Raw genomic sequence first — 115343 nt, forward strand, 5'->3', positions numbered from 1 at the left:
AAACAGACCTAAGATGCAGCATGTGATTGTAACTGGCAGGGCATGTCATAGGGCGATTATCGAGTTGGCAGATACTGTGAGTGAAGTGCAGCCAATTAAGCATGCGTTTGATAGTGGGATAAAGGCCCAACCAGGCTTCGACTACTAAATTTCTGCCTGCTCAGAATGAGGGCGGTATTGTCATCGTGTTTCCAACCAATCACATATAAAGCATATGCTCATGCTATGGAAAAACTCGACGGCTTACCCCTCATCCAGATCAGTTTGAAATTATATTATTCCTGTTCGCTTCTGTGGAGGTATTGTCTGCAGAACCTAGAACCTAGAACCTAGAACCTAGAACCTAGAACCTAGAACCTAGAACCTAGAACCTAGAACCTAGAACCTAGAACCTAGAACCTAGAACCTAGAACCTAGAACCTGTATTTATAGGATTTAAATGAAACTTTTATCAAAAATATCTGTGTTGCTATTGGCTGTTTCTATCTGGCCAACGGCTTTTGCTGCCGATGACTCGGCCGCTTCGAATGGAGCGGGTTCTGAATCTGACGTAAAAGCGCCTGCTAAGCGTGTGATTGCCTTGTCGCCGCATTCGGTGGAGATGCTCTATGCCATCGGCGCGGGTGACACTATTTTAGCGACAACAGATCATGCTGATTATCCAGCTGCAGCGCTAGATATTCCGCGCATAGGTGGCTATCACGGTATTCAGATTGAACGTGTTATTGAGATTAACCCCGACCTTGTCGTGGTGTGGGGCAGTGGCAATAAAGCGGAGGACTTAGAGCGATTAAAAAGCTTAGGGTTTAATGTCTATAACAGCGACCCAAAAACCTTAGAGGCGGTTGCTACAACGCTTAAGGAGTTAGGTGAACTCACGGGGAATCAGCAACAGGCAAACAAGGTTGCCACTGAGTACCTTACAGAGCTTGCCCAATTACGTCGCAGTAACTTAGCGAAACCTGAAGTTAAAGTCTTCTATCAGCTTTGGTCGACTCCCTTGATGACTGTGGCAAAGAATAGTTGGATCCAGCAGATTATATCAGTCTGTCATGGCGACAATATCTACCTCAACGCAGCTAGCGATTATCCTCAGGTGAGTCTCGAAAGCGTGCTGTTGAAAATGCCGGAGGTGATATTGCAAAGCCAAGATAAAGGCAATATCTTAGGTGTCGACTGGAACCAGTGGCAAGAGATCCCAGCGGTAAGCAATGAGCACATCTATCAGCTTCAAGCTGATCTATTACACCGTGCAGCACCGCGTGCGCTTCTTGGCGTTGAAGCGCTTTGTGAAGCATTGGATAAAGCGAGATAGTTTAAGCTACAAGCTACAAGTTACGAGTTACGAGTTACGAGTTAAGAGCTACGAGTTATGAGCTACGAGTTATGAGTTTCGAGATATGAGCGCTCTTACTCGACACTTTTTTAGCTTTCCTTTAGCTCGAAGCTCTGTCTTGGGGCTTACAGCTTACAGCTTTCTTAGCTCTATCTTGAACTTAAAACTAAAACTAAAACAAAAAGGATTTACTGATTTATGACGACTTTACTCATCTGCTTGTTTATTGCCATGTTACTGCCTTACTTAACAAAAGGCCCTGTAGCTGTGGCGATGGCAAAGGCTGGTGGCTATGATAATGCTCACCCTAGAGCGCAGCAGGCACAGTTAACAGGCTTTGGAGCCCGTGCCGTCGCAGGGCATCAAAATGCTTTTGAATCACTGCTTATCTTTGGCTTGGCAGTGGTGACTGTCATTGCGACAGATAAGGTCAATGACACAGTGGTCACCTTAGCGGTTATTCATGTCATCGCCCGTATCGCTTATCAGCTGCTTTATCTTATCGATAAAGGTACATTGCGCTCCCTCTCTTGGTTCGTCGCTGTGTTCTGCTCATTTGGGATATTCTTTCAAGCATTTTAAACGTCTCTAACAGTATTAGTTGCTTGTCGGATAACAAGTTGCTGAAATATCTTTTTAGTTGGGTTCATTGGGGGGGGGAGTGCTTGATTAATTTGCTGAGTTCCAAAGCTTCATTGGTGTTTATTGCCTGCAGAATAAAGTTTACTTTGCCCCCACATTTCCACATTTCCACATTTCCACATTTCCACATTTCCACATTTCCACATTTCCACATTTCCACATTTCTAGCGGTGAAGATAAAAAGCGATCGGACTCGATCGCTTTTTTGCGTTAATGCTCAACTCAGCAGTTTAATGTGCTTCATCCCAAGCATCTGAAGAGTTGCTACCTACACCAGGCTCATATTGACTGGCACTCTCACTCCAGATGTTGCACCAACCGCTATATGGAAATGATTTACATTGGTATATCTGACCATTTTTAGGCTGTAATACCTTGGTTCCTTCCACATAAGAACCTAACCCCTCAGGGAAGCTATAGTCATACTCTCCTGAACTGGGTTCTTTGAACATCATATCGAAGTTTTCTCTCACGTAATCTCCGCCATTCTTCGGGCTACTGACAAGCTTAAGAATGTGGTGACCAGGGCTAACCTCGCTGACAGGCGTCAAAGCGAAACTGTGGCTAGAGTTGTCTTCGACAACGGCATGTTCAAAGGCCAGTGGTGCTCCGCCATGATCGTATAACGTCGCATTGACTGACATAGTATCGCCAGTGGCTTTAGCATCGAAGTTTATGGTGACTGAACCTTCAACTATCTCATAGTTCGCTTCAACTCCAGTGATTGTCACATCGTGCTCAGGTGGCAATTGATCTATTTGAACCTCGACACTGGTGATGTCACTGGATTGGCTAACAAAGATCTTATTGGTGCCGTAAACAGGAACAAACTCAGCTTGCGCGTTGACTTGCCCCGATTGGATCTCACTTTGCTCGGCATTGATCTTAGTCGCTAATGCGTGAGACCAGAGATCGGCAGAGGTATCTTGAGTGATTTCAAGACGTGTTGCTAAGCCTGAGACTTCACTACCATTGGCAAACACGCGAGTTCTCACAACATCGCCCGTTTTCAGGTCAGTTGATGGTGTAATAGTACCGCCGTGCTTCCAACCCGTTGGGGTTTCATCATCAAAAGTAAGATCGACGACATTGTAAAAGGCGTTTGCTGTATCACCTACATCCCAAACTGCTAGCATGATCTGGTAACCGCTGCGCTGCGGAATATTACAGACATGGGATAAGGTCATTGGCGGGATCTGGTTGTTATAGTCAACTTCACAAAAAGGGACGAGATCAAAGCTATCTCGGGTGAGCGGGGCGCTTGGATTCCAGTTTTGCTTAGTCATGTAGTAATGAAACTTAGCGGTTCTGTGGTTAGCCGTAAAAGTCCAATGGATATCCATTGGGCCAGACTCAATCTCTTTTTTTACCCAGCGTAAAGGCGACTGTTCATCGAGTACCCGATAAGGGGTGCCAGCGCTAGCAATTTGCGTGTCTGCAGGCCCTGAATCTGGGAAGCCTTTTAATGCTTCCAAGCTTTGAGAGTTACCTCTTAACTCGTTGCAATTGCTGTTTTCCGGCTGCTTATCACAAAGGTAGCCTCGCGCTTCAGCGCCAGGTGTTGTGATATAACCGTGGGCGATACTCGCTGTACTGGCAAGTAAGGTACTTGCAGTAAGGAGGCGAATGAGATTTTGATTTACTGTCATAAATACATCCATTTAAATGATAGATTTGAGGACAGTCAGATTGGCCTGAAGTGATGACTTCAGTGAGTTGCAACCCCGCTATCTTGGATATGACTCGAAAGATTCATACCTTTAGATCGGAAGCTTTGCGTCCTAGTCTTTCAACTAGTTTGCCAAGTGACTAATTTTTGCATTCTTTTATCGCAGGGCCTGAGTTTCTTTACCGTACGATTGAATGCAAGCAGAAAACTACAGTTTAAATTTAAATATTTAAAGCAATTTTTTTACTGTGGTTACAATATGTTTCACCTGAATAAAAACTCTAAATTAGGCTTAGTTAAATTAGTTGGTGAGCTTTGTTTTTTATTCGATTGAAAATGTTATCTAGCTTGAATAAATCAGGCGTAGTAAGCGGTTACATCAATCATGAGTGGTTTATTCCTATGGTTATCAGCCACTTTAGCGTTGATAATTTGTCATTCGCAATCTTTTTGACTGGCGATTAAAATACGTTCAAATTGTGCAACTATGCTCATTATTGTTTTTAAAGAAAGGGGATGTGAGGGGGAGTTAAGGGGAGTGCCAAACTGATTCTTGAACAAAAGTGTGCTTACTTGTCAGATAACAAGTTTCAAATATCTTTATTGGGTTCATTTGGCAGACTTGATATTTGGTTCGCTAACTGAACCATTTTACTTCAAATTTATCTATCACCTGCCGTGGGTGCTGTAAATGGATTTACGAATGTCACGTTCACAGGGATGTGAATGAGTGACCTTAAGTGCAAACACTTCTGCGACACGGCGTGAATATATCCCTATAGCCTCTACGACAGCATCCATGCTGTCGAAGGTCACTGCCGCGTTCACACCTGAGTATTCATCTCTTCGATTTAAGTGTTTTGACTTGTAGTTCATTTTTGGACAGAAATGTTTTAGCCCCGTCTTCTCAAGACGGGGCCGTGGATTAGGAAATGTATGATAATCATATAAAGTTTACTCTGACCCCACATCCCCTGTGCTGGCGGGCGATTTGCGCAGCAGATGGCATGACAGCCTTGGTGAGTCTGAATTTAGCAGTTTGTTAGCACTTTACTTGAACATCGTATTGAGCACCTTTATGAGTTCTCCCGGCTTTCTCATAACTTGTTTTTCGAGACCACTAACTTGTTCTTTTGTTGCAGAGGTCATTTCTCCCTTGTGGTAAATACGGAACTTCTCGGGGTGAATGACATCTTGTATATATTTAGGTGGAGCCCACGAATCTTCTTCATTTTTAAATGGGAGATTACCTGCTATAGGCCATTCTCCATTTACTATGCATGTATCAAATACGCCAGAATAGAAAATTATTGCCGTGTGTTCTAATACCTTAATCTCCACTTCGGAATCAGAGACTGTATTGAAAATTCGAATTGATGCATCGTTCAAGATCTGCCCATAAGTCAGCTTAGCCTTGCTTAGCCTTATTTTTACGATATCTCCTAGTTTATATTTCAGAGGCAATTTCTCAGTTCTCCATGGGCGCTAACGCCCAAATAACAGGCTAAGTAATGGTTGGCTAAAATTGTGTAGCGAAGCGAAACGTAGCCAACTGTTACGTGTCCTTGTTGATTTTTTTGTTATATTTTATTTAACAACAAACTCTGAAAATTGATCATGTTTAGACAAACTAGAATTATGGTAGTTTTTTAACCAAATAAATTTATCAATAACTTTTTCGAGTTTACTCAATTTTTCGGCACTTAAGCCTACTTTTCTTGCTTCTAATTCTGATAATTTATTCTCGATAGCTTTTGAGTGTTTATCAAAAAACATTTTTGTTTGTTCTAGAGCAAACAAATACTGAGATAAATTTCGTTGTGCTGACTCTGAGATCATTTTTATATTAAGGTCAACTTGAGAAAGGTTATATCCCAAGTAATCAAGATGGTGTACCCCATCACTATCCAGTTGAATAATATTGTTACCACCATACATAATGTCAGAAAGCTTCGTAATACTTTCCTTTAGTTGTTTATCTTCCAGAACTTCAGGACTAAATACAATGCGGGGATATATTGCCAAAGAACTTTCTGCTTTATATGCACTGATTAAACCCTCACCAACAGCAAAGTGATCCTTTATATAGCAATATTTAGTGGAAATACCACCTCGAAGAAATAATCCTTTTTGGGAGAAACAGTTAAATATAACAGCCTGTAATCTCATCAAAATAATGAATAGTGCATTAGCCGAATGCATGTACTTTAATTGATTATTTTTTAGTGAGTTTACCTCTTTAGGACTAAAAGTTAATATTAATGAGTCAGAAATAAATGCATGCTGAACGTCATAGTACATATAAAGATCAAAAGATTTATCTTTCTTATATTTTTCTTTTACTTCAGGTCGATTAGAAAAATCAAGACCACCTTTGTTATCCTCCATAAAGGTGATAAATTCTTTTGCTTTAGCTTCGGAATTAATGGCACCATTAATATCACGATAGCCTAACATATCAACGAAAAGCGTCCATTGTACTAATTTCACACCGAGCTCCATTTAAAATATAACGCCTCGTTAAGCGGATAAAAATGGTTGGTTAAAATCGCGCAGCGATAACCAACTGTTTTTATTCCGTTTAAACGACTTGTTATGTTTTAACTTACATTGGACTTTGAAATAATCTTGTCCGTATATCTTAACTTACCTTCATAAGAGTTTTGATTTAACCCCTCTTTAAGTAATTCAATATCATCTTTATCTAGGTCTTGGAGGAATAAATTAATCATTTTATATGCTCTCTCAACAGAGTCTTTATTGACCTCTTGCCCATGAACTAATTTGTTTCTTATGTGAACTATTTCATTAAGGTCATTACTAGAAAGTTTAGAGCGGTAATTTTTTTCAATTGTATCTATTAACTTTTTCTCTGCTTCCGTTTTGCTTTTTAGTTTTGTTGCACTCATATATAGTGCGATTATTGACGAAACAGCACCAAATATTGGTAATAACTGAATAATATCCATTACGCAAACTCCCAGAATGGCGTACGATCCACAACATGACGGTTATACCTTTCAAGCATGTGAATAACGAAAATCACGATTAAGCTGATGTACGCATAAAAATCTGCATCAGGAATCGCTTTACCGCCAGAAACCAACACACCATATGCTACGGAAAAGAATAAACTTATAATAATTGTAATTCCAAACAATAACTTACTGTATGACGACAAGCCTATCGACAAAGCATACATTGCAGAAAACAACATTAAAGAAGTATTAGCTACTGTACCAGCAAGAAGTTTCTCTAAAAATATAGGGAAGAAGGGAAACAGCATATGCAACAAAATACATAAAAAATAATCCTGCCAATGTTCTGGTACGCCAGAAATTCTACTACTCATTCATACTCCGATACTCCATTTAAAACATAACATTTATATATACGGCTTGCGCGTTTTGCCAAGCACTGTTGAGAAAGTGTGCACTCAAATTATTGTTAAAAGCCCATTAAAAACAGCTCAATAACTCAATACCAGTCAAATTGTATTCAATACACTCTTTGTGTAAACGCGCATGCACGCTTTGCTTGCCTGTTATCTCCTGAAAACCGAGCAAGCACACTTTTAGTTACTTGAATTTACTCTTCTTTTTATTTTCACTCAATAGTAAATCGCGAACTGATTACGCATAATTTGATGATTATCCGCACAAAGCCAATAAAACTGTATAAAAACACAAATACTGACCTTTCCGACTGATGAGAAAAATAGTGCAAAGCAGTTAGTGCTGCATTGGACTAATTGCTGACGTAAATACGTAATGGGGCATCAGTGAGTTACTGAATACTAGCCATAAGCCACAATCGAAGAGAAAAATCCCCCTGTGTAGGTGCGGCTGCGGACTTCGGCTTCATGGATGAAGCCGCAGAGCGTATAGGGATATATTCACAGCGTGCCGCAGAAGTAGCTGCATAAGAGCCCGCTGCAGGTGATAGGTAGCAATGAAGGTACGACCTTCAAACAAGTTACCCAGTACATAATCTGCCAGAAGCTAAAAAAATGTATTAAGCCTTCATTCGAAGGCGTTACCCCATTGTTGAACGGACTGCATCAATCTTACAACTGATGGCCCACACATTTTGATAGCCTAACCTAACGAGTTGCTCTGCGGCGAGGCAGGCGCGCACACCCGAAGCGCAATGAATGAAGATGGCTTGCTTCTCATCGGGATACAGGGCCAACATTTTCATCTCTAATACACCCCGTGGAATAGATACAGTGCCCTGAACGGGTTGCTCTGCACATTCGGCTGGTTCTCGCACATCAATGAGTACCCCCTGCAGCTCACGGCATTGAACCACTGCCTCTTCTGCTGTTATGCAATTGATCACTTGTTTTGTTTCAGCTGTTAGCTCGGCAATTGTCTTTAGCATATCTGTTCTTCCTCGCTTTTTAGGGGCTTGTCTATCAGGCTAACTTTATGAAGCAGGAGGCGTTTGAGTCAATGCCGATTGGGCTTCCGTTTTCATTCCAAGTCGCTTCATCAAGATAGCAACAGGGCAAAACCCAGTAAAGGCGCTCTGAAACAGGTTGGCACCAATAAAGGCTGTGAACCAGAAAAAGTGAGGGCTAATCCAAGTTGTTAGCGCGAGTGATATAAGTACCATCATGCCGGCAAAGGCCATAATTGAACGTTCAATTGTCATCATATCTCCTTGAGCAGAGCAGGGCTCTGCCACGTTTTTTAAAGGTGAAAGTTAGCTAAATCTATTTTTCATTACGGCGTAGTAGAGCACCGGAATGACCACAAGGGTGAGCAGGGTTGATATCAAGATGCCGAAGATTAAACTGATGGCTAAGCCATTAAAGATGGGGTCATCGATAATGAACAGTGCGCCAATCATGGCAGCGGCAGCGGTCAACATAATTGGTTTTGCTCGCACAGCTCCCGAGTGGATAACGGCTTGCTGGAAAGGCACTCCAGCAGAGACCTCTTTATTGATAAAGTCCACCAGTAAAATAGAGTTTCGCACTATGATCCCAGCCAGCGCTATCATGCCTATCATTGAGGGCGCGGTGAAGTTCGCCCCTAATAAAGCATGACCCGGCATAACCCCAATAATGGTTAATGGAATAGGCGCCATGATAATAAGTGGCACAGTGTAAGATCTAAATTGACCGACAACTAACAGGTAGATGGCTATCATGCCTACGGCGTAAGCTATGCCCATGTCTCGGAAGGTTTCATAAGTAATTTTCCACTCACCATCCCAAAGCACTGCGACTGAATCTAGCCCTGTTGGCTGCTTGATATAATGCTGATCGAATCCCAGCCCACCTTGCTTGTTAATCTGCGCGGCCATATCAAACATGCCATACAGGGGACTATCGATTTCGCCAGCCATATCGGCAACAACCATGATCATAGGGATCATATTTTTATGAATGATAGGGGCGTCAATAATGCCCTTGTTGATTGATACCAGCTCAGAGACAGGCACGCGGATACCATCATTGCCCGTGAGCTTTAGGTTGAGTACCTGATCGAGATCGAATTTAGCAGACTCTTTAAGTTGTAATCGGATAGGCACCGGTCTTTTCTGCTGTTTGTCATGTAGGTAGCTTAAATCTCTGCCGCCAACTGAGGTCGCAATAAGGTCGACAATATTTTGATAAGGTACGCCAAGCAGGCTAGCGCGACTTCTATCGATAATCACCTGCCATTTTTGTTGTGCTGCAGGGAGGTAAATATCGACATCAACCACGCCATCTGTTTGCTTAAAGAGTGCTTGTAGTTCATTAGCAGCTTGCTCTCGTATCGCTTCATTAGGGCCATAGACTTCAGCAACTATGGGGGACCAAACTGGTGGTCCTGGTGGCACCTCTACAATTTTAATATTGGCATTGTAACCTTTACCTATCTCCTGCAGTGGTGCGCGAACGGATTGCGCTATGGTGTGACTGTCACGCTTTCGCTCACTTTTATCTAAAAGATTAACCTGAATATCACCGAGCTCCTGACTCTCCCTGAGGAAGTAATGCCTGACTAACCCATTGAAGTTCATTGGGGCATTCGTGCCTGCATAGAGCTGGTAATTATCAACCTCATCGACTGTTGCCAGGTAACGGCCAAGGTCTTGGAGCACCCTTTGTGTCTGCTCTACCGGTGTTCCCTCTGGCATATCTACCATCACCTGAAACTCAGATTTATTATCCAGTGGCAGCATCTTGAGAATGACTAACTGGCCAATAGGCAGTGCTACTGCGATACCGATTAAAGTAAATATGCCTGCAGCGAGCCCAACCCTAGCTTTTCTTGCGCCCTTTCCCTGCACGAAGGGGCCGATGAGGCGAGTGAATAGCGTGAACATAAAGCCGCTATTGTCTGGCTCATGCAGCTTTTCATCTGAGGGCTTATGGTTATTCTTTAATAGCTTACGGCTTAGCCATGGCGTGATTGTAAAGGCGATAGCCAGTGAGATTAGCATGCCCATGCTGGCATTAATGGGAATGGGGGCCATGTATGGGCCCATTAATCCAGAGACAAATGCCATAGGTAGTAGGGCGGCAATAACGGTAAACGTCGCTAAGATGGTTGGGCTACCCACTTCATCGACCGCAGCAGGGATCAGCTCTGACAGACTCCTCTTGCCCATTGCCATATGTCGATGAATATTTTCAACGACTACGATGGCATCATCGACCAAAATACCGATAGAGAAGATGAGTGCAAAGAGTGAGATACGATTAAGGGTAAACCCCCAAGCCCATGAGGCAAACAGGGTGGCGGCCAAGGTGATAATAATGGCGACACCAACAACCACGGCCTCTCGCGCTCCCATGGTAAGGAGCACTAAGATGACCACAGCGGCAGTGGCGAATATCAATTTAAAGATTAGGGTATTGGCTTTATCGCCAGCCGTTTCACCATAGTTTCTTGATACAGTGACCTCAATATTGTCTGGAATAAGAATATTATCGACAGCATCAATTCGTTCAAGCACCTGAGCCGCGACCTCTACGGCATTTTCACCCGCTTGTTTGCCTATGGCGAGTGTGACAGCTGGGTACATTCCCTCTTTGTCACCATGCCAAGTACTCTTTGTGGGGATATCTGCCTTGAGTGATAACTCTGCAATATCGGCTAAGTAAACTGGTGCGCTGAGGCCATCACTGTCTTGATAGACGGTGACGACTAACTGTTTTACATCATCTAAGCTTTGTAAAAATTGCCCAGCTTGAACTTTTATCTCTTGATTACCTTGCACTAAAGATGCGGGCATAGAGATCTGGTTATTTGACGATAAACTCTGGCTAATCGCATCAAAACTCAGCCCATAATAGTTCATCTTAACGGGATCAATACGCACATTAAGTACCAGCTCATGGGCGCCTACCGTATAGATCTCACGTGTGCCGGGAATTCGTTTTATCTCTGTCTCTAAACCGTGGGCGACATGGGTCAACGCTTCTGCGCTGACATCAGTCTCTTTTGACCATAAGGTTAGGCTGACAATGGGGACATCATCTATGCCTCTAGGTTTAATGAGCGGCTCACCGACGCCAGCATGTGTCGGCAGTTTGTCCATATTGGAGTAGATCTGATTGTAGAGTTTTACTATCGCTTCACTGCGTGGGATCCCTACCTCAAAAATAGCGATAATTAATGCACCATCAGGCTGAGAGAAGGAGTAGAGAGTGTCTATGCCTTTGATCTCTGAAATTATCTGCTCTGCAGGAAAGGTGACTAGGCTTTCAACTTCTGCAGGTGTTGCCCCTGGAAAAGGGATAAATACATCAGCAAAGGTCACATCAATTTGGGGCTCCTCCTCTTTTGGCGTGACAAGCACTGCAAAGAGGCCAAGTAATAAACCAAGAATCGCCAATAGAGGTGTGATGGCGCTTAGCTGAAATGCCGCGGCTATCTTGCCTGATAGTCCCAGTGGCTTGTTTTCATCGCTCATGATTTTCCCCTACCTTAGGTCTTTGTTTAGCAGCAGCTGATAGGCATCGACCGCTATGGTGTCACCTGTATCTAAACCGGATAAGATCTCTACGCTGTCACTATCTTTCTTACCAATGCGCACTTGGTTTAATACAAACTGCCCATCAAGCTGGCGATAGACCGCATTTAATTCACCTCGTTTAATTAAGGCTGATTGAGGCAGCCGAATACTCTTGCTGGTACCGGCACTAAATTTCGCTTTCGCCCACATCCCCGGCATGAGGTTGGCTTCATTTTCAGGTAATAAGATCCGCACCTTATAGCTATGGCTCTGAGGGTCGGCAAAGGAGAAGATGGTTAACTGGTTAGAGCTGAAACTACGTCCATCGTTAAGCTGTACGTTAAACTCAGGTGCTTGTTTTAACGCATCGATGTAGCGTTGCGGAACTTGAGTCACAGCCCGCATTTGAGTTAATGAAAAGCCTGATAATAGCGGCTGACCTGGACTGACCGTCTCCCCTTGTTCAACATGACGTTGGGTAACTATGCCTGAAAATGGGGCTGCAACGCTGGTGTAGGTGAGTGACTCATTTGCACGGACAATATTGGCCTTAGCCGCAGACACTGCTTGCTCGGCAGACTTTGCTTGGGCTATGGCTTCATCCATATTTCCTTGAGAAATCGCGCCCTGTGGAAATAGCTCCTCATAGCGTTTTCTGGTGAGTTGTGCCTCAGTATTAAGGGCAATGCTTCTGGCAAGCTCAGCGTTGGCCGCTGCCAGCTCAGCACCCTGCTCCTTGCTGGTAATCTCTAATAGTGCCGCCCCCTGGGGCACGATATCGTTGACATCATAATGCAGTGATATTACCCGTCCTGAGGTCTGTGCCGATACCGTCGCGGCTTTTACTGCCTCAAGTTTTGCATCCAACTCAACCCATTGAACTTGCTCACTGAGAGAGATTTGCATTGTTTCTATTGGCGCCTTCTCAGCAAGTGCTGCGAAGCTGAGTTGAAAAAGGCCTAAGCCTGACGCTAATACAAAAAGATAACGGGATCGGTGAGATGAGATGGTCATGGCTAAGCTCGATAAATAAAGTTCATGAGAAAATTCTAATGTACTTTGTAGTGCCTTGTAAAGTGTTTATTAGAAAAACGCGATGGAGTTAGCAGTTAAGTTGATCGGACAGCGGACACTTTTACTACTCATATGAGCAAATATCGGACACTTTCTTACTCATATCGGCAGATGACCGGACACATTACTCATGTGTCCGCGGACACTTTTGTTGTCCGTGTCGTTAATGTTCCATGTAACATATTGATTAATAGGCTGTTAGTTATTTTGGCACACTCCTTGTATTAATAGGGATATATGAACAGGTTTTAAATTAGCTTTTACTTAGCGGACAGGGATAAGAAGATGATCAAGGATACAAGCGGACAGGACACAGTGGTACAGCCAAGCATGGGCAGAAAGCTAAAGTGGCCTGTAATGGCTGGCGCGGCTGTATTGCTTGTATCAGGTTTAGTTTGGTCAAGTGTCGGTGGTAGCCAAGTGAGTGACTCTATTAGTCGCAGTGAGTTGAGGTTTGCCACCTTAGAGAAGGGCACGCTAACACGTGATATTGCCACTACGGGTAAAATCGTTGCCGCGAATGCGCCGATTCTATACAGCACAGACCAAGGCACTGTGACACTACTGGCAAAGCCCGGTGATCGAGTCGAGCAAGGTGATGTCGTCGCTAGCATCGAAAGTCATAAGCTGACTAATAGCCTTAAGCAGCAAGAGGCGCTTCTCGAAGGGATGCAGAGCGCACTAGAAAGAGCGCGTCTCGATGCCCGCCGCGAACAGTTAAAAGCACAACAAACGTTAGATATGGCCAAGGTAGACCTTGAAGCTGCTGACAGAGAGAGTCGCCGTGGTGATGAGCTGATTGAAAATAAGTTGATATCCAAAATTGATTTTGAAAAGGGTAAAGATGACCTGCACAAGGCCAAGCTTTTATCTGCTCATGCAAAGCAGGAAGCTGACTTGATGCGAGATACTCAGACCTTCGAAATAAAGAACAAAGCTGCAGAAGTTAACCGCCAAAAGCTAGTGGTCAGCGAGCTTGAGCGTCAGGTTGCTGCACTCAATATCAAGGCGCCAGTAGGCGGCATCATAGGTAACTGGCTGACGGAGCAAAAAGCCCGCATCGGTCAGAGCCAACCCATCTTAACCGTTGTCGATCTGAGCGCCTTTGAGGCTGAGCTAGCAGTACCTGAGTCTTACGCAGATGAGTTAGGGCTAGGTATGGGCGTAGAGCTGAGCTTTGGCGACTTGACCTTAATCGGTGAGCTGTCTTCGATTTCACCTGAGGTGAGAAACCGTGAGGTCACTGCCCGCGTTAGATTTGAGCAAGATGAACGTCTGCATCTGCGCCAGAACCAGCGTCTATCGGCACGAGTATTACTAGAAAATAGACCTAACGTCTTGATGGTTAAACGTGGCGCCTTTGTCGCAACGGGTGGTGCTAATGAGGTGTACGCCATGAATGGTGACATTGCTGAGCAAACTGAGATTAAGCTAGGTGCCCGCAGTATGAGTCATATCGAAGTCCTGCAAGGTGGTAAAGCGGGTGATGTCTGGGTTATCTCGAGTGTGCAGCCATTTAAAAAAGCTGAACAAGTGTTAGTACGCTAAGGAGAGCAAGATGAATATCTCTAATCAAACAGACAATCAAAGACCTAAGCAATTTGACTTAATAAGCAGCCAACTGTTTAGCGCGCTGTCCACGCAAAAGGTGATTACTGCTGGCGCATTAGCGCTGCTGCTCATTGCGGTACAGGTTTGTACTCAGAGTGTCGGTGATTGGTTTCTATTTGGCTTGAATGTCCTTGAAGTGACTGCGCCTGTGCATATGGGAGTTAGCGAAATATCTAATGTCAGCACAGGTCTTAGCAATGAGGTCAGTGCAGGTTTGATAAGTGGCATAAATGATTTGGGTGAGATGATTTGGCAACTAGTGAAAGCACTCATTGAATGCCTATTTGGCTAAATATAAAAAATTAGTTTTGGCTAAATATAAAAAATTAGTAACGGACTAGGGGCTCGCGCCTAGTACCTAAAGCGAACAAACGATAAGAACAGGGAATATCAAAATGTTATCGATGAAAAGTATCAGTAAAGTATTTAAAACGGACTTAGTAGAAACCCATGCACTGCGTGATTTTAACCTTGAAGTGAATGAAGGAGAGTTTGTCGCGGTGACAGGCCCATCAGGCTCAGGCAAGACCACTTTTCTTAATATCGCAGGCTTGTTAGAAGGGGTGAGTGGCGGTGAATATATTCTCGATGGCGTCGATATTGCGAACTTAAGTGATAACAAGAGTGCTGCAATTCGCAATGAAAAAATTGGTTTTATCTTTCAGGGCTTCAATCTTATCCCAGATCTGAATTTGGCTGAAAATGTCGAGGTGCCGTTACGCTATCGTGGTTTCAGTGCCAAAGAACGTAAGCGTCGTGTACAGCATGCTCTTGAGCAGGTTGGCTTAGCCGCACGCATGAAGCACTTGCCGTCACAACTTTCTGGTGGTCAACAGCAACGTGTCGCCATAGCGCGCGCTTTAGCGGGAGAGCCAAGGTTTCTGCTTGCCGATGAGCCAACAGGTAACTTAGACAGCATGATGGCACGTCAGGTGATGGAGCTGCTTGAAGAGATTAACAAGGCGGGTACCACCATTATCATGGTGACTCACGATGCTGAGCTTGCGCGCCGAGCGCAACGCAATATTCAGATTGTTGATGGTCAGGTGTGTGATTTTACTATGTATCAGGGGGGAGCGAATGCTGATAAGCCGCATTTAGTCTCTGATGCTGACAAGAGTGATGAGTTGGCGCAGGCAACAGCCGAAAAAGTGGCAAGCTAAGGAGAGTGACTATGTTTTTCTATTATCTCGATCTCGCTTGGCGCAGCATTAAGAAAACGCCACTTCTGTCACTGCTAATGGTACTGGCTATCTCTATTGGTATTGGCATAACCATTACCACCTTGAACATCTATCAGATGGCTTCAATTAACCCTGCTGGTGAGCGTTCATCTAAGTTGTTTGAAGTTCGCCTATGGAGCCAAGGCGTAGACAGCTGGGATGAGCTTAATGAGCAGATCACCTATCAAGATGGTTTTAATCTGCGTAATAGTTCAGTGCCAGTGCGTCAATCTCCTATGTTCAGAACGGGTTTTGCGGTTCAGACAGACGATCCTGATTTTTCCCCAGTACTGGAAAGCGCACGGGTTACAGATTCTGACTTCTTTGGACTCTTCTCTGTGCCTTTTCTCTACGGTAATGCTTGGAGTAAGCAAGTTGATAAAGAAGCGGCTTACCAAGTGGTGATCAGTGAAGATCTGAATAATGAAGTTTTCAAAGGTGAAAATAGTGTCGGTAGAACCCTTTACTTCAACCAAAAGCCTTATCAGGTTGTTGGTGTAACCAAAACCTGGAGCCCTAGCCCTAAATATTATGATGTGAACAATGGGGCATTTAATGATGCAGAAAGAATATTTGTACCTTACTCACTTGCGCCAATTGAGGAGTATCAAAGCTGGGGTAATAACCAGAGCTGGAAGAATGAGTCACTCAATACGTATGCAGATCGCTTAGCGTCAGAAGCGCACTGGAACCAGTACTGGGTAGAGCTAGATAACCCAGAGCAGGTGCGTGAATATAAAGAGTGGCTTGCTAACTATATTGAGCAGCAAAAGTTGATAGGTCGCTTCGAGATGCCGAATGCGACAGGCGAACTGGCCGATGTTGAGCAGTGGTTGAAGATAAACAATGTGGTACCGGAAGATAACAAGATCTTAGTGGGGCTCAGTGCACTCTTTTTATTAGTTTGCTTGGTCAACATGTTAGGTCTGTTATTGGCTAAGTTTCTTAAACGCGCACCTGAAGTTGGTGTTCGCCGTGCCATAGGTGCAAGCCGCGCCCAGATTTTCTCACAGCATATGGTCGAAGTGGGTTTAATTGGCTTTTGTGGCGGCTTGTTAGGTTTATTGTGGGCATGGGGTTCACTGTCTCTGTTATCAGCAAGATTTAACCTTGAAGATGCACTGACACAGCTTGACCAAACCATGTGGGTACTCGCCCCAAGTATAGCGATTGTGGCGGCTTTGGTTGCCGGCGTATATCCAGCATGGCGCATCTGCTCAACGAACCCTAGCGTTCATCTTAAGAGCCAATAAGTAGAGTAAGAGAAAAGGAATTTATCATGTTACAGATTAAACCTATTATCAGCACGCTAATGCGCAATAAGAGCGGGCCTATTTTACTCTTAATTCAGATCATTCTATCGGTCGCAATCGTCGCGAATGCGAGTTTCATTATCAGCGAACGTCTGAATATGATGTCCCGTGACTCCGGTATCGCCGAAGCTGAAGTGTTTGATTTCAGAGTCTATAACTTCGATTCTAATGTTGATTTTAGCGCGCAAAACAGCCGCGATATGCAAACTATTCGTGACCTTCCAGGTGTGATAGCCGCAACCACAACTAGTATGACACCACTGAGCGGTGGTGGCTGGATGTCAGGCTTTACTGTGGGTGAAAGCGAAGAAACATCTAAAACCAGTCATGCTGCTATCTATTACGGTGACGAGCAGATGATAGACTCTTTAGGGGTTAAGCTTATCGCTGGAAGAAACTTCTATGAGGAGGAGATCCAGCAGGAGATCCCTAATAGAGCAAATCTTGGGATTGTCTCTCAGGCATTTGCTACAGAAACCTGGGGTGACGAGCCTGCGGTAGGCCAAATCATGTATGCGGCAGATTTTGGCGAAGAGCCTGTAGAAGTAGTCGGTGTTGTTGAAACCTTGCAAGGCGCATGGGTGAATAGCGACCAACTTGAAAATAGTGTCATTTTAAATGTTGAACTGGCTTACCCATTTACTAAGTTCTTAGTAAGGGCCGAAGAGGGGACGCTTCCACAGCTTAAAGAGGCCATTCCGGCGGCGTTACATAAAGATAATGTTAACCGCGTTATCAATAACTTTAGCTTGATCAGTGAGCATAGAAAAAGGGTATATCGTAACCACGAGTTGATGGCGACGGTTCTGTCTATGATGGTGGTGCTATTGTTGCTTATCACATCATTAGGCTTGGCTGGTATGGTGATGTTTAATATTGAACGTCGTACAAAGCAGATAGGCACACGCCGTGCTTTAGGCGCGAAGAAGCGTGATATCTTGAGCTTCTTCTTAGTCGAAAACTACATCATCTGTATTGTTGGTGGGGTGATTGGCGGTCTAGTGGCCATGCAGTTAGGTAAACAGTTAATGAGTATCTATAGCTTGCCTCAACTTGAGATAATCTATCCGCTATTGACCATTGCTGGCTTAGTCGTGCTAACGACGATCGCAGTCATTTTGCCAGCGAGAAAAGCGGCGAATATCTCTCCCGCGATTGCGACCAGAAGTGTATAGCTAAACCGTTTAAGCGGTGTTGCGAAAGAGGATTAGCCTTTAATTCTCTTTCGCTTTCAGTTAGTTTGAAAGCCAACGATCTTCCTTTCAACATAAAAAGAACGATATCAAGAAGTATGGATACAATTCTCATCGTCGATGACAACCAGGCTGTTTGTAATGCACTGTCGCTTATGCTTGAGCTACATGGGTTTAAAACACTGACTTGCCTCTCACCTGAAACGGCGCTGGAGCTGGTAAAGCTCCACGATATTGCCTTAGTGGTTCAGGATATGAACTTCACTCAGGACACCACATCGGGTGAAGAGGGTAAAGCCCTGTTTTATGAGTTTAGAGCACTGCAGCCTCAGCTCCCTATCGTGCTATTAACGGCTTGGACTCAACTTGAGATAGCTGTAGAGCTGGTCAAAGAGGGCGCTGCGGATTACATGGGCAAGCCTTGGGACGATGCCAAGTTAGTGACCAGTATTAATAATCTTATCTCACTGCATTCGTTGTCTAAAGCCAATACTCAACTGACCAGAGTTGAAAACGACCGTATGTCAGCGATTAAAGATGCTGACTTGTGCGGCATCGTTTTTGGCAGCGGCGCCATGCAGCGCAGTATCGATTTAGCGCTGCAAATTGCCCGCTCAGATGTTTCGGTATTGATCACAGGCCCTAATGGCGCAGGTAAAGATAAGCTGGCAGATATCATACATGCCAATTCAGCCCTGAAACGTAAGCCCTTTATTAAGGTCAATGTTGGCGCTTTACCTATGGACCTGCTTGAAGCTGAGCTGTTTGGGGCAGAGGCTGGGGCCTTTACCGGTGCCAATAAAACACGTATTGGACGATTTGAAGCGGCCGATGGTGGTACCTTGTTTTTGGATGAGATTGGTAACTTACCTTTATCTGGTCAGATTAAGCTATTACGGGTACTGCAAACGGGGGAGTTTGAACGTTTAGGCAGTCACCAGACTCGTAAGGTCAATGTGCGGGTACTCAGTGCCACGAACGCTGATCTTGCCGAGGATATTCGCGAGGGACGTTTCCGTGAAGATCTCTTCTATCGTCTTAATGTGATTGAGCTTGAGCTGGCGCCGCTTAATCTGCGCCAAGATGATATCTTACCTTTGACTAACCACTTTATCGGTAGTGAGTTCTCTCTTAATAAGCAGGCTCAACAGGCGTTAATTGCTCACCTTTGGCCTGGGAATGTTAGAGAGCTTGAAAATGCCTGTAAACGTGCGGTCATTCTGGCAAAAAATAAACAGCTCACCCCTGCAGATTTTGGTTTGGCGCTTCAGCCGGAGAGCCAAGCTGCTGACGTTATCGTTAAGCCTGATGTAGCGAGTGACGAGCCCGTTAATATCGAGCTTAGTCCCACGGGTATAGACAGCGAAGCTTTAAATAAGCTTGATGCAAATACCGCTGATGAAAACCGTGTGGCTTTAGCTCCCCTTGATACAGAAGTATCTGCAGAGCCAGTCATCGATGAGAAACAAGCGATAGAAACGGCATTAATCGAGCACGGCGGAGTGATCGCAAGAGTGGCGAAGTCGCTTGGGCTAAGTAGGCAAGCGCTGTATAGACGCATGGAAAAGTTTGGTATCGGCAAATGATCTGTTATCAATCATGCATTCTCACTCATAGTTAGTAAGGTTTTCCCTAATGGCACTATCTTCGTACTTTTCTTTGCAGCACCTCTCACTCAGAGTGAAGCTGATATTAGGGGCGGTTCTGGCTTCTCAAGTTGGCACGGGTTTATCGCTATTCTTACTTGATAAGCTGGTGCATCCACAAACCTTTGTTGGTACATCATCTTTTATTTTTGTGATTATATTTATGCTGGCAGGTATCACTGCTTGTAGCTTTTCTCTTTTAGCGACTAAGACCTTAGCCACGAGTCTTACCGCACTTGAAGTTGGCCTGCTCAACTTCAAGGATAATGACTTTAGCGTGACCATACCTGTTTGTGGTGATAGCCAGCTAAGAGCGCTCACCACGCTATTTAATGAGTCGGCTGAAACCTTAAGGAAAGAGCGCCAATATATCTATCAGCGTGAGTTGCTGCTCGATAAGGTGATCCAAAGTTCACCAAATGTGATGTTGTTGCTCGATGATGAGCAGCGAGTGATTTACGCCAATGATGCTGCTAGGCACATGTTTTACCAAGGTAACCGTATCGATGGTTTTTCGTTATCTGAGTTGCTTGTGAGTGTCAGTGATGAGCTTGCTTCTGCCCTGAAAAAGCCCAAAGGAGGCCTGTTTACTTTATCTGTCGAGGGGCAAGAGGAAGATGAAACCTGGCATCTTTCACGGGGGCAGTTTCTGTTAAATGGCCAGTACCACCACTTGGTCTTACTCAGACAGATGACCCATGAGCTGAATCGTCAAGAAGTGGCTGTGTGGAAAAAGGTTATTCGCATCATTAGTCATGAGCTCAATAATTCAGTTGCGCCAATTGCCTCTATGGTTAACTCAGGCCGGATCATCACTAAAGATCTTGAGGATAAAAAGCTTGAGATGATCTTCGATACCATAGAGGACAGAACCAGCCATTTGAGTCAGTTTATCTCAAATTATGCCCGCTTTGCTAAGTTGCCTCAGCCTAAAAAAGTCACCGTGGACTGGCATAAGTTGATTGAGCAGCTTGCTCAGCATTATCAGTTTGAACTTATAGGTACAGTACCTGATGAAGATGGCGAATTTGACCTGATCCAGATGGAGCAAGTGCTGTTAAATCTACTGAAAAATGCCCATGAGTCAGGTACAGTTCCCTCAGGTGTCTCTTTAACCATAGAGTCTCTAACTGTACTGAATGGTAAGGCGACCGAAAAGAACAGTGAAGGGAGAACCATAGAAGGTACTGTGATAGAGATCAGAGATGAAGGTGCAGGCATGCCACCAGAGGTGCTTAAGCAGGCATTGTTGCCCTTCTATTCGACCAAACAATCAGGCACTGGACTTGGCTTACCTCTGTGTCGGGAGATTATTGAAGCACATGAAGGGCGAATAAGCTTACACAACCGTGATGAGATAGGGCTTTGTGTGAGAGTCTTCTTACCTCATTAGTGTTGCCTCATTAATTGATATCTCATCTCCAGTGGCAGTCACTTTCACATGACGCTGGGGGCTACTCTTGTTTTAGCTTCTAGCCAAATTTTTGTTTAAAAAGGTCTTTCAATACTCGTACTTTCTTCGGGAGAAACATGGCTGAAGGGTAGAGCAAGGTCAGGTGTTGATCCGGATAATCTATATCCGATAAGACTTCAACGAGATCGCCACTTTCAATAAAAGGTTTCGAGTGTAGCTCTGGTATAAACGCAATCCCTTGACCATTTATTGCCATATAACGTAGTAAGTTAAGGTCATCAGATTGCATTGAAATATTGATGCCATAGTCCAATAAGTCAGCGTTATAGCGATTGGTTAACACTCGCTGATCTCCAAGGTTTTCTAAGGTGATAGGAGGATGAGAAGCTACATACTGCTTGGAGGCAACAAAGTGGCTGCTGTATGACAATAAGCTAAATTGAATGTAACTATCATCGGAAATATTCACAGCGCAGGGTAAAACTTGTAAATCGATCCCCTGTCTTTTCAGATCGACACTTTCCTGATGATTTTGTATTTCGATTTCAATGTTGGGAAAAGCTGAAGAGTATTCTGAAATAATGGAGGTAAATACCGTTGAGGATGTCAACGCCACCAAGCCTTATTAAGCAAGATGTTGGGGAGGCAGAATAATATTATGAAACATAAGATAATATAAATCAGTTGCCTGTATTAAACCTTGACTAGCTAGATGCTTACGGCTCAATGAGATTATTGTCAGTTTATTCCTTTAGTAGTGGGTATTAACAAGTTATTTTTATGGTTTTAAATGGCTCTGATTATTCTGTACTTATAAATTGATTAATTAACTGAATTAGTGCATTTTTTATATAGGCATATGGGTAGCATAGGACTGCTAATAATTTAGGAGAGGTAAATGGATTTTACGAAATGGTTGCGCTCAGAATTACCGCATTTAGAAAATGCATCTTCAGTTGTTACATTCAAGCTAATTCATGGTGCGAAGCGCGATACTCGTTTATTGCGTTTCTTATCGAGTGTCTTATTCTCTGTGGTGCTTATTTTTCTTGTGTTTTCTCTCAGTGATATGCTTTTACCACTTGATTCATTAAGTAATTACTGTGTTTTGGCTGTTATCGTTATTCTCTTAGTTCTTGGTCTCCGACGTATTGAAAACACTTTTGAGAAATGGCTTATCTGCAGAAAGATCAAGCAATTGGCAAAGCCATCCCTCAAATAAGCTCGAAGAGGTAAGCTGCTTAGAACTATTAAGGTGTAGATACGGCTGAGGGTATCGAAAACATGGATGTTTTCGTTAAGCGGCCATGGAAGGTTTTACAGCGTCCCGAAGGAGGAGCTGCACATTCGCCCACGGCAGGTGATAGATAGCTGCAAAGTTATAATTTCCAGTAAGCTAACTAAACTCCAAATTACCAACTCAAAAGAGACTTCAGCCACTTATTATTTGACAAGTTGGCTACATCACCATGGCATTCCAAAATAGCGAGAAGCTAGAATCACGATAGGTTTCATCTTGCCATTTATCTGGATTATCAAGAAAGTAGCGAGTGGCTGCTAGGTATTGGCCGTGGCAGTTGTCCTGCATTAGCTCTAAAGGATAATCGGCTAATAATCCAAGGGCTTGGCCTTTGTGCATCAGTGATCCCATAAAGCTTAATATGGAGTTCATGGCTTGCTCGCGCACTTCGATAGCGATAGAGGGGGACATGGAGTACTGCTGGAAAAACTCCTGTTTTAGCGGGTTATCCATCGCCCATTGAATCGCACAGTGCCATAGATGCTTGGCGTCACACTTCAAGTCACCTGAGTCTTTTATTGACGCCCAAATCGCATCGGCGAACTCCTGTTTTATGGCCAGAAACAAGTGATTCATCAAGTCATCTTTTGAGGGGAAGTGATGGAACAAGGTACCCGTTGCTACACCTGCTTTTTTAGCAATCGATGCGGTTGATGTGGCATAAAAACCTTGGCTGACAAATAGTGTCAGCGCTGTGTTTAATATGGCTTGTTTTTTATCTGGTTTACTCATCAACGACGTGTCTTATCTGGTTAACTTTCTTGTTATTACAACGCTGGATCCTGAGATAAACTCAGGATGACAGCTAGAGCGGTTCAATTGGTCATGCTCAACTTCTTTGGGCATGTTGCTCGACCTCGAACCTCTGTTAACGTAAAAACAGCTTATACAGCATCGACTGAATGCCTGTGCCATAAGGTGGGTGAACAAATTTACCTGTGTTGAGTTTACCACGGCTCAGTACAGTCTTGGCATGGCTTAAGGTTAAGAAGCCCTCTTTACCGTGATAATGTCCCATACCTGAGGGACCAATACCGCCGAAAGGTGCGTCATCGGCAGCGACATGAAACACGGTTTCATTAATACAGACACCGCCAGAATGGGTATTGTTGAGAATTGATTGCTGCACAGAGGCATCGAAACTCATGATATATAGGGCTAAAGGACGTGGTCGGTCATTGATATACTCAATGGCATCAGCCATGGTTTCATAACCTATGATTGGCAGTAGAGGGCCAAAAATCTCATCCTGCATCAAGGTCATTTCATCGCTAACATTGGTGATCAGCTGGGTAGGGATTTTACGCTTCTGAATATCGATGGCTTCATCATTTGCCGACACGATAGTCGCGCCTTTCGCTTTAGCATCTTCGAGTACGCCATTTAAACGATCAAATTGGCGTTGGTTGATGATGGCACCGTAGTCTTTATTGTCACTGACTTGGCCATACATGGCGTTGAACTTCTTCTTATAGGCGGCAATAAACTCCGCCTGCTTCTCTTTGGGCACTAAAACGTAATCTGGGGCGACACAGATCTGGCCTGAGTTTAGACATTTACCGTAGATCATCCGTTCTACAGCGGTCTCTATTGGCATATCAGGTGCGATAACCACTGGTGACTTACCACCTAACTCTAAAGTGACTGGCGTTAAGTTTGCAGCAGCGGCGCGCATGACATGTTTTCCAACTGCGGTGGAACCTGTAAATAGCAGGTGGTCGAATGGTAGAGATGAAAAGGCCGCAGCGACATCGGCTTCACCTTCAATCACGGCGACAGTCGTGTCGTCAAAAATGCTGGCGAGCATCTCTTTAAGTACCTTGTTAGTTTCTGGCGTGAACTCAGAAAGCTTAAGCATGGCACGGTTACCAGCACTTAACGCAGTGATAAGAGGACCTACAGATAGCATGACTGGGAAGTTCCAGGGCACGATAATACCGACAACACCAACAGGCTGATAATGGACCTTCACCTTTGCCGGAGATAACAACAAACCAGCATGGCGTGCACTTGGCTTCATCCATTTTTTAAGGTTTTTAAGGCTATAGTTGATGTTGTTAATGCAAGGCATGATATCGGAGATGAGTGTGTCATCCACGGAACGGTTGCCATAGTCTTGGTTAAGGGCATCGGCTAAAGGTTGCTGATAATTCAGTAAAGCTTGTTTTAAAGCATTCAATTGTGCCACACGTTGAGAGCAGGTCGGTGCAGGCTGTGAACGATAACTGCTTTTTTGTTGAGTAAGCAGTGTAGAAAGAGATGAAATGCTCTCTATCTGCTTAGTCGATGTTTCTTTATCAAGTGGCATGTTCATCGAGTTATCTCCCCTGCGCTATATGTTCGTTCTAGGCGTTAGCTAGTTTTAGCTCTTAATAAACCGACTGATTGGTCGGTCTGTGTTGTGCTAGCATAATTCACAATGCAAATAAGATCTACCGTTGAATGAAAATCATACAAAAATATTGTGATATTGGGGGGATATGTGACCAAGATCAATGTCTATAAAATGGCCAGGTTTAGACTGATATTAAAGGGTTAAACATAGGAATTAATGAAAGATAAATAGAGGTTTTAAGCCTGTTTGGGGGAGTAGTCTTTGGCAACGTCTATTAGCGGTTGAAATTGAGATTGTTTTAGCTGAGTAGCTCGAGAGTTACTTAATAAAATGAGTAAAGAGGAGAAGCTTATGAGAACTCGTCAAATAATTTGCCCAACAGACTTTTCAGAAACGGCTTCGCATGCTTTCAGGTATGCGGTCGAGATGGCCAATTTTTATCATGTCGGTATTCGTTTAGTACATGTGATAGACCAACCCGTTGGTAATGAAAGTTATCAAATATTAGCGATAACGCCTGAAGAGATGGTTGAAGGCATGGAGCAAGCCGCTGCGGAGAAGATGAATGCATTTCTTAGCGAGATGGAGGCGCAACTAGAGCGAGACGTAAGAGGGTATTTGGGGTTGGATAGTGATCTTTCTATTGAAACCGTTATACGGCGTGGCTCAGCGATTGAACAAATCTTGCAAGATGCTGAAACATCAGAAGCTGGGATGATCGTAATAGCCAGTCATGGTCGTACAGGCCTATCTCATGCATTACATACTAACATTGCAGAAGGTGTAGCTAATGGGGCTAAATGCCCGGTAATGGTCGTGAAATAAGGCGAGTGGCTTCATAGAATTAGCTATTTTTCTTGCTTAGTTTGAATGGCTATATTTATAGGCATAAATACGACTGAAATCGTTCATTAATACCTTGTGAATAACGCCCTTTGGAGCCACTGTGAACTATAATTAAAAAGCGTTACTTAGTCTGTACAAGTAGTTATTACCTGTATGAGTGTACAAACATTAACGTGGCCCTATGGGCTAAGTATGGCGTAGCACGTATTCGTAAATGCTAACAGCACGTTGCTGGCGAATGCTGCGCTATCTACTCGAATCTAATTATGTACAGAGTCCTATCTGTTAGGAGGTATTATGAGAACACGTCAAATTCTCTGCCCTACAGACTTTTCTGAAACAGCTTCTCATGCCTTGAGCTATGCCATAGAGATGGCAAACTTTTACAAAGTGGGCGTTCGTTTATTACATGTAGTCGATAAACCTTTTGGGGATAAGCATACTCGTGTATTAGCCGTAACACCTGATGAATTGGCTGCAAGAATGGGCAATGAAGCGGCTGGTAACATGCGTAAATTGATCGGCACCTTAGATGAGGCATTAACAATAGAAGGTGTTATTCGTCATGGCCACCCCGCTGAAGAGATCTTAGCATCGGCAGATAATATCCATGCGGGAATGATAGTGATGGCCAGCCATGGGCGAACGGGTTTGCCGCATTTTCTACATGCTAATGTCTCAGAAGATGTCGCGAATCGAGCTAAGTGCCCTGTGCTAATCGTTAAATAGCAATGATTAAGTCGCAATGATTAAGACACAGTGGAGTAAGTCGCTGAGTTAAGTAAAGCGGTTAGCTAATTTGCCGTTAAAAACGTTTGTTTGATTCTGAGTTCTACAATTTGATAATAGTTATTTTAGGAGTGTGTTATGCGTACCCGTCATATATTGTGTCCTATCGACTTCTCAGAAACAGCGTCCCATGCTTTAGGGTATGCCATTGAGATGGCGAACCTTTATGGAGTCGATATTAGGTTGCTCAATGTGATCAGTCTGCCTTACGGTGCACCAGATTATGGCATAGTGGTCGACAGCCCCGCAGAGCTACTGCAAGATCAAGAAGCCCATGCTGATGAGAAGATGAAGCAGATTGTATCTGAAGTGCGTGAGCAGATGCCTAAAGGCTTAATGGTACATACTAACATTCGTACTGGCGGCGTGTTGGCACAGATTTTAGCTGAGGCTGAAGAGAGCGAAGTGGGGATGATAGTGATAGCTAGCCATGGTCACACTGGCTTATCTCATATGCTCAGCCCAAATGTCGCAGAAGCTGTAGCAAATCAAGCTAAGTGCCCTGTGCTAGTGGTTAAGTAAAACTGTGATAGCAATTAGGGTGCCTCTGGCTGGTTATAGACAAGCAGTACCACTCGAGCCAATAGGGCTAGCGAGTACAGTTAACCACTTTTCTGCCTATATGGCCGGACGCTGCGAATGTAGCGGTGAGACTCTTGTTCCTATAGGGCCGATGCTCTGCAGACCGAAAGTACAGCGGCAATGATAGGATCGTTTTGGCTGCCACTCTTGTAGGCTAGCCCAATTCTTTTTGTTAGTTTTGTATCTTCGATTGGCCGTAATACAAACCCATCACTGTGAGTGATCTCCTGCCAGTCTGGCAATAGTGCGGCCCCAACTCCAGCGCTTACAAGCGGCCATGCATATTCTATGGTCCTGATGTTTGCTCTTATCTGAAACTGCACCCCCTTCGATACCATCGCCTGTTTAAGCTTTTCTAGTGCATCGCAGGGGGTACGGTTAATGAAGGAGATACCATCCAGATCTTCAAGTGTAATTAAAGGCTTAGTGGCTAGTGACCAATTTTTTGGAATCGCAAGTTGATAACTGTCCTGCCAAATAGGTAGAAACTCCTCACCACGGCAAGCAGATTGAGAGAGTACGACTCTTGCATCACAGGGCTCATCAGGATCAACTAATGTTAATTCAAGGTTGTCTATTCGTTTTGAGAGGTCATTAAGTAAAGAGCTCATTCGCTCGGCACCAAGAGATCGCATCAAGCCGAGCTTTAACGGTACTGGAGTTGGACCGTCGTTAAACAGATGTAGAATAGATTGTTCATTATCACTCATCTCTCGCGCTAACGGATATAACTTATCGGCAGCTGAGGTCGGCCTAACCCCTCCTGAGTGACGGATGAATAGCTCAATATTCAATAGCTGCTCAAGTTGCGAAATGGCTGCAGTAATAGAGGGCTGAGACACAAAGGATGACTTAGCTGCACTGGTAATGCTGCCCTGCTCATACACTGATTGAAAGTATTTAAGTGATCTTAATTTCATGGTTATCCTGCTACGAGCTACGAGCTACGAGCTACGAGCTATAAGCTATAAGCTATAAGCTATAAGCTATAAGCTATAAGCTATAAGCTATAAGCTATAAGCTATAAGCTATAAGCTAGGAGCTATAAGCTAGGAGCTACTAGTTACTAGGCCAAGCTAGTGAGCTTTAAGTTGTGAATTATCTGCGATAAGTAAGGGCAACATCTAGATGCTGAAACAAGTTCAGCATGACTGCATGCTCAAGTTAATGATAGCTTTGCACTCGTTCACGACTGTTTTGGTCTCGTTCACGACTGTTTTGCTTATTGCATTGTGCTGTCATCCTGAGTTCATCTCAGGATCTAGCTCTGTTTCAATTTTTGCTTGTGCTCATATCTTTTTGTGCTCTATCTTTTTCTTGTGACTTGTGACTTGTGACTTGTGACTCGTGACTTTTCTACTCTCAATTTACTTACACTTTTCTATGGCTTCAACGCTGCCCCATAGTTTTTACCTATACCTTACATAAAAAGATAGTATTTTTTCTATATCCACAAAAAATATATGGTTAACAGGTACGAGTTAAATTTTGACCGATATCACACTTTAAGAATGGATAGGACAATAATAATGAGCACTCAAAACCCTGTTGAGCAGATCTTTGTAACTACAGATTCTACTGCAAATGCCGTTTCATCAGCTTCCACTCCAGCTTCAAACAAACACCTTGTCGTAAACCTTGAAGCCCGTGACCGTACAATGGCCCGCTATGGTTACAGCGATGAAACTACAAAGATTATTGAAAATGAAAACCTCTTGCCAACGGGGATGTTGAGTCGTTTACATGCTTCTTTTCCACAGCATTCAGGGCTACTCGAGAGTCGGGAATTTCTTTTTACCGATAAGGAGCATTATTCAGGTCTCTCTGGCTTTCGCGAAGTGTGCGCCATTCTTAATCACAACGGTATCGACATCGGTCATATCGATGAGCGAGAGTTTTTCGTTGAGGTTTACCGTTTTCTGGCGACGCGTCACTCACTTAATAGTATTAACTGGGATGATTACCCAACGGATTCTGTGTTCCAGTTAGTTTTCCCACAACCTGGGATGATCAATGACGCGACGACCAAGCGATATATCGATGCTGGTGATGCTAAATCCCGTACTCAAGTCGCAATTGATTATATGGAGGAGACCAATCCCCATGATGGCAACCAGCAGTTAAACAAACCTTGGTTTGTTAACGATGAAGGGGTTCTGGAGTTTCTGGATGGCAGCCAGCATAAGTATCCACAATGTCAGCTGGTATTTGATAAGACTACCCAAAACTGCTTCTCATTTTGTACTTATTGCTTTCGTCATGCACAGGTACGTGGCGATGAAGATATGTTTATCCAAAAAGATATTGCCCAGTTACATGAGTACCTAAGACGTCATCCTGAGGTCACAGACATTCTTATCACAGGTGGGGATGGCGGTTATATGCCCATGAGCCGATTAAAGCAGTATGTAATGCCGCTCATTGAAGATCCGTCACTGCTTCATGTAAAAAATGTCCGCTTAGCGACCCGTGCACTGACATTTCAACCAGAGATAGTGCTAACAGAGAAGTACGAAGGCATGCTTGAGCTGTTCGATACCATGCGCGATAACGGTGTACAGCTTGCATGGATGGCGCACTTTTCAACGCCTCGAGAGTTACTTAATCCAAGTACATTAGCTGCAATTCGTCGCCTGCAAAACCATGGTGTCAATATACGTAGCCAAAGCCCGATGATGAATCATATTAGCTTGTTTATGGATGAAAACGGTGGCGTTGATGTCGAGCGTTCATCACAAAGCTGGATCGACTTGTCCAACATTCTTGGCATGCTCTGTATTGGATTCCACTCTATGTACTGCGCCCGCCCGACTGGTGAGCATCATTATTACACTGCGCCATTGGCTGATATGAGTAAGATTTTTAACCGTATCTATCGTTCACTAGCTTCAATTAATCGTCCATCACGTCATATCTCGATGACAATCTCAGCTGGCAAACTGGCTATTCTTGGCACCTCTATTGTGAACGGTGAGAAGTGCTTTGCACTGCAATTTACCGAAGCGAGAAATATGGAGTGGATGGATAGGGTTATCTTGGCTAAATATGATGAAACCGAGAATACCATTGACTGTTTAACTCCATTTGATACAGAAAAATTCTTCTTTGAGGATGAGCTTAAAGAGATTGAAACTAAGTTGGCTGATGCACTGCAGCAGAGAATGACCGCTTAATGAGGGGCGGATTTACAGGCTGTACCTTCTGGGGAGGCCTCTTTTGAAGTAACAAGTTTGATTTAGAAAACGTCTGACGTAAAACTAACTTGGAATAAAAGATGATAAATAAACAAGCTGGTTCAGCTGCCGAAGCGGTAGCGGATATATTTGATGGTGCAACAGTGATGATTGGTGGTTTCGGCGAATCGGGGAGCCCGATTGAGCTGATTCATGCGCTTATCGATCATGGTGCTAAAAACCTTACTGTTGTTAATAACAACACTGGTAGCGGTCATGTGGGTTTGGCTGCTTTAATTGAAAACGGGCAGGTGGGCAAGATGATCTGCTCATTTCCACGTACCGCAAATTCTACGGTTTTCCCCGATCTGTACCGTGCAGGAAAAATAGCGCTTGAGCTCGTTCCCCAGGGCACCTTAGCTGAACGTATTCGTGCTGGTGGCTCAGGCATTCCCGCTTTTTATACGGCAACATCAGTAGGCACACCGCTAGCTGATGGCAAAAAGCATGAGATATTTGATGGTCGTGAATATGTCCGTGAGCTAGGTCTTACCGCTGACTTTGCCTTGATCAAATCCTTGCAAGCAGATCGCCTCGGCAACCTACGCTATAACAAGACGGCGCGAAACTTTGCTCCTATTATGGCGATGGCGGCTAAGTGCACCATAGTACAGTCTCAAGAGTATGTTGAAGCTGGCGCTATCGACCCAGAGGTCGTTGTAACACCAGGGATCTTTGTCGATCGTATTGTGACCATTAACCAACCCGCTCAAGAATCTAAGCTTGTCAGTGCAGGAGTGACCTACCCATGAGCAGTTCAGTAACCGATAGCGCACTTGTTAAACAGTTAGGTTGGGATCGTGAGCAGATGGCGCAAAAAGCGGCTCAAGATATTCCAGATGGTGCTTACGTAAATCTTGGTATAGGTATTCCCGAAAAGGTTGCGCGCTACGTGCCTGAAGGGCGTGAGGTGATCTATCACACTGAAAATGGTCTGCTGGGTATGGGACCAACACCAGATGATGAAGATATCGACTTTGAGCTGATTAACGCGGGTAAAAAGCCAGTTTCGGCCATAGCGGGAGCAGCCTATTTTCACCATGCTGATAGCTTTGCAATGATCCGCGGTAAGCATATAGACATCTGCGTGCTGGGTGCGATGCAGGTATCGAAACAAGGCGATCTGGCGAACTGGTCTACAGGGGCGATCGATGCCATTCCAGCTGTAGGCGGTGCGATGGATCTGGTTGCAGGCGTGAAAACCATCTTTGTTATCACTCAGCACAACACTAAGCAGGGAGATGCAAAGTTGCTTGAAAACTGCACTTACCCACTGACAGGGCAAGGGGTTGTTAGCCGGATCTATACTGATCTTGCGGTCATTAAGGTGACTAAGCGTGGCTTTGAGGTGGTTGAGTTAGCACCAGGTGTCGACTTTGACTATGTACAGCAGCGAACGGCGAGCGAGCTAATTCGCGCATAGCGTTTGAGCGGACAGATAGTTAAGTGGATAAATGGAATTAAGATAATGCCAATGTCTAATAAAAATGAGAGCACCAACAAAAGTGCACAGCTTTACCAAAAAGCCTTGAGCTTGATGCCTGGTGGTTGTAGCCGTAATACCGTGCTACGCAAACCAAACCCTCTTTATGCAGAATCTGCCACAGGTTGTGTTGTTACTGATATCGAGGGGGTGGCACGGGTTGATTTTGCCAATAATATGGCTGCTTTGATCCATGGTCATGCTCAGCCTAAAATTGTTGAAAATGTCACAGCGCAGCTGCAAAAAGGTAGCGCTTTTACCTTAGCCACTGAAGTTGAGATCGATTACGCCGAGCACCTCTGTAGCCGAAATGAAGGTTTTGACAAGCTTCGCTTTGTAAACTCTGGCACCGAGGCGGTGATGAGTTGCCTAAAAGCAGCTCGTGCCTATACAGGACGAGCTAAAATTGCCAAGGTCGAAGGTGCTTACCATGGTCTATATGACTATGCCGAGGTCAGTCAGACTGCATCGCCAGCCACTTGGGGGGATGAATCTGCACCCAATAGCGTACCAGTTGCATTTGGTACGCCACAAGCGGCGCTCGATGATGTGGTCGTCATCCCCTTTAATGATGTAGCGCGCGCCATCGCCATCCTAGATAAGCACAAAGATGATCTTGCTTGCGTATTGGTCGATCTGTTACCTCACCGGGTGGGCTTAATCCCTGCTTCAACCGAGTTTGTTGTTGCGCTTAGAGAGTGGACTGAGCGACATGGTTCATTGCTGGTATTTGATGAAGTGATCACCTTCAGAAATGGTTATGGCGGGGCGCAGGACAAGTATCCGATTAATCCAGACCTTACCGCTATGGGGAAGATGATCGGTGGCGGCTTTCCTGTCGGTGCTTTGGCGGGAAAAGCTGAAGTGATGGATGTGATGAACCCACTTAATAGCAAGGTGCTGTTCCCACACTCAGGAACCTTTTCTGCCAACCCTGTCACTATGGTAGCGGGACTCACCGCTATGCAGCTATTTGATAAGCAAGCGGTGACAGAGTTAAACCAGCAGGGCGATAACCTTAGAGCGATGATCGCTGATGTGATTAAGCTGGTCGACGTACCAGCGTGCGTCACAGGCGATGGCTCAATGTTCCGTATCCATATGAAGGTTAAGCCACCGGTTAATTATCGCGACGCCTTTGCAACGACTGGTGAGACAACGCTTATGACTGCTTTAGTGGATCATCTATTTGATAATGGTTTCATGATGATCAACACCTGCTCAGGCACTCTATCGACAGTGATGAGTGACAGGGAACTTGCTCACTTTGCTGAGGTGCTTCATGCTGGTTTTAAAAAGCTTAAACCGCAGTTCGAAGCCTTGAAAGTTGCAGAAACAACAGAAATAGAATAGGAATAACTAATGAGTTCAGATAGCTTAACTCTCGATGAAGTAATGACAAGCGTCTATATCTGCGATGCCATAAGAACACCTATTGGCCGCTATGGTGGCGGGTTATCATCAGTTCGTGCTGACGATCTAGCTGCGTTGCCAATCAAGGCGCTGATGGAGCGAAATCCTGATGTGAACTGGGCTGAGTGTGATGACCTATTGATGGGGTGTGCTAATCAATCAGGCGAAGATAATCGCAATGTTGCCCGCATGGCAGGTTTGTTGGCAGGGTTGCCTCAAGAGGTACCCGGTTGCACGGTGAATCGCTTGTGTGGATCAGGGTTAAACGCCATTGGTGATGCGGCGCGTGCGATTCGCACCGGCGAAGCGGATTTGATGATCGCCGCTGGGGTTGAGAGTATGTCTCGTGCCCCCTTTGTGATGCCTAAGGCGGCCACACCATTTTCCCGTTCCACTGAGTTTTATGACACTACTATGGGCTGGCGCTTCATCAATCCTAAGCTTGATAAAGCGTACGGCACCGAAGCGATGCCGCAGACGGCAGAGAACTTAGCCGAGGATTTTGGCATCTCCCGCGAAGCGCAAGATAGCTTTGCCTTCAATAGCCAGAAAAAGGCGGCAAGTGCGCAGGAAGCGGGATTTTTTGAAAATGAAATCGTCCCTGTGATTATTCCTGTTCGCCGTGGTGAGCCAATGGTGTTTAGCAAAGATGAGCATCTTCGATTATCTCCCCTTGAAAAGCTAGCCAGCTTAACGCCGCTGTTTGAAGGGGGCTCTATCACTGCGGGTAATGCCTCGGGGATCAACGATGGTGCTGCTGCGCTACTGCTTGCATCCGAAGAGGGAGTTAATAAGCATAAGCTTAAACCAAGAGCGAAAATACTCGGTATGACTGTTGCGGGTGTTCCTCCAAGAATTATGGGGCTAGGACCCGTTCCTGCGACTAACAAGCTGCTTAAGCGCCTAGGCTTATCACTCGATGATATGGATATTCTTGAATTTAATGAAGCCTTTGCGGCGCAGGCACTAACTTGTACTCGTGAACTTGGTTTGAAAGATGATGATCCACGTATCAACCCTCAAGGTGGGGCAATCGCGTTAGGTCACCCTCTTGGAATGAGTGGTGCTCGACTTGCCACGACGGCAGTCAATCAGCTTGAGCGTACTCAAGGGCGCTATGCTTTGTGCACCATGTGTGTCGGTGTCGGTCAAGGGATCGCTATGGTCATCGAAAGAGTGGCTTGAGCAAAATGCGTTGCAGTTAGCCAAGTGAAGAGGGAGAGCTAGGTGCGAGTGCTTAGCTCTCCTTGGTAGAGTCTTAGTACTGAGACTTAGAGCTAGTACTTAGTACTTAGTGCTAAGCTCTACACACATCTTGATATAGTTGGTCGGCAAGCTGTTTGAGCGTATCCGCTTCAGGGTGAGTGTGGGCAAAGGTACGTAGCCCGTAAATCCCCATCATTAAAAAGCGTGCGCGTTCATCCGCTTTTCTGCTTGCAGCAATCTCACTGTTTTCAATTGCCTGTTCAAATACTTCGGTAATAGCCTGCTGCCAATCAGCGAGGTTAGCTGTAATGATCCCATGGACCTCCTCGTCTTGCTCCGCGAGTTCATTGAGTGCTTTAGTTAGCAAGCAAGCCTGGGCTGCATCACAGCTTTGACACTCTTTAACGATATTATCGAGGTAAGCTTTTAACGCAGTCAGTGTTGTCCCCTGACCACTGAAAAATCCCTGAAACTCAGCACTTCTATCCAGTTTATACTGCTCGAGAGCAGCCAGCAGTAGGCCGCGCTTATTTTCAAAAGCACAGTAGATAGAGCCTGGGTGTAACCCGGTTGCCTGTTTTAGATCTTGCATACTGGTCTTGCCATAACCTTTATTCATAAAGGCGGTCATGGCAGATCTTAATACTTTTTCTCTATCGAATTCGGCATTACGCATGATGCTATTGAGCTCTCTATTGTGCAGTGATGGAGGTTCAGCATGAGCTGATTAAGGCTATTGTACGCTTTGTTGAACGTTTATTCAAAAAAGATCTTGAATGAGCATTCAAGAAAGGTTATCTTGAATGCTCATTCAAGAATCAGAGGTCGCTATGACTGATAACCTATTTCAAAGCTACGCGCTAAATGACACGCTCACACTGAAGAATCGCATCCTTATGGCGCCACTGACTCGTTGCATGGCAGATGATGAATTAGTACCAACACAAGCGATGGCTGACTACTATGGCCGCCGCGCTGAAGCGGGCCTTATTATCTCTGAAGCTGTGATTATTCGCCCTGATGGCCAAGGCTACCCAAATACTCCGGGTTTATTTACTCCTGCTCAGATTGATGGTTGGCGTGTTGTCACTGACGCAGTCCATAAAAGTGGAGGCAAAATATTTGCTCAGCTTTGGCATACTGGCCGCGTCGCTCATCCGCACTTTTATTCCGAAAAGTGGGGAGTTAACGATGAAGTTATCGCCCCATCAGCAGTCGGGTTTGAGGGCACGGTCCCAAGAATGCGTGAGCTGAATTATCAAACCCCACGCGCAGTAACGGCAGTGGATATTGAGCAACTAGTGGCTGATTATGCTCAGGCTGCAGCTAACGCAATTGATGCAGGCTTTGACGGAGTCGAGATCCATGGGGCAAATGGCTACCTGATTGATCAATTCCTGCATTTTGACAGTAACCAGCGCAGTGATGAGTACGGTCAGACTGCAGAAAACATGAGTCGCTTTCCTCTGGCTGTTGTCGATGCGATAGTGGCAAGAATTGGTAACGATAGGACAGCGCTACGTGTATCACCGGGTGCTTATGTGCATATTGAAGCTGATGCACGTGACAAAGAGGTATTTGACTATCTACTACCTGAACTTGAAAAGCGCGATCTTGCCTATCTACACATAGGTATATTTGATGATGCAATGAGCTTTGAGCATTTAGGCGGGAGCGCTTCAAGCTATGTTCGCACTACCTATAACAAAACTTTAGTGGGTGTAGGTAGCTACACGGCTGAAACAGGCAGTGAAGCAATTAGCGATGATAAATTTGACCTGCTTGCTATTGGTCGCCCCTTTATCAGCAACCCGGACTATGTAGAGCGCGTTCGTGAAGGTAAAGAGCTAGTGACATATTCAGAGGAGATGCTGGCGAGCTTAGTTTAAGTTAATCAAAGCAGACTATTACTGAAGCCAACAACAGAAGGGTTAGCAATGTGCTAACCCTTTTTGTTTTTATAAAATCTGACGTTAATTTTTGCCCATGCAGGGAAATAGGTGCATCTCTTATCTTGATAATCAGGTGTGGGATCTGATTTAATGGCGACGACTGATGACTAATAATTGATTGGAGTAGAAACTGAAAGCAGATGCTTCACAGCCAAGACTTGCCGCCTATGGCCAGCCTAGCTCGAAGATCACACTAGCAATATTGCTGGTGGTGCTTATCTGTCAGTTTTTCGCCGTTGGTTCCGCTTTTTCTGTGCAATACCCCAGTGGTAAACACCCTATGGGTAGTGATGTGAGTCATCATCACAGCCATGTATACAGCCAGGCTAGCGCTGATAACTCAAACAGTGCTACTGGCCATGATGCTCATCATCATGGTGTTATTGCATTTAATGCCACAGAGCCTGTGCCTTCAGTGAACGATAGTAGCAGTAATAGTAATTTGCTAGCTTATAGCGCTGTATCGGCGACTGAAGCTGAACATGAGCATGCTAATCACTCACACACTCCGTCTCATCCACCTGCAGAACCCCTATTTATTGCGAGCTTTTTTCAAATAGCGATCCTCAGTGATGATGAGATCACCTATACCAATCGTCGTTACGCGCCACCCATTCCGCCTCCTTATAGCTAATACTCTTCATTTATTTAGCGTTTAATCAGTATTTTACGATTAGCGCTGTTCCAATTTAGTGAGACACTTTTGCTAGCGCTTAGCGCCTAGAGTTTAAGTGTACTTACCTGATTCAAAATTTGTATTTGGAGTATCTGTATGAGCCAATCTTTGGCGAGTGCTATCAAATTTTTGGTGGTATTTTTAGGGCTATTTGCCTCTTTTTCTCTCTTTGCCCACGGGGTAGATGAGGATACTAGGCAGTTTTTAACACTTAACGAAGGGGTATCGATTCTGCCCTTTATCTATATCGGTGCCAAGCATATGGTCACCGGCTATGATCACCTGTTATTTCTGGTTGGGGTGATCTTCTTTCTGTTCAGAACGAAAGATGTTGTGCTGTATGTCAGCTTATTTACCTTAGGTCATAGTATTACCCTGCTATTTGGTGTGCTCAGTGATATTCAGGTTAATGCGTATTTGATTGATGCCATCATCGGCTTTTCAATCGTCTATAAGGGCTTTGACAACTTAGGTGGTTTTAAGCGCGTTTTTGGTTTTCAGCCCAATACTAAGCTAGCGGTTATTATCTTTGGCCTGTTTCACGGCTTTGGTCTGGCGACTAAAATCCAGGAGTTTAATCTGCCTGAAGACGGCCTAGTCACAAACATTTTAGCCTTTAATGTTGGGGTAGAAATTGGACAATTTTTGGCGCTAGGTTTAGTGCTTATTTTAATGAGTTTTTGGCGACGACATGGGAGCTACCTGCAGTTTTCAACCGCAGCGAACACCTTGTTGATGAGTGGAGGTCTGATGTTAGTTGGTTTCCAGTTAACAGGCTTTTTCGTTAGCTAACGTCCACACATAGCCCATTTTTATTTATGCATGCTTACTGAAGGTGAGTCATGCAGCCAAAACAGATTTAAGATTAAGGAAAGACCGATGACAAATATGACAAACAGTAATCAGACTAGCCAGAAAGAGACGGTCACCAGCGCGGTGAACACGATAGATATTCCTGTGCACTCCACAGCAACCTTAGCCAAAGCCAGTCTGGTAGCCGCAGTGATCGCTGCAGTGGTTTTGACCACGGCAATCTTGCCTGCGGAGTATAATATTGACCCTACCGGAATCGGCAAGGCGTTAGGCTTGACTCAGATAGCAGAAGCGGCAAGCACCGCTCCCGCGACTGAGACTAGTACTAGCGGTAGTGAGACGGTTATCGCTTTTGAGCAAGTTGCTACAGTAAAAACGAAAGAGATAGCGAATGCGCCTACTGTTGCACAGATAGCTCAGGCTCGAAAAACCGCTGGCGTCAGAAGCGACACAGTTAAGATTGATATTCCTGCCGGAAAAGGGCTTGAGTATAAGCTGATAATGGATGAGTTTACGCATCTGGAATATGAATGGAGCACTGGTGGAGAGGCGTTATATTTTGATTTCCACGGTGAACCCAAAGGAGACAGTACTGGTTATTTTGAAAGCTTTTCGATCACCACATCGAATAAGGTTAAAGGCTCACTGACTACGCCTTTCGCTGGCTCCCATGGGTGGTATTGGAAGAATAAAACCAATGCCCCTATCACTGTGACTTTATCAACAAAAGGTGATTACACCATTAAAGGATAAGTCGATAGCTAGTTAAATCAGCAAAGGGCAGCCATTAGGTTGCCCTTTTTCATGCAACTCACTTGAGTCGTAAGTAATGTGCTCCCCAAGCTATAGGGAAATGCCATATGACTCTTAGTATTGGGTTGTAGCTGCATCTTATTGGATTGTTTGAATTATCTAGCATATTACCTAGCGGGTTTGTAGTATGTTTGCAAAGTTTTTGTAACCTATCATTAACTTCGGATTGTTTTAGGGATGAAGTAAAAAAATGGCTCGCTACAAACTCACCTTCTTCCTGAACGACCCCATTAAAGCGTTATAGCAGCCCATGTTGCAGCAGTTAATCGATGTCTACTCGTTTACTGTGCAGGTTTTTTTAATGTCCTGATATCTACATGGGTTCTATTTTTAGGAACCACAAGTTTCATTAGCTGCTGTTTTTGAGAACCCTGTTTATTTGTAAGCTACAGAAAATGTTCAAACCTGCTAATGACCGTATTCAACGGAGAAGTATTATGAAAGCTAGCCCTAAACTGCTTGTTAAAGCCGCACTACTGAGTAGTTGCATCATTTCAGCGTTATCAGGCGTGGCTATTGCTGGCGCTGCTGGTAATGAGGTTACCCCTGGTTTTAACCAGAAGATCCCAGAAGAGATTATGACGCCAAACAAGGTTGAGACGCGTATCGGCGAGCTTAACTTTTATGATGGTATTCCAACTGATGAGACCTTAACTAAGGTTTACGATAACTTGGACTTTGTTCGTGGTATCGATGTGTTCCTTAACTTTATTCCAGCGACTTCGGTTGAGGGGATTCGATTAGGGTTTAAATCCCTCGGTGTTGAAGACTCTAATGAGGTGCTCGTTTTTGATAACCTTATGGACTCTAACCCACTCTTCTTAACCGGTAACACTGATACCGTCTACGCTGGTGCTATGCTCGATCTTGAGAAAGATGGTGTGACTGTGGTTGAGATCCCAGCAGGAGCAGGCCCAGGTACATTAAACGATGCCTTCTTCCGCTTCGTTGTCGACATGGGCGCGCCGGGCCCTGATGCTAAAAAAGGTGGCATGTACGTGATTCTTCCACCTGATTACAAGGGAGATCTTAAACCGACCAAGAATGGCATGGCAGATCGCGGCAGTGATACTCGCGCCACTATCATGGTGGGCGATAAAGAGCAGAAGGTGTGGATTGCTCAATCTAAGAGCTACAACAACTGGCTGATTTTGCGTGGCTTCCTTAAAGATGGTAAGCCTGATCACGCCTCGAACATGTGGCGTACAGGTCTTAAAATTTACCCGTTAGCCGATGCTAAGAACCCTAAGAAGATGGAGTTCACAAACGGCTCAGGCAAATACTTCAATACGGTTCATGCTAATGACTATAAGTTTTATGAAGAGCTTTGGCATGTGATCCAAAAAGAGCCTGTATCATTTATCGACCCTGAGCTTCGCGGTCAAGCTGCGGCTATTGGCATAGAGAAGGGCAAGCCTTTTGACCCCGATGCTCGCATGAAGGCCATCTTAAAAGATGCCGTTGCTGTTGGTAACGCCACTGCACGTAGTATCGCTTTTAAGACCCGCGACAAGAGCGCTTATATGTTTGAAGGTAAGCAGTGGTTTACTGGTTTTATTGGCCGTGATTATCGCTGGTTAAAAGATGGTGGTAACGGCGGACGTAACATGGACGCCCGTACCTTGTTCTTCTACCTAGCGACGGTAAATACACCTGCTATGGCGCTGCAAGTTCCGGGCGTAGGCTCAAACTATGCAATGACCACAGGTGATAAGAATGGTGAGATCCTTTATGGCGAGAAGAACTATAAAGTAACGCTTCCTGCCGATGCGCCAGCGAAAGACTTCTGGTCTATGGTAGCTTATGACCCTCAGACTCGCTCAGAGCTGCAGGTGCCAGGTGGCTCTAAATACCCAAGTAAGAACAACAAGCGTGATAAGCTAATTTACAACGAGGATGGCTCGGTCACCTTGTACTTCGGCCCAGATACTCCCAAAGGTTTAGAGGCTAACTGGACAGAAACCACACCGGGTAAAGCCTGGTTTGCCATGTTACGACTATACGGCCCACTACAGCCTTGGTTTGATAAAGTTTGGCAACCAAGTGACTTTGAGCTTGTTAAGTAACAACTTTTTATAAGAACATTCTTGGTTTGAATAGCTCTGACTAAGTTCTTTAAAGGAAGCCCCGCTTTGATAAGCGGGGCTTTTTTATATCTCCCCCCCCTCTCTGTATTAGGAGTGGCTAATGCAGATGTTATTGCTATAGCTCCGGCAGGAGAGACGCATTGTTTTATTTAACATGTCTGTTTTCCTCTCTGTTATCGTCTGGTTAAAAAACACTCTTGATATTTTTATTGTTTGTTATGCTTAATTCTCAGGCTCAAAAAATGGAATAGCTGAGCTAGTAGCAAAGGAAGTGATAAATTTATTCAGTAGGTAGAGTAATGATCAACTTGCAGATTAGACAAAAAATGACTTTGGGCTTATTGGTACCGTTAGTTTTATTAGTTAGCATTAGTTTTTTAGCTGTGAATATGATGGGGAAAATTGAAGCTGGTGTCACCAGTATATATAACGATAGAGTCGTTCCTTTAGAAGACCTTAAGGTTATCGGAGATGACTATGCCGTTTCGGTTATCGATGCTGTCAATAAAGCGAATGCAGGAATGTTTAGCGCCGCCCAAGCAAGTCGTGCAATGAGTGATTCCAGTCGTAATATCAGAGAAAAGTGGGACGGGTATATGTCAACAACCTTGACTAATGAGGAGTCTAGGTTAGCGGCTGAAGCCAATCAACTATTTAGCCCTGCCAATCAAAGAATCTCTCAGCTTGTTAGCAAGCTCAACAGTATGCAAGGCGCTGCAACTGGCCAGCTGAATGATGAAATAGCCCCCCTTTATGATGTGATCGATCCTATCAGTGGCAAAATTGCTGAGTTGGTTAGCCTTCAGTTAAGGGTAGCGGGTGAGGAAAAAGGTAAGGTCGATGAGATCTACTCATCCTCAATGACTATTTTTATTGTCTTAACCTTAATTGCCATTGTGGCCAGTGCCTTGATTGGTCTTTGGGTGACTAAGGCTGTAATGGGCCCTATTGATAACATAGTTACCACACTGAATACAGTCCGGGTTGACTCCGATCTCACAGTGAAGTTTAAGACCTTTAAGGATGATGAGCTCGGTCAGATATCAACGAATTTAACTCTGGTTATTGAGCATCTACGTGGCATTCTTAATTCTATATCGATTGCCGCAAACACCGTTGGAGACTCGACAGTAAAGTTAAGTGAGTTTACTCAGCAAACGAACGATAGGATGCAGCAACAGCAATCGGAGACCGAGCAGACTGCTACAGCAATGAATGAGATGACGGCAACCGTTGCAGAAGTCGCAATGAGTGCGACTAATGCTGCTGATTCTGCAAGAGATGCCGAAAGTAATGCGACCAAAGGTAATGGTATTGTTCAGGAATCAGTTTCTAGCATGTTTCTGCTCTCTAAGCAGATAGAGCAAACTTCAGAGGTCATCACTCATTTAGCCAGTGAGAGTCAAAATATTGGTAGTGTTTTAGATGTGATTAAGGGGATTGCCGAGCAGACAAACTTATTGGCATTAAATGCCGCTATTGAGGCAGCCCGAGCCGGTGAACAGGGGCGAGGTTTTGCCGTGGTAGCTGATGAGGTACGAACCTTGGCACAGAGAACCCAAGAATCGACTCAAGAAATCGAATCAATGATCGATGGTTTACAAAAAGGGGTACAAGAAGCAGTAGGTTCCATGAAAGTGGGTACCGAGCAGGTTTTTGATGCCAATGAGAAAGCCAGTATGGCTGGCGAGGCACTTAATGAGATAGTACTCTCTGTCGATAATATCAGTAATATGAATACCCAGATAGCCACTGCAGCTGAAGAACAAAGCAGCGTTGCGGAAGATATAAACCGAAGTATTATTGCTATCAGTGACATTGCACAGACCTCCACCATGGCGGCTGAAGAGCTAACAGGTTCAGTCGCTGAACTTACTGAACTATCGGAAAGTATGCGCGAACAAGTTAGCCAGTTTAAGCTCTAGGCACCTCAGCGACTATACCGATTATTGCTATAGCCAAAAGCCTTTATAATGAATGGCTCTATCGTTCCCTCTTAAGCTTCCTCTAAATGATGTCGATAACTAAGTTATCGACATCATTCTGGAGACAGCGTTGTGGGGATGGGTATGCTGGTGAACCTTTATCATGCAATCTCACTTCCTGTAAAAGGGCGGGGTGGTACTGCGCCTGCTGCTCGACACTCTCTCTCCATAGAAGCTAGGCCCATAGAAGCTAGGCTAGTTAACGATGGGGTAGAACAAAGGCTGCCTGAAGATGTAGTGACACTCTCCGATGCTGCCAAGCAATATCAAAAGGATAAGGAAGCACTCGATAGCGCACTTGGTAAGCTGTTAAATGGGAAAAATGCCAATATAACTCAACAAACGCTGCGCAATGAAGATGAGGGATTATCTGTCATTGAAAAGCAGATTGAGCGTATTAAAGAGGAGCTTGAGAGGCTTAAACAGGAGTTAAGAGCCATAAGTGGTGACAACTCAGAGAGCGCTAAACTTGAACGCAAAATCATTCAAGAGCAGATGATGCTCTTAACGGTAGAGATGATGAGCCTACTGGAGCGCAAGATGAGTCAAGCAAAGGCTTAGCGGTTGGTGATTGGCACTAGCCCCCTTATACGAGTTAAGCGGACTAAACCAAACTGAAGAATCAGGAAGTAATAATAAGAGTGTCTAGCAAAAGAGATTTTGAGTGCGAATCAAACTAAGTAATGTGCTTAATAGCGAGAAGACAGCGAGAAGATAAAGATAAAAAGTTAAGGGTGTAGGTTATAATTTAATCAGTAAGGACGCTTGAACATAATCATAAATAGAGAAGAGGGTAGCTTACCTTCTTGGAGGTTGTTGAGATGTTTCGGTTACTTTTGATAATGATCAGCTTACTCGTAATAGCTATTCCTCAATCCATGGCCAATGGACCAAACCCAGATGATAACGGCTGGGATCATGCCAACCCTAATGCGGCTTTCAAACGATGTGCTACACGAACACCCACTGAGCGAGAAGTTGAAATGCTAGATGCTCACCTAAAAGCTATGTTTAAGCCTGGTAACGGAAATGGCAATGGCGGTGGAGGTAATGGCGGAGGTGGTAATGGTGGAGGAGGCTCAACTCCGTACACTCCCATTGGTAAAACTATTCCTGTTTATTTTCACGTGATCACAAGCAGTACTGGGAGTGGTGATGTAAGTGATAAAATAGATGAGCAAATGTCAGTACTTAATAAAGCGTTTGCAGCTAGTAATGGTGAGGGAGGCTTTGATACCAAGTTTAACTTTGTTTTGGTCGGTAGTACAAAGACGCCAAACGATGCCTGGTATACAGCTGGACCTAATAGTAGTGCAGAGGCTGAAATGAAAAGAGCCTTACGCCAAGGGGGAGCCGAAACATTAAATATCTATGCAAGTAACCCTGGTGGTGGCTTATTGGGTTGGGCGACATTTCCTACTAGTTACGGTAATGCGCCACTCGATGACGGAGTTGTCATTCTTAACCAGTCTATGCCAGGGGGGACAGCTTCACCTTATAATGAAGGCGATACAGCCACCCATGAAGTCGGTCATTGGTTAGGCTTATATCATACCTTCCAAGGTGGTTGCAGTAAGTCAGGCGATCTTGTATCTGATACGGCAGCAGAGCGCTCACCAGCATATGGCTGTCCAACGGGCCGTAATACATGTAGGAAAGGAGGAGATGATCCTATTGAGAACTTTATGGATTATACCGATGATAGCTGCATGTTTGAGTTTACAGAAAGACAGTCTGAGCGTATGGATATCATTAGCGGTAGTTATCGTTGGTGAGGAGAATGTGCAATATCTGTAACTTTTCAATGGTAATGAAAAGTGCGGTAATTTTATCAGGTATCGTGCTTTGTGGTTATGTATCAGCAGAAGGACGCCTTCGTCCTCCTGCTGACTTTGAATGCGACCCCAACCATATGACCTCCTGGACTGGAGAGTTAGTATTTTACTGGCGAGATAGGCTACAACTGGGTTTCACTATCGACACCGATGACGGCACCCAAGAGTCTCTAATCCTTCCCTATAGTCAGCATAACTTCCTAATCAATGGCGAGGAGTTTACCCATGCAGATTGGTCTAGAGTTGAGTCTGAAGAGGGGACGTTAAAGCCGATGGTGCGAGCTAGGGTTTGGCTGTGTGATAACGACGGTCATGCAACCTTAATTGACTGGCAGGTTAGCCAGTATATTTGACTGTTTGCATTTGGTTGGCTTTAGGTTTGACATTGACATTGACATTGACATTGACATTGACATTGACATTGGCTCATCGCCCAGAAAGTCTCAGCTTCATTAGTATTTATCGCTCAAAGCCGTATGTTCACTGATAGTTTCCAAGTCAACTTCATCTCTTTGTTTAACCTCTGTAGCGATTAGCTCTGTAATATTAGCGCTAGCAAATTTGCGATGACTTCCTTAGGCTAAGCAAAAGGTTGGCCTCTGTATTTGGGGCATGAAATGGATCATGAGTCGCGATGAGAAAGTCTGATAAAAAAATAGAAAACAGTTTGAGGGAGTCGCTGACTCAAGTGTGTGAGCAGGCACTGGAACAGGTGGAGGGCTTTGAGTGGATCACGCACTTAGTCAATTATGACAACTTTCCACAGTCTCTAAAAATCATCTGTGTGTTTGATACCAACGAGCAGCTTTCAGCTGCGTTAGAGAATAAACAGGATGAGTACTTAATTAAGCTTATTCAGCAAGCGCTGACCAAGGTATCGATTAAGGTTAAAGACTTGTCCGCTAAGGTGAGTTTTGATACCGAAGAGAATTGCAGCCGTCAAGATGACGGCAAGTGGAGCAGTAGACTTAGGTAATTTGTTGGTAGTGCTATCACCAAGCAGTAAAAACTCATCTGATAGCAATATTGGTCATGAAGCCATTTTTTTAATACAAGATACTAGCGTTATTCAGAAGGGGATAGCTGACATAACCGGGGTAAGGTGACAGATTGAAATCAGATAAACAGATGGCACACTATGACAGGTTAATGAAGCAAGTGTGTGAGTACATCTATGCTAATTTAGATGAAGATCTCAGCCTTGAGTCTTTGAGCCTAGTAGCGGGCTTTTCTAAGTTTCATTTTCATCGACAGTTCTCTGATTATTTTGGCGTTGGAATATTTAAATATATTCAATTGTTAAGGCTAAAGAGAGCGTCATACCGCCTCTGTTTTGACCCTGAAGCAAAGATTATTGATATTGCACTCGATGCTAAATTTGATTACCCAGAGTCTTTTTCTCGGGCGTTCAAAAAAGTGTTTGAACAGTCTCCTTCTGAATTTCGCCGACAACCAAAATGGTTGCAATGGAATGAAAAGTATCAATTTGGAGAGAGAAAAATGGCTAGTATTAATCAAGTCGAACAAGCCGTCGACATCGTCAACTTTGCTGAGACTTTGGTCGCGGTACTTGAGCATAGAGGGGCGCCTGAGCTGGTGAATGAGTCGGCAGCAAAGTTTATTGAGTGGCGTATGCAAACTGGGTTATCACCGGTAAATAAGAGCCAAACATATGGGATGATCTACGAAGATCCCAAATCTGTACCTGCCGAGAAATTTCGCTTTGATATCTGTGGTTCGGTCATCGAGCCGATCCCTGATAATAGTGCGGGTATTATCAATAAAGTGATCCCAGCTGGCCGCTGTGCTGTTATAAGGCATTACGGCTCTCATGATAACTTAGATGCCAAAGTGCATTACCTTTACGGCCAATGGTTACCTGAAAGTGGAGAGGCGCTCAGAGACTTCCCTTGTTTCTTCCATTATCAAAACTTCTTCCCACAAGTGGCTGAGCATGAGCTGGTTACCGATATCTATCTGCCTCTAGCTTGAGGTGAGGCATTGAGTCGATAACGAGAGGTACGAGAAGCCAAACTGATGTTTATCCTCTGTTTGGCTTTTTATTAGATACAAGTCTATTCATTTCTCGTTACGGGTATTAGCTTACAAATACGCCCAACAATGTTACTGTGCTTGCTCTTCATGATAAAAATAGTATAGGGAGAACAGTGACATGGACACGTCACAGCTGTTGATCAACTTTTTACTTTTCATGCTAATGCCAATTTGGGGCATTGCGGGTTTAGCGGATTGGTTCTGCCACCGCGCCACTAAAATTGAGCACACTTCTGGGGTTAAAGAGACCCTGATGCATTCAGTGATGGGGATTCAGATCGCGATTCCCATGGCGCTGTGCCTTCTGTATACCGTCAATGTGTTGATATTAATCATCTGCTTTTTAACCTGGATACTGCATGAGGTCGTTGCCCATGCGGATGTGAGATATGCTGCGCCCAAAAGAGAGATAAGCATTTGGGAGATGCACGCCCACAACTATCTTGGGACGCTGCCCATGTATATGCTCATCACCATTATCATTATCAATTGGCCGCAATTTATAAACCTGATTAGCTTGAATTGGCAAGGGAATATGGCACTGGTTCCCGTTGAAACGCCCCATGGAGGCAACGGGTATCTACTGAGCTATTTAGCATTTATGTCTGTCGTATGTGTATTTCCCTATATTGAAGAAAATATTCGATGCATACGAGTCGCGATTAAAGAAAGGAATCAATAAATTGAGCGTCTATATTAATAGCACTGGGCATTATCTCCCAGGCCCACCCATCGATAACGATGAAATTGAACATATCCTCGGGCTAGTCAATGGCAAGCGCAGCCGACTTAAGAATAAGATATTGCAATCTAATGGGATCAAAACCCGCCATTATGCGATTAACCAGCAGCAAGAAACCCAGATAAGCAACAGTGAGATGGCGGCGAATGCAGGCCATCGTTGCTTAGATAGCAGCTTTATTTCACCTCTCCAGGTTGAAATGCTCAGTGTCGCCACGAGTCAGGGCGATCTAGTGCTGCCTGGATTTGGCAGCATGGTGCAAGCAGAGCTAGATATTCCATCGGTTCAGCTTCACACCAGCCACGGTATCTGCTCTAGCAGTATGATGGCGCTGAAAGCGGCCTATACCAATATCAAAGCAAACGAATCTAATAATGCCTTAGTGATAGCCAGTGAGCTGGCATCTCGGCTGTTTAAACATACCCGTTATGAGCAAGTCGAAGGCAATGAAATAGATTTCAATGCTGAGTTTCTTCGCTGGATGTTGTCCGATGGTGCGGGCGCGGTATTACTTGAAAATCAACCACGAAAAACCGGCAAAAGTTTACGTATCGATTGGATTAAAAGTTTCTCTCATGCCGATGTTTACCCTGTTTGCATGTCGGTGGGGATGCCAAAAAATGATACTAAAAGCTGGCAAGACTTTCCCACTTATGGCGAGGCCGAAAAGTCAGGCGCGCTCTTGCTACGTCAAGATGTTCGTTTGCTGGATAATATCGTGTCTGTGGGCGTGAACGGTTTCTTGCAGCTAATCCAGGAGAAAATGTTCAAGGTTGAGGAGATAGATCATGTACTTTGTCATTTCTCATCGGCCTATTTTAAAAGCAAAATTGATGAGATGTTTAGTGTCGCGGGAGTGAAAATTCCTGAAGATAAGTGGTACACCAACCTCTATGAGCGCGGTAACACTGGCTGTGCGTCTATTTTCATTATGTTGGATGAGTTTCTGGCCACGCATTCATTGTCGGTCGGTGAAACCCTGTTTTGTATGGTGCCTGAGAGTGGTCGGTTCAATTGTGCTTATATGCACCTAACGGTAGTGGAGTAAATGATGTCCAAAGATGTGTTAACTCTGTCAGGCCAAACCTGTTTACAGTCGCTGCTTAAAATTTGGTTCGACTTTGATTTGGCACTCTCGAAAGCGCCGATAGTTAAACGGTTAGAGCAGCGCAGACTCAGTCATGAAGATTATCAAAAGCTGTTGTTAAATCTTCGTCAGCAGGTGATTGAAGGCTCTCGCTGGATCACCCGCAGCGCCTCGAGTTTTAATCGAGACTATGCCGATGTACGCTCAAAAGTGATCGGTCACGCTAAAGATGAGCACAAAGATTTCTTGATGCTAGAAAGCGATTATGTGGCGACTGGCGGTGATGTCAGTGCGATTCAAAATGCCAGTAAGAATATAGGCTCTGAAGCATTACACGGGTTTTTAATGTATCGCGCCAGCCAAGAGAACCCTGTCGACTTGATTGGCGCCATGTGGATCATCGAAGGTTTAGGTAACAAGATGGCAGGTAAGTGGGCCGGATTAATTGAAGAGCAGCTTGAACTGCCTCAAAGCGCCACGCAGTTTATGCGTTATCACGGCGAGAATGATGAGCATCACCTACAAGAGTTATATGAGTTAGTCGACCGGGTGGCTGTCGATGAAGCGTCAATCAGAGCGATTGAACGCACCGCAAAAGTGGTAGCCAGACTGTATATTTTGCAGCTTGAGGAGGTTGATCATGTCCAGTAGAGACAGGAGCGCCTTTATCCGCGCCATTGCCAATGACAACTCCCTGCCTATAGAGAAAGCCGCGGTCGATTTGTGGATTAAAGATTTAGATAACCCCTTTCGATGGACATTAAGGCCAATACTGCAATTTCTGTTTGCCATACTGCTTCATCTCACTTGGTTCTTTAAGCGGCTGCCTCTACCGCAGTTTAGCGGCCATGGCATATTGCAGAAGCTGATCTGCTGGTTCTGTAAAAACCTCGTCTCGCCAGAAGCTAATTTTTTAATACTGCGTCACTTTTGGACCGAATCAAACTTGCTCAATTTCTTAGCTGAAAATACAGGCAAAGATGTCGTAGTGGATCTTTATCCCAAGCGAGTGGACGACATGCTGCGAGACAGCTTTATCAAACATGACCAAGAGTTGTTTGAGGCCTTTTTTAAGTGCGGAGATGCCAATGATGCAAAGCAAGTAAAACCTGAGCAGCTCAAATGGAACAACTGGAAAAAACTGCAGCCAGATTCGTTTGAGTTTACCCGCAAGAAAACTCAAGTGATTGATTTTGAAACCGCACATGCACTATTTATGTGTCTGTTTTGCTTTTTGCTTAAACGTGATGAATATCGAGATGCCATCAACGGTTTTAATCTGGATCAGTCTATTGCCATCCGCATTGGCAAGATCATAGATAAACCCGAAGTGGTTGAGATGGCCTACAACAAGTTCCCCCACTATTTAGTCGGCCCATGGAATTTGAGCCAGAGATTCTTAATGCATGGGTTCTTCACCGAGTACCTCTATGCCGAGCTAGAAGCCAAACGCAACAACGTTGAGCAAACCTCGAATGAAGCTTGATGACATGTTATCTAGCTTCAGCAGCAGTATTGCTATTGAGCCATGTGTCAGAAGGTCGCTCCTTCAATGTAACCTAACGCCCGTCCAGCGAAGGGGGACTTCCAGATAGTAAGTTGAATGTCTTTTAGAGTTGGTTTCGTTGTACTTTAGTGTTGTTTAATTGACTTGCTAAGTGCCAAAGCCTCATTGGTGTTTATTGCTTGCAGCAGGCTCACATGTAGGTACTTCTGTGGGACGCTGTAAATATATCCCTATACGCTCTGCGGTTTCAAACAACCTCCATGTTTAAGTGCCAGTTCGATATCCCTACCTCTCGTTCGAAGAGTATCTCTAAGTGATACCTCACCATGAAACCGAAGCCCACAGCCGTATCTACATCAAGTTTTTCATCTCTTCGATTGGGGCTCATTTATAAGAAAACACTTACGCTATCTATTCACTATATCTTTGTGATTTTCGTGAAGCTTTTCTATACATCGCCACACTCTACACAGCAAGAGTTAATCGAAGAAATAAGAATAGCCAGTGTAGATGGGGCTGCGAGCTTCCAAATCATGGATAATTTGGTAGAGCCCACAAGGCCAAAAATGTTCCATACATTTTTCGGCATTCCCACCTTCCATGGCGGTCAGATGTACTTGCGTCGTCTCATTGAACCTTCTCGAAGTAACTGGGCATATAAGCCCACGGCAGATGATAGATACAATGAAGTCATGCTACCCAACATCCTACCAAAAGCCAAAAATACTTCTAACTTGTTATTCCACAAGCTAGAAAGTTGTTATTCGACAAGTTAAAAACTAGATCCTGGTTGAGACAAAAACACCAACTCCTCTGGCGTCGATTCTCGCCCGAGGATCTCATTCCTATGGGGGTAACGCCCGAATTGGTCGATAATCGCTTTATGTCTACGCTCAAACTCTAAGTTGCCAGCCGCGGCTTCACGGCTAAATAGCACCATGGCAATCTCATGGATCTTCTTTGATTCACTGTGCATGTAGGGCATAAACAAAAACGGCACTTGTTTGGCTTTTAGTTCAGTATCAGCGCCGTGGGCGACAGCTTCTTGAGCCAGTGCTAATGCGAGTGGATCGGCGGCGAAGGCATTCGGCGTATCACGGTAGATATTGCGGCAAAACTGATCCAGTACAATCACCTCTGCTAGACGTCCTTGAGGGGTAGCGCGCCAATGGTAGAGTTCACCCGCTTTGGCTTGCTCGACGAGAAGGCCAAAGCGCGACTTGATTAAAGCATCAAATTCACTGTCTTTTACCCACCAAAGTTTTGGCTCAATCTCATCAAACCAAAAGTTGAGGATAGTTTCTGGTGTTATTAGACTTGTCTGTTCAGTGCTGTTCAAGAGTATTCTCCTATGCTTTAGGAATGAGTTCCTAGGGACTAGACCCTAGGCATTTAAAAACTATATCCAATTCTTTGGTGAGCGAGCGGTTATGGCAAGAGCACGTTCGGCAATCTCTCTGGCGTCACTTAAAGGCATATAAGGAATCGTTTGAGTGCCACTGGCTAGGCCAAGTTCAAGAGTGGCTAACCCTTTGCTACGCTGCCCTTTAGTTTGGGTAATAGCCACATGCTGCACCTTTCGTAAAGCGACTAAATGCCAGCTATGGCCAAGCATTCCTGTGTGTATCCAGCAGTCTGTACCGTCTAAGTAGTAGCCCCACTGACGATATCTTAAATAGAGGCCTAAGGTAAAGCCAAGTCCTATTAACCACATAATTTCGGTGATGGGGTTAATTCCCATGCCTATGGTATTCACTAGAGGAACGATTAGGGGAGCCAGTGCCCGCCGCCAGTACCAACCAAAATGGATAGGGTTAAATTGCGTTGGTAAAACTGTGGTTTTAGCTTCAATACCATCCATGTCAGTGAGTAGCTTGGCGACTGTTTTACGAGTCATGCTAGGCACTAACATATGACGTTTGGCTTTCTGTTCAACCTCAGTGCCTTGCACTTGTTTAAAGTAGACCGTCCAAAGGCTTAATAGTCTGCCTATGATAGGCTGAGAAAAGCGAATGACCTGAATGCGCTGTAGGGCTAAGGCGTCATTTTGTTTAGCGATAATCCCGCCGCTACGGTGCAAGGTGTTGCTGTCTCGGCTGAGATGGTAGGGGTAATATTTAAGTACCGAAGCTGCCATTGATATCAGTGAAAGCAGTAGGTAAAAGCCTATCAACATCAGGCTCGCGAACACAATTTGGTAAAGGATACTGATGCTAACCACACGCTCATACCAGAGCAGTGATGACTGCACCACTTGCGTATCAGCAAGCTGTGACCAGTCAAGTTGACCTATGATAGGGCCTGCAATAATGGCAAACCAGAAGAGGTTATTTTGGTATAAGCCAAAGAGTAAGAGTTGCTTAAAGTCTTTACGAACTAGGCTTTCGTTACGGCCACTATTTGACTGCTGTTGGCTTAGGTTTAACACTGTGTCATCGCTACTTGATGCTATTGGACTAGGAAGCAGTGGGTTAACTAAGCTCTTTTTTAGTTGAATAGCTTTGCGGTAGTTTACAGCGGCAAGCTCAGCTTCATCCTCTTTAGAACCTGCTGTCTCAACCACTAAACTATAGAGGCCAAGCGGTCTAAAGTAGATGGGTTGCTCAAGGCGGACATTTTGTATTTTACTCAGTGGAATTTCGTGAGTTTTCTTAAATATGAGCCCCTGACGAACCCCAAGCTTGTCGTCATATAATCGATAACGAAACATAGCCCATTGAATGATGGCGTAGATAAGCACTGCCACCGCCACGCCAACGGCTGCAACTATGACCCAAGGAGAGCTAAAACCTTGCTTCCAACCGGTATAGACCACAGGCACCATGGCATAACCGTTAGTGATCACTAAGCGAATGGTATTTAGGGTGTAGCTAATGATGGACCAGGCTGAAAGCCCTGACCATTGAGAGAACCTTGTCTGCATATCAGCGCTCACTTTTAGCGGGTAGCGGGGCTGACTCTGTTGATGGTTGAGCAGCTTCAGTCGTAACAGTATGAGGTGTTACATTTTCTGCCTTAGCACCTGAATTAGCTTCTGTACCGTTTATGCTGTTATCTTCAGGCGCTGCTACAGCCTCTTGTACTGATTCAGCGGCTAGCTCTTGAGCTTGCGGTGAATTGACTGTCTGGCTTGCTATCCCTGCTTTGGCTAATAAGTGCTGCCTGAGCTTTTCAGCGGTTCGGCTCTCAAGTCCCGGTAACTCTATCTCTGCGCTGCCACTGCCCGCACTGAAACACTTAAGAGTATGCAAACCAAACTTCCGCTCAATGGGGCCTTGGGAGAGGCTGATATGCTGTAGTCGAGTGTAAGGAAGTGATACTCGTTTAAACCAGATAACCCCTTTTTGCATCAATAACTCATTTTCACAAACGCCATAGCCAATAGACTTTGCATGGGCATACCTGAAATAGCAGATAGTGCTTAATACTAAGGCTAGGGCTGATAATATTGGCAGGGCAATAAGTAAAGGTACAGTGGCGACTAAAATGATGAACAGTGACGCTAAGGTAAGTAGCACCAATGAGCCTATGATGCTTTCGCCCATAACTTGGCTGTAATGGCGCTCATCGACGAGTGTGAGTGGGATTTGATCGAAACTAAGCCAGGCGGTTTCATCTTGCTTAGCATGTGCAAGAGCTGGTGGAAGACCTTGTGTAAGTGCATGTGCTTGTGTTTGTACATCTTCAGCTAAACTAGCAGGCTGTGTAGCTGATTCTGCATGAGGCTTAATCGAGTCTTCCATTGCTTCTCATTTTCTTCTCTCCGTTATAGCTCCACTATATCAGTATCAAGCTTGTATTCTCTAGGCGTAGACATATTTCACAACACTTTAGGTTTTTCTTGCTAAGGTGAGAGGTTTATTGATGTTTCTATTAGCTAATAAAATATTGATTATGTAAGCTTAAAAAAGAAAATAAAAACAAGGTCAGCTCAAGATGACAGAAGTATCAAAACAGAAGAAAGCCTTTTTACGTAAACTCTACCTCGCACATACTATCGACAGTGAGCAACATAACTTGTTGTCATTGAATAAATTGACCGGTATGCCGAGAAGAACTTTGCAGGACTCTATTGCCGCTTTAGGTGATATCGGAATCGAATGTCATTTTGTACAAGAAGGTGAGCGTAATAACGCAGGTTATTACAAGATAAGTACCTGGGGACCCATCAACTCTGCTTGGGTTGATACCCATTTGGATGAAATTACTGAGCAGCTTAAGTAAGAAGTTACCTCTGAGTTTTAAGTTTTAAGCTGTAAGCTGTAAGTAAGCGCAAGAAATGATGCCCATCTTCTTTTTAACTTACTAGCTTCTTAACTTATCACTTAGAGCGGCTTTTAATTTCTTTAATGATCTCTTAAGTAATCACTGTTATGCTCCGCCGGCTGCGACTGTGGCAAAACACTCCCTGATTCCTGTAGCAACAGAACCATTCCAGAGTTATCTTTCACACGTTCAAGTCGCGCAACTAATGTGCAATAAAACAGTCATATCAATCGGTATCATATTTTATAGGAGAAAACCGTGCTGGCGAACGTTTCTGGTTTACAGAAAAAACTCAAAATCATCGATAGCAGCAAAGCATTTCAGGGCTTTGTTATCTTCGTCATTATTGTTTCGGCGCTATCGATAGGTGCGCATACTTATAACCTGCCAAACTGGATGGAAAAGGGCTTGTTGATGCTAGATATCGGCATCACAGTCTTCTTTGCTATCGAGATTGTGATCCGTTTCCTGGCGAGTGAAGGACCGAAGAAGTTTTTCAAAAGTGGCTGGAATATTTTCGATACCATCATAGTGATAGGGAGCTTAATTCCTGCTGGCGGCTCGGCAATATTACTGGCAAGGCTCTTGAGGATCTTCCGCGTTCTGCGTTTAGTCTCAATGATCCCTGAGCTGCGAATGCTGGTAAACGCGCTATTAAAAGCGATCCCAAGAATGGGCTATATTGCCTTGTTGATGTTCGTTATTTTCTATATCTACGGCGCGATTGGTAGCATGTTGTTTGCCCATATTAATGACTTCCTATGGGGCGATGTGTCAGCGGCGATGTTAACTCTTTTCAGGGTATCGACCTTTGAGTCGTGGACCTCGGTGATGTATGAAACGATGGAAGTTTATCCCCTTAGTTGGATCTTCTATCTAAGCTTCATCTTCCTTACTGCGTTTGTGTTTCTCAACATGATGGTCGGTGCAGTACTCGATGTGATGACACAAGAGACTGAAGCTATGCGTAAAGAGAAAGAAGCTGAAGAAGCGGAGCTGTTACCTAGTGTCGATGAGGCTGACAAACCGGCGAGTGCCGCGGATGTTGCCGAGCTAAAAGAACAGATCGCCGAATTAAAGGGCTTGCTAACTCAAACAGTACAAACGGCTCAAACTGAGAAGAGGGCTGGATAGCTTAAGCAAAAAGTTCCTAGGCGTTAGCGCCTAGGAACGCCTTTCGGAATTCACAGCGCTCATGTCCCGCCGAATAATCAATAAGTCATCATGAAAGTATGGCTTCCAAAGACATATCCAAATTTAAAGTCACAGACTTCCGGCTTAACAGCGTTGAAGGAACGACTGCACACCTTCAATATCCAAATTCGAAGAGAAGCTTTGCTTGTGATTAATTGGGTGTGGATGCGGCTGTGAGCTTCCAAATCAAGGACGATTTGGTAGAGCCCACAGGGAAGTGCTAGTGGCGAGTCGCAGAAGCATCCGCACATAAGCGCACGGCAAGTGATAGATAACGATGAAAGTAAGATTTTCAATAACCAAGAAAGTGCCAAAATCACTGGATTCCGGCTTAAAAGCATTGCCGGAATGACAGCTAGAGATAGTAGCGTAACGTTAGCGATAGCAGACATAAAAAAGCCACTCTATAAAAGCGTGGCTTAACGATTAAAGCAGATCATGCTGACAAGCTAGGCGGCCTTGCGTCTCGATACCTGCTCATATCCGGTGCGGATAAAGCCGGTAAGGAAGATAAATAGGATCAGATACCAGAGACGGTAATCTTGCTCAACTTCTTGAGTATCCTGATTGACTTGCTCAAGCTTCTGTCCTGAAACCTGCTGAGTGGCACCTTTTGGTGGCACTGCGCTGGTTTCCGGTGCCGCTTGTGGCTGCGTGCTGGCAATCAAGGCTAAGCCAAAGCCTGCCGCTTGCTCATTGGTGTAGTCAGTGAAGGCTTCGTTGCTGGTGACTACATCATGCTGGTTAGCGATTTCAGTATAGGTTTCAACCATCTTTTTAATGGTTTCAGCATCGGCTTCCCAGTAGCCTTTTCGCACCGCTTCGAGCATACGTTCGATGATCTGCGCTAGGGCTTCAGGATTGGCGTTTTCGAAGAATTCACGCATCTGCATATCGTACTTATCATCAATATACACATCGAAGAACTCTTTCCAGTGATCGTCACGAATCGCTTCGGGTGTCATCACCTCCCAGCCCCACATGTTGTTCATTCTATCTAACATCACAGTGGCGCCAGCATAACCTGAGTCTTGCATCGCCTTGATCCAGCGCGGGTGGAAGTAGCGGCTACGCATCTCTTGGTTGATAAACTCGCCCATGGTTTGACTCTTAAGCTGATCTTTACGTCTCAGGTTCGAAACATACATCTCAGGTGTCTTACCATCTAAGTGACGCACGGCTAGGCCAATACCGCCAAAGTACTGGAAGGGGTCATCGTTCGTCATTAGCGCATAGAGGTTGGTCGAACGAGAGAAGATCACTCCGTCAGTGCCTGACAGCACTTTAGAGTAAAGTCCGGTATCGCCGACATTTTCGCTCCAACGGCTCTCATCTTTACCGAAGGCATAACCCATACGGTCTAAATAGAGATTGGCAAGCTTGCTGTCATCTTCCCAGGTATCAGACGCTAAGCTGCTATCAGCCAGACCTGTACCATAGTTACCCGTCTCGTTAGAGAAGATACGAATAGATGATAGGTAGTCAGCATCTTCCTCTGACTTACCCTCTTCGATAAGGGTTTGCTTCAGGGCATTAGCATGGCGGTAGACGAAGTTGTTCTCCTCCTTCATCTTAGCGACCTTGTCGATGGCTTCGGCAAGAAATAGCATCACATTAGGGAAGGCGTCACGATATAGGCCAGTTGCTGAGATCACCACATCGATACGTGGACGTTTAAGCTCAGAGACTGGAATAATCTCAGTATCGACCACATCACCGCGCTGATCCCACTTAGGCTTTAGGCCCATAGCATGAAGGATCTGTGCTTCAAGGGCGCCGTGATGACGCATGGTTTCTAGTGACCATAGTGAGAAAGCGAGTTTCTTCGGGTAAGTACCATGCTTAGCCACATAATCATTGATGGTTTGATCCATCAAGGTGACACCCGCATCATAGGCCTCTTTCGAGGGCACTTTGGCTGGGTTAAAGCCAATAAGGTTACGCCCGGTAGGTGCTGCATCGGGATTACGGATAGGGTCGCCGCCATAGCTCACCGGGATATAGTTCCCCGATAGTGCTGAAAGCAGGTTGTCTATCTCGGCAATATGTTGGAAGTTATCCCAAAACTTCTGCGCTTCCTCAAGCTTAGGGGTTAACGCTTCAGGAATATCTTTAAGCGGCTGCTTTTCGATAAAGGCCTTCAGTAGTGCAAAACCTTCTAATGCCTCTAGCTTGACCACATCGCGCTCATCTTTGCGATTTTCCTTAGCAATGGCTAGGCCGTGTTTTTGCTCATAATCAGAGGCTAAGGTGACATACTCTTCACCCAGCATCTGGATCATAGTGCTGTATAGGTGTGTCTGCTCTGGCAGTAGGCCAAAGATATGCACGCCAAGTGGCTGACTCAATTGCGCCAGTTGATTGAGGTGATCTTGAATCTTGACCACATAAGTATCAAAGTCAGCTGCTAAGTCTTCACCTGTGATAGATAGATCTTTAAGGATATTGAGGGTACTCGCCGCCTTAATGATATTTTCACGGGTGTTTTCTTTGGTTTGACCTTGCTCAAGTGTCATAAAGTTTGAGATAAGATCGTTAAGCTTGGCGACTTCAGTATACAGACCCGCTTTTGCAAAACCTGGAGTCAGGTGACTAATCATAGTCGCGCGGCCGCGGCGTTTAGCCTGCATCGCCTCACCGACGTTATCAATAATATAAGGGTAGAAAACCGGGATATTACCAACCGCTAAGCTAGGTGCATCATAGACAGATAGCCCACGCTCTTTACCCGTTAACCACTCTTGTGAGCCGTGGGTTCCGAGATGAATATAAGCATCGACCCCAAACACGTCTCGGGTGTAGATATACATTGCTAAGTAGCTGTGGTTAATCGGCGTTTTGGTGCTGTGATAAAGTGAAGCGTGCTCATCAATGGTTTCACCGCGCATCCCTTGGGGCAATACAATCATGTTACCTAGGCTCATACGCGGGATAACAAAGGCAGGTTTACCAGCATTATCGGCGAGCAACTTGCTCTCTTCAGGCTTACCCCAGCGAGCAATGATTGGATCTTTGACTGATGCTGGTAGTTGATTAAACCAATCAAGGTAAGTATCCAGCGGCAGGTAGTCGGCAAGGCCTTGCTCAATTAAACCTGAAGTATCTTCATTTCGGTAATATGGGCGAAGCAGTTTACCTGCACTTTCAATGATCTCTTGTGCCTCTTTAAGCTCGATATTGTAGCCTTGAGCCTTCATCGCCTTAGCGATCTGTTCGATAGAGGAGGGCACATCAAGGAAGGCGGCACCGATGTTTTTCTCACCTGGAGGGTAGTTCCAAATGAAGGTCGCAACCTTCTTATCAGCATTTGCAATCTTGCTTAAGTTTGCATGGTTATAGGCACGTTCAACTAAGGCGGCCATATGTGCAGGCATGGCTTTTTTTACGCCTTTGTCGCTGGCTGCTATAACGATAGGATCGGTACTTCCAGTATCTTCAGGCATAACAAGGAAGAAAGGCGTCAGTGATGCCGATACACCAGTATGGTCGGCTTCAAATTCTGCTTCATCGCCGTCACTGTAGTTAAGTGCATGGATAACGGGGACACCGATTTTGGTGAACTCAGAGCGCCTTTTTTCTACATAGTGTAGTGAGCGGTAGTTGATCATCAGATCGATACGCGCTTTATCATTGCTATCTATCAATAGCTCAGGGTAGGTCAGCGACTCATCATTGCCTTCAAAGAACACGCCGAATGCCTTAGCGCCTTTAGCTTCAAGGTCATTAATTATCTGGTCAACAATCTGCTGCTGTTCATAATCGATAACCGATCTGTGCATCGCTACCGCAATAACAGGCTGCTTGGCTTGGCTATCGGCTGAAAGCCACTGGTAAAAATCCTTCTCATTGCTGGTGACCAGATCGGGGAAGTTCGGGTGGTATAGCCCGACATTTGGCACGATGACTGGTTCTGCAGCTTGAGTTTCTGAAAGCTTAAATACCTGGTTAGAGAGGTAAACCATCATGTTTTGATAGTTTTTACGGCCTGCATTTTTAAAGTAAAGCCCAAGCTTATCTTTGTCTGAAGCCTGTAGCCCTTGGTTCATCTTGCTGTTGTTAAGATCGCCCAAGGAGATCACAGCAACATCAGGTGCCTTAGCCAAGTTAGGCTCAAACTGCTTAAACATATACTTAGACAGCGCTGGGTTGATGCCATCAAGCAAGATAAGATCGGCGTTTGACCAAGCGGCAAATACCTCTTCGTCACTTTTATCTTTGGTGCTGAAAACCGCCAAGCTAAATGGCTGATCTTTAGCTAGGTTTTCGAGCAGAGCCCCTTTAGATTTTGAAGCATGACCTGACATCATCAAGAGTACTTCTGGCGGCTCTTTACTAAATGCTGTTGGGGATAGCACCAGTAACATACAGAGCAGAATTATTCGCATTACAGATTTTCCTTAGTGGCCTGGGCTGGCGTTTGGCTAGACATTTGTGAGGCGGCATTAGCAGTATCTTGCTCACCAGCTTCAGGGACATAAACAAAGCTGCCGTCTGCCATCTTATAAGCAACACCTGCGCGCATCCCTTCGCCCGAGCCAATTGACCCAGTCGATTTATACTGTTTGATCTCTTTGCCCTCTTTGACGATGACTTCCATGTTAGGTTTGCCGGCATTTTTAACCACAGTGACATCATCTTCAGAGAAGATATTCATAGGGTTTTGAGCCATGGCAATAAGCAGGGCGGCAATGATCACCAAGAAGACATCAATGAGGTTAACGGCACTGACAATCGGGTTTAGCTCCTCATCTTCATCGAGAAATCGCATTAAGCCTCTCCCTTAATTTTGCGAATGTTAATCAGCTCATGGGCGAACCAGCGCTTTTTCACTGAGGCTGGCCAGAAGGTAATAGTTGAGATAACGAGTCCCCAAATTACGGCCGCAAACGCCACAATAAGGTTTTCACTGATCCCTTGAATGTTGCCATCACCTAAGGCTTTGAGCGCAGGTCCCATTGGGATCATAGTGGCGATAAGTCCAAGCATAGGCGCGATACGCGTCACGATACGTAGACTCTCTAATTTCTTAAGCGCAAACACCTCGAGTTCATCTTCAGAAGCGCTTGGGTTGTTAGCAAAGTAGTTGTGTACTGGGTAACCCGCTAACCATTGTGATTTTTTGTTATTGATTTGGGTTTGATAGCCAGCGCTATTCTTTTTTCTGACGAGATAAAGAGAGAGGAACCGCCCCAGAGAGTAAATGGCGTAGATGAAAAGTAGGACAATAATGATTAACACAGGGGTCATAAGCATGGCGGATACGTTTGCCATTAAAGATTCGATTTGTTGAATATTCACAGGTTTTGGTCTCAGGTATGTAAAGAAAGTGGAATGTAAACTATTTGGATGATAATGGCAAGAATGCAAATGAGATCGATTCGTATTTTTATTTGATCTTATTTAAAACTTAAGTATGATGCCTTCACATAACTAATAACATGTCTACTTTTTGTTAAATTTTCTAAGGAATACACGCTATGTTTAAGCCTGTCCCTGCACTGGTTGCTGTTGCCGTATCGACTGTTTTGTTCTCATCGGGGGCTAAGGCCGACGACCTGCCGATTAATGATGCTGCCCAGCAGATGGAAGTGCTTGTGATCAGCGGCACTCGTACTGAAAAGCCGCTGAAAGATGTTGCTGGCAGTATCTCAGTGGTGACCGCTGAGGAGATTGAGCGCCAAGTGGCTACCGATATGAGCCAGCTGTTTAAGTATGATCCGAGTATCCAAGTTACAGGTGGTATCGGTGGCGCGCAGAACATAGTGGTGCGTGGCATGGGAAGCGACCGCATCTTGATGATCAAAGATGGCATGCGTATGAATGAAGGCTATGGCGCTGATGGTCTTAACGACATTGTTGGTCGTGGCTTCATTGAGACTGACACGCTTAAGCAGGTAGAAGTGGCCAAAGGAGCGGCATCATCTCTGTATGGCTCAGATGCACTGGGCGGCATAGTGGTATTTACGACTAAAGATGCCAGCGATTACCTCGAAGAGGGCGAGACTGTTGGCGGTAACATTAAAGTCGGATATTCAGACCTGAGTAGTCAGGCCAATGTCTCAGGCACTCTGGCACTAAAAACCGGTGATTTTGAGCAGATGCTTAATGCCAGCTACCGCGATGGTGAAGAGGAGAAGCGTTACAATGAAGCGCAAAGCCCCTTTAAAGTTGAATCGAGCAGCGTGTTATATAAGGCCAAGTACCACTTAAACGATACCGATTTTTTGAGCTTTAGTGCTGATTTGTGGCGTCAAACCCGTAAAGGTGAATCTGCTGATGGCCTGCTTGCCTACTTTAGAGGGCTAGAAGAGTACGGTTATAACATCGAAGAGGAGAACTCTACCTCAGAAAAAAGCACTGATGCCTTTAAGCTTGAGTATCGTTCAGAAGCAAATACCGCAATGTATGACTACTTAAGTGTGGCTGTTTATAGCAACTCTACTAATCAAGATGATGAAGAGTATGCGTTTCTTGATATCAATGCGCCTATGTTTGGTGTGATTGAGAAACGTGATATGTGGAAAACGGGCTACTTTGAGCAGCAGACCACAGGCTTTTTGTCTAATGCGACCAAAGAGATCAATGACTGGAACACCATAGGTTATGGTTTAGATGTTGAAAGCTCTACCAGCTCTCGTACAGTGGTTGAGTACCGTGAAGTTGAAGGCTCGCCAACAAAAGATGTGACGACAGATAAGTTTCCTAAGACAGATGTCTTTAGAGCGGGTCTGTTTGTAAACGATGAAATGAAGTTCCTCGATGATCGTTTAACGGTAACACCTGGTGTGCGCTTTGATATGTATAAGATGGACCCGAACGGGGCGCTTAAAACCGACGGTGAAGAATTTAAGAAGTTTGATGAAAACCATACCTCGTTTAACTTAGGTGCACTTTACTCTATCAGCAACTACCTAACCGCTTATGCGCAGTTTGGGCAGGGCTTTAAGGTGCCATCATATGATTTAGCTTATATTGAGCACACTAACTCACCAACCTCGGACTATACCTATACGATTGTGCCAAGCGATGACTTAGCACCAGAAGAGAGTAACAGCTACGAGATAGGGCTACGTGGTCACGTTGGTGATATGGCCTTTACTTCGGCTATCTTCTATAACGATTATACGAACTTCCTCACCACTGAATTGGTTAGCACAGAAACCATAGACGGTGTGCGTTACGAGACGTATCAATATAACAATATTGACTCGGTTACCATTAAAGGCGCTGAGGTTGGTTTGACTTACTATATAGGCGATGAGCTCTCAATCTTTGCTAACGCTGCTTATCAAGATGGTAAGAATGACAACACTGGCGATTACATCACTAGCATTAGCCCACTGTCAGGGACTGCGGGTGTCACTTATGAGTCTGAGTCTTGGTCATCTGATCTTGTGATGAACTGGGCAGATCGCATGACTAAGGTCAATGAAGGCGATGCCGAAGTGGCGGGTTATGCGGTTGTCGATTGGTTACTTAACTATGATATTAGCGACAACTTTAGACTCAACCTTGCGGTTAACAATATCTTCGATACTGAATATGTCCGTTACAGCAACGCATCGGGACATGCTGAAGACTTTGATATGAGCCAAGTGACAGAGGCGGGGCGTACCTTCGCAGCGAGCCTGTCATATAAGTTTTAAGCCTGATTAGCTCTTAAAACTGACAAGCTCTTAAAACTGAGTAGCTGCTAGAGCTAACAAGGTCTAAGAGCTAAGAAGATTTTAGGGCTAAGAGGGGCTGAAACTGAGAAGGTGCTAGAACAGAGAAGGTGCTAGAACAGAGAAGCTAACAGGGAGGTAAGGTTTTAAAGCCCCAAGGTTCACAAAAAAGGCTATAGACTCATTGAGTTTATAGCCTTTTTTATTGCCATTAGCTGTACAGCTTAAGCGAGTAAAAATGTGTAAGCGATAAATCCCAGCCAGCTGATAACCAGCAATGCCCAAGGCAGCCCATTGCCTTTGGTACTTGTATCAACCTCAACATCGTCATTCACTTCAGCTTCTGCTGCGCGAGCTTTGGCTTTAATATCTTGTTTGCGAGACTTATCCCTATCCCTTGCTTTACTCTTTTGTTGCTTCTTATATTCAGCAATACCTTTCTCGATACCTAAAGCAATGAGCCTAGTTTGCTCTTTTGTTTGTCCAGGTTTTTGAGTGGCTTTGGCAACTTTCATCGCCTCATTTTGTGTTTCTGTTGAGATCTGTTTGGCCATCGTATCTGCGAGTCTCTGCTGCTATCTATTAAGGAGGTGCTAGGGAAGTGCTAGGCTTGGTAAGGTTAACATTGTGGGCATAAAGTGACTAGATGCTTAGCGTATTCCGATGGGAATCAATAGATTTAGATACAAACAAACTCCATCATGAGTGCAGACTTTTGGTATTCTGAGATTCTATTCCCGATCAATTGCTATAAATTGATGATCAAACTTGAGAACTCGCTCACAAAGTAAGGAAGACAATTGAGTCAAAAAAACGTGGTATCTAACCCTGATGAGGAGCAATCTCAGGCATTCTCAGCAACAAAACAGTCCAAAACTGTCGCCAAGCGCGCAGTACTTCCCTGGATTGCCACATTTCTAAAACCCTACCGTTTACGGGTTGTTGCTGCGATCATCTTTCTGTTTATCGGGTCACTCGCCTGGCTGTCGCTAGGGCAAGGCGTGCGCTTGATGGTTGATGAGGGCTTCTTGCAAGAAAATGGTGAGCGGCTCAATGAGATAATCATGTTGGTGATAGGCATTACCGCGCTCAGTAGTTCAGCGATTTTTTGCCGTTTCTACCTGATGACCTGGCTAGGGGAGCGGGTTAGCGCCGATATCCGTTTAAAAGTGTATGACCACCTGCTTAAACTGTCTCCCGGCTTTTATGCCAAACTGCGCACAGGAGAGGTGATTTCACGTTTTACGGCCGACTCCACCTTGCTGCAATCTGTGGTGGGTTCAAGCTTGTCGATGGCGCTGCGGGCGAGTGTGACTGTTATTGGTGGTATCGTCATGATGGCTATTACTAGCATCAAAATGACGGGGCTGGTCTTGCTTGCTGTGCCTATGGTGCTCGGCCCTATCTTCTTTTTTGGCCGCAAGGTGAGGGAGCTTTCTCGCAAAAGCCAAGACAGAGTCGGCGATCTCGGTGCCTATGTGGATGAAACCCTGCATGAGATCCACACCGTACAAGCCTATTCCCATGAAGAGCAAGATAGAAAGCTGTTTACCGAACGCGTTGAGTCTGTGATGGATGCGGCAAGAGGGCGGATCTGGTATCGCTCAGTATTAATTGCACTGGTGATGTTCCTCAGTATTTTAGCCATAGCGTTAGTCACTTGGGTGGGCGCTCACGATGTGATGTCTGGCGGCATGACGGGCGGTGAGCTGTCAGCCTTTATGTTTTATGCGGTGATGGTGGCAGGCTCAGTGGCGACTATCAGTGAGGTGATTGGTGAAATTCAGCGTGCAGCCGGCGCCTCAGAGCGTTTAATTGAGCTGGTTGAAGCGCCGATAGATATCCCAACGGCCGAGCAGCCAATCAGTCTTCCCCAAACCGTAAGGGGGGAGTTAACACTCAATCAAGTGCGCTTTAGTTATAAGAACATCAGTGCTGATGATCTCAGTAATGCCAATGGCAAAGACAAAGACAAAGACAAAGACAACGATAGCGCCAAAGATGAAGAGGTCATTCGAGGCTTAGATATTCATATTCAAAGCGGTGAGCGTGTGGCGCTAGTGGGGGCGAGCGGTGCAGGCAAGAGTACCTTGTTTGAGTTGCTGCAGCGCTTTTACTGTTTAGACAGTGGCACCATTGAACTCGATGGTGTCGATATCGCTCAGTTAAAGCCGCAACTACTGCGTCAGCAATATGCTTTGGTGCCACAAGAGTCAGTGATCTTTGCTACAAGCGTGCTGGAAAACGTGCGTTATGGTCGTTTAGATGCCAGTGAAGCTGAGGTGATAAAAGCCTGTGAAGCGGCCCGCGCCCATGAGTTTATTAGCGAGTTTAGTGAGGGGTATCAGACCTACTTAGGCGAGCGAGGCGTCAGGTTATCCGGCGGTCAAAAGCAGCGCATTGCGATAGCGCGCGCCATATTAGCCGACAGACCAATACTGCTGCTCGATGAAGCGACGAGTGCGCTGGATGCCATCAGCGAGCACAAGGTGAAGCAAGCCCTAGACAGTTTAATGGTCGGCAAAACCACTTTGATTATCGCCCACCGCTTAGCGACAGTGCTCAATGCCGACCGCATTTTAGTGATGGACCAAGGCAAGCTCGTCGCCAGCGGTACCCATCAGGATTTGATGAGCTCAAGTGAGCTCTATCGAGAGTTTGCGAGTTTGCAGTTGATAACAGATGTGGCTTAGTTGTCGGATAACAAGTAGCAAGTTTCTTTGGCTAGGTTGGTGTTTGTTGTTTTAATTAGTTATTAACTTGGAATATTTCCAAACTCTGTTTGGATAAAAGTCGTGGAATTCCATTCCACACCAGGGCAAGGAGGACTGCTCGTCCTTATCCTCCTTGCATCCACCTATGACGCCCCGGCGAAGTTACATGCATTGAGTACGGGCCTCAAACTCCAACAAAAATTACCTAACGGCTCAGATGCTACATCCATGTAGCCCCGAGCCTGAACCATCTTCCATGATGGTTCTACGGCAATTTTCATCTACGTATTTCGCCAACTTCCAACGGGGTATTATTGTCGTCTGTAGCTGAATCTTGATTGATGAGAAGTAGGAAGTATGTGCAGAGTCCCCCTGAGTGTGACCTGCTCATTAAACCGTTGTTGAAAATTATTGTATACATCTCTCCAAACTACTGATAATAAAACTGTAATTTGTCTTGTTGGAATAGCTTGTTAGCTGTATTTACACCGATGTTTATTTAATGAAGTAACCAACAGGAAGCCAGTGCCCACTGCTTTTGCTAAGAGTTAATGTTTCAATTACTGATTTTTTATTCTGAAATTCGGTTTGAAACTGAATTACTAAGTACTCACCCTCAGGGACACCTGGAAGTGATGAAAACTCTTTTTTACCTAATTCAGCTCGCGATTTAACTTTGCCTAGTGGAGTTCGTACACTTTTAAGGGCGCTATCCCATTTATTTTGTGATAGTTGTGATTTAAAGAAGGAATCTGACTTTTGCCAACTTTCAGTGTAATTACCTGCATCCACAATTTGAAGCCACTCTTTTGCTGAAGCTGAAGCTGAAGGTTCATTAGCCCAAACAAAAGAAGAAATACATAATGATAAGATTAATATTAGTGTCTTCATAATAATTCCATTTACTCTAAAGATAATCGATATAGCCATACCTAGAATACAGCTAACGCCCTAATAGTGGGAGGGAATTGTTTGATAAAATGTGTAAAGAAACGAAACACTGTCAACCGTTGTGTGTTCCTTTTTATTGCCTTGTTAGCTTGCGCGATCATCCGTAGTGTTTTTTGAAATCATAAGGTCGTTCTCAGGCATCCTGCCTTCACGACATTGGTATATCCCTATACTGAACCCGCTGCAAGGGATAGGTAGCCATGAAGGGTCGACCTTCAATTAAACTACCCAATACCAACTCAAGTTGAAATAAATGAGTGGGCAGTCATATATTTTTTCTGAGTAAAGCAAAATCGGAGAGAGGAAACGACTAAGTGTAGATGCGGCTGCGAGCTTCGGTTTCAGGGATGAAACCGCAGAGCGGCCAGGGAAGGTTTCACAGCGACTCGCAGAAGTATCTGCGCAAAAGCGAGCCGCAGGCTATAAGTACCAATGAAGGGGCGACCTTCAGTTAAGCTACCCAATACCAACTCAAGTTGAAGCTAAAACAAAAATGTAACCAGTCTTCATTCAAAGGCTGGCTAACACTTAGTGCTTAGTCATCTAGCCAATCCATATTTGGCAATGCATCTAGGTGTTGCTCATAACGCTTGGCGTTAAAAGTGGTTTCATTTTTCATGATATCGAATATTTCCACACCTAGTGCACAGGCCATCCATTGAATGGCTTCTTCGCGGGGCGTTCCTGTCATGACTAAACGCATCAAGGTTGCTTTTACCTTTTGGGGCTCACCATCGGCGATCTGATTTTCGACAGTTTCAATTAATGTCTCTTCTGTCATGTAGTCGTCTTGATCTTGTTGCTGGTCCATTGTTGCTCTCTGTTATCTAGCTATCTGTTATCTAGCTGTCTGCTAGTTATTGGGTGCCATTATGCCACAGGGATAAGATAAATCGGACTGTCATATTTATTTCTGAAATACAGGCTAAATCGATGAAATAAGGCTGCTCATGAAACTCAGTGTAGATACGGCTGCGTATCTCTCGCTGGGAAGCGGTAGATGACATTGAAGGCTAGACCTATAAACACATCCCCAAATATCAGCCCACTCAAATGAAGCAAAGGCAAAATGTCATCAAGCCCATTCGAAGCTATGTAAAAATTGTGATTGAACTTGTCAGTTGGCGGCATTATGTCAATATGTGCAAGGCCTACTGTTGACTCAACGAAAGAACATTATGTCGAAAATATTAAAACGGATTTTAACCTCGATGGTGGTGACAGCTGTCATCTACCTAGGCATTGCTCTGGGACTGATCTATTTTGGTGGGGCTGATACTGCCGATGATGCGGAGCAAGGGATCGACTTTTCTGAGATGAAGCTAGATTACAGCGATATGCCTGCACTGCAGCATTATACTGCTCGCGATGGAGCGCAGCTGGATTACCGCTACTATGCCAGTGACTCTGATAAGATATTGATACTGCTCCATGGCTCTGGCTGGCACAGTCAGCAATTTTACCCATTAGCTCAATATATCAGTGAGCAGGGGTTAGCTCAGGTGGTGACGCCTGATCTGAGAGGCCATGGGGTTAACCCACAAAGACGCGGTGATATCGATTATATCGGCCAGTTTGAAGATGATTTGGCCGATCTTATTACGCAACTTAAGTACGAGAAGCTGGAGCACGAGAAGCTGGAGCAAGCTAAGCCTGTGGCGCAAGTTATCATGGGCGGGCATTCATCTGGCGGTGGTTTAGCGATACGTTTTGCTGGTGGCGAGCATGGCCACTTGGCAGATGCTTATCTGCTGTTAGCGCCATTTATCTATTATAACGCGCCGACAACGCGGCCAAATGCTGGGGGCTGGGCCAAACCCTATACCACAAGAATTATCGGCTTAAGCATGCTAAACAATATTGGCGTTGCTGGTTTAAACCATCTGACGAGTATCGCGTTTAGTATGCCTGAGTCAGTCCGTAATGGGACTGAGACACTCGCTTACTCCTACCGGCTCAATACCTCGTTTGCACCGCGAGATTATTCCAAAGACTTAGGCACAATGACTCAGCCGCTTATGCTGCTGGTGGGCAGTGAAGATGAGACCATGTTTGCCGATAAATATCAGGGGTTAATCACACAAAGCGTAATAAATAGCCAACAAGCCGAGGTGAAAGTACTGCCTGAGTTAACTCATATGGGCATAGTGGTGAGCCCAAAAGTTAGACCTGTTATTGAAGAGTGGCTTGAAAGATTGTAGAGCGAGGTACGAGTTCCTAGATCCTAGAAACTCGTACCTCGTTGGTTACTTTCTTAACTCTCTGCGTAAGATTTTTCCTACTGTCGACTTAGGCAATGCAGCCATAAACGCTATCTGTTTAGGTATCTTATATGCGGTAAGTTGCTCACGGCAGTAGCTGATTATCTCAGCTTGTATTGCATCGGTATCACTGGTTTGGTCGGCCAGTACAATCACGGCTTTGACTGCTTCGCCACTGCGCTCATCTTCAACACCAATCACCGCGCACTCTAGAATCGCCTCATGATTCGCCAGTACATCTTCCACTTCATTTGGATAGACGTTAAAGCCAGAAACAATAATCATATCTTTCTTACGGTCGACTATCTTGTGTAGGCCATCTTTTGTGGCTAAGGCGATATCACCGGTTTTAAAGTAGCCATCTTGGGTCATCACCTTGGCTGTTTCATCGGGCTTATTCCAATAACCACTCATCACTTGGGGGCCTTTTACTGCTAACTCACCCGTTTCGCCCAGCGGGACTTCAACATCATCGTTATCGAGGATCTTTACACAAGTACCTATCACAGGCTTGCCTATGGTGCCTAGCTGCTCAAGACCTGGGGCGTTGAGCGATACCACAGGAGAGGTTTCTGACAGACCATAACCTTCAGAGATGGTGCACTGTGTGGTCTGTTGCCACATACTTGCCGCCGCCTGAGTGAGGGCTGTGCCACCTGATATAGTGACTTTGAGATTGCTGAAATCCAGTGCTTTAAATTCAGGTTGATGACACAGGCCAACAAACAGGGTATTGAGGCCGGCAAAACCTGTGAATGGGTAGCTAGCTAATGTCTTGATAAGCGATGAGATATCTCTTGGGTTTGGCACCAATACCGAGCAGCATCCACGCTCAAAATACAGTACTAGATTCACCATAAATGCATAGATATGGTAGACAGGTAATGGGGCGACAAATATCTCTTCCCCTTCAATTAATCGAGTGCCTAAACGGGATTTTATCTGCATCGCATTAGCAATCAAATTACTGTGGCTGAGCATCGCGCCTTTGGCTAAGCCTGTTGTACCACCTGTGTATTGCAGCGCTGCAAGCTGAGATAAGTTTGAGCTTAAACGCTCAAAAGGCAGCTTTTCCCCTTGAGAGAGCACCTCTAAGAATTTGTGTGTGGTAAAGCTCACGCTTGGCTGCTCTTGAGGGGCGAGTAGATCCGCTGCATGGGTTGCTATCACTGTGTCGATAGTGGTGTTTGCCACTACGTTTTCAAGTGTGGGTAGCAAGTCTGACAATACTACCAGTACCTTTGCCCCTGAGTCATTGTACTGATGAGTCAGTTCGCGCTCTGTATACAGTGGGTTAGTGTTCACTAACACCATGCCCGCTCGAATTGCACCATAAGCGGCAATCACATATTGAGTTATATTGGGCAGTTGAATGGCAATGCGATCACCCGCTTTTAGGCCGGGTATGCTTTGTAGGTATGCGGCAAAGTAGCGTGAATCTCGCTCAACTTCACTAAACGTGGTGTGATGACCTAAGCAGGCATAGGCCGTTTTATCGGCATACTTTTCACTGGCTTGTTCAATCAGATCGATAAGCGAGCTGTATTGTGTGAGGTCGAGGGTTGAATCTGAATCGTATGCCATGCCTGAGCCCTTGTTGTCATCTAATCGTCAAATAGCGTTATTTTTATTTTTGGTACTGCTAGTAGATACTGCTAGATAAAATCAAACAGGCGTTTAGATTAGAGCGAAATTAAGGGATAGGTCAACAAGAAATGTGAAATAGATCACCATATGCTATGCGGTGTAACATTATGTTAATTTTAGAGTTATGGCTCTATTTGAGTTATTTAGTTGCGGAAAGCTTCCAAGTTCAAGCTAGGATTGAAGCACAAGCATTGAAATACAAGCTTGAGATGTTGCCCAGGATAGTGAGCGCCTGCGAGTCAAAATGGCTAGCAGGCGGCTGATGGGATTACGGAGTGAAAAAGTTAGACTCTTGAGAGACTTGATTACTGACTAAGTTAACATCAAGGATAGTGAAGTTTATTTTTGCTCGTCTAGTACGAATACTTCTTGTCGGCGCCCCCGCTACCTTCTTATATGAAGCTGAGTCAGTGATAACTGTGATCGGGTGGGATAACTGTTCTCCGGCTTTTACTGTCACCAATTTATTGCCATTGAGTCGATAGTCTAAATCTCCAGTTACGTTTATCTGGTAAACCTTTTCCATCTGGGTTTTATTACGAATTTTGAGGGTAAAACTATTCTCAATTTTATCGTCTAAAGTTTCACGGTATAAGCTCATTCTGTCTCTTAGCACGTTGAGCTGAATATCTTTTTTCAATGAGATATCTGCGGCAATGACACCAAGCATAATTAAAATACATAGCCCATAGCCACTGAATTTAAGTGATTTAAGCGGCGCGTTCTTCTTGCCTGCTAAATCATTTTCACTGTGATAACCGATGAGGTTTTTCGGATAATTAAATTTATCCATCGTTTGGTTACAAGCATCGACACAAGCCCCGCAGTTGATGCATTCATACTGCAGACCGTTGCGAATATCTATACCTGTTGGGCAGACATCGACACACAAATTACAATCAACACAATCACCTAAGTCAGTTTCATGTTTACGTTTACGCGGGCCTCTAGACTCACCTCTTGCAGCGTCATAGGAGACAGTGATGGTGTTGGCATCAAACATGGAAGATTGAAATCTAGCATAAGGACACAAGTGTAAGCAGACCATCTCTCGCATCAAGGAAGCGTTGACGTAAGTACAGATGGCAAAGAACCATACCCAAGCTGTGAGCAAAAAGCTGGCATTGAAGCTGAATATTTGAGGGTAGAGGGTTTGAGCTGGAACGAAGTAGGCGATAAAACCACAGCCTGTTAAAAGGCCTATCACTCCCCAGATAAGGTGCTTACTGACGCGTTTGATTATCTTGTTTCTATTCCAAGGTGCTTTATCTAAGCTGCGGCGTTTATTTTGATGACCCTCAATCTTATTTTCTATCCAAACAAACATAAATGTCCAAGCTGTTTGCGGGCATAAATAGCCACACCAAACTCGGCCTAAAAATGTTGTGATAAAGAAAAGTAGAAAAGCGGCGGTAATAAATATCCATGCCAGCAAAGTAAAGTCTTGCGGCCATAGTGTTGTGCCGAAAAAGAAAAAGTTCTGCTCTTCAAGGTCGAATAAAACAGCTTGCCTGCCCTGATATTGAATGAGTGGCAGTGCAAAGAACAAAATCACCAGTAGGCTATTTAATCCTGTACGTAAACGTTGGAAATATCCCTTTTGTGCGCGACTATAAATCTTGTTTATTTTAGGCGTGACCGCTGATTCATGAGGCGGGACTGATAACTGCTTGATGGGAATTGCATGTTCTTTTGATTTTGATACGTTTGTGGGTGATATTTCATTTTCTAAATTCAGACTTTGCTGGCTGTTATTTCTCATTACGGTTCCAAAAGCATATGCACACAGATGTAATACCAACTGCTATTACGTTTTTAGTAATAAATGGTTTTGTTGCTTAAGCAGTTAATGTTTTTATTTAACTCTGGTGATATTAATAGCAAGTTAGAGGCCACAAATGTTGGTTGTTAAGTAGTTGATTTTATTTGTGCAATTAACTGGAGGTAATATCTGTGTCGCGATATATCGCGTATTGGCGATATATCACGATTTTTGTGAGGTGAGTTTATCTGGCTATGGCTAACTTTTTCATCCGTGATCGTAAGGTGCTCGGCGGTAAGCCAAGTACTTGCGCTGCACCTGCTGGGCCGGATATGCGCCAGTTAACTTGTTGCAGGGTATGCTTGATATGTTCAGCTTCAACTTCAGCTAATGTCGCGCCTAATGGTGAGCGTGTTTCGATCTCTTGCTCTAAGATTTTAGGGATCTGCAAAATCTGGCCACTTGAGAGAATACTATAGCGCTCAAGCACGTTCTGCAGCTCTCTTACATTGCCGGGCCAAGAGTAACTGGTTAAGTTTTTAAGGCTAGATTTAGTTACCCCTTTCAATTTCTTACCTAATTTTTTATTGAGATCATCCATGATATGGCTCACCAGTTGCGACATATCAGAAGGGCGTTCTCGTAAGGCGGGGACCTTAATTGGAAACACATTAAGACGATAATAGAGATCCATTCTAAATAATCCCTGTTCTACTCGTTGGAGTAGGTCGTGGTGTGTGGCGGCTATCAGTCTGATATCGACCTTTATTGTTTCACTACTGCCGACCCGCTCAAATTCTTGCTCTTGAATTACACGAAGTAACTTTGATTGAGCTTCAAGGGACAGCTCTGCAATTTCATCGAGAAATAGCGTGCCATTATTAGCGAGTTCAAAGCGTCCTTTACGTCGGCTGGTTGCCCCGGTAAATGCGCCTTTTTCATGGCCGAATAGCTCACTTTCTAGCAGCGCGGGTGAGAATGCAGCACAGTTAACGCTCACCATAGGTTTATCATTGCGGTCACTTAACTTATGTAGATTACGAGCAACCAGCTCTTTACCTGTGCCATTTTCGCCTAATATCAAAACAGTACTGTTAGTATTTGCGACTAACTTAATCTGTTGAATCATCTGCTTAATTATCGTGCTCTGGCCTGAGATGCTCACATCTCCTTGCTTATCGGCTAATTCAGATTGCAGGTAATGATTTTCGTTAGCTAGTTTTTCTGAGAGGGCTTGTACCTGCTCTAATGCGGTTCTTAATGAGTCTTCAGTCTGCTTTTGCAGTGTGATGTCGCGAAATATCGCCACGACTCCAATAAGCTCTCCCTCTTTGTAAACAGGTGTTGAGCTGTAATGCACTGGGAAGCAAGTGCCATCTTTACGCCAAAATACATCATGGCTTATCTCACGGGTAATACCGTCATTAAGTGTGTTGTATATTGGGCACTCCTCTTGGGGGTAATCAGTGCCGTCAGCGTGGCTATGATGATGACAATTATGGATATTTTTCCCTAATAACTCTTCACTTTTCCAGCCCGTCATTTGTTCAGCCGCTGGGTTGATAAATACCGCGTTACCCTTGAGATCAAAACCGTAAATGCCTTCACCAACGGCGTTGAGTAGCAACTTGTTCTCAGGAAGAAAGTCGCTATGGCTATCGATATTTAGCTGAGTCGAGGAGGTCATCTAGTCACCTTTAGATTCATATATCTTTTTATTGTAATAGAAAAAGCAAAGTCACGATATATCGCGTATACATTTCCCCTTTTTATTTTTAGCCCTAAACCATCTATTTCAGTAGGTGGTTATCATCCATAGGTTTTGCATGAAGCCGTTAATAGAGCCTTGTGCAGAGGTTTAGCGAGTAGTGCAGCGCAAGCTTCTAAATCAGTGCTGGAACTGTTCCATACATTTACCTGCATTCCCTGCCATCCATAGCGGTCAGTGATTTAGTAGAGCCTATAGGGATATATTTACGGCGACTTGCAGGTGAACGGTAGCTAAAGCTTCCTTTTAGGGAGTCATTTTAAAGCCACCTTCTTCAGAAGGTGGATTCTTTACTATTCGTGGTTCACTTATTTAATAACAGATGACTCGTTTATCGATTGCTTTGTTGATTGTGTGCTGCTTATTTTTAGAGCCATGCTGGTCTGCAATGTTAGCTGTAGTTTTTATAAAATGGATTCATGTTAATTAATTGTTTTATTTTTGATTGTTTTAAACATGGGCGAAAAAATTACTTAAGAGTTTATATTCAGTTGGATGTGAATAATAAATCACTTATCGGAGTTTTTATGCATAAAGCAAACGTCTTACTTTAGCCTTTAATAATTTTTAATTGGATTTTGTTTCACTTTTGTTATAGAAAAGTATTCGAAATGTTTATCATTTCTTTCTGGGGGTACCATTTTTGTTCAGGGTTGAACGCGCTATTTCTTAGGGCAATGGTCAGAAAAAATATAATAATTAAATGAGATAAAAAACCATGAATAACAAAAATAGATTTACCGTAAGCTCATTGAGCTTAGCGGTTTCAATTGCGCTAACAGGGGCCTTAATCAGCACACAAGCCGTTGCTGAAGAGGAAGAACAACTAGAAAATGTAGAGAAGATAGCCGTTGTCGGTTCAAGAGCCGCACCACGCTCTATCGGGGACTCACCCGTTCCAATTGATATCATCGGCGCAGATGAGATTAAAAAGTCGGGTAACTCAGATATGCTGGAAATCCTCAAAGGCACCGTCCCTTCATTAAATGTTCACTCCAATCCAATCAGTGATGCAGCCAGCTTAGTAAGGCCCGCTAATTTGCGTGGATTGCCTGCGGATAGCACCCTGATTTTACTTAATGGCAAACGTCGTCATCGCTCATCGGTGATCGCCTTTTTAGGTGGCGGCATAAACGATGGCGCCCATGGCCCTGATATCTCAGTGATCCCAAGCGCTGCATTGAAGCAGGTTGAGGTGTTACGTGATGGCGCCGCCGCGCAATATGGTTCAGATGCTATTGCTGGTGTGATTAACTTTGTACTGAAAGATGATGCCGAAGGGGGCTCCATAGAGGCGAAAGCTGGGGAGTATTACGAAGGCGATGGTACTACAACAGAGATCAACGGTAATGTGGGTATGCCACTGACTGAAGATGGCTTTGTTAACTTAAGTTTTCAGTATAAAAACTCAGATCCAACCAGCCGAAGTGTGCAACGTGCCGATGCAGCTGCGTTCGATGCTGCAGGCTTGAATGTTGAAAACCCTGCTCAAGTATGGGGCTCTCCAGAGATTAAAGATGATATCTCAGTGTTTGCAAATATAGGTCTAGATCTCGATGATAAGTCTCAGGCCTATCTGTTTGGTAACTACTCAGAGCGAGATGTAAAAGGGGGCTTCTATTACCGTAACCCTCATACGCGCCCTGGTGTGTACTCTAATGATGATGGTGAAACCCTATTAGTTGGCGATTTAACCCCAGGCCCTGTTGGCCAGGTTAATGAAGGATTAGGTATGGGGGATGGCATCAGTTGTCCAACAATCAATATCACTTCAGCCAATGTCACTCAGCAGCAAGATTATATCGACGGGGTGCAAAATAACCCTAACTGTTTTGCTTTTAACGAGATGAATGGACTCGCTGCCGGGTTTACCCCTAACTTTGGTGGCAATATTGTTGATACCTCGATTGTTGCCGGAACAAAGGGCGAGTTTGAAATAGAGTGGCTTGAGGGCGTGCTTTATGACTTTAGTGGTTCATATGGCCAAAACGAGTCGAGCTATAAGATCACTAATACCTTAAATGCGTCGATGGGCGCTGATTCTCCACGTGATTTCAATCCTGGTAAGTACACTCAATCTGAGTGGAATTTTAATGCGGATTTCGTCAAGTTTGTCGATTGGGGCATGGAAGATGATGTCAGCTTAGCGGGGGGACTCGAATGGCATGAGGAGACCTTTGAAGTCACTGCTGGTGATGAAGCCTCATTTAAAGTTGGCCCCTTAACCTCTCAAGGCTTTGGTATCGGCTCTAATGGATTCCCAGGTTTTCAGCCATCAGCCGCAGGTGAATATACGCGCCGTAACTCAGCCGCTTACATAGATGCGAGTTTACCAATCACAGATGCACTGCTCGCTGAGCTAGCTGTACGTTATGAAGGTTATGAGACCTTTGGTTCAACTGTTAACTATAAAATTGCAGCGAACTATAACCTGTTTGATGAGTTATCTGTTCGAGGCTCATTTAACACAGGTTTTCGTGCACCCACAGTAGGTCAGGCTAATGTCAGTAATGTGCAGACCAACCTAGATGACGGTGTGCTAGTTGATTCGGCGTTATTGCCACCAACAAACCCAATCTCTGTTCAGTTAGGTGGTACTGAGTTGTCACCGGAAGAGTCACAAAGTTATACCTTAGGGGCGGTTTATACCCAAGGTGATTTCTTTATGACGCTTGATTACTACAATATTCAAGTTGAAGACCGTATTAGTCAGTCGGATAAAATCACGTTAACTGATGCAGATAAAGCGGCGCTGAAAGAGGCGGGTGTACCGAATGTTGATGGGTTATCTCAGGTCAGCTTTTTTACTAATGACTTTGATACCACAACCCAAGGGGTAGATATTGTCGCTAACTATACCGCTGAGCTTTTTGCGGGTGATTCAAGCTTCTCTCTGGCGTATAACTGGAATGAAACGCAAGTTGATCGCTTTTCTGATATTACCGGTGACTTTAAAGTTCAGCGCCTAGAGGAAGATCTCCCTAAACACAGAGCGACCTTTACTTGGGGACAGAACTGGGACAATTTTGGCCTGTTTACGCGTGTTAATTACTACGGTGAATACCAAGGCGTTCACGTTGACTATGATGCAACTGTGATTACCGGCAGTGCTGCAGTAACCGTTGATATGGAGCTGAGTTACTTTATCAATGAAGCGTTCACTGTGGCTATCGGTGCGCAAAATCTATTTGACCAACAAGCTGATGAGGTTGATTTTGAAGAGAGCACAGGTATTCCTAATAACGAGTGGGGCGGCAAGTATTATGAGACTTCACCTTTCGGTTTTAACGGTGGTTACTACTACCTAAAAGGCTCATATAGCTTCTAGTCTATAACGATGAGTAAACCAAGCCCCGCCATTGCGGGGCTTTTTATTGCTGGTGTTAGTAAGGTATATTGAGCGTCCTCAAGTTTAGTGTTCATGAAAGGTTAGGAAAAGGTATGAGTTTTACTGCTTGGCTAAGTTTAGTTGCCATCTGTTGTTTAGGCGCCATGTCACCGGGGCCGAGCTTAGCTATGGTGGTGCGGCACACCTTAGGTGGTGGTCGGGGTAAGGGAATAATCTGTGCCTGGGCACACTCTATCGGTATCGGTGTTTATGCGTTAGTCACCTTGCTTGGCTTAGCTGTGGTGCTTAAACAAGCGCCCATGGTATTTAATGCTATCGCCATCATAGGGGCGCTTTATCTAGCCTGGATGGGCGTACAAGCGTTGCGCTCAAAAGGTGGCATGTCAGAAAAGTTAGCGGCAGGTAAGTCAACAGATGCGCTAACTGCTGCGCGAGACGGTTTAGCTATTTCACTGTTCAACCCTAAGATATTACTGTTTTTCTTAGCGCTTTTTAGTCAGTTTGTGATGGCAGCTGATAGTCTATGGGGGCAGTCATTAATCGTCTTTACCCCTTTAGTCATTGACGGTTTATGGTACACAGTGATTGCCTTGGTACTTTCACATAAGTCGGTATTACCTAAGCTTAGGGAGAAGGCAGCACTTATCGATAAGTTATCAGGTGTGGTGCTCATTCTATTAGCTGTGCGAGTGATAGTGACAATATAGCTTTCTAGCTTTCGAAGGGGGAGGTTTCGAAGGAAGAGGTTTCGAAGGAAGAGGTTTCGAGGGGGAGGCGTTAGTTCCTAGGCTCTAGCGCCTAGGAACTCGATAATTCTTTTAGCTAGTAAAAACCTGAACCGCTTCATCTTTAGCTGGTTCTTGCTCTTTAGACATTGGCGGGTTTTTAATATGGTCATCTAAATTGTCGTTGAGCATCTCTTTATATTCTTTGCTAAACCACTCTAGTGCATTTTCTTTTTCTGCTGCAAGATCAGCAGATTTTAGTGCAGCTTCAAATGCATTGAAACGTGATGCTGCGAAGCGCATTGCAGTACCTACTTTACTAACATCTTGTTCTTTAGCACTTAACTCATTGGCAAGGGCAATAAATTGATCGGCTAACTGAAAGATAGTGGTCTCTTTTTCTGCTTCTGACATGGTGCTCTCACTGTTTAATTAGTATGAAATAGTAATTTTAATGGTCGAATATTACCGTAAATTAGCCATTAATGAAGCATTGATGTCATTTATATGAGATCTGGGTCAGGATCTGTGACGAGCTACGAGCTACGAGCTACGAGCTGTTACTCGTGACTCGATACTTTCTTAGCTTTTTTGGTGATCGAGGCTTTCTTTGTTAGCTTTGTGGGTCTGAATCAATAGTCACGCTGCCGTCACGGGAGTCGTAAGTGATACTCAGATTCGTGTTCGCACTGTAATCATAGCGACATTGGTTTATTGCAAAGTAGTCGGCTTTATAGTCTGTTTCATCATTAGTGTTTAACGCAGAAACTGTTGGTTCATCACCCTGAAAAACGGTTTGCCATACTGAGATACAATCTTCAACATTGTCTAACTGTGGTGATGCTTCATCGTCGGTAAAGTAATGTTGAGCAGGCCAGCCTGCATCATTAAAGTCCATTTCACCGTCTTCACCTTCACCAAAGGTTGGCAAGTTTTCAGCAGGTCCCGAACCAACCCGAACAGCCCAAGCTGAGTGGGCCAAATTAATGCCTGACTTAAATGCTCCACCAGTGCCTTTCACCGCAGAGACGTGAGCATCTTCAGAAAGATTAATAAACTTGGGGAGGGCGACCACGGAGAGGATTCCAAGTATAATAATGACCACAACAAGCTCAATTAAGGTGAAGCCTGCAGCGCGAAGTTGCATAGGTCGAGCATGTTTATTGGGTGACAAAAAGCAATACATCAGGGCATAAACCGTATCTTGTTCGATATTGTAATTGTAACACTTTTATCTATTTTAAAACTATAAGTGGCTTCTTCTGCTAATGATTTTTTAAGAAGGCCCTGCAAGTATCGTTGTAATTGTAAGTATCGATATCTATTTTAAAACTATAAGTGGGCTCTTCTGCTACTGCTTTTTTAAGAAGGCCCTGTAGGTCTCTAGAAGTGTAAGTATCGTTGTAATTGTAAGTATCGATATCTATTTTAAAACTATAAGCGGACTCTTCTGAGAATGATTTTTTAAGAAGGCCCTGTAGGTCTCTCTAGAAATGTAGGTATCGTTGTAATTGTAAGTATCAATATCTATTTTAAAACTATAAGCGGCTTCTTTTGTGAATGATTTTTTAAGAAGGCGGTGTCGATTTCACTATTAATGTAAGTATCAATATCTCTTTCACTATCTCTATCAAACTTAGTATCGCTGAGGAAATAATGACTTTGTGTACAGACTGGAACACTTTTATTGAAGCTGAGAAAGGCTTAACCTATTACCAGCAGCTAGCATCCTTTGTTCAAGGCGAGCGAGACTCAGATAAGTCGATATTCCCTCCACAGGATGAAGTTTTTACCGCCTTTGAGAAAACGCCCCTCGATAAGGTGAGGGTGGTGATTATAGGCCAAGATCCATACCACGGACCGGATCAAGCCCATGGGCTTTGTTTTTCGGTCAAGCATGGTATTAAAACGCCGCCATCATTGGTCAATATGTATAAAGAGTTAAACACCGATATACCGGGTTTTACTATACCTGAGCATGGCCATCTATCGAGCTGGGCCGAGCAAGGTGTGTTGATGCTCAACACGGTATTAACGGTTGAGCAGGGCAAGGCACACTCTCATGCTAAATCTGGCTGGGAAGTTTTTACAACCCATGCCCTAGAGCTGCTGAATCAACAAAGTACGCCTATCATCTTCATTTTGTGGGGGGCTCATGCGATTAAGAAGGGCAAGGTGATCACAGCGCAGCATCATCACGTGCTGACAGGCCCACATCCTTCGCCGTTATCGGCTTACCGTGGTTTCTTTGGTTGTAAGCATTTTTCTAAAACCAATGAGCTGCTAGTTTCGTTAGGCACCAAGCCGATCGAATGGCAGGTATAAATAGTAGTTAGAAATAAAAGCTAAGCAGGTTTTTAAGCTCAGGTCATTCCTGTATGCCTCTGATCGGAATCCTGCTTTAGCGCCTTACTGCCTGACAATCCTAAACTCCTTTCTTTATTTAACACTTTTCTACTAGCCGTTTGGTCTATAACTATTGCTGCATTTGAGCAAATTGATGCTCAATCCTTCCGTAAACCGCCTCATAAACCGCTTAAAAAACCTTGCATGAATAAAATTAACTTGATCTGGGATATTGTATAAAATATAACTATATGGCAACAAGGTTTTAACAACTAGTGTTTTTGCCTCGTGTTATAGCGCGGATTAAGACGACTCGATAAGACTGAATGTTCAGATGAATCACAATCAAATAATCAAAAAGTGATCATCGTAACTTGCTAATAAATATTTATTTTATGTCATGTGGTTAGTCAGTTTGATGTCGGCTATTACAAATTGGAGAGATATAATGTTCAACAAGAACCTCATTATGCTGGCCTGCTCAATGGCTATTGCGCCTGCATTTGCCGACAGCTTACACAGTGAAATGCAAGGCGCAAATGCCGTTGCCGAGCAAGCCTTAGCTAATCTAGCTGTAGATAATCAAGCAATAGATAAACGAGCTTCAGCAAATAAGCCAGTTTCATTACTGCCAGGAAAAGCTGATAGTTCATTTCTATCTATGAGCTTAAGTCAGGTTAAGCAAAACAGAACAAGCTCAGCTGATAGCACTGGTATTCAAGCGCCAACTGGCATGATTGGTCAGATGGGATCTCAAGGCCCTGAGGCAGCAGCTTGTGTTGATTATGCGCAATTTGCCACTTTAACTGGCCAAGACTTGTTTGATTTTGTCCGCGCAACGGACTTTGAATGTATTTCAGATCTGTATCGAGAGAATGATGCTACTGCTGTTGCAGCTTATCAAGCCAGCAATGTCGCTGATGTTGCGAATCTCGCTAAGGATATGGCTGCCAGTTATGACAGCACGTCAGGTTCAGAGATGTTGAACTTGTTCTACTTTCTTCGTGGTGCCTTCTACATTGAGTATTACAACGATGAGTTAACTTACGCTGATAATACGGCAAGTCATGCGCTACGTGATCTGTTGATTGAGTACAGTAAAAATCCAAATTTTGCCGATACTTCATCGTCACAGGGCAATACCTTAGCTGAGTTCTTTATCGCTTGGGATAGCTCTGGCAGTTATTATGAAAGTGTTGGAGCAATCACTAACTATTTAGAAGCCTTTAGCCCTGAGCATCTTGCTAACTCAGATCATCGCTACGCACTAACTAAAGCGCTTACCACGCTTTATTACGGTAGCTGGGATGCGACCTATACTGGCGCAGCAGAAGAGCATACAGCTCTGATGGATGGCTTGCTTAAGATTGCTACTTCTGAATATATCTACAACTCAGACTATAGCTATGAGTCAACGGATGCCTTCCATGAGTTTGGTCGTTTCTATGAGTATCAAGAGTATTGGGGATTATCTGCAGCATTAAAGACACGCCTTAACGATGGTGTTGTTGAATATATGAATAACTTCGAGCGTATGTCGAGTGAGTGGGCTGATGCTGCTGGATACCTTGAATGGTATAACCCTGGTGAATGTGAGCAGTTTGGTATCTGTGGCTGGGCCGATGAGCTTGAAGCGACAATTTTATCAATCAACTACTCATGTAGTGACACCATAGATATACGCGCACAGCAGCTAACCAATGAGGAGTTACAAGCCTCTTGTGATCTTATGGGCGCAGAAGAGATACTGTTCCATGATGTTTTAGCCACAGGCCATCAACCTGTTGCCGATGATAATAACACCAACTTAGAGGTGAACATCTTCGATAGCTACGACGATTATGACCAGTACGCTGGCATCATCTTTGGCATTAGCACTGATAATGGTGGTATGTACTTAGAGGGTACACCGTCAGATCTTGATAATCAGGCACGATTCATCGCCCACGAAGCCACATGGACTGATGAGATTTTAGTATGGAACTTACGTCATGAGTATGTTCATTACCTTGATGGCCGCTTTAATCAGTATGGTGCCTTTAACTATTTTGATATCGATACTGGCAAGTCAGTGTGGTGGTCAGAAGGTTTAGCTGAGTATATCTCTCATCAAAACCGTTACGATGAAGCCGTTGAAATTGGCCGCAGCCAAAGCTTCAGCTTAAGTGAGATCCTCTCAAATACCTATGACAGTGGCAGTGAACGAGTCTATCGTTGGGGTTACCTTGGGGTGCGCTTCCTATTTGAAAACCATAGAGCCGATGTTGAACAACTGCTTGTGCTAGCCCGTGGCGGTGATGCATCAGGCTGGTTAGATTATATCGATACTCAAATAGGCAGTAACTATGACGCTGAGTGGAACACTTGGCTATCGACTGTGACCAGTAATGATGAGCCGTTATCTGGCTGTGTGGGCGATGAGTGTCTACCTGTGCCATGCGAAGAGACAAACACTTGTCCTCCAGTACCTTGTGAAGAGACCAACTCATGTCCTGTTGAGCCATGCGAAGAGACCAACTCATGTCCACCACAAGAGTGCACCGATGAGGCCTGCGATCCAGCCAACTCAACATTAGTCGACGGTGTGGCTAAAGTTGGTGTGTCAGGTGGTATTGCTTACTACGCAATCTGGGTACCAGAGGGAACTGACAATATCAGATTCAGTTCAACGGGTGGAGCAGGTGATGCTAACTTGTATATCAAAGCGGGTGGTTGGGCGAGCAGCGGCGATTATGATCATGCTTCTGAAAATACAGGCAATGAAGAGTCTGTACTGATTACGGCTCCAACGGGTGGTGACTATTACTATGTGACTGTTGATGGTGCATCAGATTTTGATGGCATGAACCTATTAGCTGAGCTGAACGTTGCAACAGACCCTGTGGATCCGGTTGAGCCAATTGAAGTGGTAGAGCTTGAGTCTGGTGTGCGTGTTAAGCAGCTTGCCAGTGATGATGCGCTGTACTTCAAAATCTATGTGCCTGGCGACATGAAAAAGCTTAAGTTTGTGATGTCTCGAGGCAAAGGTGAGGCGGATATGTATATTCGTTTCGGCGAAATGCCAACAGCTGACGACTATGACTTTGCTGATACTAGAGATCTTGGTCGTGAGCGTGTGGTGATTAACCAGCCTGAAGGTGATGATTTCTATTATGTGATGCTAAAAGCCCGAGATGGTGACTTTAGCAAGATAAGACTGAAGGCAAAGATTAAGCAGCAATAATGACTTTATCTAGGTAAAACACATAACCTTAGTCGTTAAATATGGAGCCAACTGGCTCCATATTTATTGGGGGAAGATTAATCTGGTTGCTTGGGCAATCTATATTTATCGGCCAGTGCGCCTGTAATACGCTTGCCCGCTTTATCTAGCATAAATAACTGGTTTTCTCCGACCAGAAACTGTTTAGGTGTTTGCTGACTGGCATCCCCCATAAGGCTAATTGTGTTACCCGCAGCGCTCCATTCAAAGTTGCCGGCTTCGGTGAACACTTTAGGCTTTTGTCCCGCTTCCTCCTCACCAAGGTAAGAGGTTTCTAGCACATAGGTGTTATCTAGCTTTAGTGTCAGTACCGTGTTGATACCTTCGCAGCTCGCGCATGGCGTGATACCTGAGTATGTACCATTCCAATCTAAGGAGGTACGACTCGTATCGCCAAGGGGAAGTTGCTCAGTTTGCGTCTGTGTTATTTGAGTGTCTGCAGCCGATGTTACTTCATCTGTACGCTCTTGCTTTGAGCAAGCCGTTATACTGATGGCTAACAATGATAGGGTGATAAATTGCAGTTTCATTCTATTCCTTAACAGCTGGCTTAATGAGTGGAGAGATTAACACAAAGCGGCTTAACGGGATCAGCTCATAAGCTTAATCATTGTTAACTTAGGTTGTTAGCTATACTTTTCTCAGAACCAGATTCTTTCAATCGCGGATTTTAAATGAGTCTGGCTTATATGACTAAAGAGTGCGGGTATTGATAATTAGGCTGATGACTGATCTTGGGAGAGAGGATATGCTAAAGCCAATAGGTGTATTAAAGCGAGCTCTGTCGCTCACTGCACTTCTGGTTACTGCGCTAGTTGTCTTAATGGCACAGAGCACCATAATAGCGGCTTCTGCCAAGCCGCTTAAAATCGTGTCGAATGAGTATCCACCATTTTACTCGCACCTGTTAGCCGATTATGGCGTTGTTTCTCATCTAGCTCACGAAGCGCTAAAGCGGGCAAACCATACCATCACCCATGATTTTTATCCTTTCTCACGAGCGGTCTTACTGACTAAAGCGGGTTACGCCGATGGCATTATCGGTATCTGGTATAGAAAAAGTAGGGAGGAGTGGGTGGCGTATTCTCTACCCTTATTATCGGTTCAAGTGGTGTTTTTAAAGCGAGTTGATAGGGATATCGATTTTGAAAAACTGAGTGACTTAAGCCAATACTCGATAGGTGTAGGGCGGGGGTACGCGAATCCCGAGGAGTTTGATGAAGCAGGGTTAAAGACAGAAGAAGGCAGCTCTGACAGTGAAAACCTTAAAAAGCTCTATCTTGGTCGCATGGATCTGATCTTGATTAGCAAAGATGTCGCTGACTTTCTTATCGAGCAGAGTGCGATAGATTTTCGTGGGGAGTTTGAGGTGATTGGTGAGCCATTAAGTCTTGAGCTATTTCACTTTGGCATATCTAAAAATAGAGCCGATCATCAAGTGATTATTGAGCAGTTTAATCAAGCTTTAAATGAGATGAAGCAAGATGGCAGCGTGCTTAAGATACTCGAGCAACACGGTTTTGAGGCTAACCCCTATTGGTTGCAAGAGCTGAAACAGTCTCCTAGAAACTAGAAACTAGTGGCTAGGTGCTAGTTTCTAGGAATGGCTTACTATAAACAGTGTTCAAAATTCAGTACCCGTGACGGCGTGATTAACATGGGCAGGGGGACATCCCAATGTTCACAAGGGAGCGCACTCACCTGCTGGCAATCATGGGCAAAGCCAATTGGGTAAGGTTTACCTCTTGATGCCCAGTTTGCTAATGTTCGGTCATAGAAGCCACCTCCCATTCCCATTCGATTACCATCAGCATCGAACGCAACTAACGGCGTTACTACAACATCTAATTGATGGGGTTGTATCATCTGGGTGATATCAAGCTTTGGTTCCCAAATTTTCAATGAGTTCTGCTGGAGTGATGTCGAGCGGGTATAAGCTAAAAACAGCAAATTGCCTTTACTAAAGGGGTGTAGGCGAGGGAGGTATACATTAATGCCTTGCTCCCATAACATCTCAATCAACCTTTGTGTCCCAAGCTCACCATCATTTGTCAGGTAGAGTGCGACATTTTTTGCCTTGATTTTCGTTATCTCAGCGAGCATCGCGTGTGAAGCCTGCTCAGCAAAATGTGCTTGCTCAGGCTCGCTGAGGCTACGGCGAGCTGAGCGGATTTGATGGCGAATGGCTTTACGGCTCTCTGAAGCCGCCTTGCTCGGTGAGCATGTAACGTGTTTTAACAATTCAGGTTCCAATATCTGCTCCGCTCGATAACTTATAAAACAGGTATTTAGTGTACTGCTGCGACTCCTCACTATTCAAGTGCAGATCTAGCTTTAGGAGCTGAGTTAAATAGAATTGAAACTTTTTGCTGTTTTGTATGACTAATACAATAACTCACACTAGTGCACTTATGTCTAAGCGTGGGTTAGCTATTAGAAGCGTTACAAAACGCTATTTTTGTAATAGGCCGTTATTGGCTTTTAGCTCACTGTAGAAGACCGTCTAAAAATACAGAACGTCTGGAAAGTAGATAGTCTGGAAAATAGAGATTCTGGAAATACAGTTGGCTTTGAAGATAACTCTAATTTAGGGTCAAAAAGGATTTATATGCTTTCTGCAGCGCTTTCTCCCATCATATTGCTGATAGTATTTTGGAGTCACCTGGCTCACTCACTGATTACAGGTGATACCATAGATTGGTATGAGTGGTGCATCGTTATTATAACGACAGTGAGTTACGGCGGTTATTACCTCAACAGCTGGTTACGAAAATAGCCTAGCTGCATTGCGTATTTTGAGTAGAATTTCTTTTGTTATTCTGAACCCGTTTCAGGAACCATGTTCATAGTCACATGCTGGTGGTTTACTCTTTTCTCGTAAATCGTAAATCGTAAATCGTAAATCGTAACTCGCGGCTCAAAGCTCTTAACTTCCTTTATAAATTGCTCTTATCTCTTTTGTGTTTGGGGACCGTTACCGCCATATTCACGCTATTGCTAACAAAGAGAATAGAGAGCCCCTTGAAGCGTGTTCTTTTTGTGTTGGGGATAGAAAACGCAGACATAAAAAAACCACCGTCATTGCTAACAGTGGTTTCTCTTTTCAATATAACCTTTTTAGAAGTCTTCTTCTTCGATTGGAGCTCGGAAACTTGCTTTAGAGTCCTTTGCTTTAGCATCTTCTACTTTCAATACTGCTTTGTTACTTGTAGCGTTAGCTGAAGTACTGTTAGTAGAACTAGAATTAACATCGAGTGGTGTATTTTCAATTTGCTTGCTTTCAGCCACTAACTTTTGTTTTTGGGCCTTTGCTTCGCTTTGCGCCTGTATATCTTGCTTATTCACTTTATAGTTAACAGCTTCTATCTGCTTAGCTGCTTCAGATGAGGCTGCTGAAACGGCATAAACTGAGATGAAAGTCGGCTTTTCGGTTATTGGATGAATAATTTCGCGAGAGTATACCTCACCGTTACCTTTAACCTGCCTATTTTCAAATGATTGTTGCATGGTAGAAGCGAAGCTTTCGACGGCCTGTGATTCAGTTATATTGTTTGCAGCGTCTTTATATGTTTCACGAACTATTTGCTCTAACTCTTGGGAGGTACTGACATTTGAATAAAGAGCTATTACAGCTTCTTTAGAAGCTTGTAGTCTTGCAGCACCATGAGCTGCAGATGAATTACTACCTCTAATTTCACGGCCACTAACACCAATTATCCATGCATTGCCAGTAGAGTCTTTAAATGTGGAGGAGCCAATCATACTTGCAAGGTTTTGACGATTTTTATGAATGTGTTGTTGTACTTCCCTGTTACTAGTGTTCAGCTTACCTTTATAATTGCCAGTTAAAATCGAACGAGTTCGTAATTCATTCTTCTGGCTCCAAGCTAACAGTACACCGACTTCATATTTGTTGTTGGCACTATCAAAGCGCTCCTCTGTTGCTAAGCTAATTACGCCATAAAGTGGCATCTCCGCTATAGACTTAATGGTGCTACTGTTTTCGCTGGCAATATTGCCCTTAAGTGCTTCAGCTCGATCAACTAAAGCACTACGCTGTGATTTCACTGTATTGGCATCAGCTAATAATTTGTCGTAAGTAGCCTTATTTTCTACTGAAATTGCACCTGCGTCATAGTCAGCATCTATTTTCTTTATAACGGCATCTGCTAGTGCTGCAGCACGATCATCCCAGTTTAAACTACCAATACGGTCCAGTTCATTATCATCAATCAGATTTTCTAGCTCAAATATTTCCTCTTCAAGAGAATATATTTGATCGTTCAGAGCATTAACCTCTGCATCAAGCTCAGCTTTTATATTGGATCCGGGCATAACAGCAAGATCTGAAGCGCTCATTTCAGTTCGAATCGATTTAATTATCTCAGCTTTACCATTAAGCATTGCAATAGAAGCTGCTAGACTACGTTTAATTAAGAATTTACGATCAGTTTTAGGGTTTTTTGTTTCAAATGTGGTTAAACCAATTTTAATTATACGAAACTTACCTTGCTCATAAGTATCTCCCCAACCTTTTCCCATTTGGTAGTCTCTAAGTACGTTCACAACAGGCTCTGAGTATGAAGGCTGATAAGGTTGCTCTACCAGCGCTTTAACGATTTTGTCGACATTGGCTGGTTGTTCAGTTTTAGGTACAAATTCACTCGCGGTAGCATTGGATATAGATAGAGCTAAAATGCTGGTAATTAGGATACTATTTGTCTTCATGGATAATCATCTCGTAGTTATTTTTAACCCATTCAGTATCGCTATCTAAAAAATAACTCAATGAGGCTAAGGGTTTTGCGGTGTATTTGTCACCAAGACGGAAGTTAGTTACAGCTAAGGTCATTAATGGGTATGCACTGATTTCTTTAATTGCCATCGCGTAATATAAGCAGGCTTTTGATAGTTGGTACTCTTCGGATGAACGAAATACAGCAGCTAATTTTGTCCAAATATCAGCCTGTTTGGGATTACGTGACAGAATAATGGTCGCATAGCCTATAAAGTTGTTTGCTTCACCTTTTTGATATGCGTCATTAGCTTTTAACAGGTAATCTGAAACAACGCCGGTATCGCCTTTATCGGCTGTAAACCAAAAAGCTCCTACTTGGCTAAATAGTTGTTTAAGTTGGTTGTTGTGATCGCTGTTTGCATCAATCCAGTCTGTTTCTAGCGTAGGTATTATTATATCGCCTTGATGACCGTCATGAATAATCCTAGAAATTGACAAAATGTTCGCTATATCAACCATTTCAGCCTGTTGGAAAAGGTCTACCTTTTTTTCTGATGTCAGCTTGTTATTCATCAACGTAGATGCATAGAATTGATAGAGGTATTGTTGTTTTTGTTGCTTTGTAATATCAACTTTTAGTTGTTTGTCATGATAGTAATCAACGATCTTGCAATGTAATTGACTGTTCTCTACAGATTGCTTTCGTTCAACGCTTACAGGCGTTATTGTTTTAGATATATTGGCAGGGAGTGTGGCAGTATTTGGCAGCCCAATATTTTGTAATAATAGCTTGGACACCTCTTTTAGCATAAGGTAATCAGCATATTGCCCCTCACACTTACCTTTTACTATTATGAAGCGCCCCTCCCGCCAGAGGTAAGTGCCGCTGTTACTCTCTTGAAGTGAAGCTGTGTAATAGGTTTTTACCTCCTCTTTTGAAACTGAAGCATTTACAGAAAGACTGATAAAGAAAACGATAGAAAGTAATACTAGGTGTTTGAGGATTTTCATTAGCGTTTAATTAAGTCAAAGTGGGCGGATTTTTGTTTAACTTTTGTCATATGTGGCCTACGACCTTTACCTTCCTTTTTGAAGGTGGCGTACAGCTCGTTAAGGCTTTGGTCGATGGCTTCGCTTAAAGGACCTGAAAACCTAAAATTCAAGGTCATCTGTTTACCCTCTTTCTTCCACTCCCACGTTTCTACTTCGCCAGAGGTTCCATTGTTTAATACATGCTTAAAAATATCGACATCGGTTCTTTTGGCATTATTTAAAACGATTTGATATATGGCGCCTTTTTCTGCATGACGTGCTAAAGCCTGAATAACTTCAATACCCATTTTTTTCTTTATCTGTTTATATGCAGCATGCTCAGATACTTGTGCTGCACGACTCTCTGGCTGAATGTAAATTCTAGTTTTTAACGGGGAGTTATTTATGGTGAAAAGAATATCGCCAGTCGTGCTATCTTTAAGTTCGATAGAAAGTGAAGTTTCTACTCCAGTTTTCCCTTTATGATCTTCAATTTTCTTTTGAGTTTGTTTCAGTGAAAAGCTGTGGGTTGCTTTAGTGCTACCATCATTAATGGTAAAACCGAGCCGCTCTAATTCATCTGTTAACCAAGGTGTTTTAGCGTTATTTTCTGAAGTTAAAGAGAATATTGGCTCCCCTAATACTTGTGTGTAAAAATTAACATCGTTCAGCAGCTTACCTGCATTTACTCTGGCGTTTATGATTACATAATATTGGCCGCGCTCTACGTCCTCATCAATTAAGTCATAGTTGCTTACATAGCCTTCAGTTTTAGTCGAAATTGCTAGGGAAATAGCATCATTAAATTTGCCCGATTTCCCTTGCATCATAACGCCTTGAGCTTGCTGGATGGCATTTCGAAGAGCATCAATTAGTGCTTGCTTTCGGGCTTCAGACTCTCCATGTTTCATCGAAGCCAAACCTTTAGATTCAACCGTCTTTTCTTGCAATTGAACTTGAGCTACAGAGGTGCTGCTGTCTGTAGTGATAATCATTGTTTGTGAGGTTTCTTGGTTCCGGCCAGACGAGGAACTTAGTGAACTTACCCGAGCAGAGTCTGATTGGGTAATGACAACCGCGACAAAATGATCACCGTCATACAGTCCAGACTTGAGTTGTTTAGCCGCCGAAATCTGGCCTTTGAAATGAGTATTCACTACATCACTAAATGTTTCGCTTGAATACTCACTAGTGTTCTCATTATCAGAGACACTCATGTATTTTGTTGATGAGTGGCTGCTACCACTCATGGTGACGCCATTTATCATATTTGATAACTGACGAAGTGCTTTTATTCGAGCATCTTCTAATGCTTTAGATTCACTTGATCGAGAAGAAAAGCCAAGAGCTACGACATAGTATCCATCTTTATCATTGATGCCTGAACGTGTGCCGCCTTTAGTATCTAGAAGCTCATAAAGGTCATCCATTGGCTCTGATGCCAATGAAGTAGAGCTAATACTAACTCCCGCTATTAATATAGATAAATAGATGAGACTTTGAAGTAGCCTAGTCATAACTAGAGTTTCCAGTCTTCAGGAGTACCGACGGATACCGCATAGATTTTGTTACGTTTTAAGTAATCTTTGCCCATAGCCTCAAGCTTTTTCTTTGTATTTTCTGCATCTGGCTCATTCTCTTTCCAGATAAACATCACACCAGAGCCACCATCAGACTTAGGCGTTACTTCACCTGAGGCAATGGGGATATCTAACCCATCATCACTAAGAAAAAGTACAACAGGCTGCTTAGTTGCAAAGCCTTGATTTATCCCTGCGTTGATGGCGAAGCGCCCATTGCGGAAATTTGTAACTCGACCGCCAACAGGGTAGTAATCCATGGTCCTATTAACTAGGACTTGAATCGCTTTTTGAGCTGCTTCTTTATAGGCTTCTTGCAGTTCATTGTGCTTGCTATAATCAAACCCACCAATGAACTTGCCTTCAATCGCAAAAAAACGTTTAGCGGGCATGTTGTGACGAATAGGTTCAAATGAATGAATGATTTCACCGGAGGTAGGGTTAACAATTTTTGTTGTGACTAAGCTTCTGAAAATGATCTCGTTATGATCACTTTTTTTCTTTATTACAGAGCCTAGTGCTATTGAGGATTCAAGTACGTAATCAGGATTTAATTGCTCACCTATTAGTATATCGCCTTCATCTACAGTGTTCTCAGCTTGAAAGGCCACTTCATAGTCGCAAGCATTGCAGATGCGAGTTAGTACCTGGAAGCGTTTAGTACGTGCTAGTTCATTTTCAAGCAACTTAGCAACAATGCTCGTATCGATTTGAGTCGACACTGCATTCTTTTCAAAGCTGATTTTATCTATATAGGTAGCGATACTTAGCTTGGAAAATGCACGCACGTCATAATTACTTGGAAGCTCAATATTAATACTATCAAATAGAGCTTCACGGCTAACCTTTTCAATTTGAGTATTTGACGCTAAATCAGCTTCGGAATTAATTTTGAGTGGCGTAGACTGACAACCTACAAGTGCGGAGAGTAAAAGAAGTGAGGTGATTTTTTTCATTTATATTAGCCTATAAGGCCGAGGTAGGCACCTCGACCCTCACAGATATTATTGTGCGTTGCGGAACGCAGAGATGATTTGGTAGTTATCGTAAGCAGAGATCACTGAATCATTAAGGTAAACGACTTGATCTAATGTCAGGCCTAGTTTGCTTTTCTCACTCATCATGTCAGCAAAATCAACTGATGCAATTAAAGATGTTGTATCAATCGCTTTAAATTTAGCTAGGCTTTGAGTTGCGGTCAGAACAGCCTTTCCAAGCTCCATCATGACTGTTTTTGTCATTTCAGAGTTATTAAAGTCATCAATAATTTTCTTTTGCGGCTCAGATAAAGCATCGTAAATAGCTTTCTTTTCCTCTTCACTTTCTACTGCTTCTACAGCTGAAAAGTAGCTATTTACAGTTGGCTCATTTTGAATTTGCGCAATGTAACCTTCATAAAGAGGCTTAGCTGTTAGGAATGCAGTGTTAACAATAGCTCTGCCAATTTCTAATTCTTGAACTTTAGATGGTGAATAAGCACCTTTAACTGAATCAGCAAATAAAGAATTGCCCTGAGCTTTCAAATCATCATATGAAACAGTTGAAGTATCAGAAGTTGAAGCACAACCAGTTGTCAGACCGGCAATCACTAGCATTGTTAATAAACTTTTTTTCACGGGAAGTACCTTAAAATGGGTTGGTGATTAGCGTGGTAACTATACAGTTGTTTGCTTGGTTGTAAAGTGCTCTATGTCTAAAAATTTAACTCATGAACTTTAGAGTTAGTTTTTTAGGTTGTTAGGTTAGCAACTTGTTGGTTAAGTTGTGAAAGATTGGTGGGTACAAGTTGTTGGTTGGCTAAGTAAGTTATGGCGTTGAGGTTGTTGGAAATTTTATAGTGCTTCTCTTTTTCTCGGAACTCGCGGCTCAAAGCTCGAATCTAAGCCATCTAAAACTAAGTCGTCGCAACTTCCTTTATAAATTGCTCTCATCTCTTTGTGTCAGGATGCCGTTACCGCCATATCTTTGAACTGAGAATCCCTTGAACCCTGCTCTTTTTGTGTTGGGGATAGAAAACGCAGACATAAAAAAACCACTGCGACTAAGCAGTGGTTTCTCTAATTTGAATTGCTCACCAAGCTAGCGTTACCGCCATACCTTTGAGCAGAGAGCCCCTTGAACCGTGCTCTTTTTGTGTTGGAGGTAGAAAACGTAGACACAAAAAAGCCACTACTATAAGCAGTGGCTTTTTTGTTAATTGAATTGCTCTCCAAACTACCGTTACCGGCGTAGCCCTTGAACCGTAGGTTCAAGGCGGGTAAATGAATAACTCCTAAGGCTTCTCGGTACGAGCCGAGCTTGCTCAATGTCATCAAAACATTCACCCTGGGTTTGTAAGTATCGGCACAGGGACATTGCCGGCTCACGCGTAGCCCAGAGAGCAAAAACGTTTCATCGGTACACCTTGTTGAAAACAAAATGAAATGTGTACCTTGGTCTAAAACTCTAGCTTACTTAACTTCTAAATTTTTAAAGATGGCTAGTGTTATCGACCATCTAAGCTGTGCAGCTTAGTTTAATCCTCTTTTGTCGAACGTTCAACGAGCGCGTTCTCTAAAGTGGCTTGCAACAGACCGATTTTTTCATCCATCTGCTTATTATAATCTTGATTTTTTTGCTGTTCTTCCAGTAACTCATATCCAATATTTAATGCAGCCATAATGGCTATCTCTTCGCGACTCAGATTGTTTGTTCGTGTTTTAAGCGAACTCAACTGCACTTCGAGTTTTTGCGCCACGTGCTGCAAAGCTCTCTCTTGTCCTGGTGGGCAAGCGATGGAGTATGTGCGGCCTAGCAAGCTAATTTCAATAGCATGGCTACTCATGTCGCAAAGGGTCCTAATTATTGGCTCTTGTGCGGACTATATCTAGCTAGATGGCAAAGTGCAACATGAGTAAGTGCTAAGGTGAGCTAGATTAGATTAAATGTTGTTTAGATAGACAAGCTTGCGTGTTAAATGGTCATTAAGTTGGATTTTTACAGCTTTGGCTCAAGGTGAGCGAGATTAGGTTTATATTCAAAGCCGTTTGTTTAGACTTTCTGTTTTGAGAGGCAAGCTTGCATGATTTCTACACATTAAGTTGGATTTTTTAGCTTTGGCTCAAGGGGCGCGAGATTAGGTTTATATTCAAAGCCGTTTGTTTAGACTTTCTGTTTTGAGAGGTAAGCTTGCATGATTTCTACACATTAAGTTGGATTTTTGTAGGCGCTGCTTTAGCTGCGATGGCTTGTTTGTTCAATCTCTCCTGGCTAAAGCCGATCTTACCGTTGACCAAAGTGATACCAACTATTCGGTTGGTTTTTCGCCCTTACTTATCACTTTCATCATATTTCTAGAACCTAGGATCTCGTCACTCGCCATAGCACCTTGTTTAATTTGGCTGAATCTCCCACTTCTGCTAGCATGGGCATAGTATTTACAGCCTGTGGAAACCGTTATGGCAACCCCCCCTTCTCTACGTATCGATAATATTGCAGCGGCGCTTGATGCAGCCGAAATTGGCCAGACTCCGGTCGAACTTCATGGAGCCCTCGTTGGCATAATTTGTGGTGGTGTTGAACAGTCAAAAGGCGCTTGGGCTAAGCCGCTACTTGAGCTGATGAATGACGGTCAGTTGTTGCCAGATAGCTTACAACTGCTCATCGAAGAGCTATATCAAGATACCTTAACCCGAATTACTGATGCCGACTTTGGCTTTACGCCTATGTTGCCTGAAGAGGAGGAGCCACTCACTAAGCGTGTTGAGGCGTTATCACTTTGGGTCCAAAGTTTCTTAACGGGTATCGCCATGATACAGCCGAAAATTAACAAGGCGTCGGCGGATGTGCAGGAGGTCATAAAAGATATGGCTGAGATAGCACTGGTAGAGTTTGATGTTGCCGAAGACGATGAGTCTGAAGCGGCCTATATGGAGCTGATGGAGTTTGCCAAGATGGCGGCGCTACTCTGCTATTCTGAATTTGGTCCCGATTTGACTGATCCAAATCAAACTGAAGCCAACGTAATTCATTAAACTGGCTGCAAATCTTCTAGATTTACGATAAACAAAATCACAATTTAATATCTAGCGACCGAAGCGGTAGTCCCGCTTCGGTACATTAGAGAACACAGATGACAGTTGAAACGCAGCAAGCGAGCACCAGTACCAGAGCAGAAGACGTAAAGGTCAAACAGGTAGATATTGCCATTGTCGGCGGCGCGATGGCCGGAGCGACACTCGCTCTTGGGCTTAAAAAATTAGCGCGTGAGTTAAACAGGCCTATCAAGGTCGCGCTTATCGAAGCCCATAAACCTGGAAGCGAGCACCCAGGCTTTGATGCTCGCTCTATCGCTATCGCTCATGGTTCTATTTTCGAACTGAAGCGGCTCGGACTTTGGTCTAAACTTTCCCACCTTGGTACAGCGATAGAAAATATCCATGTTTCAGATCGTGGCCACTTTGGCATGACTGAGCTGAACGCTGATGACTTTCATATTAAGTATCTTGGTCAAGTGGTTGAGCTTGAGCGGGTTGGTCAGGCGTTATTTAAGCTGCTCGAAGCCAGTGATATCGAGCTGCACTGTCCGGCTAAATTAGCAGATATCGAAGCCCATGCTCAGTATCAGCTGCTTACTCTCGATGATGGTGTGCAAATTCAAGCTGGCTTAGTTGTTGCCGCTGATGGGGTTAACTCCAAAGTCAGGCAAGCCTTTAAACAGCCGCTCGAGCAGGTCGACTTTAATCAAGTCGCGATCATTGCCAATGTAGAGACTGATAAAGCTCACGAAAACTGGGCCTATGAGCGCTTTACTCAGGCTGGCCCGCTGGCTGTGCTGCCGATGTCACCGTTAAAGGGCACTTCACGGGTCTCTTTAGTCTGGGCCCTATCACCAGATGAAGCCGAGCGATTAGGCTCAGTATCTAACGATGAGTTTCTTAGGGATCTTCAAGGGGCTTTTGGCTCCCGTGCGGGGCAGTTTATTGGTGTGGGTGAGCGTTTCTCCTATCCGTTACTGCTGTCACATATGCCAAGACCCATCTATCATCGCACTGTATTTATCGGCAATGCGGCGCAAACACTGCACCCGATTGCTGGGCAAGGTTTTAATCTAGGGCTTAGGGATCTCGTTGGTTTACTGGATGTGGTCAAACAAGCCCTGCTTGATGAGAACGCCACTGAAGCAAGTGTTGATCTGGGCTCTACTCAATTGACCCACAGCTATCTTAAGCGTCGTGAGCAAGACAGAGATGCCACCATGACAAATATTGAATGCCTCGTGCGCGGATTCTCTAATGATCATTGGCCACTAGTGGCTGGACGCAGCTTAGGCTTAAGGCTGCTCTCTTGGATACCACCGCTAAAGGCACCGGTTGCCAGAGTCGCCATGGGCTGGAAGCCGTTTAGCTAAAACGCAGCAATCAACGCTATTTAAAAGAATGCTCAAATAAATTATTTCAAGGCACTAACCCTAAGTAAAGGAAGTGAAATGCACACAAACTCAACGGCAATGCAAACCTATGATGTAGCAATTATTGGCGGCGGAATGGTGGGGTTAGCCACCGCGATTGGCCTAGCCATGGAGGAGCTTCGTGTTGTCGTTATTGATGCCAGTGAGACCCAAGCGGTTGCGGGGGAAGCTAGGCTACGTGTGAGTGCGATTAATAAAGCCAGTCAACGTTTGCTACAAAATTTAGGGGCGTGGAGCAATATCGATAGTAAGCGTGCTAGCCCTTATCAAAAGATGGAAGTCTGGGACAAAGACAGCCTAGGCAAGATAGGCTTCGATGCACACAGCTTAAGCGAAGAGTTTCTCGGCAGTATTATAGAGAACGACAACATCAGCTTTGCTTTAGCCAAGCGTGCCAGTGAGCTTGATGAGATCACTCACCTTGAAAATCATAAACTTGAAAAAATAGCTTTTGGCGAGCGCGAAGCTTGGTTAACACTCGATAACGGTGACAACTTAAGTGCTGCACTTGTTATAGGCGCAGATGGCGCTAACTCTTGGGTACGCGAACAGTGCAAAATCCCCATGACGTTCTGGGATTATGGCCATCATGCCATTGTTGCCACTATTCGCACCGAGATCCCTCACAAGGATACCGCCCGCCAGGTATTCCTTAAAGATGGTCCATTGGCCTTTTTGCCCCTGTATGAAAATAATTTATGTTCGATTGTTTGGTCTGTGCCGCCTGCAAAGGCTAAAACTTTGCTAGCGGCTGATAAGCAAGAGTTTGAGCGCACCTTAACTGCAGAATTTGATGGTCGTATGGGCATGTGCTCGCTTGAGTGTGAACCTCAAGCCTTTCCACTGCGTATGCGCTATGCTCGCCACTTTGCCCGTCATCGTTTATTGCTCGCGGGTGATGCCGCCCATACTATTCATCCATTAGCGGGGCAGGGGGTTAACCTAGGTTTCTTAGATGCTGCTGCGATTATCCAAACGATTACAGAGCTTAAGCTAGATGGTAAAGATATCGGTGATTACAGCCACTTGCGTCCCCTTGAGCGCTGGCGTAAAGCCGATGCACTAGAGATGATAGCCGCAATGGAAGGCTTTAAGCGGTTATTCGAAGGTAGCAATCCAGTTAAGAAAGCATTGCGAGATTTTGGCTTAAATTTGGTCGATAACCTTTCTCCTGTGAAAACACTGTTTATGCAACAGGCTATGGGTAACAAAAATAGCCTGCCGAAGCTTTGCAAAGAAGATTAAACACATAGCTGAAATATCAGAATTAACTCTGATATTTCAGTGAGTTGTTATTTACCCTTGTGTAAACATTAATCATATGTAAAAAAACTACATGTTTAACATGAGAAAAAGTAATGACAAAAGGGTTCGGATTAGAAAATTCTCTTGTATACAAAACTGTGACGCGAGGTATAATTTCGCCGCATTTTAGTACCTATGGGATTTCATATACGAAACTCATAAATGCAATTTTATCTAACGCAATTTTTTGCACTTATTACTCAAGGTCTATTTAAACGCTAGATAGAGATTGAAGTAATATGTTTGCAGACACACTTTGGCCGTATGTACCCTACGCGAGGTGTTTCTGTTCAGTATCCGCTCTTTAAATAGAGATGAGTTGAACAGATAGCTGTGTAGTTACGCCAGGTTAGACCCGAAAAGGGCATAATAACGAGATAATAATGGCTAATAAAACTGTACTCTTTAACAAGCATTTAGAATCAGACGCAAAGATGGTTGATTTCCACGGTTGGGATATGCCGCTTAACTATGGTTCTCAAATCGAAGAACACCACGCTGTTCGTCAAGACGCTGGTATGTTCGACGTGTCTCACATGACCGTTGTCGATGTGACAGGCACTGACGCCTGTGCTTTCCTACGTAAATTATTAGCGAATGACGTTGCTAAGCTTAAAGTGCCAGGTAAAGCACTTTATGGCGGCATGCTAGATCATAACGCTGGCGTGATTGACGACCTCATCACCTATTACCTCTCTGACACTCATTACCGTATCGTGGTTAACTCTGCGACGCGCGAAAAAGATCTCGCTTGGATTGCTCAAGAATCTACCGGTTTTGACCTAGTGATCACTGAGCGTCCTGAGCTGGCGATGATCGCTGTTCAAGGCCCTAATGCTAAGGCCAAAGCTGCAGCAGTATTTAATGCTGATCAAAATGCAGCAGTAGAAGGTATGAAGCCTTTCTTCGGCGTACAAGCTGACTCACTCTTTATTGCTACCACAGGCTACACTGGCGAAACTGGCTACGAGATCATCGTGCCAGATGCAGAAGCCGAAGCACTGTGGCAGGCACTGCTAGAAGCTGGCGTTAAGCCATGTGGTCTTGGTGCTCGTGACACACTGCGTCTTGAAGCGGGTATGAACCTTTACGGCCTAGATATGGACGAAACGGTTAACCCACTAGCGGCTAACATGGGGTGGACCATTGCATGGGAACCAACAGATCGTAACTTTAACGGTCGCGAAGCACTGACAGCGATTAAAGCTGCTGGTACTGAGAAGATGGTTGGCCTTATCATGGAAGCCAAAGGCGTTATCCGCCCAGGCATGGCTGTATTCTTCACCGACAGTGAAGGTGTTGAGCAGCAGGGGACTATCACCAGTGGTACATTCTCGCCAACATTAGGCTATTCTATTGCCATGGCACGTGTACCGAGAAGTATCTCAGATACTGCTGAAGTCGAAATGCGTAAGAAGCGCGTTCCTGTTAAAGTGATCGCACCAAGCTTTGTACGTAACGGTAAGCAAGCTTTTTAATTTTCAGGGTTAATACTGGTTATTTCGCCTTTATTTTAATAAAGAGTTTTGTCGCCAGTGCTCGTTGATAGTTTTCAAGAAAACAATCAACTGCGCGCTGGCTTCTAAAATTAGAACGAAATCCCAGCGTATAAACCTCAGAAAACGCTATGCATTAACGTAAAAACCGATAAATTAGCTTATTAATACAGAATTAGAACAACCGATTAAGGATAAAGAACAATGAGCAATATCCCAGCTGAATTGAAATACGCCTCTTCACATGAGTGGATCCGCAAAGAGGAAGATGGTAGCTACACAATTGGTATCAGTGAGCACGCGCAAGAGCTTCTAGGTGACATGGTATTTGTTGAGCTTCCAGAAGTTGGTGACGAAGTTAACGCTGGTGAAGATTGTGCTGTTGCTGAGTCTGTAAAGGCCGCTTCTGACATCTACGCACCTATCTCAGGTGAAGTAATAGCGATTAACGAAGCACTGGAAGATTCTCCAGAGCTAGTTAACAGCGACGCATTTGGCGACGGTTGGTTCTTCCGCGTAATGCCTAGCGACACAGCTGAAATTGAAAACTTGCTTGATGCCGAAGGCTATCAAGCAGTTATCGACGAAGAGTAAAATCGCGTCGATAACAAAGCCTCAACTCATCATCGGTTGGGGCTTTGTTCGTTTTAACGACTAAAAACAATAATACCAATTGGTATAAGACCGGTAGTTAGCCTCCTACAGGCAGATACTGGCAAATATGGAATTAGGTTTATCATGACCACTGAAACCCTCACTACGCTTGAGCAACACGACCGTTTTATCGGCCGCCACATCGGCCCTGATAGCGAGCAACGTCAAGAGATGTTGAACTTTGTTGGCGCAGAATCATTAGACGATCTGACTAATCAGATTGTCCCTGAGTCGATTCTTCTTAACCGTGATGTTGCCGTTGGCGACAGTGTTAGCGAAGCCGAAGGTTTGGCTTATATTCGCCAAATAGCGGATAAGAACAAGGTATTTAAGAGCTACATAGGTATGGGTTACTACGGTACTGAAGTACCGTCTGTTATCTTGCGTAATGTGTTTGAAAACCCAGGCTGGTACACAGCTTATACTCCATATCAGCCAGAGATTGCCCAAGGCCGTCTTGAAGCTATTCTTAACTTCCAGCAGCTATCTATGGACCTAACCGGTCTAGACTTAGCGTCTGCGTCACTGCTTGACGAAGCGACAGCTGCAGCAGAAGCGATGGCACTAGCTAAGCGTGTTTCTAAAGCTAAGAAAGCCAATATCTTCTTCGTTGCTGACGATGTATTCCCACAGACATTGGATGTGATTAAAACTCGCGCCGAGTGTTTTGGTTTTGAAGTGGTTGTAGGACCTGCATCTGATGCGGTTAACTACGAACTATTTGGTGCGTTATTTCAGTACACCAACAAGTACGGTGAGATAAGCGATCACACTGAGTTGTTCGCAGCCCTTCACGCTAAGAAAGCAGTTGTTTCAGTTGCAGCTGACATCATGTCGCTTGTTATGCTGAAATCTCCAGGTTCAATGGGCGCCGATGTGGTATTTGGTAGTGCTCAGCGATTTGGTGTTCCTATGGGCTTTGGTGGTCCACACGCTGCATTCTTCGTTTCTCGTGACGCTCACAAGCGTTCACTGCCAGGCCGTATTATCGGTGTATCACAAGATACGCGCGGTAACCGTGCCCTACGTATGGCGATGCAGACTCGTGAGCAACATATCCGCCGCGAAAAAGCTAACTCAAACATCTGTACTGCGCAGGTACTGCTAGCGAACATGGCTTCTTTCTACGCTGTGTTCCATGGCCCACAAGGTCTTAAAGTTATCGCAGAGCGCATCAACCGCTTAGCCGATATTCTTGGTGCTGGTCTAACAGCCAAAGGCGTAGAGCTAGTCAACAGCACTTGGTTCGATACCGTATCGATTAAAGGTCTAGACGCTGCTGCTATCAAGACTCGTGCAGAAGCCCAAGGCGTTAACTTACGTATAGACAGTGATGGCATTATCGGTGCTAGCTTTGCTGAAACAACGACTCGTGACGATGTAGCTCAGCTGTTTGATATCATCCTAGGCGAAGGTCATGGACTTGATGTTGAAGCGCTAGATGCACAAATCGTTGCTGCTGGCAGTCAGTCAATTCCAGCAGCGCTTATCCGAACGGATGCGATTCTGACTCATCCAACGTTCAACAGCTATCACAGCGAAACCGAGATGATGCGTTACATCAAGCGTCTCGAAAACAAAGATTTAGCGCTTAACCACTCAATGATCTCTTTAGGCTCATGTACCATGAAGCTTAACGCGGCAACTGAGATGATGCCGGTAAGCTGGGCTGAGTTTGGCAATATGCACCCATTTTGCCCACAAGACCAAGCACAAGGTTACGCGCAGCTAGTAAATGAGCTGTCTGAGTGGCTTGTGGATATCACAGGTTACGATGCGGTTTCACTGCAGCCAAACTCTGGTGCACAGGGCGAGTATGCTGGCCTGCTAGCAATTAAGCAGTACCACGAATCTCGTGGCGATGCGCACAGAAATATCTGTCTAATTCCTCAATCAGCTCACGGTACAAACCCAGCTTCAGCTCAGCTTGCTGGCATGAAGATCGTTGTTACCGCTTGTGATAAAGAGGGTAACATCGATATGGAAGACCTGAAGGCAAAGGCTGCTGAAGTTGCCGATAACCTGTCTTGCATCATGGTGACTTACCCATCGACTCACGGCGTGTACGAAGAGACGATTGGTGAGATCTGTGAAGTTATCCATCAGCACGGCGGTCAGGTTTACCTTGATGGTGCCAACATGAACGCTCAGGTTGCATTGACATCACCAGGGTCTATCGGTGCCGATGTATCACACCTTAACTTGCACAAGACCTTCGCGATTCCACACGGTGGCGGCGGACCAGGTATGGGCCCAATCGGTGTTAAAAAGCACCTTGCGCCATTCCTATCGGGTCACACAGTCGTGAAACATGGGCTTGAGTCTGACAACAATGGTGCGGTTTCAGCAGCGCCATACGGTAGCGCAAGCATCTTGGCTATTACTTGGATGTACATCAAGTTACTCGGTAAGCAAGGGCTTAAAGAGTCGACTCAGATGGCACTGCTTAACGCCAACTACATGATGAAGAAACTGGCTGAGCATTATCCAATTCTTTACACTGGCCGTAATGACCGTGTTGCACACGAGTGCATCATCGACCTGCGCCCTCTGAAGGAAACTTCAGGTGTGACTGAAATGGATATCGCTAAGCGTCTTAACGATTACGGTTTCCACGCGCCAACCATGAGCTTCCCTGTTGCAGGCACGCTGATGATTGAGCCGACAGAATCTGAATCAAAAGTAGAGCTAGATAGATTTATCGAAGCGATGATCTCAATTCGCGGCGAAGCAGCTCGCGTCGAGTCAGGCGAGTGGCCAGCGGACAACAACCCGCTACACAATGCACCGCATACGCTAGCTGACATCATGGATCCTGAGTTTGACTCACGTCCATACAGCCGTGAAACAGCAGTGTTCCCAACATCGGCGGTTAAGCTTAATAAGTTCTGGCCAACGGTTAATCGTATCGATGATGTGTTTGGTGATCGCAATTTGTTCTGTGCGTGTGTACCAATCGCTGATTACGAATAATTGCTGCTTAGGCTTGATAATACTGCCTCTGTTTAACGTTTTCGCTGCTCATTGACTGGAGTCAACTCCGCGGCGAAAACGTCAAACTTCATTGTCTTATCGTCGCCAGCGACGCAATTATGGAGTCGTTGACTTCATCTGATTGATTATAAAAAACGAACCTTTGAGTTCGTTTTTTTATAGGTGAGATGACGCGGCGAAAACCATCGGCTTCTATTCTCGTAATAGTGAGTTACCGTCGGCAGTAACGTCATTTAGCCAGCGACGCAATTATGGAGTCGTTGACTTCATCTGATTGATTATAAAAAACGAACCTTCGGGTTCGTTTTTTATTGGGCGTTATTTTTTTGGGGGGGTCATTGCGCTCGCGGGTTGATGTTTGAGCTTACAGCTTTGAATGAGCTATTACCTGAGGCGGACGATGTGCAGACTCTGCTATGGCTTACACGAATACCAAGGAGATAACAGTGTCTACACTCAAGTTTAGAAGCAGGCTTAAAAGCCGTTAGCTAACTTGTTGAGGGCTTGAGCCCTGATTAACCTTACCGTTGCCTGCTTGGTGAGTAAACAGACGGGCACGGATAACGTCGTAACACCAGTTGAAGACAATCGCATAGACTAAAAAGAAAATGACTACGCCGATATCCATGATAAATACTGTCCAGAAATCTAGCTGCAGTACCCACATCATCAAGGGTAATGTGGCAAATATCATACCCAACTCAAAACCAAGCCCGTGGCCTAAACGCATTTTAACTGAACGTTCAATGCGGTTCGTGCCATAGACACGATCAAAACCTAGGTTATAAACATAGTTCCAGCACATGGCTATTAAAGAGAGGCCGACAGCCAAACCTGTTGCCGATTTTGCGCCTGCATCGGTAAAAAGTGTCGCGGCGACGATGACAAATACTAAGGCAATCGCTTCAAACAGCACACTGTGTAAAATACGTTCTTTTGTTTTCATGATAGATCTCTTCTGGGTTGTTCGGTCGTTCTTGCTTGCTATAATCATCATTAAATGAGTAAGAAGATAGTTAGTTACTATCAGGAAAAGTGATATGTATAATCTAGAACAGCTGAGAATGTTTGTTGAAGCGGCGCAATCAGGCTCATTTTCGGCTTGTGCTCGTCAGTTGGGAAAGGTGCAATCGGCAGTCAGTCAGGGAAGTGCCAATCTTGAAATTGATCTCGATACCACTTTATTTGATCGTACTACTCGCAAACCTTCGTTAACCCCTCAAGGTGAGAGACTGTTACCGTTTGCGCAGGCTATTTTGCAGCAAACCCGTGAGCTAGACTCTGTTGCCGACGCACTTAACTTATCCCATGAAACACAGATAAAAATAGCGGTGGATGATGCATTACTTCCTATGGTAACAAATCTGCTAGATACCTTTGCATCACACTTCCCTGCAACCATCTTAGAGCTATATGCTGTCGCAACACCGGACGTATTGAGCTTAGTGCATAGTGGGCGAGCGGACTTAGGGTTAATGTTTGCTAACAGTGGTTTTCCGCAGGAGGTGGACCTGTGTTATGTAGGCAGTCTGCCGTTTAATGGGGTTGTGAGCCCAAATCACCCTATGGCCAAGGTCGATAACGTCACAGCCGCAGACTTAATTGTGCACCGTCAGCTATTGATTCGTGGTCTAGAAGATCAGCCTCTACCGCATTTTCCGACCATATCTTCACATATCTGGTGGGGCAATAGCTTCAATGCCATTAATGATATGGTAAAGGAGGGGCTAGGCTGGGGCTATATTCCTAGTCATATGGCAAAGCGATATGAGCGCCAGGGCGACATGGTGCGAATGAACTTAAGCTTTGACCATAAGCCTTGGCGAGTACCGATTGACCGTGTGATGGCAAAACAAAAGGCTCGGGGGCCAGCGTTAATGTGGCTGGCCGATGCTTTCACTGAGTTAGTGGAGGAGTAAGGTACTGCAGTGCTATCACCTATTACTGACTCTCTGAGTAGATAACAGTGGCTGTACTGCCTTATTGTTTACTGCTTTATTGTGTACAGCCAGTGCGCTGGTTGCATCTGGGAAGGTTAGATAGCAAAATTACGCTTACCATCTGACTTATCAGCAGAATGCCTCATGAACCAGCGCTCATGAAAGCTCTCTTATAGTAAAGACCGCCCATGATAAAGGACATTACCTATGCCAACAGAAAAAGCACAATCAATAGAAGCGTTACAGCAAGCGCTGCCTATTACCATAGCGGCCGATGGGCAGTTCTCTCATTCACTCAAACCTCTGTTAACCCAGCTAGAGATGTGGATCAATTTTCAGGCGCTAAAAGCGGATTGGTACAGTAATGAAAACCTTGTCCTCAATTTCGATTTTACTCTGGTTAGGTCATTAGAAGAAAAAACACAAGGTCTGAGCGCTGAAGGTTGGACTCTAGGAGTCGGTTATGCGTACCACTTTGAAAGCAGCAACTTGACCACGATAGCTTTTATTGCGGTTGATGATTTAGTTCAGGGCGGCGTTGGTATTGAGCAGGGGATAAAAGCCAGATTGACTGCAGTGGCTAATGCAGTTGGGTTGAAGCATGGTTTAGTTAGTTTGGATTAGAGGGGGAAGTAAAAAGCTTACTCTGCCCCCCACTTATTTCATCAACGAAAATGAGCTGACCGTTTAGCCGTTTATGTAAGTGGGCTAAGGTTCTCTTCTCACTTATCTTATTCTGTTACTCACTACGCAACCTATAAAACCTCACGAAAAATCCGCCTAACCTCATGGGGTGAACATCCAATGTTACTTACAAGTTATTGATTTTATATCTGTAAATTTATATTTACCTACGACTAATGTCTTAGTCTGAAATGCTGTTTATTGATCGCTATGCCTACAAACTTCGGATAAGGTACCCCTAATTTATACGACGTAGTGCTTTGTAGTGAGTGACAATAGGAATGATATGAGCAGTAATTCTGAATCCGTACATGAGCAAAAAAGTGAACCTCCAACAAATAAAGACGGGCTGAATTACCAGCAACAACATAAATCCAGTTCGACCTTTAATTCCCGAGAAGAATATTTAGAACACGAATTACAAATCATGGACCCCAAACGCTGGCGTCCTAATTGGCCCTTTAAAGACTATCGATTTGAACTAGAAGACACCATTCCTGCCATGGCTGCGACGATTGGTAAAGTGGTGATGGTGGGCGCGATAGCAACAACTTTTGCCACATCGCTCGGACTTGAAGAAAGTTTTATATTAGAAAATGTGCGTTATGAATTAATTATTGCTGCATTCTTTATTATTTTATTTTCAGGTTTTTTATTACCAACAGCAAACCTAGCGGGTACCCACGGCCCACTCATTCCGATTATTCCTATTGTGGTTGCGGCAGGTGGTCACCCGATGGCGTTTGGGTTGCTTATTGGAGCATTGGGGTTAATTTTAGCGGTCAGTAAAGGCGGCAGCATGCTGGCAAACCTGACCAGCAAAGGGGTTTGCGGCGGACTCCTCTTGTACCTTGGCTTTGTTGGTACGGCTTCACAGGTTGATAAGTTGTTTAAATGGGCGAATGATATCGGCATGGCGCACATCGCTTTTGTCGTTATTTTTTGTACGATAATTTTATATGCACTGCTTGAACATTGGCGTAAACGTTGGTTAGCGATCCCCTTAAGTTGCTCTCTCGGCGGCATAATAGCTTTTGCTATGGGGGCACCTTTTGAGTTTCAAACAGGTCCTGGCTTACCAAACATGAACCCTATGTATTGGTGGGGTGATAATACAGGTTGGATGCTAGGTTTACCCACGTTAGAGAGTTTTGTGGTCGTACTACCGTTTGCTATTTTAGCCGTGGCAATGTGGTCGCCAGACTTTTTAGGCCATAAAGTTTTTCAAAAAATCAATTACCCTGAACGTACTGAAAAAGTACAAATGAACATTGACGACACCATGACAAGTGCCTCGATTCGCCAAACATTTGGGTCACTGCTTGGGGGCGCTAACTTCACTTCATCTTGGGGGACTTATATCGTACCTGCGGCTATCGCTAAGCGTCCTATTCCTGCTGGCGCGTTAGTCACGGCGCTATTTTGTATTATTGCTGCGTTATGGGGTTATCCAATGGATTTAGCCATATGGGAACCCGTACTTTGTGTGGCGTTAGTTGTTGGCGTGTTTATTCCGTTACTTGAAGCGGGCATGGAGATGACCAGAGAAGGCAAAACCACACAGTCGGCAGCTATTGTGGTGTTCTCATCGGTACTGGTAAACCCTGCATTTGGCTGGTCGCTGACCATGTTGCTTGATAATTTGGGCTTGATTGGCTGTAAAGACCGTAGTGCAAATTTGACCAAGATGAATCGCTGGATCTTGCCCAGTATTATGTTTGTAGTATTAACCGGTGTCATGGCGTTAGTCGGTTTGTTACCTGGTATTCCTGCATTAATCTCAGGTTTAAATTAAGGTGTAAGTAGGGTCAGACTCTGACCCTACTAAACTTTAAGGCGACGGATGAAGCGCATTACTACAAGCTTTTCCTTTGCACCATTTGCCACTGTTATGCTGCTTTTTGAACTCACACATAGCGTCCCAACGGCCGCTAATCCCACTATATTGACGACGAAATTCTTTGGCTGACGTTATCCAAGCATCGGGTGCAATACCAAGTTCACTAAGTAGTTTAGGCTGTGTTGAATCAATGAAGCCTCTTTTATCATGTCTAATCGCTCTGCCAGTCCAGTCAATAAGCTCTAAGTAGTCACAAAAGTGAAATGGGACCCCTGATTGAGTCGCAAGATGGATTGAACCGTCAAATTTAGAGAGTGTTTTTAATGAGTTATCAACAAGCTTGGATTCCAAACCAGTGGGTTGGCGGGAGTTAGCTTGAGTGTTGGGGAGAGGGGGGTTAGTGGCGTTAGTATCAAGTGAATTCAACTCAGCAATACGCTCTTGAATGGAGGTGAAGTCAGAGGATTGAAGTGTGTCAGCTATACCTGCTCTGATAGGGTTCAGGTCAACATACATCATACATGCAAGCAGTGCTTGCTCATCAAGTAAGGCCTGTGATTTAAAGCGCCCCTCCCAAAAAGCCCCCTTACACTCATCTTCACGATTAGCCCGGCGTGCTATCTCTTCATTGAGACACCGCATAAACCAAGAGATACTCGATAGGCGTTCATGCCACTCAGCCAGTAATCCATCAAGTAACAAACGTTCCCCTTCAATTAATGACTCGCCATTCATATATTTGGTTGCTACAGCATGCCCTTTAGTGATTTTGCTCCATCGGCTAATAACCTCTTTGTTACTTAATGATTTAGCCTTGTTAGTATCGATTTTAAGAACCAAGTGATAGTGATTATTCATGACAGCATAAGCACAAATATCGATACAGAAGATAGTTGAAAGTGCTTTAACTTTATCGACAATCCAGCCGCGTCGATGTTCAAAGCTTTTACCTGTGAGCTCATCCTCTCCACAGAGAAATGCTCTTCTGACACAACGATTTATGATGTGGTAGAAGGGAGTCGATTCTGGGTCGATTAAGGTTCTTCGAGCTGAAGTCATAATCGTTATCCTAAATAAAACTGAGGTGAGTTAACTCAAAGCCTAGTAGAGGATGAGAGAAAGGACAAAAGGTATGGCTGTCCTGTCTCTTCTCTAAATAAAACAGAGGTGAGTTAACTCAAAGCCTAGTAGAGGATGAGAGAAAGGACAAAAGATATGGCTGTCCTGTCTCTTGCTCTCCACAGAGAAATGCTCTTCTGACACAACGATTTATGATGTGGTAGAAGGGAGTCGATTCTGGGTCGATTAAGGTTCTTCGAGCTGAAGTCATAATCGTTATCCTAAATAAAACTGAGGTGAGTTAACTCAAAGCCTAGTAGAGGATGAGAGAAAGGACAAAAGATATGGCTGTCCTGTCTCTTTTGGTCGGCAGTTAGCTGCGTGGCTAGGGCTAACTCCATCGCAATATAGCAGTGGTAATATGAATCGCTTGGGTAAAATAACCAAGCGAGGTAATCAAACCCTGCGTCGGCTACTTATCCACGGTGCGAGGACTGTACTCACATGGTGCGCGAACAAAGACGATCCGCTGAACCTGTGGTTGCAACAGCTCAAGCTACGCGCTCACATCTGCAAAGTCACAGTAGCACTGGCAAACAAGCTGGCGCGTATCGTTTGGGTAGTGATGAGTAAGCAGCAAGCGTTTGATGTGAGCAAGGCCTGCGAAGGCTCTGCAGTGAAAGCGGCATAATTAGTTTATTTTAACGTGTAACAGAATGAGTAATTGAAACGAGTAAAAGCTCAACAGTGGTAATGGTATTAATGAGTTAAACGGTTTGTCTTATCCAAAACCTGTACGGGACCGTGGCCTTCGAGGTCATATGGCTGCCTAGGAGGATAAGACGTCAATTTGGATCTCATTAGGGCGCTCAGCTAAGCTGTGACGCCGGATATATGTCGCAAGACCGCGAACCATTAATGGCTGATATCCTGTTGTGAAAGGTGAACTATTGGAAAAAACTAAAGGATTTAAGTCAAAAATTGACACTTACCTTGCTAAACCCGAGGTGACCATATATGTCCTGTCTCTTTTTTTGCTGTCCTGTCTCTTTTTTTTCTCTTTTTAGAGTATGGGTATAATAGATACAAGCACTAACTAAAATGCTAAAATGCTAAATCTCGAAATACCAAGAGAAAATCATGACAGAACAGATTGACGATCCTATTGAACTTGAAGATCAAGAAGAGCTGGAATTAGCGGCTCATCCTCACCCAATGGGGACTGAAACTCAAATTCGAATCGCCAAAGAACAATCGAGTGTATATGAGCTGCTTCGTAAGGAAAGTAAAGGGTTATTAGTTTTAGCTCCTAACTTTCAACGCATTGATGTTTGGGATAAAAAACACAAATCTGAGTTGATAGAATCCATTTTAATGGGAATTCCAATACCATTGATTTATCTGTTTGAAGACGAAAATGGTATTCGTCAAATTGTTGATGGTAAGCAACGAATCACAGCGTTAAAAGAGTTTATAAATAACCGCTTTACACTTTCTGAACTCTCAATGCTACCTAGCTTAAAGGGCCAGAAATTTGATCAGATTCCAACATTGTTACAGGCAAAGCTGGAAGATTATCAATTGCAGACTTATGTCATTCAACCCCCAACACCAGAGTCGGTTAAATTTAACCTGTTTGAAAGAGTTAACCGCGGAGGGGTGAATCTAAATAAGCAAGAAATGCGACATGCACTCTATCAGGGGAGAGCCACGACTCTTTTACAAGAACTGTCGGAGAGTGAAGAGTTTAAGAGTGCAACAGGGTTTGGGGTTAAGTCCAACCGTATGCGTGATCGGTATCTGGTATTAAGATTTATTGCTTTTTACCTCTATTTTACTAACCAATTGCCGAATATTCATTATCGTTCAGATATTGATGGTTTCTTAGCATCTGTCATGAAGTTTATCAATCATCAAGCTCCTACTGAGTTAGTTGAGCATATGAGAAGTGTTTGTTTGCTAGGAATGAGAAATACGGCAATAATTCTTGGTGAAAGTGGCTTACGCTTTGCGCCAAAACCAAGTGGTAATAAACGGCCGGTTAATATGGGGTTGTTTGAAATGTTGGTTTTCATTTTCTGCTATATAGATGTTTCCAAGACGAACCATCAAGAGATAAAGCAGGTTATCAAGCAACAAAAGGTTGAGATCGATCAAATGGATTTGCTCGCTGGATCTATTGATACTACAACTCATGTAACAGAACGATTTAATCTTGCTCAACAGGTAATTCAGAGAATCAATCATGCTTAAGACGCTATCTATCAAAAACTTTAAAAGTATTGATGAAGAAAACTTAAAAATAGCTCCACTGACAATCCTTACTGGTGTGAATTCGACTGGAAAATCCACAGTAATTCAAGCAATTTTATTACTGTTAAGATTTTCTATACCTGTAAATCGTATAACATTGAATAAAGCTGTATCTGCCTATATGTCTCCAAGAGATACTCGAAATAGATATACGAATAAATCCGAAATTAATATCAAACTAGAACTCAATAGTGAAGTGTTAGAGCACCTTTCATTACAAACAAGAAAAGATAGGGATGATAATGTTATATTTCGTGGAGGTCTTAAGATGACTGAAAGCCTCTTAGAAACTGGCGAGTTTGATCCGGCAGAAATGCCTTTAGCTTATGTTTATGAGCCAGAAGAGGTTGTCTCAAATTGTTCTGAACTATTTTATCTTAACGCAACAAGGTTAGGCCCTCAAACTATTTCTGAAATAGGTGACTTTAAAGTCGGCTTGTTGGGGGAACATATTTTCTCTACTTATGATCAAATTAAAAATAAAGCGTTACCAAAAAAGTTGGTTAAGTTTTCTGAATCCAGCACTATTGGTTATCAGGTTAGCCAGTGGCTTAGTGAAATAACTGACTCAAAACTAGAATTAAAAACTGAAAAAATAAACAGTGAACAGATAAAAGTTTTGTTTAATAGTGATGGACTCGGAGAACTATCTCCTCAGAATCTTGGGGCTGGCATTAGCTATCTAGCTAAAGTGGTAATCCTTTGTTTTATGGCTAAAAAAGGTGATTTAGTTATTATTGAAAACCCTGAAATTCACCTTCATCCTAAATCACAAGCTCAGTTAGGAAGCTTCTTATCCTTTATTGCTAGCAGTGGCATTCAACTAATTATAGAAACGCATAGTGAGCATTTGATACAAAAAATCAGGACGGAAGTTAAAAATGAAACTATTGAGTGCGAAGATGTAATTATTCATTATAAATCTGCAACTCAAAAGCCTTTTGATACCTTATATTTAGATATCAATGGACATTATTGTGATCAAGAAGAAAATCGTATCAGTTTCCCTAAAGGATTCTTTGATACTAGTGTCGATGCTTTACTAAGCTTACGATAGGAATTGTGATGACTAGATCAAGCTACAAAGTCGTGCTTTCCGATAAGTTATTTAGCATTTACAAGAAAGCATCGGTTCCGTGCCCTCTAAAAGCAAAAGAAAGAAAAGCTTATGATTTGTTAATGGGGAATCTTGAGTTAGACATTCTAACTAATGCTGCCCAAGTTCAGCGTTGCAAAGATGGCCATAACTTACCAGATGAAGTATATGATGATTTGTTCCCAATGCTTCTTACCCTTGATGACCAGAAAAACTTATCTTTAGAGGAATTATCAAAGGAAACGTTATTTAAATTAATAGTGACTATATCTGATGGAGAAAATAGCCCTCCATATTTTAATCTTAAAAAAAAATACATAAAGCGCAATTACACTTTATCTTGTCTACATGATGAGGAAAGGCAACCACTAAAGGATTATCTAAACTGTCTTTTACAGGAGGCTGATACGATCCTAATTCATGATAAATACTTCTCAGGCGAAGAGGGTAACAAACAATTATTTAACTTCCTTCCTGATAAAGATATCATTATTCAGTATATTGAGAATGGTGATAGAAGTAATGGTCAATTTGTACGAGATAGCTGTGTAGCTAACGACAAATGGAAAGTTGAGAAATGCGACACAACTCAAGAAGAATTTAATAGATTCTCTCGTTCTCATGATCGCTACCTTATTATCAATGGAAAAATTGAATTAATGCTGACTAGTGGCTTTTCTTATCTCTGGAGCAAAGACAAAGAAATTACTTGTGTTGTTCGAGAACTATAAAAATAAATGGCGTCATAGTTAGATTAAGTTGAGGTCATTATTACTGGCTTAATCTTCCTCGCTAGTTTTTCTCATTGCTTTTCCTGTTAGTGCTTCAACCTAATTCTTACCCACAAAAAAAGCGACTCACATCTCCCGATGCAAGCCGCCACTTCAACTACTTTCTTTAGCTCTAAGCCTAAGCCCTAAGCTCTCTTCTCAAAGCTTTAGCTAAACCCCTATCCCGTGATCTTACCAATAAACACCATAAACAGGTATGACGCTAGCAATACACCGACCCAGAGCACCATATTCCCTGAAGGGTATGAGCCTGATAGCAGGCCGCCTAGGCCTTTATGCTTGCTGGCAATAAAGGTTTGGAACTGGCTGAGTCTACTGGTCACAGCGTTGCGCATTGCGCCGTCTGCCTGCCAAATGACTGTAAACACCTTTTGCAGCACATTGGGGATGGCACGCCTGTAGATCCAATCCACATCTAAGTTGGTTGAGCGCAGCTCTGGCGGATACATGTTTTTCAAGTTTAACCAAACAAAGGCTAAGGCTGAGAACAGCAGTAACTGAGTTTGGGCTAACACGTGAGTCGCATCATAAGGGTTGTAACCCGTATCGTATGGTAGCAGCGAGTATAGCGCCGCTGGGTAAATACCGATGGCGATACAAAGGCTGGCTGCGATAAACATAGCGAACAACATATTGCGTGGCGGATCGCTCGCTCGTAGGCCCGAATCGTGGGCAAAGAAGGCGAAGTAAGGGATCTTAATTCCAGCATGGTGGAACACACCCGCAGAGGCGAACAGTAGCATCAACCAGATCCAGTCAAACCCGTTCTCAAGGGCCGCTGACATCACCATCGACTTACTGACAAAACCACTGAACAGCGGGAAGGCTGAGATAGAGGCCGCACCAACAATACAGAGTATCGTGGTCTTGGGCATGGTCTTATACAGGCCGCCCAAGTCTGAGCCGTTCATCCTGCCGGTCATATGCAGTACTGCGCCCATGCTCATAAACAGCAGGCCTTTAAAGATCACATCGTTAAACGCATGCGCAATGGCGCCGTTGATGGCCAGTGCAGTACCGATACCAATACCAACCACCATAAAGCCAACCTGGTTTATCAAGCTATAGGCCAGTACGCGGCGGAGATCGTTTTCGATCACTGCAAAGAAGATTGGGAAGCAGGTCATCGCTGCGCCAATGTAAACTAACAGCTCAGTACCTGGGTAGGCACGGGCTAGAGCATAAACGGCCACCTTAGTGGTAAATGCACTGAGAAGTACAGTCCCTGTTGGCGTGGCTTCCGGGTAGGCATCGGTGAGCCAAGTATGGGCAAATGGGAAAGCACATTTGATACCAAAGGCGATAAATATCAGCCAGCCAGCAACGCCCTCTAAGCCGATATTACCAAAGGCCAGTGAGCCCGTTTCAGCGGCATAAAATAGCGCGCCGACCAGTAAGATGACCCCCGATAACACCTGAATGATCAGATAGCGCATACCTGCATGATAAGCGCGAGTGGTTCTGCGCGCCCAGATTAAAAATACTGAGGTAAATGCCAGTAGCTCCCAGAATACAAATAGGGTGAGTAGATCGCCGGCAAATACTGCGCCTAGCGCACTACCTGCATAGAGCATGGCAGCTACTTGCTGTACGGTATCTTTAACATGCAGTGAGTAGATAATTGAGATGAAGGCGGCGATATGAAATACATAGCCAAACATCAAGCTCAGTTTGTCAGCGCGGTAAGGTACCAGCTCATAATCTAAAAACGTCAGCTGCAGATGAATGCCTTCAGGCACAGTCCACAAGTGCATTGCGCTAATGACTGGAATGGCCACCATTATCGCACCGCGTAGTTTGCCACTGGTCATTGCAGCAATAAGCCCGCCTATAAAGAACAGGGTAAAGGGCGGTAACTCAAGCATCCACATCGTGATCACCTATTTTTTTGTTTTCAGTCTGATTGTTGGCACCCTGGTGGGCGTTGTCATCACTATTTTCTTCAATGACTTTTTCTAAATGCTCTTGTTCATGAGCGTCATCGGGCCCGTCGTAATAATCCTCTGAGCGCATCAGAAAGGTACGCATCCAGCGAGCGACGAACACTAAGACCACACAGCCGACAAAGCCATAGATGGGGTAGAAGGCTGGCAGGTTTTCCCAGCTGTGATAAATATGGCGGTGGATGACAAAATCAAGCACCACAAGCAGCGCACAGCAGGCATACAAGATATATAAAACCCGCTGGGTATTTTTGGGGTTGTCAAACAGGTACTGCTTGTCATCCTGGTTACTTTTATTGTTATCGCTCTGGTTAGTGTCCATGGCTGACTCCCGGCACAGTTAAGATGGTTTTGGCCAACTCATAGAGAGGTTGCGGATAGATGAATAAGATAAGGCAGCCTAAGGTGGTGATAGAGAGCGCGATGAGTGACGCAAGCGGCGCTTCTTTAATGCCAGTCTTTGCCGCTGGGTGGTCCTTGCCAGGGAAAAACGCATGATAGGGGATAGGCAATAGGTAAGCGATGTTGAGCAGTGAGCTCACCATCAATACCATCATAATGACAAAGTAGCCTGTCTCTATGGTGCCCATCAGTAGGAACCACTTACTCCAAGTACCGCCTGTAGGTGGCACACCAATAATGCTTAAACTTGCGATAAAGAAGGCCGCCATGGTGATTGGCATCGTAAAGCCTAATCCGCGCAT

100 protein-coding genes, 1 other RNA gene, 1 pseudogene and 1 riboswitch (2 of these 103 running past the window's edge) are annotated in these 115343 nt (G+C 44.2%); of the genes and pseudogenes, 58 read left to right on the top strand and 44 right to left on the bottom strand.

The features are described from left to right. From cobO to BM736_RS06855, 3 genes are all read left to right on the top strand, one after another. Positions 1-148: the 3' end of a cob(I)yrinic acid a,c-diamide adenosyltransferase gene (cobO, locus tag BM736_RS06845; RefSeq protein WP_076410588.1), read on the top strand. 458 nt of this gene lie to the left of the window's left edge; only the last 148 of its 606 coding nucleotides appear in the window; its start codon lies beyond the left edge, outside the window; it ends in the stop codon at positions 146-148. Positions 149-439: 291 nt separating this feature from the next. Then, positions 440-1315, top strand: coding sequence for a cobalamin-binding protein (locus tag BM736_RS06850; RefSeq protein WP_076410244.1), 876 nt, complete (start codon positions 440-442; stop codon positions 1313-1315). A gap of 219 nt (positions 1316-1534) precedes the next feature. Beyond that, positions 1535-1918 carry an MAPEG family protein gene (locus BM736_RS06855; RefSeq protein WP_076410246.1) on the top strand — a complete coding sequence of 128 codons (384 nt, stop codon included), beginning with the start codon at positions 1535-1537 and terminating at the stop codon, positions 1916-1918. A 290-nt stretch (positions 1919-2208) separates the two neighbouring features. On the opposite strand, the gene gbpA is transcribed toward BM736_RS06855, so the two are convergent. The 10 genes from gbpA to BM736_RS06910 form a co-directional block, all read right to left on the bottom strand. Continuing rightward, on the bottom strand, positions 2209-3627 hold the full coding sequence (gbpA, locus tag BM736_RS06860; protein ID WP_076410247.1) for an N-acetylglucosamine-binding protein GbpA: 1419 nt from the start codon (positions 3625-3627) through the stop codon (positions 2209-2211). Between the two features lie 65 nt (positions 3628-3692). Continuing rightward, positions 3693-3791, bottom strand: a riboswitch (cyclic di-GMP riboswitch). 525 nt (positions 3792-4316) lie between these two features. Next, positions 4317-4523 (bottom strand): hypothetical protein, encoded by a 207-nt coding sequence (locus tag BM736_RS06870; RefSeq protein WP_076410251.1) that lies wholly within the window; start codon positions 4521-4523, stop codon positions 4317-4319. 174 nt (positions 4524-4697) lie between these two features. Continuing rightward, the gene (locus tag BM736_RS06875; RefSeq protein ID WP_076410252.1) at positions 4698-5111 is read right to left on the bottom strand and encodes an Imm26 family immunity protein; all 414 of its coding nucleotides are present in this window, start codon (positions 5109-5111) and stop codon (positions 4698-4700) included. 123 nt (positions 5112-5234) lie between these two features. Continuing rightward, positions 5235-6137, bottom strand: coding sequence for a hypothetical protein (locus BM736_RS06880; RefSeq protein WP_143562354.1), 903 nt, complete (start codon positions 6135-6137; stop codon positions 5235-5237). A 110-nt stretch (positions 6138-6247) separates the two neighbouring features. Continuing rightward, positions 6248-6616: a hypothetical protein gene (locus BM736_RS06885; protein WP_076410256.1), complete on the bottom strand. Its 369-nt coding sequence runs from the start codon at positions 6614-6616 to the stop codon at positions 6248-6250. Continuing rightward, entirely contained in the window at positions 6616-6999 is a 384-nt protein-coding gene (locus BM736_RS06890) for a hypothetical protein (protein WP_076410258.1), read from the bottom strand. Before BM736_RS06890 ends, BM736_RS06885 begins: the two co-directional genes overlap by 1 nt. Before the next feature lie 683 nt (positions 7000-7682). Continuing rightward, positions 7683-8030: a rhodanese-like domain-containing protein gene (locus BM736_RS06895; protein WP_076410260.1), complete on the bottom strand. Its 348-nt coding sequence runs from the start codon at positions 8028-8030 to the stop codon at positions 7683-7685. A 45-nt stretch (positions 8031-8075) separates the two neighbouring features. After that, positions 8076-8303 (bottom strand): DUF2892 domain-containing protein, encoded by a 228-nt coding sequence (locus BM736_RS06900; protein ID WP_076410262.1) that lies wholly within the window; start codon positions 8301-8303, stop codon positions 8076-8078. A 51-nt stretch (positions 8304-8354) separates the two neighbouring features. Beyond that, complete coding sequence (locus tag BM736_RS06905) at positions 8355-11561, bottom strand: efflux RND transporter permease subunit (protein ID WP_076410264.1); 3207 nt, start codon at positions 11559-11561, stop codon at positions 8355-8357. A gap of 9 nt (positions 11562-11570) precedes the next feature. Beyond that, the gene (locus BM736_RS06910; RefSeq protein ID WP_076410266.1) at positions 11571-12617 is read right to left on the bottom strand and encodes an efflux RND transporter periplasmic adaptor subunit; all 1047 of its coding nucleotides are present in this window, start codon (positions 12615-12617) and stop codon (positions 11571-11573) included. A 345-nt stretch (positions 12618-12962) separates the two neighbouring features. Between BM736_RS06910 and BM736_RS06915 the strand changes: the two genes are divergently transcribed. From BM736_RS06915 to BM736_RS06945, 7 genes are all read left to right on the top strand, one after another. After that, positions 12963-14225, top strand: coding sequence for an efflux RND transporter periplasmic adaptor subunit (locus BM736_RS06915; protein WP_076410268.1), 1263 nt, complete (start codon positions 12963-12965; stop codon positions 14223-14225). A gap of 10 nt (positions 14226-14235) precedes the next feature. Continuing rightward, entirely contained in the window at positions 14236-14580 is a 345-nt protein-coding gene (locus tag BM736_RS06920; protein WP_076410270.1) for a hypothetical protein, read from the top strand. A 103-nt stretch (positions 14581-14683) separates the two neighbouring features. Continuing rightward, positions 14684-15451, top strand: coding sequence for an ABC transporter ATP-binding protein (locus tag BM736_RS06925; protein WP_076410272.1), 768 nt, complete (start codon positions 14684-14686; stop codon positions 15449-15451). Between the two features lie 11 nt (positions 15452-15462). Continuing rightward, positions 15463-16764 carry an ABC transporter permease gene (locus BM736_RS06930; RefSeq protein WP_076410274.1) on the top strand — a complete coding sequence of 434 codons (1302 nt, stop codon included), beginning with the start codon at positions 15463-15465 and terminating at the stop codon, positions 16762-16764. Positions 16765-16790: 26 nt separating this feature from the next. Further along, positions 16791-17999, top strand: a complete 1209-nt coding sequence (locus BM736_RS06935; RefSeq protein ID WP_076410276.1) for an ABC transporter permease — start codon at positions 16791-16793, stop codon at positions 17997-17999. 116 nt (positions 18000-18115) lie between these two features. After that, positions 18116-19603 (top strand): sigma-54 dependent transcriptional regulator, encoded by a 1488-nt coding sequence (locus BM736_RS06940; protein ID WP_076410278.1) that lies wholly within the window; start codon positions 18116-18118, stop codon positions 19601-19603. A gap of 49 nt (positions 19604-19652) precedes the next feature. Next, a complete protein-coding gene (locus BM736_RS06945) occupies positions 19653-21056 on the top strand; it encodes a PAS domain-containing sensor histidine kinase (protein WP_076410280.1) in 1404 nt (467 codons plus the stop codon). A gap of 79 nt (positions 21057-21135) precedes the next feature. Here BM736_RS06945 and BM736_RS06950 read toward each other — a convergent pair whose 3' ends face one another. Then, positions 21136-21693, bottom strand: a complete 558-nt coding sequence (locus BM736_RS06950) for a LysR substrate-binding domain-containing protein (protein WP_218638747.1) — start codon at positions 21691-21693, stop codon at positions 21136-21138. Between the two features lie 282 nt (positions 21694-21975). Here BM736_RS06950 and BM736_RS06955 point away from each other — a divergent pair, with 282 nt between their 5' ends. Next, positions 21976-22299: a hypothetical protein gene (locus tag BM736_RS06955; protein ID WP_076410285.1), complete on the top strand. Its 324-nt coding sequence runs from the start codon at positions 21976-21978 to the stop codon at positions 22297-22299. A gap of 237 nt (positions 22300-22536) precedes the next feature. On the opposite strand, the gene BM736_RS06960 is transcribed toward BM736_RS06955, so the two are convergent. Together BM736_RS06960 and BM736_RS06965 are read right to left on the bottom strand one after the other, a co-directional pair. Further along, complete coding sequence (locus BM736_RS06960) at positions 22537-23109, bottom strand: TetR/AcrR family transcriptional regulator (RefSeq protein ID WP_076410287.1); 573 nt, start codon at positions 23107-23109, stop codon at positions 22537-22539. A gap of 136 nt (positions 23110-23245) precedes the next feature. Next, complete coding sequence (locus tag BM736_RS06965) at positions 23246-24691, bottom strand: coniferyl aldehyde dehydrogenase (protein ID WP_076410289.1); 1446 nt, start codon at positions 24689-24691, stop codon at positions 23246-23248. 372 nt (positions 24692-25063) lie between these two features. Between BM736_RS06965 and BM736_RS06970 the strand changes: the two genes are divergently transcribed. The 3 genes from BM736_RS06970 (at position 25064) to BM736_RS06980 (ending at position 26869) form a co-directional block, all read left to right on the top strand. After that, positions 25064-25537, top strand: coding sequence for a universal stress protein (locus BM736_RS06970; protein WP_076410291.1), 474 nt, complete (start codon positions 25064-25066; stop codon positions 25535-25537). A 318-nt stretch (positions 25538-25855) separates the two neighbouring features. Beyond that, the gene (locus BM736_RS06975) at positions 25856-26287 is read left to right on the top strand and encodes a universal stress protein (protein ID WP_076410293.1); all 432 of its coding nucleotides are present in this window, start codon (positions 25856-25858) and stop codon (positions 26285-26287) included. Positions 26288-26425: 138 nt separating this feature from the next. After that, positions 26426-26869 (top strand): universal stress protein, encoded by a 444-nt coding sequence (locus BM736_RS06980; RefSeq protein ID WP_076410295.1) that lies wholly within the window; start codon positions 26426-26428, stop codon positions 26867-26869. Between the two features lie 140 nt (positions 26870-27009). Here the strand turns inward: BM736_RS06980 and BM736_RS06985 are convergent, their stop codons facing one another. Beyond that, complete coding sequence (locus BM736_RS06985) at positions 27010-27849, bottom strand: LysR family transcriptional regulator (RefSeq protein WP_076410297.1); 840 nt, start codon at positions 27847-27849, stop codon at positions 27010-27012. A gap of 609 nt (positions 27850-28458) precedes the next feature. Between BM736_RS06985 and BM736_RS06990 the strand changes: the two genes are divergently transcribed. The 5 genes from BM736_RS06990 (at position 28459) to pcaF (ending at position 34243) form a co-directional block, all read left to right on the top strand. After that, positions 28459-30102 carry a hypothetical protein gene (locus BM736_RS06990; RefSeq protein WP_076410300.1) on the top strand — a complete coding sequence of 548 codons (1644 nt, stop codon included), beginning with the start codon at positions 28459-28461 and terminating at the stop codon, positions 30100-30102. Positions 30103-30203: 101 nt separating this feature from the next. Then, the gene (locus BM736_RS06995; RefSeq protein WP_076410302.1) at positions 30204-30914 is read left to right on the top strand and encodes a 3-oxoacid CoA-transferase subunit A; all 711 of its coding nucleotides are present in this window, start codon (positions 30204-30206) and stop codon (positions 30912-30914) included. Then, entirely contained in the window at positions 30911-31585 is a 675-nt protein-coding gene (locus BM736_RS07000) for a 3-oxoacid CoA-transferase subunit B (RefSeq protein ID WP_076410304.1), read from the top strand. Before BM736_RS06995 ends, BM736_RS07000 begins: the two co-directional genes overlap by 4 nt. Positions 31586-31636: 51 nt before the next feature. After that, entirely contained in the window at positions 31637-32998 is a 1362-nt protein-coding gene (locus tag BM736_RS07005; protein ID WP_076410590.1) for an aspartate aminotransferase family protein, read from the top strand. 42 nt (positions 32999-33040) lie between these two features. After that, positions 33041-34243, top strand: coding sequence for a 3-oxoadipyl-CoA thiolase (gene pcaF, locus BM736_RS07010; RefSeq protein ID WP_076410592.1), 1203 nt, complete (start codon positions 33041-33043; stop codon positions 34241-34243). A gap of 112 nt (positions 34244-34355) precedes the next feature. On the opposite strand, the gene BM736_RS07015 is transcribed toward pcaF, so the two are convergent. Then, a complete protein-coding gene (locus BM736_RS07015) occupies positions 34356-34940 on the bottom strand; it encodes a TetR/AcrR family transcriptional regulator (protein ID WP_076410306.1) in 585 nt (194 codons plus the stop codon). A 154-nt stretch (positions 34941-35094) separates the two neighbouring features. Between BM736_RS07015 and BM736_RS07020 the strand changes: the two genes are divergently transcribed. The 16 genes from BM736_RS07020 (at position 35095) to BM736_RS07095 (ending at position 50592) form a co-directional block, all read left to right on the top strand. Further along, positions 35095-36153 carry an alkene reductase gene (locus BM736_RS07020; RefSeq protein ID WP_076410594.1) on the top strand — a complete coding sequence of 353 codons (1059 nt, stop codon included), beginning with the start codon at positions 35095-35097 and terminating at the stop codon, positions 36151-36153. A gap of 316 nt (positions 36154-36469) precedes the next feature. After that, positions 36470-36850, top strand: coding sequence for a hypothetical protein (locus BM736_RS07025; protein ID WP_256717750.1), 381 nt, complete (start codon positions 36470-36472; stop codon positions 36848-36850). 138 nt (positions 36851-36988) lie between these two features. After that, the gene (locus BM736_RS07030) at positions 36989-37684 is read left to right on the top strand and encodes a HupE/UreJ family protein (RefSeq protein WP_076410310.1); all 696 of its coding nucleotides are present in this window, start codon (positions 36989-36991) and stop codon (positions 37682-37684) included. Positions 37685-37780: 96 nt separating this feature from the next. After that, positions 37781-38458, top strand: coding sequence for a hypothetical protein (locus BM736_RS07035; RefSeq protein WP_372828496.1), 678 nt, complete (start codon positions 37781-37783; stop codon positions 38456-38458). A gap of 497 nt (positions 38459-38955) precedes the next feature. Beyond that, complete coding sequence (locus tag BM736_RS07040; protein ID WP_076410312.1) at positions 38956-40584, top strand: DUF1254 domain-containing protein; 1629 nt, start codon at positions 38956-38958, stop codon at positions 40582-40584. Between the two features lie 320 nt (positions 40585-40904). Next, positions 40905-42530 (top strand): methyl-accepting chemotaxis protein, encoded by a 1626-nt coding sequence (locus tag BM736_RS07045; protein ID WP_076410314.1) that lies wholly within the window; start codon positions 40905-40907, stop codon positions 42528-42530. A gap of 144 nt (positions 42531-42674) precedes the next feature. Next, positions 42675-43151, top strand: coding sequence for a hypothetical protein (locus BM736_RS07050; protein ID WP_143562355.1), 477 nt, complete (start codon positions 42675-42677; stop codon positions 43149-43151). Between the two features lie 260 nt (positions 43152-43411). Continuing rightward, a complete protein-coding gene (locus BM736_RS07055) occupies positions 43412-44365 on the top strand; it encodes a zinc metalloprotease (RefSeq protein WP_076410318.1) in 954 nt (317 codons plus the stop codon). Positions 44366-44370: 5 nt separating this feature from the next. After that, positions 44371-44778 carry a hypothetical protein gene (locus BM736_RS07060; RefSeq protein WP_143562356.1) on the top strand — a complete coding sequence of 136 codons (408 nt, stop codon included), beginning with the start codon at positions 44371-44373 and terminating at the stop codon, positions 44776-44778. Positions 44779-45059: 281 nt separating this feature from the next. After that, the gene (locus BM736_RS07065) at positions 45060-45401 is read left to right on the top strand and encodes a Fis family transcriptional regulator (protein WP_076410323.1); all 342 of its coding nucleotides are present in this window, start codon (positions 45060-45062) and stop codon (positions 45399-45401) included. A gap of 134 nt (positions 45402-45535) precedes the next feature. Next, positions 45536-46417, top strand: a complete 882-nt coding sequence (locus BM736_RS07070) for a GyrI-like domain-containing protein (protein ID WP_256717751.1) — start codon at positions 45536-45538, stop codon at positions 46415-46417. Positions 46418-46598: 181 nt separating this feature from the next. Continuing rightward, a complete protein-coding gene (locus BM736_RS07075; protein ID WP_076410324.1) occupies positions 46599-47162 on the top strand; it encodes a diguanylate cyclase in 564 nt (187 codons plus the stop codon). A gap of 1 nt (position 47163) precedes the next feature. Then, positions 47164-48270, top strand: a complete 1107-nt coding sequence (locus tag BM736_RS07080) for a beta-ketoacyl-ACP synthase III (protein WP_076410326.1) — start codon at positions 47164-47166, stop codon at positions 48268-48270. Between the two features lie 3 nt (positions 48271-48273). Continuing rightward, on the top strand, positions 48274-48960 hold the full coding sequence (locus BM736_RS07085; protein ID WP_076410328.1) for an iron-containing redox enzyme family protein: 687 nt from the start codon (positions 48274-48276) through the stop codon (positions 48958-48960). Then, positions 48950-49795, top strand: coding sequence for a hypothetical protein (locus BM736_RS07090; protein ID WP_076410330.1), 846 nt, complete (start codon positions 48950-48952; stop codon positions 49793-49795). The genes BM736_RS07085 and BM736_RS07090 overlap by 11 nt, the downstream gene beginning before the upstream one ends. A 347-nt stretch (positions 49796-50142) precedes the next feature. Then, positions 50143-50592: a hypothetical protein gene (locus tag BM736_RS07095; RefSeq protein ID WP_076410332.1), complete on the top strand. Its 450-nt coding sequence runs from the start codon at positions 50143-50145 to the stop codon at positions 50590-50592. Here the strand turns inward: BM736_RS07095 and BM736_RS07100 are convergent. Genes BM736_RS07100 through BM736_RS07110 form a run of 3 tightly spaced genes read right to left on the bottom strand, consistent with a single transcriptional unit; the run spans position 50589 to position 53559 of the window. Further along, positions 50589-51155: a DUF924 family protein gene (locus BM736_RS07100; RefSeq protein ID WP_076410333.1), complete on the bottom strand. Its 567-nt coding sequence runs from the start codon at positions 51153-51155 to the stop codon at positions 50589-50591. The genes BM736_RS07095 and BM736_RS07100 overlap by 4 nt on opposite strands. 60 nt (positions 51156-51215) lie before the next feature. Beyond that, a complete protein-coding gene (locus BM736_RS07105; RefSeq protein ID WP_076410334.1) occupies positions 51216-52739 on the bottom strand; it encodes a PH domain-containing protein in 1524 nt (507 codons plus the stop codon). Position 52740: 1 nt separating this feature from the next. Beyond that, positions 52741-53559: a PH domain-containing protein gene (locus tag BM736_RS07110; protein WP_076410336.1), complete on the bottom strand. Its 819-nt coding sequence runs from the start codon at positions 53557-53559 to the stop codon at positions 52741-52743. Between the two features lie 193 nt (positions 53560-53752). Between BM736_RS07110 and BM736_RS07115 the strand changes: the two genes are divergently transcribed. Both BM736_RS07115 and BM736_RS07120 read left to right on the top strand, forming a co-directional pair. Continuing rightward, positions 53753-54040 carry a winged helix-turn-helix domain-containing protein gene (locus BM736_RS07115; RefSeq protein ID WP_076410337.1) on the top strand — a complete coding sequence of 96 codons (288 nt, stop codon included), beginning with the start codon at positions 53753-53755 and terminating at the stop codon, positions 54038-54040. Positions 54041-54340: 300 nt separating this feature from the next. After that, positions 54341-55216, top strand: a complete 876-nt coding sequence (locus tag BM736_RS07120) for an ion transporter (RefSeq protein WP_076410340.1) — start codon at positions 54341-54343, stop codon at positions 55214-55216. A gap of 509 nt (positions 55217-55725) precedes the next feature. On the opposite strand, the gene cobN is transcribed toward BM736_RS07120, so the two are convergent. From cobN to BM736_RS07135, 3 genes are read right to left on the bottom strand one after another with little or no spacing between them, the layout of a single operon-like run. Next, the gene (cobN, locus tag BM736_RS07125) at positions 55726-59661 is read right to left on the bottom strand and encodes a cobaltochelatase subunit CobN (protein WP_076410342.1); all 3936 of its coding nucleotides are present in this window, start codon (positions 59659-59661) and stop codon (positions 55726-55728) included. Further along, positions 59661-60044, bottom strand: coding sequence for a DUF2149 domain-containing protein (locus BM736_RS07130; RefSeq protein ID WP_076410344.1), 384 nt, complete (start codon positions 60042-60044; stop codon positions 59661-59663). The genes cobN and BM736_RS07130 overlap by 1 nt, the downstream gene beginning before the upstream one ends. Continuing rightward, entirely contained in the window at positions 60044-60547 is a 504-nt protein-coding gene (locus BM736_RS07135; RefSeq protein WP_076410346.1) for a MotA/TolQ/ExbB proton channel family protein, read from the bottom strand. The genes BM736_RS07130 and BM736_RS07135 overlap by 1 nt, the downstream gene beginning before the upstream one ends. Positions 60548-60753: 206 nt before the next feature. Between BM736_RS07135 and BM736_RS07140 the strand changes: the two genes are divergently transcribed. Continuing rightward, a complete protein-coding gene (locus BM736_RS07140) occupies positions 60754-62922 on the top strand; it encodes a TonB-dependent hemoglobin/transferrin/lactoferrin family receptor (RefSeq protein WP_076410348.1) in 2169 nt (722 codons plus the stop codon). A gap of 242 nt (positions 62923-63164) precedes the next feature. Here BM736_RS07140 and BM736_RS07145 read toward each other — a convergent pair whose 3' ends face one another. Continuing rightward, positions 63165-63494, bottom strand: coding sequence for a DUF2956 domain-containing protein (locus BM736_RS07145; RefSeq protein WP_076410350.1), 330 nt, complete (start codon positions 63492-63494; stop codon positions 63165-63167). A 351-nt stretch (positions 63495-63845) separates the two neighbouring features. Between BM736_RS07145 and BM736_RS07150 the strand changes: the two genes are divergently transcribed. Then, on the top strand, positions 63846-65633 hold the full coding sequence (locus BM736_RS07150; protein ID WP_256717756.1) for an ABC transporter transmembrane domain-containing protein: 1788 nt from the start codon (positions 63846-63848) through the stop codon (positions 65631-65633). A gap of 516 nt (positions 65634-66149) precedes the next feature. On the opposite strand, the gene BM736_RS07155 is transcribed toward BM736_RS07150, so the two are convergent. The 3 genes from BM736_RS07155 to BM736_RS25120 form a co-directional block, all read right to left on the bottom strand. Beyond that, positions 66150-66545, bottom strand: coding sequence for a DUF4019 domain-containing protein (locus BM736_RS07155; RefSeq protein ID WP_076410356.1), 396 nt, complete (start codon positions 66543-66545; stop codon positions 66150-66152). Positions 66546-67140: 595 nt separating this feature from the next. Beyond that, positions 67141-67416: a hypothetical protein gene (locus BM736_RS07160; RefSeq protein WP_076410357.1), complete on the bottom strand. Its 276-nt coding sequence runs from the start codon at positions 67414-67416 to the stop codon at positions 67141-67143. A gap of 46 nt (positions 67417-67462) precedes the next feature. Beyond that, entirely contained in the window at positions 67463-67612 is a 150-nt protein-coding gene (locus tag BM736_RS25120) for a hypothetical protein (protein WP_179079020.1), read from the bottom strand. Between the two features lie 171 nt (positions 67613-67783). On the opposite strand from BM736_RS25120, the gene BM736_RS07165 reads away from it, so the two are divergent. After that, positions 67784-68806 (top strand): alpha/beta hydrolase, encoded by a 1023-nt coding sequence (locus BM736_RS07165; RefSeq protein WP_076410359.1) that lies wholly within the window; start codon positions 67784-67786, stop codon positions 68804-68806. 45 nt (positions 68807-68851) lie between these two features. Here BM736_RS07165 and BM736_RS07170 read toward each other — a convergent pair whose 3' ends face one another. The 3 genes from BM736_RS07170 to BM736_RS07180 all read right to left on the bottom strand — a co-directional run bounded on the left by BM736_RS07170 (position 68852) and on the right by BM736_RS07180 (position 73962). Next, positions 68852-70450: an AMP-binding protein gene (locus BM736_RS07170; RefSeq protein ID WP_076410361.1), complete on the bottom strand. Its 1599-nt coding sequence runs from the start codon at positions 70448-70450 to the stop codon at positions 68852-68854. Between the two features lie 331 nt (positions 70451-70781). Then, positions 70782-72275 carry a cytochrome c oxidase accessory protein CcoG gene (gene ccoG, locus BM736_RS07175; RefSeq protein ID WP_076410363.1) on the bottom strand — a complete coding sequence of 498 codons (1494 nt, stop codon included), beginning with the start codon at positions 72273-72275 and terminating at the stop codon, positions 70782-70784. Positions 72276-72519: 244 nt separating this feature from the next. Further along, positions 72520-73962: a sigma-54-dependent Fis family transcriptional regulator gene (locus BM736_RS07180; RefSeq protein WP_076410365.1), complete on the bottom strand. Its 1443-nt coding sequence runs from the start codon at positions 73960-73962 to the stop codon at positions 72520-72522. 799 nt (positions 73963-74761) lie between these two features. Between BM736_RS07180 and BM736_RS07185 the strand changes: the two genes are divergently transcribed. Beyond that, positions 74762-77371 (top strand): TonB-dependent siderophore receptor, encoded by a 2610-nt coding sequence (locus BM736_RS07185; RefSeq protein ID WP_076410367.1) that lies wholly within the window; start codon positions 74762-74764, stop codon positions 77369-77371. 113 nt (positions 77372-77484) lie between these two features. Next, a complete protein-coding gene (locus BM736_RS07190; protein WP_076410369.1) occupies positions 77485-78099 on the top strand; it encodes a LysE family translocator in 615 nt (204 codons plus the stop codon). 111 nt (positions 78100-78210) lie between these two features. Here the strand turns inward: BM736_RS07190 and BM736_RS07195 are convergent, their stop codons facing one another. Together BM736_RS07195 and BM736_RS07200 are read right to left on the bottom strand one after the other, a co-directional pair. After that, on the bottom strand, positions 78211-78531 hold the full coding sequence (locus tag BM736_RS07195; RefSeq protein ID WP_076410371.1) for a DUF3144 domain-containing protein: 321 nt from the start codon (positions 78529-78531) through the stop codon (positions 78211-78213). A 199-nt stretch (positions 78532-78730) separates the two neighbouring features. Beyond that, positions 78731-79264: a type II secretion system protein gene (locus BM736_RS07200; protein WP_076410373.1), complete on the bottom strand. Its 534-nt coding sequence runs from the start codon at positions 79262-79264 to the stop codon at positions 78731-78733. 509 nt (positions 79265-79773) lie between these two features. Between BM736_RS07200 and ung the strand changes: the two genes are divergently transcribed. Then, on the top strand, positions 79774-80442 hold the full coding sequence (ung, locus tag BM736_RS07205) for a uracil-DNA glycosylase (RefSeq protein ID WP_076410375.1): 669 nt from the start codon (positions 79774-79776) through the stop codon (positions 80440-80442). A gap of 469 nt (positions 80443-80911) precedes the next feature. Beyond that, positions 80912-83686, top strand: coding sequence for a M9 family metallopeptidase (locus BM736_RS07210; protein ID WP_076410377.1), 2775 nt, complete (start codon positions 80912-80914; stop codon positions 83684-83686). Between the two features lie 77 nt (positions 83687-83763). Here BM736_RS07210 and BM736_RS07215 read toward each other — a convergent pair whose 3' ends face one another. Beyond that, positions 83764-84255, bottom strand: a complete 492-nt coding sequence (locus tag BM736_RS07215; protein WP_076410379.1) for a copper resistance protein NlpE — start codon at positions 84253-84255, stop codon at positions 83764-83766. Between the two features lie 218 nt (positions 84256-84473). Between BM736_RS07215 and BM736_RS07220 the strand changes: the two genes are divergently transcribed. Continuing rightward, on the top strand, positions 84474-85298 hold the full coding sequence (locus BM736_RS07220; RefSeq protein ID WP_076410600.1) for an ABC transporter substrate-binding protein: 825 nt from the start codon (positions 84474-84476) through the stop codon (positions 85296-85298). Between the two features lie 38 nt (positions 85299-85336). Here the strand turns inward: BM736_RS07220 and BM736_RS07225 are convergent, their stop codons facing one another. From BM736_RS07225 to BM736_RS07260, 8 genes are all read right to left on the bottom strand, one after another. Next, positions 85337-85978 carry a 5-formyltetrahydrofolate cyclo-ligase gene (locus tag BM736_RS07225; RefSeq protein WP_256717752.1) on the bottom strand — a complete coding sequence of 214 codons (642 nt, stop codon included), beginning with the start codon at positions 85976-85978 and terminating at the stop codon, positions 85337-85339. Between the two features lie 864 nt (positions 85979-86842). After that, positions 86843-88291 (bottom strand): hypothetical protein, encoded by a 1449-nt coding sequence (locus BM736_RS07230; protein WP_179079021.1) that lies wholly within the window; start codon positions 88289-88291, stop codon positions 86843-86845. Positions 88292-88439: 148 nt separating this feature from the next. Continuing rightward, positions 88440-89474 carry a hypothetical protein gene (locus tag BM736_RS07235; protein ID WP_076410386.1) on the bottom strand — a complete coding sequence of 345 codons (1035 nt, stop codon included), beginning with the start codon at positions 89472-89474 and terminating at the stop codon, positions 88440-88442. Then, on the bottom strand, positions 89474-91012 hold the full coding sequence (locus BM736_RS07240) for a hypothetical protein (protein ID WP_076410388.1): 1539 nt from the start codon (positions 91010-91012) through the stop codon (positions 89474-89476). Before BM736_RS07240 ends, BM736_RS07235 begins: the two co-directional genes overlap by 1 nt. A 2-nt stretch (positions 91013-91014) precedes the next feature. Next, on the bottom strand, positions 91015-92031 hold the full coding sequence (locus tag BM736_RS07245) for a penicillin-binding protein activator LpoB (RefSeq protein ID WP_076410390.1): 1017 nt from the start codon (positions 92029-92031) through the stop codon (positions 91015-91017). A 48-nt stretch (positions 92032-92079) separates the two neighbouring features. Next, positions 92080-92691: a hypothetical protein gene (locus BM736_RS07250; protein ID WP_076410392.1), complete on the bottom strand. Its 612-nt coding sequence runs from the start codon at positions 92689-92691 to the stop codon at positions 92080-92082. A gap of 586 nt (positions 92692-93277) precedes the next feature. After that, positions 93278-93458, bottom strand: a non-coding RNA gene (gene ssrS / locus BM736_RS07255) — 6S RNA. Positions 93459-93590: 132 nt separating this feature from the next. Further along, on the bottom strand, positions 93591-93899 hold the full coding sequence (locus tag BM736_RS07260) for a cell division protein ZapA (RefSeq protein WP_076410394.1): 309 nt from the start codon (positions 93897-93899) through the stop codon (positions 93591-93593). Between the two features lie 613 nt (positions 93900-94512). Here BM736_RS07260 and BM736_RS07265 point away from each other — a divergent pair. The 6 genes from BM736_RS07265 (at position 94513) to gcvP (ending at position 102952) form a co-directional block, all read left to right on the top strand. Further along, a complete protein-coding gene (locus BM736_RS07265) occupies positions 94513-95088 on the top strand; it encodes a UPF0149 family protein (protein WP_076410396.1) in 576 nt (191 codons plus the stop codon). A gap of 98 nt (positions 95089-95186) precedes the next feature. Beyond that, a complete protein-coding gene (gene ubiH / locus BM736_RS07270; RefSeq protein ID WP_076410398.1) occupies positions 95187-96464 on the top strand; it encodes a 2-octaprenyl-6-methoxyphenyl hydroxylase in 1278 nt (425 codons plus the stop codon). A gap of 99 nt (positions 96465-96563) precedes the next feature. Further along, positions 96564-97769, top strand: a complete 1206-nt coding sequence (locus BM736_RS07275; RefSeq protein WP_179079024.1) for an FAD-dependent monooxygenase — start codon at positions 96564-96566, stop codon at positions 97767-97769. Between the two features lie 443 nt (positions 97770-98212). Continuing rightward, a complete protein-coding gene (gene gcvT, locus BM736_RS07280) occupies positions 98213-99307 on the top strand; it encodes a glycine cleavage system aminomethyltransferase GcvT (RefSeq protein ID WP_076410402.1) in 1095 nt (364 codons plus the stop codon). A 222-nt stretch (positions 99308-99529) separates the two neighbouring features. Continuing rightward, complete coding sequence (gene gcvH / locus BM736_RS07285; RefSeq protein WP_076410404.1) at positions 99530-99919, top strand: glycine cleavage system protein GcvH; 390 nt, start codon at positions 99530-99532, stop codon at positions 99917-99919. A gap of 144 nt (positions 99920-100063) precedes the next feature. Then, on the top strand, positions 100064-102952 hold the full coding sequence (gene gcvP / locus BM736_RS07290; protein WP_076410406.1) for an aminomethyl-transferring glycine dehydrogenase: 2889 nt from the start codon (positions 100064-100066) through the stop codon (positions 102950-102952). A gap of 505 nt (positions 102953-103457) precedes the next feature. Here gcvP and BM736_RS07295 read toward each other — a convergent pair. Next, positions 103458-103919, bottom strand: a complete 462-nt coding sequence (locus tag BM736_RS07295; protein WP_076410408.1) for a PACE efflux transporter — start codon at positions 103917-103919, stop codon at positions 103458-103460. A 94-nt stretch (positions 103920-104013) separates the two neighbouring features. Between BM736_RS07295 and BM736_RS07300 the strand changes: the two genes are divergently transcribed. From BM736_RS07300 to BM736_RS07310, 3 genes are all read left to right on the top strand, one after another. Beyond that, entirely contained in the window at positions 104014-104892 is an 879-nt protein-coding gene (locus BM736_RS07300; protein WP_076410410.1) for a LysR family transcriptional regulator, read from the top strand. 228 nt (positions 104893-105120) lie between these two features. Further along, positions 105121-105537, top strand: a complete 417-nt coding sequence (locus BM736_RS07305) for a hypothetical protein (RefSeq protein ID WP_076410412.1) — start codon at positions 105121-105123, stop codon at positions 105535-105537. Positions 105538-105883: 346 nt separating this feature from the next. Next, positions 105884-107392, top strand: coding sequence for a DUF3360 family protein (locus tag BM736_RS07310; protein ID WP_076410414.1), 1509 nt, complete (start codon positions 105884-105886; stop codon positions 107390-107392). A 36-nt stretch (positions 107393-107428) separates the two neighbouring features. Here the strand turns inward: BM736_RS07310 and BM736_RS07315 are convergent, their stop codons facing one another. Beyond that, a complete protein-coding gene (locus BM736_RS07315) occupies positions 107429-108496 on the bottom strand; it encodes a transposase (protein WP_076410416.1) in 1068 nt (355 codons plus the stop codon). 364 nt (positions 108497-108860) lie between these two features. On the opposite strand from BM736_RS07315, the pseudogene BM736_RS07320 reads away from it, so the two are divergent. From BM736_RS07320 to BM736_RS07335, 4 genes and pseudogenes are all read left to right on the top strand, one after another. Next, positions 108861-109187, top strand: a pseudogene (locus BM736_RS07320) (transposase); the annotation flags it as partial. A gap of 449 nt (positions 109188-109636) precedes the next feature. Continuing rightward, positions 109637-110749 carry a DUF262 domain-containing protein gene (locus BM736_RS07325; protein ID WP_076410418.1) on the top strand — a complete coding sequence of 371 codons (1113 nt, stop codon included), beginning with the start codon at positions 109637-109639 and terminating at the stop codon, positions 110747-110749. Next, on the top strand, positions 110742-111866 hold the full coding sequence (locus BM736_RS07330; protein WP_076410420.1) for an AAA family ATPase: 1125 nt from the start codon (positions 110742-110744) through the stop codon (positions 111864-111866). Before BM736_RS07325 ends, BM736_RS07330 begins: the two co-directional genes overlap by 8 nt. Before the next feature lie 8 nt (positions 111867-111874). Continuing rightward, positions 111875-112636 (top strand): hypothetical protein, encoded by a 762-nt coding sequence (locus tag BM736_RS07335; protein WP_076410422.1) that lies wholly within the window; start codon positions 111875-111877, stop codon positions 112634-112636. 218 nt (positions 112637-112854) lie between these two features. Here the strand turns inward: BM736_RS07335 and BM736_RS07340 are convergent, their stop codons facing one another. The 3 genes in view from BM736_RS07340 to BM736_RS07350 are tightly spaced (each overlapping or abutting the next) and all read right to left on the bottom strand, a layout consistent with a single transcriptional unit that may run on beyond the window. Continuing rightward, a complete protein-coding gene (locus tag BM736_RS07340) occupies positions 112855-114567 on the bottom strand; it encodes a Na(+)/H(+) antiporter subunit D (RefSeq protein ID WP_076410424.1) in 1713 nt (570 codons plus the stop codon). Further along, positions 114554-114961, bottom strand: coding sequence for a hypothetical protein (locus tag BM736_RS07345; RefSeq protein ID WP_076410426.1), 408 nt, complete (start codon positions 114959-114961; stop codon positions 114554-114556). Before BM736_RS07345 ends, BM736_RS07340 begins: the two co-directional genes overlap by 14 nt. Next, positions 114951-115343, bottom strand: the final stretch of a protein-coding gene (locus BM736_RS07350; RefSeq protein WP_076410428.1) for a monovalent cation/H+ antiporter subunit D family protein. 1098 nt of this gene lie beyond the right edge of the window; 393 of the gene's 1491 nt are visible here — the last part of the coding sequence; the start codon falls outside the window, past its right edge; it ends in the stop codon at positions 114951-114953. The genes BM736_RS07345 and BM736_RS07350 overlap by 11 nt, the downstream gene beginning before the upstream one ends.

Source organism: Shewanella sp. UCD-KL12, from assembly GCF_001957125.1.
Taxonomy (GTDB): Bacteria; Pseudomonadota; Gammaproteobacteria; order Enterobacterales; family Shewanellaceae; genus Shewanella.

Bases quoted from the DNA above. Each gene is read 5' to 3' on its own strand.
- BM736_RS06850 (WP_076410244.1), top strand. From the start codon at position 440: ATGAAACTTTTATCAAAAATATCTGTGTTGCTATTGGCTGTTTCTATC.
- BM736_RS06855 (WP_076410246.1), top strand. From the start codon at position 1,535: ATGACGACTTTACTCATCTGCTTGTTTATTGCCATGTTACTGCCTTAC.
- gbpA (WP_076410247.1), bottom strand. From the start codon at position 3,627: ATGACAGTAAATCAAAATCTCATTCGCCTCCTTACTGCAAGTACCTTA.
- BM736_RS06870 (WP_076410251.1), bottom strand. From the start codon at position 4,523: ATGAACTACAAGTCAAAACACTTAAATCGAAGAGATGAATACTCAGGT.
- BM736_RS06885 (WP_076410256.1), bottom strand. From the start codon at position 6,616: ATGGATATTATTCAGTTATTACCAATATTTGGTGCTGTTTCGTCAATA.
- BM736_RS06890 (WP_076410258.1), bottom strand. From the start codon at position 6,999: ATGAGTAGTAGAATTTCTGGCGTACCAGAACATTGGCAGGATTATTTT.
- BM736_RS06895 (WP_076410260.1), bottom strand. From the start codon at position 8,030: ATGCTAAAGACAATTGCCGAGCTAACAGCTGAAACAAAACAAGTGATC.
- BM736_RS06900 (WP_076410262.1), bottom strand. From the start codon at position 8,303: ATGACAATTGAACGTTCAATTATGGCCTTTGCCGGCATGATGGTACTT.
- BM736_RS06905 (WP_076410264.1), bottom strand. From the start codon at position 11,561: ATGAGCGATGAAAACAAGCCACTGGGACTATCAGGCAAGATAGCCGCG.
- BM736_RS06910 (WP_076410266.1), bottom strand. From the start codon at position 12,617: ATGACCATCTCATCTCACCGATCCCGTTATCTTTTTGTATTAGCGTCA.
- BM736_RS06915 (WP_076410268.1), top strand. From the start codon at position 12,963: ATGATCAAGGATACAAGCGGACAGGACACAGTGGTACAGCCAAGCATG.
- BM736_RS06920 (WP_076410270.1), top strand. From the start codon at position 14,236: ATGAATATCTCTAATCAAACAGACAATCAAAGACCTAAGCAATTTGAC.
- BM736_RS06925 (WP_076410272.1), top strand. From the start codon at position 14,684: ATGTTATCGATGAAAAGTATCAGTAAAGTATTTAAAACGGACTTAGTA.
- BM736_RS06930 (WP_076410274.1), top strand. From the start codon at position 15,463: ATGTTTTTCTATTATCTCGATCTCGCTTGGCGCAGCATTAAGAAAACG.
- BM736_RS06935 (WP_076410276.1), top strand. From the start codon at position 16,791: ATGTTACAGATTAAACCTATTATCAGCACGCTAATGCGCAATAAGAGC.
- BM736_RS06940 (WP_076410278.1), top strand. From the start codon at position 18,116: ATGGATACAATTCTCATCGTCGATGACAACCAGGCTGTTTGTAATGCA.
- BM736_RS06945 (WP_076410280.1), top strand. From the start codon at position 19,653: ATGGCACTATCTTCGTACTTTTCTTTGCAGCACCTCTCACTCAGAGTG.
- BM736_RS06955 (WP_076410285.1), top strand. From the start codon at position 21,976: ATGGATTTTACGAAATGGTTGCGCTCAGAATTACCGCATTTAGAAAAT.
- BM736_RS06960 (WP_076410287.1), bottom strand. From the start codon at position 23,109: ATGAGTAAACCAGATAAAAAACAAGCCATATTAAACACAGCGCTGACA.
- BM736_RS06965 (WP_076410289.1), bottom strand. From the start codon at position 24,691: ATGAACATGCCACTTGATAAAGAAACATCGACTAAGCAGATAGAGAGC.
- BM736_RS06970 (WP_076410291.1), top strand. From the start codon at position 25,064: ATGAGAACTCGTCAAATAATTTGCCCAACAGACTTTTCAGAAACGGCT.
- BM736_RS06975 (WP_076410293.1), top strand. From the start codon at position 25,856: ATGAGAACACGTCAAATTCTCTGCCCTACAGACTTTTCTGAAACAGCT.
- BM736_RS06980 (WP_076410295.1), top strand. From the start codon at position 26,426: ATGCGTACCCGTCATATATTGTGTCCTATCGACTTCTCAGAAACAGCG.
- BM736_RS06985 (WP_076410297.1), bottom strand. From the start codon at position 27,849: ATGAAATTAAGATCACTTAAATACTTTCAATCAGTGTATGAGCAGGGC.
- BM736_RS06990 (WP_076410300.1), top strand. From the start codon at position 28,459: ATGAGCACTCAAAACCCTGTTGAGCAGATCTTTGTAACTACAGATTCT.
- BM736_RS06995 (WP_076410302.1), top strand. From the start codon at position 30,204: ATGATAAATAAACAAGCTGGTTCAGCTGCCGAAGCGGTAGCGGATATA.
- BM736_RS07000 (WP_076410304.1), top strand. From the start codon at position 30,911: ATGAGCAGTTCAGTAACCGATAGCGCACTTGTTAAACAGTTAGGTTGG.
- BM736_RS07005 (WP_076410590.1), top strand. From the start codon at position 31,637: ATGTCTAATAAAAATGAGAGCACCAACAAAAGTGCACAGCTTTACCAA.
- pcaF (WP_076410592.1), top strand. From the start codon at position 33,041: ATGACAAGCGTCTATATCTGCGATGCCATAAGAACACCTATTGGCCGC.
- BM736_RS07015 (WP_076410306.1), bottom strand. From the start codon at position 34,940: ATGCGTAATGCCGAATTCGATAGAGAAAAAGTATTAAGATCTGCCATG.
- BM736_RS07020 (WP_076410594.1), top strand. From the start codon at position 35,095: ATGACTGATAACCTATTTCAAAGCTACGCGCTAAATGACACGCTCACA.
- BM736_RS07030 (WP_076410310.1), top strand. From the start codon at position 36,989: ATGAGCCAATCTTTGGCGAGTGCTATCAAATTTTTGGTGGTATTTTTA.
- BM736_RS07035 (WP_372828496.1), top strand. From the start codon at position 37,781: ATGACAAACAGTAATCAGACTAGCCAGAAAGAGACGGTCACCAGCGCG.
- BM736_RS07040 (WP_076410312.1), top strand. From the start codon at position 38,956: ATGAAAGCTAGCCCTAAACTGCTTGTTAAAGCCGCACTACTGAGTAGT.
- BM736_RS07045 (WP_076410314.1), top strand. From the start codon at position 40,905: ATGATCAACTTGCAGATTAGACAAAAAATGACTTTGGGCTTATTGGTA.
- BM736_RS07050 (WP_143562355.1), top strand. From the start codon at position 42,675: ATGCTGGTGAACCTTTATCATGCAATCTCACTTCCTGTAAAAGGGCGG.
- BM736_RS07055 (WP_076410318.1), top strand. From the start codon at position 43,412: ATGTTTCGGTTACTTTTGATAATGATCAGCTTACTCGTAATAGCTATT.
- BM736_RS07060 (WP_143562356.1), top strand. From the start codon at position 44,371: ATGTGCAATATCTGTAACTTTTCAATGGTAATGAAAAGTGCGGTAATT.
- BM736_RS07065 (WP_076410323.1), top strand. From the start codon at position 45,060: ATGAGAAAGTCTGATAAAAAAATAGAAAACAGTTTGAGGGAGTCGCTG.
- BM736_RS07075 (WP_076410324.1), top strand. From the start codon at position 46,599: ATGGACACGTCACAGCTGTTGATCAACTTTTTACTTTTCATGCTAATG.
- BM736_RS07085 (WP_076410328.1), top strand. From the start codon at position 48,274: ATGTCCAAAGATGTGTTAACTCTGTCAGGCCAAACCTGTTTACAGTCG.
- BM736_RS07090 (WP_076410330.1), top strand. From the start codon at position 48,950: ATGTCCAGTAGAGACAGGAGCGCCTTTATCCGCGCCATTGCCAATGAC.
- BM736_RS07095 (WP_076410332.1), top strand. From the start codon at position 50,143: ATGAAACCGAAGCCCACAGCCGTATCTACATCAAGTTTTTCATCTCTT.
- BM736_RS07105 (WP_076410334.1), bottom strand. From the start codon at position 52,739: ATGCAGACAAGGTTCTCTCAATGGTCAGGGCTTTCAGCCTGGTCCATC.
- BM736_RS07110 (WP_076410336.1), bottom strand. From the start codon at position 53,559: ATGGAAGACTCGATTAAGCCTCATGCAGAATCAGCTACACAGCCTGCT.
- BM736_RS07115 (WP_076410337.1), top strand. From the start codon at position 53,753: ATGACAGAAGTATCAAAACAGAAGAAAGCCTTTTTACGTAAACTCTAC.
- cobN (WP_076410342.1), bottom strand. From the start codon at position 59,661: ATGCGAATAATTCTGCTCTGTATGTTACTGGTGCTATCCCCAACAGCA.
- BM736_RS07130 (WP_076410344.1), bottom strand. From the start codon at position 60,044: ATGCGATTTCTCGATGAAGATGAGGAGCTAAACCCGATTGTCAGTGCC.
- BM736_RS07135 (WP_076410346.1), bottom strand. From the start codon at position 60,547: ATGGCAAACGTATCCGCCATGCTTATGACCCCTGTGTTAATCATTATT.
- BM736_RS07140 (WP_076410348.1), top strand. From the start codon at position 60,754: ATGTTTAAGCCTGTCCCTGCACTGGTTGCTGTTGCCGTATCGACTGTT.
- BM736_RS07145 (WP_076410350.1), bottom strand. From the start codon at position 63,494: ATGGCCAAACAGATCTCAACAGAAACACAAAATGAGGCGATGAAAGTT.
- BM736_RS07155 (WP_076410356.1), bottom strand. From the start codon at position 66,545: ATGAAGACACTAATATTAATCTTATCATTATGTATTTCTTCTTTTGTT.
- BM736_RS07160 (WP_076410357.1), bottom strand. From the start codon at position 67,416: ATGGACCAGCAACAAGATCAAGACGACTACATGACAGAAGAGACATTA.
- BM736_RS25120 (WP_179079020.1), bottom strand. From the start codon at position 67,612: ATGTCATCTACCGCTTCCCAGCGAGAGATACGCAGCCGTATCTACACT.
- BM736_RS07165 (WP_076410359.1), top strand. From the start codon at position 67,784: ATGTCGAAAATATTAAAACGGATTTTAACCTCGATGGTGGTGACAGCT.
- BM736_RS07170 (WP_076410361.1), bottom strand. From the start codon at position 70,450: ATGGCATACGATTCAGATTCAACCCTCGACCTCACACAATACAGCTCG.
- ccoG (WP_076410363.1), bottom strand. From the start codon at position 72,275: ATGAGAAATAACAGCCAGCAAAGTCTGAATTTAGAAAATGAAATATCA.
- BM736_RS07180 (WP_076410365.1), bottom strand. From the start codon at position 73,962: ATGACCTCCTCGACTCAGCTAAATATCGATAGCCATAGCGACTTTCTT.
- BM736_RS07185 (WP_076410367.1), top strand. From the start codon at position 74,762: ATGAATAACAAAAATAGATTTACCGTAAGCTCATTGAGCTTAGCGGTT.
- BM736_RS07190 (WP_076410369.1), top strand. From the start codon at position 77,485: ATGAGTTTTACTGCTTGGCTAAGTTTAGTTGCCATCTGTTGTTTAGGC.
- BM736_RS07195 (WP_076410371.1), bottom strand. From the start codon at position 78,531: ATGTCAGAAGCAGAAAAAGAGACCACTATCTTTCAGTTAGCCGATCAA.
- BM736_RS07200 (WP_076410373.1), bottom strand. From the start codon at position 79,264: ATGCAACTTCGCGCTGCAGGCTTCACCTTAATTGAGCTTGTTGTGGTC.
- ung (WP_076410375.1), top strand. From the start codon at position 79,774: ATGACTTTGTGTACAGACTGGAACACTTTTATTGAAGCTGAGAAAGGC.
- BM736_RS07210 (WP_076410377.1), top strand. From the start codon at position 80,912: ATGTTCAACAAGAACCTCATTATGCTGGCCTGCTCAATGGCTATTGCG.
- BM736_RS07215 (WP_076410379.1), bottom strand. From the start codon at position 84,255: ATGAAACTGCAATTTATCACCCTATCATTGTTAGCCATCAGTATAACG.
- BM736_RS07220 (WP_076410600.1), top strand. From the start codon at position 84,474: ATGCTAAAGCCAATAGGTGTATTAAAGCGAGCTCTGTCGCTCACTGCA.
- BM736_RS07235 (WP_076410386.1), bottom strand. From the start codon at position 89,474: ATGAAAATCCTCAAACACCTAGTATTACTTTCTATCGTTTTCTTTATC.
- BM736_RS07240 (WP_076410388.1), bottom strand. From the start codon at position 91,012: ATGACTAGGCTACTTCAAAGTCTCATCTATTTATCTATATTAATAGCG.
- BM736_RS07245 (WP_076410390.1), bottom strand. From the start codon at position 92,031: ATGAAAAAAATCACCTCACTTCTTTTACTCTCCGCACTTGTAGGTTGT.
- BM736_RS07260 (WP_076410394.1), bottom strand. From the start codon at position 93,899: ATGAGTAGCCATGCTATTGAAATTAGCTTGCTAGGCCGCACATACTCC.
- BM736_RS07265 (WP_076410396.1), top strand. From the start codon at position 94,513: ATGGCAACCCCCCCTTCTCTACGTATCGATAATATTGCAGCGGCGCTT.
- ubiH (WP_076410398.1), top strand. From the start codon at position 95,187: ATGACAGTTGAAACGCAGCAAGCGAGCACCAGTACCAGAGCAGAAGAC.
- BM736_RS07275 (WP_179079024.1), top strand. From the start codon at position 96,564: ATGCAAACCTATGATGTAGCAATTATTGGCGGCGGAATGGTGGGGTTA.
- gcvT (WP_076410402.1), top strand. From the start codon at position 98,213: ATGGCTAATAAAACTGTACTCTTTAACAAGCATTTAGAATCAGACGCA.
- gcvH (WP_076410404.1), top strand. From the start codon at position 99,530: ATGAGCAATATCCCAGCTGAATTGAAATACGCCTCTTCACATGAGTGG.
- gcvP (WP_076410406.1), top strand. From the start codon at position 100,064: ATGACCACTGAAACCCTCACTACGCTTGAGCAACACGACCGTTTTATC.
- BM736_RS07295 (WP_076410408.1), bottom strand. From the start codon at position 103,919: ATGAAAACAAAAGAACGTATTTTACACAGTGTGCTGTTTGAAGCGATT.
- BM736_RS07300 (WP_076410410.1), top strand. From the start codon at position 104,014: ATGTATAATCTAGAACAGCTGAGAATGTTTGTTGAAGCGGCGCAATCA.
- BM736_RS07305 (WP_076410412.1), top strand. From the start codon at position 105,121: ATGCCAACAGAAAAAGCACAATCAATAGAAGCGTTACAGCAAGCGCTG.
- BM736_RS07310 (WP_076410414.1), top strand. From the start codon at position 105,884: ATGAGCAGTAATTCTGAATCCGTACATGAGCAAAAAAGTGAACCTCCA.
- BM736_RS07315 (WP_076410416.1), bottom strand. From the start codon at position 108,496: ATGACTTCAGCTCGAAGAACCTTAATCGACCCAGAATCGACTCCCTTC.
- BM736_RS07325 (WP_076410418.1), top strand. From the start codon at position 109,637: ATGACAGAACAGATTGACGATCCTATTGAACTTGAAGATCAAGAAGAG.
- BM736_RS07330 (WP_076410420.1), top strand. From the start codon at position 110,742: ATGCTTAAGACGCTATCTATCAAAAACTTTAAAAGTATTGATGAAGAA.
- BM736_RS07335 (WP_076410422.1), top strand. From the start codon at position 111,875: ATGACTAGATCAAGCTACAAAGTCGTGCTTTCCGATAAGTTATTTAGC.
- BM736_RS07340 (WP_076410424.1), bottom strand. From the start codon at position 114,567: ATGTGGATGCTTGAGTTACCGCCCTTTACCCTGTTCTTTATAGGCGGG.
- BM736_RS07345 (WP_076410426.1), bottom strand. From the start codon at position 114,961: ATGGACACTAACCAGAGCGATAACAATAAAAGTAACCAGGATGACAAG.